Consider the following 115,343-nt stretch of genomic DNA (forward strand, 5'->3'; position numbering starts at 1 on the left):
GACTACGCACATCGCTGTGCGATTTATTTAAAACTTTGAATTAACAGGTACGTTTTGTCTTGTTTAGTTTTCAAAGAACTTTGTTACTTCTCTCGAAGCGACCTCTTAATCATAACATTTTCAGTTTGCTAGGTCAATACTTTTTTAAAAAATATTTTCGCTAGGCTTGCCTTTCTATTAAAAAGACAACAAAAAGAATTATATCAGTATCATCGCTATGTGTCAAAGCTTTTTTTCATTTCTTTATATAGTAAAAGCGCAGCCTGTTGCAGCTGCGCTTTTTCGTTTATACTTCTTCCGTTTCTTCCGGCTCTTCTTCATTCTTTTCCACAAGCGCCACAGTGGCTACATGCTCTTGATCAGACATGCGGATCAGACGGACGCCTTGTGTTACGCGTCCCGTAGTGGAAATATCATTAATATCCATTCTGATTAACACGCCGCTTGCCGTAATAATCATTAAGTCCTCTTCGCCTTTTGTTGCTTTCACGGTTACTAACGGACCGTTGCTGTCAGTGATTTTACATGTTTTAAGGCCTTTTCCGCCCCTGCTTTGAACTCTGTATTCTGAAGCCGGTGTGCGTTTGCCGTAGCCGTTTTCTGTCACTATGAGGACATGGGAGTCTTCTTCAAGAATCTCCATGCCTACTACGACATCATCGTCTGTCAGCGTGATGCCTTTAACACCCGCAGCTGTGCGTCCCATTTGTCTTACATCTGCTTCAGGGAAACGGATCAGCAAACCGTTCTTCGTTCCGATGATGATTTGTTTCTTGCCGTCAGTCAGGCGGACGGCCATCAGTTCATCGTCTTCCCGGAGACCTAGGGCGATCAGCCCGTTATTCCGTATATTCGCAAACTGGGACAGTGCCGTACGTTTCGACACCCCTTGTTTGGTCGTAAAGAAGAGGTATTGCTCCTCATCAAACGTGCTGACCGGAATAATAGCATTAATCCATTCGCCTTTTTCAACCTCCAGAAGGTTAATAATCGGAATGCCTTTTGCCGTACGGCCGTATTCAGGGATTTCATATCCTTTAGAACGGTATACCTTCCCTTTATTAGAGAAGAACAGGATCGTATCGTGCGTTGATGTGGAAATTAAGTGTTCCACAAAGTCATCTTCATTCGTTCCCATTCCCTGTACGCCTTTTCCGCCCCGTTTTTGGCTGCGGTATGTGGACGCCGGGAGACGTTTAACATAGCCGTTATGGGTCAGTGTGATGACGATATTTTCTCTCTCGATAAGATCTTCATCTTCAATTGTTTCAAGACCGGACGTCACGATTTCAGTGCGTCTCTCATCATTGAAACGCTCTTTGATTTCATTGAGCTCTTCACGAATGATCTCAAGAACTCTTGCTTCATTGGCTAAAATATCTTTCAGCTCGGCGATAAGCGCAACAAGTGATTGATATTCCTCTTCAATCTTTTCGCGCTCCAGACCGGTTAATCGCTGAAGGCGCATATCCAGAATGGCTTGCGCTTGTTTTTCAGTCAGTGAGAATTGTTCGATCAAACCTGTTCTCGCAATTTCAGCCGTCTGGGAATTGCGGATAAGAGAAATAACGGCATCTAAATGATCGAGAGCAATTCTTAAACCTTCCAGAATGTGAGCTCTCGCTTCCGCTTTGCGGAGTTCGTAAGCCGTTCTGCGCCGGATCACAACCTTTTGGTGATCAAGATAATGCTCCAGACATTGTTTCAGGCTTAGTACCTTCGGCTGTCCGTCAACGAGCGCCAGCAGGTTGATTCCGAAAGACGTCTGCAGGGCCGTTTGTTTGTACAGGTTATTCAAAATGACGTGAGCATTGGCGTCACGGCGAATCTCAATGACGATTCTCATTCCGTTACGGTCGGATTCGTCACGCAGATCCGTAATTCCTTCGATTTTTTTGTCCCGGACAAGATCTGCGATTTTTTCAATTAATCTCGCTTTGTTCACCTGATAAGGAAGTTCCGTGACAATAATTCTTTCTTTTCCCGATGATGTCTCTTCGATTTCAGCCTTAGCCCGGATCGTAATGGATCCCCGTCCGGATTCATATGCCTTGCGGATGCCGCTCCGGCCTAAAATCTGACCTGCAGTCGGAAAATCCGGGCCCGGGATGTATTCCATCAGCTCCTGGTTTGTAATCTCAGGATTCTCACTTACGGCAAGCACGCCTTCAATGACTTCCCCAAGCTGATGCGGAGGAATATTTGTCGCCATTCCGACCGCAATACCGGCAGCTCCGTTGACGAGCAGATTCGGAAATCTCGAAGGCATGACGACAGGTTCTCTTTCTGCGCCGTCATAGTTATCTTGATAATCAATCGTATCTTTCGTAATGTCCCGGAGGATTTCCATTGCGATTTTTGACATTCTCGCTTCTGTGTAACGCATCGCGGCCGCTGAGTCGCCGTCAACCGAACCGAAGTTGCCGTGTCCGTCAACAAGCATGTAGCGGTAGTTAAAATCCTGCGCCATTCTGACCATTGATTCGTAAACCGCTGAGTCACCGTGCGGGTGGTACTTACCGATAACTTCACCGACGATACGGGCAGATTTTTTATATGGTTTGTCACTGGTCATGCCTAAATCATTCATTGCGTACAATATCCGTCTGTGAACCGGCTTCAGACCGTCACGCACATCCGGAAGCGCCCGGGATACGATAACGCTCATTGCATAGTCCAGGAAGGATGTCCGCATTTCCTGACTGATATTGACTTCACGTACTTGTGGTGTGTTTTGTTCACTCATTAAAAAAACCTCCCTGAAGTATCACATGAAATAATGTGGGAGTAGATTGTCCATTATGATCTTCAATACGATTTCACTATTCTCCATTATATCAATAAACTTGTGTTTATACACATTAATTTAGTAGAATATACGGGTTTTGCGGGTTTTCAGAGGCTTTAGAAGCCGCTTTGAGAAAAAAGCCTTATTTCTTAACGAAAATAAGGCTTTCTTGGTTAAATATCAAGATTTTTCACGTATCTGGCGTTTGCTTCTATAAAGTTTCTCCGCGGTTCTACTTTGTCACCCATCAGCATTTCAAAAGTCTCGTCAGCGTCCATTGCATCTTCAAGATTGACTTGCAGAAGCGTTCTGGTCGCAGGGTCCATTGTCGTTTCCCAAAGCTGAGTCGCGTTCATTTCTCCAAGACCTTTATAACGCTGGAGGCCGGGCTTAGGTGATTGCGGAAGCTCTTTTAACAGCTCATCAAGCTGCTTATCGTTATAAGCGTATTCCACCCGTTTTCCCTGCTGCACTTTATAAAGCGGCGGCTGGGCAATGTAGACATAGCCGTTTTCGATGATTTCCCGCATGTATCTGTAGAAGAACGTTAATAAAAGCGTTCTGATGTGGGCGCCGTCAACATCGGCATCCGTCATGATGACCACTTTATGATAACGCGCTTTTTCAAGATTAAAATCTTCTCCGATTCCTGTTCCGAGAGCCGTGATCATTGATCTGACCTCATTGTTTGAGAGGATCTTATCAAGTCTGGCTTTCTCAACGTTCAGAATCTTACCGCGCAGCGGCAGAATAGCTTGGAAATGACGGTCCCGTCCCTGTTTCGCTGATCCGCCCGCAGAGTCACCCTCTACGATATACAGCTCGGAAATGCTCGGATCTTTAGAAGAACAGTCCGCCAGTTTGCCCGGCAGATTGGAAATCTCAAGCGCACTTTTGCGCCGGGTCAATTCCCGTGCTTTTTTCGCTGCCATCCGCGCTCTTGCGGCCATTAAACCTTTTTCAACGATTTTGCGGGCTGAGTCCGGATTTTCAAGAAGGAATGTTTCCAGCGCAGAAGAAAACAGCGTATCAGTGATCGTTCTCGCTTCGGAGTTGCCGAGCTTGGTTTTCGTCTGCCCTTCGAATTGCGGATCAGGGTGCTTAATTGAAATAATGGCAGTCAGCCCTTCTCTCACATCATCCCCGCTTAAATTCGGATCATTTTCTTTGAAAATCCCTTTTCTTCTTGCATAGTCGTTTATGACACGGGTCAGACCGGTTTTAAATCCGGCTTCGTGCGTCCCGCCTTCGTAAGTGTTGATATTATTTGTGAAAGAATAAATGTTGCTTGTATAGCTGTCGTTGTATTGCAATGCAACTTCAACCGTTATGCCGTCTTTCTCGCCTTCGATATAAATCGGCTCTTCATGAACGACTTCTTTGGAACGGTTTAAGTACTCAACATAGCTTTTGATTCCGCCTTCGTAGTGGTACTCGTTTTTCCGTTCTTGTCCTTCACGTTTGTCTTCAATCGTGATGTTTACGCCTTTTGTCAGGAAGGCCAATTCCCGGACACGGTTTGAAAGCAGATCATAGTCGTATACGATTGTTTCTTTGAAGATTTCCGGATCCGGAACGAAGTGCGTAATCGTTCCGGTCTTATCAGTATCACCGATCACTTCAAGATCGGCCACAGGTACACCGCGCTCGTACGCCTGATAGTGGATTTTTCCGTCACGATGAACCGTAACGTCAAGAGTGGTCGACAAGGCGTTTACGACAGATGCCCCTACACCGTGAAGACCGCCGGATACTTTATATCCGCTTCCGTCAAATTTACCGCCGGCGTGGAGAACGGTCATGATGACTTCAACCGCAGGGCGGCCCATCTTCTCCTGGATACCGACCGGAATTCCGCGCCCGTTGTCCTTAACGGTAATGCTGTTATCTTTTTCAATCTCGATGTTAATATCTGTACAATAACCGGCCAGGGCTTCGTCAATACTGTTGTCGACGATTTCCCACACCAAGTGGTGAAGGCCTTTGCTGTTAGTTGATCCGATGTACATCCCCGGTCTCTTTCGAACAGCTTCCAAACCTTCTAATACCTGTATCTGATTCTCATCATAACTATTTTGCTGCTGTTCCATAGCCATGCACATTCACCTACACTTTTCTTAAACGATATATTCATTGTAAAGATCCGCTAAGAATCTATTTCTAACATAAATTGCGCACGTTTCTTCAGTGTGCCGGAAGATAAGGGAGAGTAATATATATTCTCAGTCGTGACTACGATAGACTTTGGCGTGCCGTTTACGGACGGCACTACTTTTTCTTTCTGTCTGTCCAGAAATTCTTCAACGATCGGCGATACATTGACCTTGCAGTCAAAAATGCCGACGATATCGCGTGTTGAAACGACAAAGTCGTCACCTAAATGAATATACAATCGCTCACCTCATTTCTTCACTTCACTAACGTACCGTTTTCCACACGGAACATTCCTGCTTGATGTAAGGTATCGTGGTCAATGCCATCCACGCTTGTCGTGGTGACAAATGTCTGCACACGGCCTTGGATCGTATGAAGCAAATGGGACTGTCGGTAATCATCCAGCTCGCTTAGTACATCATCCAAAAGTAAAATGGGGTATTCTCCGATTTCTTCATGAATCAAATCTATTTCGGCCAGCTTCAAAGACAAAGCCGTCGTACGCTGCTGTCCCTGCGAACCGTACGTCTGCACATCGCGTCCGTTCACATAAAAAAGGACATCATCCCGATGCGGTCCGAATAATGTGACGCCTCGTTCTATTTCTTTTTCTTTTAATTTCGAAAAAGACTCCTGGTAGCTGTTACCTATTTTCGACAAATCTTTGGGATCTGATACATCAAGCGCCGTGTGGTACTTAAGCGTCAGTTCTTCAAGTCCCCGGGAAATGCCGGAATGGATCGGCTGCGCCCATTTTTCAAGCTGCGCCGTAAACTGCAGACGTTTGGCGACAACTTTTGCGGCTGCTTCAATCAGCTGATCAGTGAGAACGTCAAGCATGGTCCGGTCAGTCTGTTTCCGGCTTTGCAGCTGTTTCAGAAAATGATTCCGCTGTGAAAGGATTTTTTGATAAAGAGATAAATCATACAGATAAACGGCAGAAACCTGCCCGATCTCCATATCGAGAAATCTCCTCCTCACCTGGGGGCTTCCTTTGACGAGATTTAAATCCTCAGGGGCAAACATAATGGTGTTCAGCGCTCCGACATACTGACTGAGTTTTTGCTGCTCTATATGATTGACCTTGCCCTTTTTACCTTTTTTGGAGATGACAAGCTGCATCGGGATGTCCCCGTTTCGCTTCATCACTCTTCCTTCTATTTTAGCATAGTCTTCGTCCCACCGTATAAGTTCTTTGTCATTTGAGGTGCGGTGTGATTTTGCCATCGAAAGGACATAGATGGCTTCCATCAGATTGGTTTTGCCTTGGGCATTTTCCCCGATGATCACATTCACCTTGTTTTCGAATTGAAGCTCAGCGCGCTCATAATTACGGTAGGATGTTAATTCTAAATTTTGGATATACAACCGCTGTCACCCGCTTTAATTGACGACTTGAAATGAACCAAATCCTTCAATCGCGACCACGTCTCCAACGTAAAGCTTTCTGCCGCGGCGATTGTCAGGTTCATTGTTGACAGTCACCTCATGCTCGCTCAGAAACCACTTCGCCATGCCGCCGGACTGAATCACATCGGCTAATTTTAAAAACTGGCCAAGCGTAATCATTTCTGTATCAATCGAAATCGGATTTGCCATAATATCGACCTCTTTCAAATATCACTAATATCTAATTGTACTAAAAAATCCTGAAATAAGGAAAGGGAAAACTTGAGGGAGCGGCTGATGAATAGAAAAGCTGCCGAACTAAGCCGGCAGCACATTCTGTTTGATTAATACGTTCTGACCGGAAGGATGAGCTGAACGATGGTTTCATCATTCGGCGTACGGATAAGAAACGGTCTCATCGCTCCCGTAAAACTGATACGGATGTCCGCTCCTTCAAGTACTTTCAGTGCGTCCATCATATATTTTGGACTGAATGAAATATTTAATTCCTCGCCGTCAATCTGGTCAGCCAGCACAGCTTCGACCACTTTCCCGATTTCCGGAGAATTTGATGAAATCTCCAGCGAATCCGCCGGTTTGGCAGAAAGCTTTACAACGTTGTTGCGGCCTTCTCTCGCCAATAAAGAAGCACGGTCTATCGCCTGTAAAAATTCCTTCGTGTTCACGACGATTTCCGTTTTGCTTTCCTGCGGAATTAAGCTGGTCGTGTCCGGATAGTTTCCGTCAAGCAATCTTGAGAAGAATAATACGTTTTTCGCTTTGAACAGAACTTGGGTTTCTGTAATGACGATATCAACCAGTTCTTGGTTGTCATCAAGAATTTTGCTCAGCTCAGTTAAGCTTTTCCCGGGAATGACCACGTTATAAGAGCTGTCTTCCGGAATATCAAGCTTCGCCTTTCTTAAAGCGAGTCGGTGGCTATCCGTGGCAGTGCATAATAATTCACCGTTTTCGACTTTCCAGTTTACACCTGTCAAGATAGGGCGTGTTTCTGAGGCGGACACAGCGAACACGGTTTGGCGAATCAGGTTTTTCAAAAGATCCGTCGGAATCTGAATGGCGTGATGCTCTTCGATTTGCGGCAGATGCGGATATTCATCTGCATCAAGGCCGTTTAAATTAAATTCGGCTTTTCCGGAACGGATAATCGTTAAATATTGATTTTGAACTTCGATTTCAACAGTCGCCATCGGAAGTTTTTTAACGATTTCGCTGAAGAAACGCGCTTGCAGCACGATACTTCCCGGCTGATCGATCGTCACGATTTCTTTATCATCTTCTTCTTTCGGAATGAATGACTCGATTGAAATATCAGAGTCACTTCCTGTGAAAGATACTCCTTCATCTGAGGCGACGATCTTAATACCGGTGAGAATGGGAATTGTGGTTCTGGATGAAACGGCTTTTAGAACGTCTTGTACACTTTCGACTAAACGATCTTTTTGAATCGTAAATTTCATGTTTATCCTCCTAACGGATAATATAATTAATATATTTTAAAAATAGCAGTAGTAATAGTAGGGCCTGTGGATTTGTGGATAAGTTGTGAAAAAGACAGGAAACACAGCCTATCCACATGTGGACAGACTGTGTATGGCTATGAAAAAGTTATTCACACTTTCCCCGATTCATCCGAGGGCACTATTATTTAAGCAGTTCTTTTATTTCTTTCACCTGCTGCTGAAGCTGCTCGTCATCAATCAGCAGTTTTGAAATCTTTTCATGGGCGTGAATGACGGTTGTATGGTCTCTGCCGCCAAATTCTTCCCCGATTTTAGGCAAAGAAGAATCCGTCATTTCTCTTGAAAGATACATCGCAATTTGTCTTGGGAACGCCACGGATTTCGTGCGCTTTTTCGCTTTGAAATCTTCAAGCTTAATGTTGAACTGCTGTCCGACAAGCCGCTGAATCTCTTTTATCGTAATGACCTTCGGCTTAGAAGACGGAATAATATCTTTCAATGCTTCTGCAGCCAGGTCTGCGTTAATGTCTTTATTGATTAAGGATGAATAGGCGACAACCCGGATTAATGCCCCTTCCAGTTCGCGGATGTTGCTGTCAATCTGATTCGCGATGTAAAGCATGACCTCGTTCGGAATATCAAGGCCTTCCGCCTTCGCTTTCTTTCTCAGGATGGCAATCCGCGTTTCCAGATCCGGCGGTGTGATATCCGTAATCAATCCCCATTCGAACCGCGAACGAAGGCGGTCTTCAAGGGTCGGGATCTCTTTCGGCGGTCTGTCGCTGGAAATCACGATTTGTTTGCTTTCTTCATGAAGCGTGTTGAATGTATGGAAAAACTCTTCCTGTGTTTGTTCTTTTCCGGCTAAAAATTGAATATCATCTATCAAAAGTACATCAACGTTCCGATAGCGGTTGCGGAAATCAACGGCTTTATTATCGCGGATTGAGTTGATGAATTCATTTGTGAATTTTTCAGAAGACAGGTACACCACTTTGGCTGAAGGATTATGATCAATGACATAATGGCCGATCGCGTGCATTAAGTGAGTTTTTCCTAAGCCGACTCCCCCGTATATAAATAAAGGGTTGTACGCTTTAGCGGGTGCTTCCGCCACAGCCAGTGATGCTGCATGGGCGAATCGGTTTCCCGATCCGATGACGAATGTGTCGAATGTATATTTCGGGTTGAGCATGCTTTGGGGAAAATCAGACGGTTCCTCTTTTGCCGCTTTTTTCACTTGCGGTTTCGGTAAAAAGTTTTCTTCGTCCTGATTTTGAGGAATGACAAATTTGACGCTCAATTCTTCCCCGGTTAATTCGTATATAGTATCTGCAATGAGATGTAAGTACCTGGACTCCAGCCAGTCTCTGGCAAATTCATTGGGAGCGGTGATGGTTAAGGTATCCCCTTGCAGCGAATGGGCTTTCGTCGACTTCATCCAAGTTTCGAAACTCGGTTTGCTTAGCTTTTTCTCAATTTGAGCTAGAGCTTGATTCCAAAGATCCAATATATTCTCCATTATCCGGCACAGCCCTCCTTTTCTTTAAAAATCCGCGCCCTTTTCCTGTTATAGAACACAAAAAAAGAGCATATGGCTCTGACCATTCGTACACACGAAATGTTGAAAACATATAGTATAGTAGAAAAACAGCTTTTCGACAAATTCCACAAGTTGTGGACAACAATCTACACAAGCTGTGTGAAAACAATCCACAACTTATCCACAGTTTGTGGATAAAGAGAATGGGCTGGATAAGTAATTAAGAGTTAAAACACAAATATAATATCAAATTAAGCGAGGACTTGCAATGGTTCTCGTAATCTTATCCACAAACCTGACAACTTGTTGAAAAATCTTTGTCCACAGGAGTTAGCAATGTGAAAATGTTGTCGATAACGACTGTGGATATTAAAAAAAGGCCAAAAAATTATCCACATGTCGTTTTTTCGGGGGAGCGCGGCTTTTTTTTTGCGTTAAAAAAAGGAATATGAAAAATAAGGTTTCTAAACTGGTTAAGGTATGTTATCCTATTATGGTTGTAAGAAATAAAAGCACTGCTGAAGTTGACAATGAATAGGCAGCACAAATATAATAAGTAAGACTGTCTTTAACAGCTATTCCTCGAGGGAGGTGTCATAAATGAAAAGAACATTCCAACCGAATAACCGTAAACGCAGTAAAGTTCATGGCTTCAGAAGCCGTATGAGTTCAAAAAACGGTCGTCTAGTATTAGCACGCCGTCGCCGCAAAGGCAGAAAAGTATTATCAGCTTAGGCCACTGAATAATGTCAGTGGTCTTTTTTCACATTAAGAGAGTGAGATGTCATGCGTCGCCCGGTACTGGAGAAATTTCTTCAGTATTCCGGCGGCCCGTTTTTTTTAGATAGTAATAAAAGTTTCTGCGAGTGAATATCGGAGTGAATTAAAGTGAAGAAGCGAAATCGGTTAAAGAAAAATGAAGATTTTCAAAAAGTGTTTAAACGCGGAACGTCTATGGCAAACCGCCAGTTCGTGCTGTATACGCTTGATCAGCCGAAACAGGAAGAGCTCCGGGTAGGGCTTTCTGTCAGTAAAAAAATCGGCAATGCCGTCGTGCGCAATCGGGTGAAGCGGTTAATCAGACAGGCTGTTCAGGAGGAAAAAGAGCTGCTCAAGCCGAAAGATTTTATTATTATCGCAAGAAAACCCGCCGGCGACCTCAGTTTTGAAGAAACGAAAAAGAGTCTGCAGCACTTATTCAGAAAAACCTCATTATATAAGAAATCTTCGTCAAAATAGCTCATATTTTGTTTTCTTCACGTTTTTAAAAGCGCTTCCTTTTATTTGGCGAAAAATGAACGCCATTTGAAACTGAAAGATGCTAAAATACATACAAGGTTCATAAAGATTGGTATAGGAGGAAACGTTCTTGAAAAGGAGAATATGGTTACTACTGAGTATGGTCGGTATGCTCGTGCTGCTGGCCGGGTGCTCGAGTGTGAAAGAGCCGATTACGGCGAACAGTCCGCATTTCTGGGACAAATATGTTGTGTATCCATTGTCAGAAGTCATTACGTACGTAGCGAAACTGACGGGCGATAACTATGGTTTATCGATCATCATCGTTACGATTTTAATTCGTCTGCTGATTCTGCCGCTGATGATCAAGCAGCTTCGAAGCTCAAAAGCGATGCAGGCGCTGCAGCCTGAAATGCAGAAGCTCAGAGAAAAATACAGCTCTAAAGATCAAAAAACGCAGCAGAAGCTTCAGCAGGAAACGATGGCCCTGTTTTCAAAGCACGGGGTAAACCCGCTGGCGGGATGTTTCCCGATCCTGATTCAAATGCCGATTTTGATCGGATTCTACCACGCCATTATGCGTACGCAAGCCATTTCACAGCACAGCTTTTTATGGTTTGACCTAGGAGAGAAGGATCCTTACTATATTCTTCCTATCGTTGCCGGTGTGGCCACTTTTGTCCAGCAGAAGCTGATGATGGCCGGAAATCCGACTCAGAATCCTCAAATGGCGATGATGGTATGGATTATGCCGATCATGATTATCGTATTTGCGATCAACTTCCCGAGCGCGCTTTCTCTGTATTGGGTAGTCGGAAACCTGTTTATGATTGCTCAGACATTCCTTATTAAAGGACCTGACATTAAACACGATCCGGAAACGCAGAAAGCGGGAGGAAAGAAAAAGTGAAGAAGGTGACTGCTGCGGGACGGAATGTCGAAGAAGCAGTTCAATCAGGCCTTCAGGAACTTCAACTGACGAAAGATCAAGTAGAAATAACGGTGGCGCAAGAAGAATACAAAGGGTTTTTGGGTATTTTCGGAAAAAAGAATGCGATCGTAGAACTGGAAGAGAAAAAAAATCCTGTTCATGAAGCGAAAGCGTATTTGGAAGAAATCATACATTCCATTGCCGGACCTTCTGAGATTGTTACGGAAGAAAACAAGAAAACAGTCTGTTTTCACATTAAAGGTGAAAAAGCGGCGCTGCTTATTGGCAAAAGAGGACAAACACTCAATGCCCTGGAAACATTGACGCAGCTTGTTTTGAACCGCGGCTCCGGCCAGTATCGCCAAGCCGTTGTCGACGCTGAGAATTATCGGCGGAAAAGAAGAGAAATTCTGGAGCAGCTGGCAAACAGGCTGGCCAAGCAAGTGTCGAAAACGAAAAAAGATGTGCATTTAGAACCGATGCCGTCAGGTGAAAGAAAAATCATCCATGACGCGCTGTCAAAGCATCCAAATATCAAAACGTTTTCTACCGGTGAAGGCCGGTACCGCCATCTCGTTATTTCCCATAAAGATAGCAGAAAACCGAAGTCCGGGTAAAATCGGAACTTCGGTTTTTTTATTGGTAAAAATGGCTCTATTCCTAAGCAGAATCGCACTTTTTGCGTTTAAGTTTTTTCTTTTTCGGTCTATGCTGTTGATAAAAAAGGTTTTAGGAAATAAAATTAATTGTTATTCACATGTGGATAAGTTAAAGTAATAAGGGATGAATTTCTGCCTTTGTGGATAACGTATCTTCCACTTCAAACCAAACTATGTTATCTTTTAATTTTGGCGTAAATAAAATTTTTTATATAGATGGAAACAGAGATAAAGAGAGGTGAACAGCATGGATACAATTGCAGCGATTTCAACTCCGATGGGTGAAGGCGCGATTGCGATCGTTCGGCTGAGCGGCCCTGAAGCCGTAAAGATCGCCGACAAAATGTACAAGGGTCCGAAAGGCAAAACGCTCAGTTCGGCAGAATCGCATACCATTCATTACGGGCATATCGCGGACAGCACGACGGGACGGATTATTGAGGAAGTCATGGTGTCTGTTTTAAGAGCGCCCAGAACATTCACAAGGGAAGATGTCATTGAAATCAACTGTCATGGGGGTATTGTGACGGTTAATCAGGTGCTCCAGCTTGCTTTAAGAGAAGGTGCGAGACTGGCAGAACCCGGTGAGTTTACGAAGCGCGCATTTTTAAACGGACGGATTGACCTTTCACAGGCGGAAGCGGTGATGGATCTGATCAGGGCCAAAACGGACCGTGCCATGAATGTCGCCATGAACCAGATGGAAGGACGGCTTTCCGCGCTTGTCCGCCGTCTGCGTGATGAGTTGTTAGAAACACTTGCCCATGTTGAGGTTAATATAGATTATCCGGAATATGATGACGTCGAAGAAATGACGCATCAGCTTTTAGTGGAGAAGGCAAGCGGCGTGAAGAAAGAAATCGAGGCGCTGCTCCGTACGTCTGAGCAGGGGAAAATTTTGCGTGAGGGACTGTCTACCGTGATCATCGGCCGTCCGAACGTCGGAAAATCCTCTCTGCTTAACAGCCTTGTCCATGAAACGAAGGCGATCGTAACTGATATTCCGGGAACGACGCGTGATGTGATTGAGGAATATGTCAATGTCCGAGGCGTGCCGCTTCGGCTTGTCGATACCGCCGGAATCCGTGAGACAGAAGACATCGTCGAAAGAATCGGTGTGGAACGGTCACGGCAGGTTCTGAAGGAAGCGGATCTCATTTTGCTTGTGCTTAACCACAGCGAAGAGCTTTCTGAAGAAGATGTGAAATTGTTTGAAGCGGTTGAGGGAATGGATGTCATTGTCACTATGAATAAGACGGACCTTGAGGCTAAGATTGACGCTGAGCGCGTCAAGGAACTGGCGAAAGGCCGGCCTGTCGTCACGACCTCATTGCTGAAAGAAGAAGGCATTCAAGATTTAGAGGAAGCGATTCAGTCGCTATTTTATACAGGAGCGATCGAAAGCGGAGATCTCACCTATGTCAGCAACACCCGTCATATCTCGATTCTGCATCAGGCAAAGCAAGCGATTGATGATGCGCTGAACGGAATTGAACAGGATGTTCCGATTGATATGGTGCAAATTGATTTGACAAGGTGCTGGGAGCTGCTGGGCGAAATCATCGGTGATGCCGTCCACGAAAGCTTAATTGATCAGCTCTTTTCACAATTTTGTTTAGGTAAATAAAAGGGAGGAAAAAACCATGGGGTATGAAGCAGGCCAATACGACGTGATTGTCATCGGCGCCGGGCATGCCGGTGTTGAGGCTGCCCTCGCATCCGCGCGCCAGGGAGCCAAAACGCTTGTTTTGACGATCAATCTTGATATGGTTGCGTTTATGCCATGTAATCCGTCTGTCGGCGGCCCCGCGAAAGGGATTGTCGTCCGCGAAATTGACGCGCTCGGCGGAGAAATGGCTAGAAATATAGATAAAACTCATATTCAAATGAGAATGCTGAATACAGGAAAAGGTCCGGCCGTACGGGCGCTGCGTGCGCAGGCGGATAAATTCCAATATCAGCACGAAATGAAGCATACGCTGGAAAAAACACCGAATTTGACACTTCTTCAAGGGATTGCCGAGCGTTTAATCATTGAAGACGGGGAGTGCCGCGGTGTCATTACGCAAACCGGTGCTGAATATAAGGCAAAAACGGTCGTGCTGACAACCGGAACGTATTTAAGAGGGCGGATCATTCTCGGTGATCTGTCTTACTCAAGCGGTCCGAATAACCAGCAGCCGTCTATTAAACTTTCTGAGCACTTAGAGGAGCTCGGTTTTGATCTCGTCCGTTTTAAAACGGGCACGCCTCCTCGTGTCTCAAGCGATTCCATTGATTACAGCAAAACAGAAATCCAGCCGGGGGACCCGGTTCCGCGCGCTTTCTCATATGAAACGGTTGAATACATTACCGATCAGCTGCCTTGCTGGCTGACTTACACGAGTCCTGAGACTCATGAGATCATCGACAGCAACCTGCATCGTTCGCCAATGTATTCCGGTATGATTAAAGGAACGGGACCGAGATACTGCCCTTCGATTGAAGATAAAGTCGTTCGGTTTAATGATAAACCGCGTCATCAGATTTTCCTTGAGCCGGAAGGCAGAAATACGCAGGAAGTATACGTTCAAGGTTTATCCACGAGTCTTCCTGAGGACGTGCAGCAGCGGATGCTGGCGACCATTCCGGGACTGGAAAAGGTGCAGATGATGAGAGCCGGATACGCGATTGAGTATGACGCGATTGTACCGACGCAGCTCTGGCCTACACTGGAGACGAAAAAAATCCCTAACCTGTACACGGCCGGTCAAATTAACGGTACATCAGGTTATGAGGAAGCAGCCGGGCAAGGAATTATGGCAGGGATCAACGCAGGCCGCAAAGCGCTTGGAAAAGAAGAAGTGATCCTCAGCCGTTCCGATGCTTATATCGGTGTATTGATTGATGATTTGGTAACGAAAGGAACCAATGAACCGTACCGTCTGCTGACTTCACGGGCGGAATACAGACTGCTGCTCCGTCACGACAACGCGGATCTTCGTCTGACGGAAATCGGCCACGATATCGGCTTAATTTCTGATGAGCGCTATGAAGCGTTTGAGAAGAAAAAAGCGGCGATCGAGGCGGAGAAAAAACGTCTCTGGTCTGTTATTATCAAGCCGTCTCCTGAGAATCAGGAATATATCCGTTCACTCGGCGGAAGCGAGCTGAAAGACGGAGTGCGCGGCACAGATTTAATGAAACGTCCGGAAATGAACTATGAAACAGTGACAAAACTTGCGCCTGCAGATTCTCCGGTTCCGCAAGATGTGGCGGAACAAGTGGAAATTCAGGTGAAATATGAAGGATATATCGAAAAATCCTTGCAGCAAGTGGAAAAGCTGAAGAAAATGGAAAACAAAAAAATCCCTGATCGGATTGATTATGACGCCATTAAAGGAATTGCTACTGAAGCCCGTCAAAAGCTGAAAGAAGTGCGTCCTTTATCAGTTGCTCAAGCGTCCCGTATTTCCGGCGTCAATCCGGCAGATATTTCAATCCTGCTGGTATACCTGGAGCAGGGCCGTATTGCCAAGGTAGCTGAATAGAAAGGATGACGGCATGAATATAGAGGAATTTACATCCAGTTTAGCGGAGAAAGGGATTTCCCTTTCTGACCGCCAGCTGGAGCAATTCGAGTTGTATTACCGGATGCTCGTGGAATGGAACGAAAAAATGAATCTGACATCCATCACTGAGAAAAAGGAAGTTTATCTCAAGCATTTTTATGATTCGATAACGGCGGCATTTTATATTGATTTTGAAAAGGTCACCACTCTTTGTGATGTCGGCGCCGGCGCCGGTTTTCCAAGCCTGCCCATCAAAATCTGCTTCCCGCATCTGCATGTCACCATCGTCGATTCACTGAATAAGCGGATTACGTTTTTGGAAACTCTCTCTGATGCTTTACAATTAGAGCATACGACATTTGTCCATGACAGAGCGGAGACATTCGGACAGCGGAAAGACGTACGGGAAAGCTTCGATCTCGTGACGGCCCGTGCGGTGGCGCGTCTGTCGGTCCTGAGTGAGCTTTGTCTGCCGCTGGCCAAGAAAAACGGCGTATTTGCGGCACTAAAAGCAGCAGCTGCTGATGAAGAGCTGAAAGCGGGGCAAAAGGCGATTAAAGTATTGGGAGGAGAGCTTGAACAAGTTCATTCCTTTACACTTCCTGTTGAAGAAAGTGAACGGAACATTATGATCATTCGCAAGACGAAAAGCACTCCGAAAAAATATCCGAGAAAACCGGGTACTCCAAATAAATCGCCAATTGAAGGGTAATTTAGACAGCCTGATGTGACAATTCCATCATATTTTCTGCAAAATTGATGAAGATACAGCAGGAAAAACCATGAGAAAATAGAATTATAAAAATGGCAGTTTTTAAAGGTGGTGTAGGTACATGAAGCATTCATTCTCTCGTTTCTTCGGGTTTGGTGAGAAGGAAGAGGAACCGGAGATAGCTGAGCATGATACAAACAAAGAAGAGATACTCGAAATACCGGTACATGCTATCGTTCCCAACCGTTTTCAGCCACGCACCATTTTCTCAGATGAAAAAATCAAAGAGTTAGCAATGACTATCCATACACACGGCATCATTCAGCCGATTGTTGTCAGACATACAGAAGATGAAGGACAATATGAGCTCATTGCGGGTGAAAGGCGCTGGAGAGCGGTACAGACGCTTGAATGGGAGAAGATTCCCGCAATTATTAAAGATTTTTCTGATACGGAAACAGCATCTGTCGCTTTGATTGAAAACCTGCAAAGGGAAGAATTGTCCTCCATTGAGGAAGCTCATGCGTACGCAAGGCTGTTAGAACTTCATGATTTAACACAGGAAGCCTTGGCGCAGCGCTTAGGAAAAGGCCAGTCAACGATTGCGAACAAGCTCCGATTGTTAAAGCTCCCGGAACCCGTCCAGGATGCGATTATGGAGAAAAAAATTACGGAACGTCATGCAAGAGCACTGATTCCGCTCAAACAGCCGGAGTTTCAGGTCACATTGCTTGCGGAAATCATTGAGAAAAGCTTAAACGTCAAGCAGACGGAAGACAGAGTGGTGAAAATGCTTGAACAGAATAAGCAGAAACCAAAGCCGAGACGCAAAGCGTTCAGCAGGGATACAAGAATTGCGATGAATACGATTCGTCAGTCACTGTCTATGGTAGAAGACAGCGGCGTCAGACTGAATACTGAAGAAGAAGAATTCGAAGAGTACATCCAGCTTACCATTCGGATACCTAAATAAAAACTCTCCTGATCAGCAGGGGAGTTTTTATTTAGGTCAAAAAACTATTTTGAGATAATGATAGATTTATTGTGCACTATACATTATATATGTAAAATTTTATCTTTTTGTGTCGTGAATTGTCTTTTTACAGTCAAAAAAGTCACTTTATCGGAGAACTTATATTAGAAAGTGTCTTTTTCGTTTACATTTTTTTCACTTGCTGATAAACAAATTATGAAAAAAATAAAACGCTTTACTCTTTTTTTGATAAGATAGAAACAAGACAGTACATGTTCATGTGAAGGTAGGTGACATCGTGGGAAAAATCATAGCAATTACGAACCAAAAAGGCGGAGTCGGGAAGACGACGACTTCTGTTAATCTGGGGGCTTGCTTGGCTTACATAGGTAAAAGGGTTCTTCTTGTTGATATTGATCCGCAGGGCAATGCAACGAGCGGATTAGGGATTGAAAAAGCCGATGTGGATCATTGTGTGTACGACATTTTAGTAGATGATGCAGATGTTACAGATATTATTAAACCGACTTCAGTAGAGAACTTAGATGTCATTCCGGCCACGATCCAGCTTGCGGGAGCGGAAATCGAATTGGTTCCGACGATCTCACGGGAGGTCAGGCTGAAAAGAGCATTAGAATCAGTGAAACAAAATTACGATTACATGATTATTGATTGTCCTCCGTCTCTCGGGTTATTAACGATTAATGCGCTTACCGCTTCAGATTCAGTCGTTATCCCGGTTCAGTGCGAATACTACGCTCTTGAAGGATTGAGTCAATTATTAAATACAGTTCGGCTTGTGCAAAAACATTTAAATACCGACTTAATGATAGAAGGAGTGCTTCTGACGATGCTTGATGCCAGAACGAATCTCGGCATTCAAGTGATAGAAGAGGTAAAGAAATACTTTAGAGATAAAGTGTATCAAACCATTATTCCTCGAAATGTCCGTTTAAGTGAGGCGCCGAGTCACGGCAAGCCGATCATATTATACGATCCGCGTTCGAGAGGTGCGGAAGTATATTTAGATTTAGCAAAGGAAGTGGCAGCGAATGGCTAAAGGCGGGCTCGGAAAAGGGATTAACGCGTTGTTTAATCAGGTTGATTTGTCTGAAGAGACAGTGGAAGAGATTAAAATCAGTGATTTACGTCCCAATCCTTATCAGCCAAGAAAACAATTTGACGATGAGTCATTAGCTGAACTGAAGGAATCCATCATTCAGCATGGCATTCTTCAGCCCATTATCGTGAGAAAATCATTGAAGGGCTATGATATTGTAGCCGGCGAACGCCGTTACCGCGCCGCAAAACTTGCCGGTAAAGAGACAGTGCCGGCTATCGTGCGGGATTTATCTGAATCGCTGATGCGGGAAATCGCTCTTTTGGAAAACCTTCAGCGTGAAGACTTATCACCGCTTGAAGAAGCTCTGGCATATGACTCACTGCTGAAGCATTTGGATTTAACCCAGGAACAGCTCGCTAAACGGCTCGGAAAAAGCAGGCCTCATATTGCCAACCATTTAAGACTGCTGACACTGCCGGAAAGCATCCAGAACCTCATTGCAGAAGGTACGTTATCCATGGGACACGGCAGAACCTTGCTTGGTTTGAAAAATAAAAACAAGCTTGAACCGCTTGTGAAGAAAGTGGTTGAAGAACAGCTGAACGTCCGTCAGCTTGAGCAGCTGATTCAGCAGTTAAATAACAATGTTCCACGTGAAACAAAGAAAAAAGAACCTGTTCAAGATGTGGTGTTAAAAGAGCGGGAATCGTATTTGCAAAATTACTTCGGAACAACAGTAAATATTAAGAGACAAAAGAAAAAAGGGAAGATTGAGATTGAGTTTTTCTCAAATGAAGATCTTGAACGTATCCTAGAACTATTGTCTGAAAGAGAAGCGTAAAAACCATCTTTTTAAAAAAAGATGGTTTTTTATATACGTCTTGTCAGCTTATGAAACGGACTGAGCCGTTCCTGCCGGCCTTCTGATTTATCTGTCAGCTGTAACCCCTCTGCTAAAACATTTGCCATGCTCATAACAAGATGAAGCCTCGTATTCTGCAGGACAAAATACTCCATAAACCCGCTGACATTGACGATTCCATTGATATGGACGTCACCGATTTCAGGAAGATCTTTTTGAACACCTGCTCCGGGCTTCAGCGGCCCATCGCCGATTTGAAATGACCCTACGCTTTTGACGCGGCCTAAACAAGCATCAACCGCTATAATAAACGGATTTTTATGTAGATGTTGAATATCTTTCAGCTTGTCTTTCATATTGACGGCGTGAACAGGATCTGACAGCGTGCCGTAAACGTGCAATCTGCCTAAATTCATTTTTTCTAACTTTGTTCCTACGAGCGGACCTAATGAATCTCCGGTCGACCGATCTGTGCCGATACACACGGTGACTAACGGTCTGCCGGCTGCTTTACGTAAAGATGAAGTAAGGATCGCTTGTATTTGATTCGCAGCAGAAGAATCCGTATGAGATACATATTGTTTTGCCCGTTCTTGAGAAAAAAGCCCGCCTTTTCGATTCATAAGGTTCACTTCCTTGTCATGTCATACGAGTATTACATTGTTGTTTTTGGTGTTGTATGGTTGTTTACAGTATATCCAGCGCTTCCTTTTTTTATGCTTATGTCGTGATCAGCATGCCGGTTGTTTGAAAAGAGCGGGATAGAAAAAAGAACCCAGAGCGATTGTTCTCTAAGTTCATGAAAGAAATAAGACCATTTGATCTACATCGACATATCGCTGATGATCTAATTTCAGCGCTCTTTTTTCTGTAGAGAAGAGAATAAATCCTAACTGGGCGTAGAGTTTTTTTGCGGGTTCATTTGTTGAGGTAACAGAGAGATGGAGCTGTTCTGTGTCCTTCATCTTTTTTGCACGGCTGATGGCTTCCGTCATTAAAGCTTTTCCCGCGCCTGACCCTCGGTGTTTGGGGGAAATATACATAGAACCGATAACCGTAATGTGTCTTAGTTTAAACAGCGGATGCTTGGAGATCTTGAGGATTCCTATCAGTCTGTCTTTTTCAAAGGCGCCAAGCACGATGGCATTGTCGGCTTCAAGCCTGGCTTTAAATTTTTCGGACGGCCATTCTTTCTCCTCATCATAGCTGACGGCAAATGCGTCCGGGTGATCTTTTAAAGCTTTGAGCCTGATATCGGTATAAGGCTGGGTATCATTTGCGGTTAAACGCCTGATGTACATGGTTTGAGCTCCTTGCATAAGTGAATTTTTCTGAATAGTCAATCGTCGATATCATACCATATTTGTCCCATTTGTATGAATGATTGCCGCTGTCACTCAATATAGTAGCAATATGCGGAGATGATCAGAAATTTTATGAGGTGATGAGGGTGTGGAGAGCCGGGATGAAGTGGATGCTGCTCATATTAAGCAGCCAGATTGGGGCTGGGTATGCAAGCGGGCAGGAAATATGGCAGTTTTTCGGTGTCGAAAGCGGACTGGCTATTGTATTGTTTACAGTCATGTTTACGATTTCGGCTTATATTGTGTTGAAGATCAGCTATCGGGTTCAATCAACGCACTTTTTACCTGTGCTTGAGCATCTGATGGGGCCGGCTCTTGCTAAAGTCTATGATGTGCTTATTATGTTTTATTTGTTTTCAATGACGATGGTTATGATTGCCGGCGGCGGTGTGACGCTGCAAATGTACAAGCTGCCGTTTTGGATCGGTATTTTTCTTCTTTGCATTGTGACCGTCGGTTTATTCTTTTGGGATATAAAAGGAATATTATCTCTGAATAGTATTTTGATACCGATTCTTGTAGCGGGGCTGTTATATGCATTGGTCTTTTTTCAGACAACCCATCATTACACGTGGACGATAGATTTGACCCGCCAGTATAATTGGCCGGCAAGCATTACCTTCACGTCCTTAAACATCCTTTCTGTTGTCGCTGTTCTTTCTTCAATCGGGAAAGATATGAAGGGACTGGGAGAAGCGAAAATCGCAAGCGTTGCAAGCGGGCTGATTTTCGGTATGATTTCATTTGTTTACAATGAAACGCTTGTACAGCTTTCAGGCAGTCTTACACAATATGAGATTCCTCTTTTCGCTGTCCTTGAAGGCGCTCCTTATCCGTTATTTCTTTGTATGGCCGCCGTGCTTTTTTTAGCCATCTATACGACAACCGTGACCGGTCTGTTCGGGCTGTCCAGCCGCATGCTTGCATTTGTGAAATTGCCGAGATGGACGCTCGTATCTCTTCTTTTAGCTGTGATGGTGCCTTTTACGACAATCGGTTTTTCAGATTTGATCGCGATTTTATATCCCATTTACGGGCTTTTAAGTCTTTATTTGCTGGTATGTCTTCTTCTTTACCCTATTTTAGGGAGATGGAAAAAAGTATAATGCTCATTTTGGGTGCGGCCGTTGCTCTTATCCTGTCTTTTTTTGTACAATAAATAAAGCAGTCTATGGAGAGAGGTGAAGGGTCTTGGCGGATAAAGACTTTGGCCTGAATGATATTGTTGAAATGAAGAAACCGCATCCTTGCGGTGAAAACAGGTGGAAAATCATTCGGATGGGAATGGATATTCGGATCAAATGCACGGGTTGTTCCCACAGTGTCATGATTCCGAGAAGAGATTTTGAGAGAAAGCTGAAAAAAGTACTCGTCAAGCATGAGGAGCCTACATCATAAGGGCTGGCGCTCATGCTTTTTCATATAGAGGAGAGGAAGAGGCCCGATGAGCAAAGTGCATCAGTCAGCGTGCCCGCTGAATTGCTGGGACAGCTGCGGCTTTTTGGTGACAGTTGAGGATGGAAAGGTGACGAAAGTAGACGGAGACCCGAATCATCCCATTACGGAAGGGAAAATTTGCGGCCGGGGCAGAATGCTGGAGACGAAAACGAATGCGCCGGAACGGCTTCGTTTTCCTTTAAAAAAGATAGACGGCGAATTTGTCCGCATTTCCTGGGAGCAGGCGTTAGATGAAATTGCTGAAAAAATGGCGGTGATTAAGGAGACGTTGGGCACTGCCGCAGTGCTGCACAGTCATGATTACGCCAATAACGGTCTTTTGAAGGCGCTCGACCAGCGTTTTTTCAATGGATACGGCGGTGTGACGGAGATTGCGGGCAGCATATGCTGGGGTTCCGGCATTGAAGCGCAGCGCTGGGATTTCGGGCGTTCTTACGGGCATGGACCGCTTGATATTTATCACAGCAAGCATGTGATCGTATGGGGCAGAAACGTGTCCCGGACGAATATGCACCTCTATCATCATCTGCAGCAGGTGAAGAAAAAAGGAGCGACACTGACGGTCATTGATCCTATTTTTAACCCGACTGCCAAGCTTGCCGATCGGTATATATCTGTCAAACCCGGCATGGATGGCTGGCTTGCGGCGGGTGTTTTAAAAATATTATGCCAAACCGGCAGAACCGATTCCGATTTCATTCAAAGGCATTCGGTCGGTTTTGAAGAAATAGAAAAGCTTCTGCAGACGATTTCTATTGAGGAGATCATTGAGAAAACAGAAACGTCTTTAGAAGTGATTGAATATCTTGCTGATTTATATGCTGACGGTCCCGCCTCCACTTTTATGGGTCTTGGGATGCAGAGATATAAAAACGGGGGCGGGACGATACGGTGGATTGACGCTTTAGCTGCGGCGAGCGGAAATGTCGGTATCAAAGGCGGCGGCGCAAACTTCGGAAATGTGCAAGTCGGTGAAAGCTTTGCAAAGGCCGAGCTCACCCGGCCTGATCTGAAGAAAAGTTCGAGAACGTTTTCGATGATGACTCAAGCCGAAGAGGCGCTGAATGCAGCCGATCCGCCGATTGAGATGATCATCGTGACGTGCGGCAATCCGCTGACACAGGTGCCGAATACAAAAAAAGTGAAGGAAGCATTTGAAAAAACACCGGTCACAGTGGCCATTGATTCGGTCATGACCGATACGGCGAAGCTCTGTGACTATGTGCTGCCGACAGCCGTTGTTTTCGAAGAGGAAGATATTTATTATTCCAGCATGTATCATCACTATGTTCAATATGGCAAGAAGCTTGCGGAACCGCAGGGAGAGGCAAAATCAGACCGCTGGATCTGGACGGAACTCGCAAAGCGTCTCGGATTCGGGGAGCTCTTTGATTACAGTACGGAAGATTTCTTAAAAATGGGGCTCTCTTCTTTGGAGAAAGAAGGAATCACCCTTGAGCAATTAAAGGAAAAAGGACATATGCCGCTTCCGGTCAAACAGGTTCCGTGGAGTGATTTTCAATTTTTAACCCCGAGCGGAAAATTTGAATTCGTCTCGTCACTGGCAGAAGAGAAAGGATACAGCGGCCTCCCTCAATTGGAAGTGCCGGAGGAGTCTGTTTATCATGACGCCGGACTGGCCGGGAAATATCCGTATACGCTGCTGTCCATTCACCCGCAGCGCTCCAATCATTCACAGCACGTGCCGTTTATTGAAAAGCTTCAGCAGATTCAGGTGGATCTGTCGCCGGATATCGCCGAGGAGCTTTCACTTCAAGACGGAGATACGGCAGAGGTGTACAATGACCGCGGCCGTCTGCGCGGCAGGGTGAAAATCATGAAGCAGGCTCACCCGAGGACGGTGAATATAGATGAAGGCATGTGGGCGGCATTCGGAGGCTCCGTCAACATGCTCACAAAGGATTCAAATTCCGATAATGGAATGGGAAGTACGCTTTTTGACTGTCTGGTAGCGGTTAAAAAAGGATAATCTAAGGAGAGAGAGGGCGGGAAATGCTTTTTTCTCAGCTTGTCTTTTCCTATGAACCTCCTTATAATTGCTCTAGGTTTACAATACGTTTATACGATGATGGTTTGATATAGAGGAGATGAAAGAATGGCTTTAACTGCTGGAATTGTCGGTTTGCCGAATGTCGGAAAATCGACGTTATTTAATGCAATTACCCAGGCTGGTGCCGAATCAGCCAACTACCCGTTCTGTACAATTGATCCGAACGTGGGAATCGTGGAAGTGCCGGATGAACGTCTGCAAAAGCTGACTGAATTGGTGAACCCGAAAAAAACGGTGCCGACTGCGTTTGAATTCACTGATATCGCGGGGATCGTAAAAGGCGCATCAAAAGGTGAAGGACTCGGAAATAAGTTTCTTTCTCATATCCGTCAGGTTGATGCGATCTGCCACGTTGTACGCGCATTCGCTGATGACAATATTACGCACGTGTCAGGGAAAGTCGATCCGATTGACGATATTGAAACGATCAATCTTGAATTGATTCTTGCCGACATGGAGACAGTCGAAAAACGTATCACGCGTGTAAGCAAGCTTGCAAAGCAAAAAGACAAAGAAGCGGTTTTTGAATTTGACATTCTGTCTAAATTAAAAGAAGCTTTCGAACAAGAAAAGCCTGCCCGTTCCGTTGAATTTACGGAAGAACAGCAAAAGCTTGTGAAGCAGCTTCATTTGCTTACGTCAAAACCCGTGCTTTATGTAGCAAATGTAAGCGAGGATGAAGTGGCTGATCCTTCAGATAATGAATATGTTGCGAAAATCCGGGAGTACGCCGCGGGTGAAAACGCCGAAGTTATCGTCGTCTGCGCGAAAATTGAGTCTGAAATTGCTGAATTGGAAGGCGAAGAAAAACAAATGTTCCTTGAGGAGCTCGGCATCGAAGAATCAGGTCTTGATCAGCTGATTAAAGCGTCATACTCTCTTCTCGGCCTTGCGACATACTTTACGGCGGGCGAACAGGAAGTGCGCGCATGGACATTCAGAAAAGGCATGAAAGCTCCTGAGTGTGCGGGTATCATCCACACTGACTTTGAACGCGGCTTTATCCGCGCTGAAACGGTTGCTTATGAAGACCTTTTGGCAGGCGGCGGAATGTCCGGAGCGAAAGAAGCCGGAAAAGTGCGTCTGGAAGGTAAGGAATATGTAGTCCAAGACGGAGATGTCATTCATTTCCGATTTAATGTATAGGACACAGTTGTAAAGGGACAAGAGCTTTGGTATAATATAAACTTGTGAGTAATAGAATTATTGCTCCTTGCCCATTATAGGGCCGCTTAGACCAAAAGGAGGTGCAAACAGATGAAAAAGTACGAAGTTATGTACATTATCCGTCCGAACATTGACGAAGAGTCAAAGAAGGCAGTTATCGAGCGTTTCAACAACGTATTAACTTCTAACGGAGCGGAGATCACTGGAACAAAAGATTGGGGTAAACGTCGTCTTGCTTACGAAATCAACGATTTCCGTGACGGTTTCTACCAAATCTTAAACGTTCAGTCTGAAGCTGCAGCGGTTGCTGAATTCGACCGTTTAGCTAAGATCAGTGACGATATCATTCGCCACATCGTTGTTAAAGAAGAAGAATAAGCAATTTGAAATATATAATGTTAAAAGGTGGTCTTTCATATGCTTAACCGAGTTGTATTAGTCGGAAGACTGACAAAAGACCCAGAGCTTCGTTATACGCCAAGCGGTGCGGCTGTCGCCACGTTTACTCTTGCTGTGAATCGTACATTCACGAACCAGTCCGGAGAACGTGAAGCCGATTTCATTAATTGTGTCACTTGGAGAAGACAAGCCGAAAACGTTGCAAACTTTCTTAAAAAAGGAAGCCTTGCCGGCGTAGACGGCCGACTCCAGACAAGAAATTATGAAAACCAGCAGGGACAGCGTGTCTTCGTGACAGAAGTCCAAGCTGAAAGTGTTCAATTTCTTGAGCCTAAAAACAACGGCGGTTCTGGATCAGGCGGATACAACGAAGGAAACAGCGGCGGAGGCCAATACTTTGGCGGAGGCCAAAATGATAATCCGTTCGGCGGAAATCAGAACAACCAGAGACGAAATCAAGGGAACAGCTTTAATGATGATCCATTTGCCAACGACGGCAAGCCGATTGACATCTCGGATGATGATCTTCCGTTCTAATAGATTATCGCTATATTCATAACGAGAAAGGTGGGAAATGACAATGGCAGGAGGACGCAGAGGCGGTCGTGCGAAACGCCGTAAGGTTTGTTACTTCACTTCTAACGGCATTACGCACATCGATTACAAAGATGTAGATCTTCTTAGAAAGTTTGTTTCTGAGCGTGGTAAAATCTTACCTCGCCGTGTAACTGGAACACATGCGAAATACCAACGTAAATTGACTATCGCGATCAAACGCGCACGTCAAATGGCTTTACTTCCATACGTAACTGGCGAGTAAGCCGAAAGAAAAGAGCAAGAGCCTGCGGGCTCCTGCTCTTTTTTTATATCAGTCCCCCTCCATCCTGCCGAAATGTTTCACATGAAACATGGAAGTGCTTCTTACACCTTTGTTATCTTGCTCCTCTATTCAAAAACGCGTACTTATGCAATGAATTTGTTTATACTGAAAAACAGGGGGTGGCTGAGATGGAGACAGACAGAAATATCCTGACTGATGAAAAGTGGAGCGCAATCATACGCAATGATGCTTCTTATGACGGAGTATTTTATTATGCAGTAAAAACGACGGGAATTTTCTGCCGGCCTTCTTGTAAATCGAGAGTTCCGAATAAAGAAAACGTACTGGTGTTTGATACGGCTGATGCAGCGCTCGATAAACATTTTCGTCCCTGTAAAAGGTGCCGGCCGAACGGTCTTCGTCTTCCTGATGAAGAATGGATTGCTCAAATCATTGAATACATTGAACGCCATTATCACGAATCCCTGACTCTGAGTGTACTGGCCGAAATGTGTCACGGCAGCCCCTATCATTTACAGCGGACATTTAAAAAAATCAGGGGAATATCCCCGATTGAGTATATACAGAAAATAAGATTGTCGAAGGCGGGACACCTTTTAAAGCATACTGATATGACAGTCATGGAGATCGCTCTGACTGTCGGAATTCCAAACACAGCGCATTTCGCGACTCTTTTTAAAAAGAGAACCGGGAGTTCGCCCACAGAATACCGAAAAACGGCCAAAATGGGACAGGGAGGTTCAATATGAGTAAAGAGCCTATGATCTATTGGACACTCTTCACACGGAATGATTGGAGCCTGTATACAGCCGCCACATCTAAGGGGCTTTGCTTTATAGGGTCAAATCATGGAAGCTTTGAAGAGTTTGAGCAGTGGGCAAAAAAATCACTGCCGCAATACCGATTGGCACGTGGTGATGAAAAGCTGGCGCCTTATACGGCAGAGCTGTCCGAGTACATTGAAAATGGCAGATCAGCTTTTTCAGTGCCGGTGGATCTTTACGGGACAGAATTTCAGCTTGCTGTATGGAAAGCGCTTATGGACATACCGTACGGCGAGATATACTCCTATTCGGATATAGCAAAAATGATTCAGAAACCGGCAGCCGTAAGAGCCGTGGGCGCTGCGATTGGAAAAAATCCGGTATTGATTACGGTTCCGTGCCATCGCGTCATCGGAAAAAACGGGAAACTGACCGGATTCAGAGGCGGTTTAGAAATGAAAAAGCAGCTGCTGGCATTAGAGGGCGGAAACATTGAAACACTGGAATACCGGCTGAGCCGGACAGGAGGGATCACATGAAACTGATGTCTTGGAATGTAAACGGCTTGCGTGCCGTGATGAAAAAGATAGATATCAATACTTACGTTCAGGAAACGGAAGCCGATATTCTATGTCTGCAAGAAACAAAAGTACAGGACGGACAAGTATCATTACAGCCTGAAGGATATCACGCCTATTGGAACTATGCGGTGAAAAAAGGCTACTCAGGCACGGCTGTTTTTTCGAAAGAAAAGCCGCTGCACGTGCTCTATGGACTGGGGATTGACGACCATGATCAAGAAGGACGGGTGATCACGCTTGAATTTGAGCATGTGTTTGTCGTCAACTGTTATACGCCGAATGCCAAACGCGGATTAGAGCGAATTGATTACCGTCTTCAATGGGAAGCCGATTTTAAGGATTATCTGCAGAAGCTTGACCGGAAGAAGCCCGTGATCTTATGCGGCGATCTGAATGTCGCACACAGGGAGATAGACTTAAAAAATCCGAAAGCCAACCGGAAGAACGCCGGTTTCTCGGAGCAGGAGCGGGAAGCGTTCAGCGCCCTGCTGAACGCGGGATTTACCGACTCATTCCGCTATTTATATCCTGATCGGGAAGGCGCCTATTCCTGGTGGTCTTACAGGACGAACGCACGTGAGAAAAACATCGGCTGGCGGCTTGATTACGTCATTGTTTCAGACAGACTGAAGCAGCGGATCAGCCAAGCGGCCATTTGTGCCGATATCATGGGTTCTGACCATTGCCCTGTTGAAATGACAGTGGATTTATGATGAGATAGCAGTAAGAGAAATCCACTCTTGCTGCTTTTTTATCACTGAAAATGGAGGAGCACATGGCAAATATAAAAGAGATTGCGAAACTGGCGAATGTGTCGGTGGCCACCGTATCACGCGTATTAAACCGACACCCGTACGTATCTGAGGAGAAAAGGCGTCTTGTGAATCAAGTGATGAAGGAGCTGGATTATACCCCTAATCGAACCGCCATTGATCTGATTCGCGGAAAGACCAATACAATCGGCGTGATTTTGCCGTACAGTGACCATCCCTGCTTTGACAAAATTGTAAACGGTATCACGAAGGAAGCGTTTGCCCATGATTACGTGACAACCCTTCTCCCCACCAACTATGACCCCGCTATAGAGATGACATATTTCGAACTGCTGAAAATGAAAAAGATTGACGGACTGATTGTCACGTCCCGCGCGAATGAATGGGAGACCGCCGTGCCTTACCTGGAATACGGTCCCATTGTCGCTTGTGAATATACACAGCATCAAGAGATTCCCTGCGCTTATAATGACAGGCAGGCAGCATACAGAGAAAGCTTTTTGTATTTGAAAAACCGCGGGCATCAAGACGTTGCTTTTACATGTGTGCGGGAAGCGGAAAAAAGCCCGAGTACGGCCGACAAGGTAACCGCATATAAGGCGGTCTTCGGCTCTCTTGATGAAACTCGCATTCTGGTCGGATGCCATGATATGGACGACGGAAAGCGAGCGGGTGAGCACTTCTGGGGTTTCGACAAGGCGCCGACGGCCATCTATGCGCACAGTGATGACGTGGCTGCCGGCTTGTACCAGTTTGCGAAAGAACAGAAATGGGACGCGGAGATCATCGGCGAGGGAAATCTGAGCGTCAGCCGGGCATTGAATATTCCATCCCTGGAACTTCATTTGGAACGGGTCGGAAAGGAAGCATTTTTATTATTTTTTCACGAAGAAACGGCTAAAAAACAAATTATGCATCAATTTCAGCGGAAAAAAGTCTTGAGCTGAAATGGGTTTCATGCTTTATAAATAGATTGAGAAAAAAAGGGAGGCGGACATATGCGAATTGAACATGCAGCGATATGGGTGAAAGATTTGGAACGGATGAAAGAGTTTTATGAGACATACTTCGGCGCCAAGACCAATGACCTTTATCATAATGAGAAAAAAGATTTCAAATCGTATTTTCTTTCATTTGACTCCGGATGCAGGCTGGAACTTATGAAAAAAGGCGGCATTGATGAAGCTCCGGCACAGAATATGACCGGATGGGCGCATCTCGCATTTTCTACAGGCAGCAAGGAGCGGGTGAATGAATTGACGGAAACGTTTAAAAACGATGGATTTCAGGTTGTAAGCGGCCCGCGCGTGACGGGTGACGGATATTATGAGAGCGTGATAGAGGATGGGGAAGGCAATTTGATAGAAATCACAGTGTAACAGTGCGGAGTGATTCCGCACTGTTTTTTTGATTAAATTTGCTGTGCATTTGTTTTCGGGCCGAAGAGGATTAACAAAACGGAACACAGAAGCCAGCAGCCGCCGATGAACAAAAAGACGCTGATGTAGCCGAGCTTAACGGCAATAAACCCGACGAGCAGGGAGCCGAATATGTTGGAAAAACGGCCGAGCCCATACGCCAGCCCGCTCCCGGCCGAGCGATATTCCGTAGGATACGGTTCCGATGTGTAGGCGTATAGATTTGAGGTGAAGATCCGTTCCATGACGTTAACGACAAATCCAAACACAATAATCATGACGGGAATAAACGTCATGCCGTATAACAGTCCGGCAATGGCAGTCAGAAAGGCGCTTGCTGCCAGAATCCATTTCCTTTGGAACGTTTCGGATATCATGGAACCGAGCAATGCGCCAAGCGGTGCGCCGACAGAGTGAAGCACATTGTACCACAGTGTTTTTTCCATGGTGATGCCGTTGCTTTTCAGCAGGCTGGGCACCCATGAAGCAAAGCCGTAAAAGCCAAAGGTTTCAAGAATCCATACCGCTGACAGGATGATGGTGATCTTTAAATTCCTGCCCTGAAACAGCCCTAAGTAGCCTGCGCGCTTCACTGTATGTACTTCTGCCGCCTCTTTTGGCGCGGGAAGCGGGCCTTTTTCTTTCTCTGCACGTGCTTCAAGACGGTTCATAATGGCGTTTGCCTGATCATATGCGCCCCGATTTTCGTGCCAGCGCGGCGATTCCTCAAGCCGGCGGATAAAAAAGAAATAAATGAGACCGGCCGCCCCCCATACGAATACGAGCCGCCACCCCCATGAGCCTAAAGGAATGACAAATGCGGAAACAACGTTTGTGACGGGAACGCCGATTAGTCCGATCATGGCGCAAAGGGAGATGTATTTTCCCCGTACGGAGGATGGAAAAAATTCCGCCAAATAGCTGTTCGTCACAATCATGGCGGCCGCGACGCCGAGACCGGTCAAGAATCGGAAAATCATTAAGGACGGAATGTCCCATGCCAGCGCATTCAGAAAAGATGAGATCGAAAAGACAAGGACAAAACAATTCAGCGCTTTTTTCCTGCCGATCCGATCGGACAGCCTTCCGCCGATGGACGCGCCTAAAAACATGCCCAGGAATGATGCGGCCGTGATGTCGGCAATGGTGGACAGCTTCACGCCCCAATGCTCAATCAGCGCCGGAGCCACGTTGCTGAGCGTAAACAGATCAGCGAGATCAAAAAAATAGATGATTCCGAGAGCGGTTAATACTTGATAATGCACACGTGAAATGGGGAGACGGTCTAATCGGTTCGCTACATTTGAGAATGTCTGATGTTTCATAAAAAACCCCCTGACTTTGCAATTGTAATCAGAAAATACTGTGAATTTATCTGACGAATACATTATAAAGGTCTTTTTTTGGCAAAAACAGAGTGTAAATAACCAGAGCCAAAGGAAACGGCATAGCGCTTTCTTCTTAAAATATATAACATTTCCTATATCTGTTTCTGTTTATATTGTAAAATGTTGAAGGAAAGGAAGTTGATGCATAAATATGAATACGTTTGTACGCCCAGCAGAGGGAAGAAATAGTGTATCGAGATATATTCTTTCTCTGTTGGTCATTGTGGGTTTGTTCTTTTTCGGAAGCATACTGACCGTGTTTTATATGTTTCTCACGTCCGCTTTCAATCCTTCACTGACGATAAATTGGGATGAGGGGGCATTAAGTGACCCGCTGGCGGATATTTATTTACAGCATATCGTCTATTTCATAGCGATTCCGGGCATTTGGATAGCGGTTCGTTTCATTATGAAACGGCGGTTTTTATCCATCATCACACCGAATCAGTCGCTGAACTGGAAGAGGATTTTCTTTGGATTCGGCACATATGTTGTGCTGATGTTTGTCGCGGGGCTGATTGATTTTACAATTCATCCGGATCGTTTCATGCTTCAGGAATTCCATGCTTCACGTTTTCTGCTGCTGTTAGCGGCGGCCGTCTTGTTGGTGCCGATTCAAACCTCTGCGGAGGAATTTCTCTTTCGCGGTTTTCTGCTTCAGTTCGCCGGAAAATTGACGGCAAACGCGGTGGTTCTGACAGTCATTATCGGCGGATTATTCGGCGCACTTCATTTCGGGAATCCGGAGATGGAAAATGGAGCTCTCTGGGCGGGAATCGGATATGTCACCATCGGCATGATCTGGACCTTTATCACGATTAAAACGGGCAGTCTGGAGATGTCCCTTGGCGGTCACGCTGCCAATAATATGTTTTTATTTATCTTTCTCACAGAGGATCATTCGGTGTACGGCGGCATTCCGTCGATATTTACAACAGCAGCCGGCGGCTATGAAATATATGATTGCATATCGACTCTGGTGATCAATATCATCTTCGCATGGCTCGCATTCCGTTTTGTGAAAAAAGAAAAGCAGCAGGCCGCCTAGGCTCTGCTGCTGATTTGTAAGGTGTTCATCGCTTCATCAATATCCGTCGTCGGCCTCCGGCAGGCGAAATTCTCACAAATGTAGACCGTTGTCTTCCCGTCGATCATTTGATAACCCGCGGCAAAGTCAGAAATGCCGGCAAGCTCTTCCGGATGTTCTGCGGCGAGAATCGTATAGGCGGGAGTGAAATGCTCCTGAAGCGCCTCAATGAAACGTTTTCTGTCCGGGTCATCTTTCCTTCCGAAAACAACGATTTCTTTTTGGGGCATTGTATGTGCCAGTACGCTTTGCATGAAGAAAGCGTTGCTGCTCGGATAGGCCTCTATTTCCCGTTTGAACACAGAAAACATCGCTTCGGCTTTTTCAATCAGTGATATATCACCCGTCAGGCGGCCGAGACGAAGCAGCTGTACGGCAGTCGCGCTGTTTCCGGAAGGCACGGCTCCGTCATAAACCTCTTTTTCCCTGACAAGAAGGGTCTCAGCATCATTCCCCGTAAAGAAGAAACCTCCGTGCCGTTCATCCCAGAACAGCTCCAGCATGCTTGTACATAACGTTTTCGCTTTCTGCAGATAAGACGGATTAAAACCCGCTTCATACAGTTCAAGGTAAGCCCAGATGAGAAAAGCGTAATCATCGATAAACCCTTTGTTTTTCACTTCGCCCTCGCGATAGCGGACCATGACGCGCCCGTCCGGCATGAGGTGCCGTTCGAGAAAGCGGATCGCTGTTTCCGCCATGCTGAGAAAGTCAGGCTCGTGAAATACCTTTGCGGCTTTTGCCAGCCCGGCAATCATGAGCGCGTTCCATGAGGTCAGCACTTTGTCATCTGTATGCGGATAGCTTCTGTTTTCACGGGCCTCCAGCAATTTTGTTCTTGCCTCTTCAAGGCGTTCGGCCAGCTCATGTCCTGTGAGGCCGGTCTCTTCGAGGATGGCCTCACGCCGCGTAAAAATGAGGTGCGGGATGTTTTCGCCTTCAAAATTGCCTTGATCTGTGATGTTATACACCTTGCAGTAAAGCGGGCCGAGTTCATCACCGAGAAGGTTCATAATTTCTTTTTTGGACCATATGTAATATTTCCCCTCACGGCCTTCGGTATCAGCGTCTAAAGCTGAGAAAAAGCTGCCGTCTTCATGCATCATTTCCCGCTGAATAAACGTTACGATCTGCATCGCAATCTGTTTGTAGCGCTCATTACCCGTGACTTGATAGGCTTCCGTATAGGCGGTCAGGAGAAGGGCGTTGTCATACAGCATTTTCTCAAAATGCGGCACGAGCCATTCATTATCAGTCGAGTAGCGGGCAAAGCCGAACCCGATGTGGTCAAAAATCCCGCCGTTCGCCATGCCGTCGAGTGTCTTGGTTACGCCGGCCAAAGCCTGTTCCTTGCCCGTATAGCTGTAGTAGCGAAGCAGAAACATGAGCATATGCGGCATCGGAAATTTTGGAGCCTGGCCGAACCCGCCGTACACTGTATCAAACCCGCCGGCCAGCTGGCGATACGTGTCATGAACAGCCTGTTCGCCAAGCATGCCCTCGGTCGGGTGAACCTTGACTTCAAGATGAGCGGCGGCGTTTTCGGCGATATCCTCGACATGCTGCCGGTCATTCGCAAACGTTTCGGACAGATGTTCAAGCACATCGATAAAGCCCGGACGGTTAAATTTGCTCGTCTTCGGAAAATATGTCCCCGCATAAAACGGCTTCTGATCTGGGGTGACGAACACGTTCAGCGGCCACCCGCCCTGCCCCGTCATCAGCTGGCAGATTCTCATATACACGGAATCCACATCAGGCCGCTCCTCACGATCAACCTTGATGGCTATGAATTTATCGTTTAACATACCGGCGATCTCTTCGTCCTCAAAGGATTCGTGGGCCATTACGTGACACCAGTGACACGTCGAATAGCCGATGCTGACAAGAACCGGCTTGTTTTCGCGTTTTGCTTTTTCGAAGGCTTCTTTTCCCCAAGGATGCCAGTTTACGGGGTTGTGGGCATGTTGGAGCAGATAGGGGGACTTCTCCGTGATTAAACTGTTGGGTTTGCTATTGTTTGGCATGGGCTCACCTGCTTTCTATTAATATTTGTATGTTTAACATACCACAATCCTCTAAAAAAATTCATACACTCAACTTTGTGAACCATACCCAAGTCATTAAAAAGGAGAACTGCTTATGACTCTATTTTCAGGGTTAAACTTCATCCACCTTATTGCTTTTTAGATAAGAAATAAGGATTTAAAATCTTTATCGTTTTATTTACTGTTAGATAGGTGAAACACACTCCGGCGACTGTAACCATCCCGCCTGTCAGTGCAATAAACGCAGGTACCTCACCTAACCACACCCAAGAAATGGCCAAGGCTACGGCTGGTGTTAAATAAAGTGAAATGGCTGCTTCTGAAGCACCGACGAGTGAAGTTACATACGCAAGTGCAAAGTAAGGCACAACCGTTGGTAATAAACCTAAGTAAACGATAGACAATGTTGAGTTCATTGAAGCGTTCAAAAACTCTTCCCCTAAGCCAGGCAGAAATACAAGCATAGGTATTGTCCCGCCCCAAATAGTGAATGTAACGAATGGAATAAATCCATATTTTTTTATATAGCGAGCTTGAAAAACGAAATAAATACTCTCCGAAAAAGCTGCCAGCAGGATTAACAAAATGCCGTTCACTGAATTTGTATAGTTTCCTGCCCCAAATGAAATGATCGACACACCCAATAGACTTATGATAGAGCCAATCCATTTATAAAGCCCAAAATGTTCACCAAAAAACAGACGAGATAACATTGCAGAAAAAATAGGTGTCATGGTCACGAGTAAGCTTGCTGTCCCTGCGCTGACTGTTTTTTCTCCGATATTCAGCAAAATGTGATATAGTGCAAAACCTAAAAATCCTAACGATAAAATAGCAGGGATATCCTTCATGTCAGGTAAACGCATATGAGTCAAAACAGCAAAAACCAACAGTGCCATTGACCCAATCAACAAGCGAAACAAAGCGAGGTGTTCCGGCGTGTAACTCTCCAAACCCGCTCGAATTCCCGGGAAAGCTGATGCCCACAACCCAATCATCAGACTGTAAGATATACCGATTCGAACTGTTTTCTTTTGCATCTTTCTCACTCCTCTTTACAAAAACCAACCAGTTATTTAATGTGTTTCTATATTAATAAAGATTTGATGATATGACTTCAACCAGTTAAATAGATTTTGACCCAACCACTTTAGTTTTTAAGGAGGATCCTTTTTATGAGCGCTCCAGAAGAAAAAAAGATGAAAAAGCTTCCTAAGTACATACAAATCATTCAATTTATAAAAGAGAAAATAGGAAATGGAGAATGGCCGATTGGAAGTAAGATTCCAAGCCAGCGCACGCTTGCTAAACACTTTGAGGTGAACAGGAGCACAGTCATTACAGCTTTAGAGGAATTGACGGCGGATGGATTAATCGAAGGCAGAATGGGCAAAGGGACAGTTGTTACGAACAATACATGGACACTTTTGGCTAAGAATTCCGCCCCCGATTGGGATCAGTATGTAACCTCCGGAATCCAGCAGCCAAGCCAAAAAATCGTTCAAGAGATCAATAAATCAGAATCGAATTCTGATCTTATACAGCTCAGTAAAGGAGAACTTTCACATGAGATTTTTCCTTTAGCTGTTATGAAAGAGATCATGGGAAAGGTATCTCAAAACATAGAGGCATTCGGGTATGAGGAACCAAAAGGCTATTTGCCTTTGAGAGAGGCATTAAGCGGCTATTTAAGAACAATCGGGATTCAAGCTTCTCCTTCTTCCATTCTTATTGTTTCGGGCGCACTGCAAGCCTTGCAGCTGATATCAATGGGGCTTTTGCAAAGGGGATCGACCGTTTATCTTGACCAGCCGTCCTATCTTTATTCATTACACGTATTTCAATCAGCCGGTATGAAGCTGACTGGAGTTCCTATGGATAACGATGGGCTTTTGCCGGAACACATCCGCATGGCAAGGGGGGAACGGGGGAGGGCTATCTTATATACAAATCCCTGTTTTCATAATCCGACAGGTATTTTAATGTCAAAAAAGAGACGGGAAGAAATCCTTGCGGCAAGTGAGAATGCACAGCTTCCCATTATTGAAGATGACATTTATCGTGAGTTATGGATAGATGAGATTCCTCCAGATCCTATTAAAACAATAGATAAAAATGGGCATGTGCTTTACATAGGCAGTTTATCGAAAACGTTAAGTCCGGGCTTGAGGATTGGATGGATCGTCGGTCCAGAACCAGTGATTGAACGTTTATCCGACATAAAAATGCAAACAGATTACGGCTCCAGTTCGTTATCTCAGAGAGTAGCGGCAGAGTGGTTTACATCCGGTGAATACCAGCAACATCTAGAACAGGTGAGAAGTCAATTAAAGGTGAGAAGGCAATTGGTCATGAGTCTCTTAGAAACCAATTTGAAGAATGTCGCTGCATGGAATATGCCGAAGGGAGGATTCTTTGTTTGGGTAAAAATATTGCCTTCACTATCTATGAAATTACTTTATACAAAAGCTTTGACAAAAGGGATACTTCTCAATCTCGGCAGTATCTATGCTCAAGAAAAAGGGAATTATATTCGCTTATCATATGCTTATGCATCTCTTGAAGACCTTCAAAAGGGAATTTATGAATTGGGTTTGATGATTAAGGAATTGGCAAGCAGATAAATATAATGATTACTAAAAGACAGGGACATGCTATCAATGACAAGAATCTGCTTGTTTTCGCGTTTCGCTTTTTCAAATGCTTCTTTTCCCCTCATGAAAACCAGTAAAAAAGCCGCCAACAAAGCGGCTTTTCTTAAGTTAAGATGCCGAATGTCAAAAAAATGTTAATTTCTGCTCTCCTTGTTTTTATTCAAACTTCAATCTGTATGGCTATGTCTCTCCTAGAAGAACAGCGGCTTGGTTCTTGAAGAGTAAATCATTTAATCCAAAGCGCTATGACTCCTGCAGATGAAATTCAGATCATTGGGCCGTATAACCGCCGTCCATTACGACTGCCTGTCCTGTAACTCCTTTCGCTTTGTCACTGGCGAGGAATACTGCGTAATCAGCGATTTCTTGCACGGCTAATAAACGTTTTTGAGGAACCAAGGGGTAAATGACTTCTTCAAACACCTTTTCTTTAGAAATGCCTCTAGTCTCTGCAATATCTTTTAACTGGTTTTGCACCAATGGAGTGTCGATATATCCCGGACACAAGGCGTTGACGGTAATTCCGTATTCCGCTCCTTCCAATGCTGATACTTTAGTTAAACCGATCAAACCGTGTTTGGCGCTGCAATAAGCCGCTTTCCCTGCAAAACCGATTAAACCATTTATGGAAGCCATATTGATGATGCGGCCAAATTTTTGTTTTTTCATCAAAGGGAATACTCTTTTTGTCGCTAAAAGGAGCAGTAAGCATTAATTTCAGCATAAATTCAAACTTATCAGTCGGGAAGTTTTCTATATCCGACACATGCTGAATCCCCGCATTGTTTACCAGAATATCCAATCGTCCAAAGGTTTCAAGTGTCTTAGAGACACTTTTTTCTACTTGTTCTTCGTTTGTTACATCACAAACCGCAGAGAGGACTTCGTATCCTTGTTCCGTAAGTTCCTCAGCTGCATGTTGCACGGCTTTTTCGTTCAAATCGGAAATCACAACTTTTGCGCCTTCTTTAGCGAATTCACGTGCAATTTCTAAACCAATTCCACTCGCCGCGCCTGTAACAAGAGCAACTTTACTTTCCAATAATTTACTCATAGTAACCCCTCCAGGATTCATTTTGTTCTTCTAAAAGTTTACACCCAGCAGTTGTATAAGTAAAATGAATAAAAAGAATATAATGTATTCGTTAAACTTATGGAATGGAGATCATACGATGGATATACGCCAAATCACTTACTTTCTTGAAGTTGCTAAATCCAACAGTTTTACTAAGGCATCAGAAAATTTGCATTTGTCACAGCCTGCCTTAAGTAAGATGGTGAAAAGTTTGGAAGAGGAATTAAAGGTTGAGCTCATTGATCGATCAGCCAGACAAATCGCTTTGACAGATGCAGGCGAAATTGTATTTGAGCAAGGCCAAATGATTATGAAGTCAATAGATGACTTGTCGACGAACTTATACGATCTTTTACATTTAAAAAAAGGAAAAGTGAAAATTGGAATACCGCCGCTTATCGGTGTCTTGTTTTTTCCTAAAATCATTAGAGGATTTAAACAATTGTATCCTGATGTGAACATCAAGCTGATAGAACATGGGGGAAACAAGGTGAAACAGGAGGTTGAAGATGGGGTACTGGACCTTGGCGTGGTTATTGAGCCAGTGGACGAAGAGCAGTTTGATATCATTCCATTGCTTAATGAAGAACTGATGCTCTTCGTTCATTCCGCTCACCCGCTTGTTCATAAAGAGATTGTGGAAATGCAGGACTTGAAAAATGAACCTTTCATCCTGTTTAGTGAAGACTTTTCTCTTCACGATCGGATTATTCAAGAGTGTATTAGAGCCGGTTTTCGTCCAAATATCGTTTATGAAAGTTCTCAATGGGATTTTATCAGCGAAATGATTGGAGAAGAACTAGGTATCTCCATTTTTCCTCAGTCTATAGTAAAAAAGACTGATCAAAGTTTAGTTAAGGCAATCTCCATTGTTAATCCATCAATTCCTTGGAAAGTGGCGATTATTTTAAAAAAAGGAAAATACGTTTCGCACGCAGTACGCGAATTTATCCGGTATATTTCATTTTTTTGTAAGAGTAATTACGTAAATCAAGATAACTCATGAAAAAAATGAATGATTTTTATAGTTTTTATGTATTTTACGGTTAGAGAGGGCTGCGATATATTATCTTATGTCAGAAAATAAGTACCTTTCAGGAGGAAATTCAAATGGACCAAAGCCGTTACCAACAAGGTTTAGACAAATTAATGGAGTACACTTTAACAAGCGATGATAAAATCTCTACGCATTTAAAGATTTCTGAAGACTTGAAAGATATCGCCCCAGATGTAAGTAAGTACATGATAGAATTTGCTTATGGAGATATATATTCACGACCGGGATTAACCAATCAACAACGTGCGCTTGTTACCATTTCATCCCTTGTAACGCAAGGAACCGAGCCGCAGCTTGAACTTCATATCAATACAGGGCTTACATCCGGATTAACGCCGACTGAGATTGTAGAGAGTATCACCCAATTGGTTCCTTATACAGGATTCCCGCGTGTACTTAATGCTCTTTCAGTGGCTAAGAAGGTGTTTGCACAACGACATGTAGAAAACCATTGAGAAATAAAGAGCTTGTATGGAATGCGGGATGAATTAGTATAAACTCATCAATAGAATATACACAAAACGACAGCCTATAAGGCTGTTTTTTAATAGTCTCGCTTATCATAAAAAATGTCGTGCCAGGCCTATATATGGTCTCTTTTTTGTTTTCGGTTGATCATATGTAAAAGCGATTATTTTAATCGCTTTTTGATTCTTCAAAACATGCTAAGCTTTGACCTCTTTATGAGTAAGAACTTTTAAAGCATCTCTCACTTTTAAGGCGAAGTTGACAGGTTTATCAATCGCTTCGAAATGAATATACATCAGTCTCGGTTTATCAAACAGCCAGTGATTGTGAAGTGACGTTACAATCAGATCATGTTTCCGAAGAACGCTGATAAATGGATTGATTTCTTTTTGCAGAATGACAGTTTCTCCGCTGCAGAGAGCACGGCCGTCTTTTGTCATTGATTCAAATGAAAACATTTGCGGAATGAGCAAGAATGATCTTCCGGGCCGTCCCAGTACTACTGGTTTTATATTCGTTCGTGATCTCATTACTGTACAAATTCCATTTTCAAACGTATGCATGGTTCCGCCTAGAATATCGTTGAACTCGTCACAAAGACCATGCCGTTCAATCAGCTCCCCGTCAGTTTTTGGTACCGCACGCACAGTTTTAGTAGTTAGAACTCTCAGGGCCTCTCTCACTTTTCTTGCAAAATTGAGGGGTTTATCAATTGATTCAAAATGCATAAACATCAGACGCGGTTTATCAAACAGCCAATGGTTATGAACGGCAGTTACGATGATACCGAATTTGCGCAGCTCACTCATTAACGGGTTCACTTCTTCTTGCAGTAAAACAGTCTCACCTAAACATAAAGCTCTGCCTTCCCGATCCATGCTTTCAAATGAAAAGGCCTGAGGAATAAAAGGAAATGCCTCGGCTCTTCTTCCGAGTACCACCGGATGAATGTTGCTTCGAAATCTTGTCGCCGTACATACGCCATTTACGACACTGGGCGTTGAATTGAGAATTCTAGCAAATTCTTTGCAGAGCCGTGATGGCTCCATACTCGTTTCTTCCACTTCATATCTCCTCCTGGAATCTATTTATAACGTACGTAGTATTAAAGATATGTGAAGATAGAAAAAATGTAACGCGTCAGCAGTCCACATTAGAGAGAATCAGCCTTTTATGTATAATTTGAGATTTTCTTCCCTTTTTATAATCTCTTTAACTGTTAATTTTTAATAGATTAAAAGCTTAAATTGGTAGTTTTATTCCAGCTTTGATTTTTTTGTGGCGGTCATTTGTGCAAGCACCGGCTGAGCACACATACCTTTGAGTTGTGAGTTTCAGAATATGAAAAAAAGCCTTTATACAAGGCTTTCGGTAAATAATTCATACAGCCGTTTGACTGCTCATTCAGTGACAGCTCACAGCTCTTTTGTCATCAAGACATGCGGGATGCCGTCTTCCATAAATTCCGGTGAATCTGTCTGATAGCCCAGTTTGTGATAAAAGCCTTCCGCATGTGTTTGTCCATGCAGTTTACATTGGGTGATGCCTTTTTCTTTTACCATGTTTTCTAATTCGCTTATGATTACTTTGCCCAACCCGTATTTACGGTAAGGCTTCAGGATGCAGATTCGTTCGAGCTTGCCTGTATGGTTTACAATGCGGACGCGTCCTGTGCCGGCAGGCTGATTTTCATGATAAACCAAGACATGCCCGCACTGATCCCCAAGCGTATCGAACTGATCAAATTCATCGGCTTCAGGTACTTGCTGTTCCTCAATGAATACTGCTTTTCTAATCTCAAGCGCTGCTTGCAAACCAATTTCCGTTGTTATTCTTTTTATCCTCATGATCAATCAATCCTTTTCACATATTAGTCTGGACTGCACGGCTTGCTTGTGGTCTTATAGAAGTAACGATAAAATAATTATATTGCAAATGCAACAAAAAATGAAGGGTTTGAAAAGATATGACTGATATTTTGCGGGAAATCGGCATGATCGCACGGGCACTGGATTCCATCAGCAATATTGAATTTAAGGAATTAGACTTAACAAAAGGGCAGTATCTCTATCTTGTGCGTATATGTGAAAACCCGGGAGTGATACAGGAAAAAGTGGCGGAAATGATTAAAGTTGACCGCACAACAGCGGCGAGAGCAATCAAAAAATTGGAAATACAGGGGTTTATTGAAAAGCGTCCTGATGATCAAAATAAAAAAATAAAAAAACTGTTTCCGACTGAAAAAGGGAGAAAGGTTTATCCGTTATTGCAAAGAGAAGGAGAGCATTCTGCGGAGGTAGCCCTGTCCGGATTTACATCTGAGGAAAAAGAAACCATTTTCAGTCTTCTTCAGCGGGTGAGAAAAAATATAGAATATGATTGGGAATTTGTGAAGAAGGGAAACAAAAGAGATTATTAATGGTCATTAATTCCTTTTAGTGAATGATTACATTGTGAATGATTAAAGTCATAAATGGATACGTTATCTGTGACATCTCCTTCCTCGGTTCCTGCTTCAACATAGCCGATAGGCTTATTTTTAACGAAAAGTATCAATTATGGTATATTTAAATAAGAAAAAATAATTGAAGCGGGGAATGATATGAGTACAATCGAAAAACAAAGACGTAAGAAAATCAGAGCGAAATCAATCGTACGGGCCATCATGGTCATCATCGGCGGAATTATTGCCGCGTATGGACTGGAAACCGTATTGATTCCGAATAGTGTATCTGACGGCGGTGTAACCGGACTCAGCATTGTCTGTTCACAGCTGTTTCATTTGCCTCTTGGGATCTTAATTGCGGTGATCAATATACCGTTTGTCTGGTTGGGATATAAGCAAATCGGGAAAGGTTTTGCGTTTCTATCCATTATCGGCATTATCTCACTTGCCGCAGGCACGAGTTTTTTCCACCACACTCCTGCTATCATCGAGGGAGACACCCTGTTAATCACCGTTGTCGGCGGGATTATTATCGGCTTTGGAATGGGATTGGCATTGCGCAACGGCGGCGCATTAGACGGAATTGATATGCTGGCTGTGCTTCTGTCACGGAAATTGCCGTTTGGCACGAGCGACCTCATTTTATTTTTAAACATGTTTGTGTTTATTTTTGTTTCTTTTGTATTCGGGCTGCAAGGCGCATTGCTTTCCGTCATTGCTTACTACATTGCGTCTAAGGTCATTCATGTGGTTGAGGAAGGTTTAAGCGGTTCTAAAACATTTCAGATTATCACCAATGAGCCTGCATTAATGGTAGAGACCATTCGTGAGGAATTAGGCCGGAGTGCCACTTATAAAGAAGCATACGGCGGTTTTTCCCATGAAAAATTCAAAGAAATCACATGTGTCATCAACCGTTTAGAAGAAACCAAACTGAAAGAAATTATTAATGACATTGATAAACAAGCCTTTGTGACGGTATATGATGTCGCAGAAGTAAAAGGCAGTAATTTCAGAAAAGTCCATAATCATTAAGAAGCGAGCTGCCGTTAATCGGCAGCTTTTTTTAAAAAAGGAGAAAAAACTTGCAAAAATAGAATGACGGCTGTATATTATTGATATATCAAACGTTGACTAGTCAATTAATTGCGCAAAAGAAAGTGGGGATGGGTTTTGACAGCATGTTGTTCAGAGGAAGGCGAGATTTTATATCAGCTCCAATCACTGCATAAAGTGATCGGCACGAAGTTTGAAGCGTGCACCGGAATCAGCCAATCCCGTCTTGAGCTTCTCGCCGTGCTTTTTTACGTCGATGAGATCAGCCAAAGCGATCTTCAGAAAAAGGTGAATATTGATGGTGCAGCTGTTACGCGACACTTGAAACAGCTTGAAGCCAAAGAAATGGTTACGAGAAGGCGGAAGCCCGAGGACAACCGAATTATACTTGTCCGGCTTACTGAACAGGGGCGGGAGAGAATTGAGGCTTCCAAAAAGGAGAAGGAGCGTTTCATAAAGGAAATGCTTGCCGGTGTCAGCGAGGAAGAACGCAGTATGTTAAAAAACGTATTGTCACAGATGCAGAATAATATAGAAAATATGAAAGCATAGGAGTGTTTTACACATGAAAACAGAACTGAAAACAAACGATTTTATGGACATTATGAAAGGGCGCCGTTCCATTCGGAACTACGATCCGGCCGTGAAAATCAGCAAAGAAGAAATGACTCAAATCCTGGAAGAAGCAACGACAGCACCGTCTTCAGTCAACGCGCAGCCGTGGCGTTTTCTCGTCATTGACAGCCCTGAAGGAAAAGAAAAACTCGCGCCGCTTGCCAGCTTTAACCAAACACAAGTCAGCACATCATCTGCGGTGATCGCGGTTTTCGCAGATATGAACAGTGATGACTATTTAGAAGAAATTTATTCAAAAGCGGTCGAACTGGGCTACATGCCGCAGGAAGTAAAAGACAGACAAATCCCTGCGTTGACGGCGCATTTTGAAAAACTGCCGGAGCAAGTGAACCGTGAAACGATTCTGATTGACGGAGGACTCGTTTCCATGCAGCTGATGCTTACGGCACGCGCGCACGGCTATGACACAAACCCGATCGGCGGCTACGATAAAGAAAAGATTGCCGAGGTTTTCGGAATGGATAAAGAGCGTTATGTACCGGTCATGCTGCTATCAATCGGAAAAGCGGCAGACGAAGGATATGCTTCCTACCGTCTTCCTATCGAAACAATCGCACAATGGAAATAAGGTTGAAGTGAAGCTGAGGGGAGAGGGACAGTGGAGATTATTGCAGCTGTTTTCGTCGGAGTTGTAGCTTTAGAACATGTATTTATCATGATACTTGAAATGTTTTTTATCAATTCGAAGGCAGCTAAGCGGTCCTTCAAATTGCCGAAGCATTTAGAAGGTGATCGGAATGTAGCGGTCATGTTTGCAAATCAGGGTCTGTATAATGGATTTCTGGCTGCCGGCCTCATTTGGGGGCTGATCCTCGGAGCTGATCCGATTGGCCATATGATTCAAATGTTTTTCGTCATCTGTGTGGTCATCGCGGCAATTTTCGGAGGCTTTACTTCAAACAAATCAATTATCGTAAAACAAGGACTTCCGGCTGTTTTAGCGCTTATTTTTCTTTTAGCGGCGTAGCAGACGGAGTGAGGGCTTCCGGAATGGTAGCCCTCTTTTTTTATTCTGTTTTGAAAATCATTCTTTAGGCGGATCTTTTTTGAATTACAGATAAATGCTTACCGCAGAATAGATGAGCAGCAGACACATCACGATGCGAAACGCTTTATCGTGTTTCTCAAAGAGATGTTTAAAAACAGAGCCGAACGCCGACCACAGCAGTAAAGCCGCCCAGCCCAGGAGAATAGCCGACGCGAGCCAGAACGCAATCAATGGATACGTGTGCTGAAATGGCAATATAAAAGCGCTCATTAAGGTTAAAAAGAATAAAATACTCTTTATATTGATCATTTGAAACAGAAATCCCGATAGAAAAGACGATCGGGTTTTTTCAGAATCGCCTTTTGATGTTTTGGGCAGCGAGATCTGCCAAGCCAAATAGAGCAAATAGACGGCTCCGGCAATTTTAAAGTAAGGTTCCACGACGGGAATCCAATGATAAACACTCATGGTAAACAGACCGCTGAGAATGCCGAGCACTGCAAATCCCGTCAGGATGCCGCCGTTAAAACGCCATGAACCGATAAAGCCGGCTCTGCGCGCTTCATTCATCATTAAAATATTGCTCGGCCCGGGCGTAATAGATGTCATCAGGACATAAGAAAGAAAAGCTATGATACTCATTAAATCACCTTCATTTGCTAATGTGATGGAACCGTTTTTTATTGTATGATAAGAATAGTTATAAATAAAATTGAAAAATAAAATCGCATTATTGATTTTTTCGATACATCTTAGAGGTGAATTCATATGGAGATCAGACATCTTATTACATTTCAGGCCATTGTAGATAAGGGAAGCTATACAGGGGCCGCGGCGAAGCTGGGATACACGCAGTCGACGATTACGACTCATATTCAGGCGCTTGAACAGGAGATCGGCGGCGCATTATTTACGTACGAAAAAAGGCGTCTGAAACTGACGCCTTTAGGGAGAGAGCTGATACCGTTGGCCGAGGATTTACTTTCCGCCCATGACAAGATCAAAAATATGCAAAGCATTCACGAGGTGAAGGGCGTTTTAAAAATTGCGGCGCCGGAGTCTTTGACCATTTCCAGACTGGGGCCGATTATCAGAGAATATTCCATGAAGTATCCGAACGTCAATATCATATTGAGCAACGGAACATGCGGGCAGAATCAGGTGGAATTAGTAAGCGGCCGCGTGGATATTGCATTTATGGTATATCCGGAGATACAAATGGAAAAATGCATACATCATTCTTTATTGGAGGAACGCATCGTCCTCGTGGCAGGCAGTGACGCACCGGATCATTTTGACGACTATCAACAAAGCGGCAAGCACTTTTTTATTACAAATGAAGAAGGGTGCAGCTATCGGACTATGTTTGAACGATTTCTCGTCAAGCATGATATCAGTCATTTACAAACAATGGAACTGTGGAGCATAGAGGCCATTAAGCAGACGGTGATGAGCGGACTCGGTTTCTCCGTTTTACCTTATATTACGGTAAAAGAAGAGGTAAAAGCGGGGAAGCTGAAAATTCTTCAGCAGTCTGAGCCGTTCGAGCGGCTTTATTCTCATATGCTGGTCAAAAAGAAAAAATGGCAGCTTCCGGCCGCTGAAGCTTTTGTTTCGCTTGTTCTTGAGATGATAGGTTAATTTGAAAGCCGATGCCTGCGCGCATCGGCTTTTGTTTTTGTCCGGAATCTTAATGACATTTTCGATGTCAGCCAGCTGTTTTTTGACTCCATACCTACCTTTTTTAAAAAAAAGAGAGCTGATCAGCAAATATGGTATGATTTACATAATCAGGGAGTGAGAAGATGAATATGAAGAGAGCGTATTACGCTATTTTATACAGCCAGACCGCTATCAACTTGGGGTTCTCACTTTATACGATGGCTGTCATCTTGTTTTTGTTTACAAAAACCGGTTCGACGGCGATGGCCTCTCTTATGACGTTCGTCAGCATTGTATGTCGCGTATTGGGCAGCGCCGTTTTGCCGCTGGTCACCGGCCGGTTCACGCTTCGTTCTTTGTTAATCAGTTCTCAATTGATACAGATCACACTGTTAGTCTGTTTGTTTTTTGTCATCCAAACCGGTTCATCCGCATTCTTTTTTCTGCTGTTTTGTCTGATCGGAGGCATTTCTTTTTGCAACGGATGGTTTGCTCCGATAAAAAGCGCGCTGATTGGGGAAATCATTCCTCCTGATCGAAGGGCGAAAGCGAACGGTTTATTATCGGCGGCGGATCAGACCGTTCAGTTTGCGGGGTGGTCTCTGGGCGGCGTCATCATAGCGTTCCTGGGAGAGAGCGATACAATGATCGTCACTGTCATGTTATTGGTTTCTTCGGTGTTGGGCATCATTCTGTTTCTTCAAGTACGCATGTGTGCGCCGGCAGCAGTCAGGGAACGTTCCCTTTTTGCAGATGCGGCAAGCGGCTGGGTGTATTTATTTCAGCAAAAACAGCTCAGGGTTCTCATTGTGATGGATGTGATCGAATCGTGGGCAGGCATGATATGGATCGGTTCTGTGTCCTTGACTTATGTGCATGACGTCCTTCATAAAGGAGAGGCTTGGTGGGGGTATGTCAACGGAGTCTATTATGCAGGGACGATGATCGGCGGACTGATCATCTATAAGTTATCCGGCAAGTTTCAGCATCATCTCATTCCGCTTATGCTGACGGGAGCCTTGGCATATGGAATGTTCACGTTTATTTACGGGCTGATCACAAGCGCCGTTACCGCCCTTTTTCTGGTGCTGTGCATGGGGCCGGCTTGTGTATTACGAGATCTCACGCAGGAAACATTCCTTCAAAACATCACGACCGAAAAGACACGGGTCAATATATTAGCGGCGAGATCAGCTTTAGTTCAGTTCATTTTTATGTTTTCCATTATCGGAACGGGGGTTATCTCGGATGTATTCGGCGTGCGGTTTATTTATATTGGCGCAGGCCTCCTCTTATTAATTTCGGCTTTTATCGGATTTTCTCAGCTGCGAATGAAGAAGATGGTACAAAGTCGCATGTAGTGTAGTATAATGAGGAACGTACGTTCTATATCGAGAGAGGAGAGGGTAATGTGGGACATCTGGCACTGCAATTGTATGATTATCATCTTTGGGCAAATCAGCAAATATTCACCCGGCTTAAAGAGCTTCCGGAGGATGTGTATCGTAAGGAGATTCAAAGTGTCTTTCCGTCGATAGCCGGTGTATTGACTCATGTGTATCTGTCGGATAAGGGGTGGTTTGATGTGTTCTCCGGAGAGCGTCTGGAGGATACGCTGAAATCAGCTGAACAGCAAAAAGAGGACATCTTGTCTAAAGAGATAGAAGAGCTGGAAGATATGTTCTCGGAATTATCAGACCGGTATCAATTATTTTTGCAAAAGGAAGAAAATATCAGTCTCCCTCTTGAAATAGAGCATCCGTCAGGTGACATCATGAAAACCGCAGCGGCCGATATGATCCTCCATGTTGTGAACCACGGAACGTATCATCGCGGGAATATAACAGCCATGCTCAGACAGATGGGGTATGCTTCTGTGCCGACGGATTACGGTATGTATTTATATATAAACAATAAGTAAACAAGACAGCCAACGCGGCTGTCTTGTGATATCCGTAAAAAAGCCAAATCATATGAGTGATTTGGCTTTTTCATTTGCTATGCCATGTTCTGCAGCCGTTCTAAACTGTTTTTCCAATTCGCTTCAAGCGCTGTAAAAGCAGCGGCGGCATCTTGCTGTTCTAATGCGTGAATGATATCAGAGTGTTCATTATATGATCTGTTTAAAGCGCCGTTTTCACTGAAATAGCGGATTTCCATTCTCTGAATTTTGACTTTCAGGCTTACTAGCAATTTGTGAAGTTCGGCGTTGTCCGCAAGCAGAATGATGCGATGGTGAAATGCATTGTCCGCTTCCAGGATGGCCAGTTTATCGCCGTCTTTCATTGTTTGAAGAAGATTTTCATTCAGCTGTTTCAATTCCTGAATCACGGCATCGTCCACATGCGGGAGAGCTTGCTGCAATGCGAGTTTTTCAAGCGTCCAGACGATGGAATACAAGTTTTCCGCTTCTTTTAACTCAATCGGAGCGACAAGCGTCCATCTGTTCGCTTTTGTTATCACCAAGCCGTCATCTTCCAGCCGCAATAAGGCTTCCCGTATCGGGGTGCGGCTGATTCCCAATGTTTCCGACAAATCCTTGTCCTTTAACTTTGTTTCCGGTTTGAGCTTGCCCGTTATGATCCAGTTTCTGAGTGTGCGATACACTTCGTCCCGCATGATGGTTCTTTTCAGCACAGGTTCTTTGTTTTGATTATCCAATGGAACACCTCATGAATCGTAGTATACATATTTGCATTTTACCACAGTCCGGGCGCTGGTTAGAAATGAAGAGAGATGTCTAAGAATGAATCGAACCGAGATGCTTCATCTCAATATGCTGAAAGTCAGCGGAGCCGCCTTCAGAAAAGAGCGTGATTCCCTGATCTTCGTGTTTTGGGAACACTTCATTTGTCAAAACGGTTTTTCCGTCGTCTGCAAATACTTCAATACTTGTTTTATCCACGAGAATTTTCAGATGGACGCGCCCTTTGTTTCCGTCAAATGGGGCTTTGCTTTCGGCGTATGCACCGGTTTTATCAGGCTGGTCTGTAAACGATCTGTTCACATAGGCATAGCCGTCTTCTGCCGAAATACCGACATCAATATGCCGACTTTGGTCTGCTGATTCTCTGAGTCTGACGCCTGCATTTTTGATATCTGACCAAGCGATATCCATATCAAGCTGATATGTATCACCTTTGATCGGCAGTGTCTCTGAACCGTTCACCTGTTTGTGTTCTATGCTGTCAGTTGAAGAGGTTAATTGGTTCAATGCTTCAACCGGCTCTGACACAAGGCTGTATGTGCCGCCGTCCTGCTGCTGAAGGCGGATTTCACGGACGATAGAATCCGTGCCGTTAAAGCCGTTTTTTAGTGTCGGTGTTTCATTCGGATAATCCCAATTGTTCATCCATGCCAGCGCATAGCGTTTTGTCAGCGGATCTTCGCTATTACCGTCCTCAAATGTGACGCCGCCGTACCAGTCAAAGCCGTAATCGAGCCATTGCGGTTCTTCTTGATCGGCGGAAAATTCCTTCCCGTCAAAGTTTCCGGTCCAATACGCGTACGTATTCGGTTTGCCTGCGGGTTTGCCGTTTGCGCTTGCGCCCAGAACCCACTTGGGTGTTCCGTCATCTGCACGCATCATATAAAGGTCGGGGCATTCGATGAGGCCGATCTGCTGAGTGATAAAACCGCCCGTGTATGTCCAATTTTTTAAATCGAGTGATTCATAAAAACCGATTTTTTCGCCTTCGGCCATGGCCATCACCCATTTGTCATCCTCTTCATCCCAGATCACTTTCGGGTCCCGGAAATCCTTAGTTCCCGGATTTTTCATCACGGGCTGATCACTATAGGAAGTAAACGTTTTTCCTTTGTCCGTGCTGTACCATAAATATTGTTCCTGGGCTTTTGTTTTGGCTGTCGGCTGCGTTGTGACGGCGACCAGCGCGTTTTTGCCGAAGCCCGCGGTGTTGTGTTTATCAATGACGACAGAACCGGACCATATATCGCCGTTTTCGTTGGTGTATTTCGGAATAGCCGTGCCTTCGTCCGTCCAGTGCACCAAGTCCTCTGATACGGCGTGCCGCCATTCTGTGCCGTTGCCGTTCGGGTAATCCCGATTATAAAGATAGTAGTAATGATATTTCCCCTCGAAAAAAATGGGCTTTTGAGGGTCGTTTTTCCATTTGTCCGGGGTCGTAAAATGATACGCCGCCCGGTAATCTTTCTTATGCTCCGTGTTTGTGTCAGAGGAATTGTGGTTTTTGTTCGGCAGTAAGCCGACAAACAGGAACGCACCCAAAAAGATCAATATTACAATGGGCCATTTTCGTGCCATGATTGAATTCACCATCTTGTTGAGAAATAAAAGAAAATGCCAATGAAGTATCGGCATTTTCTTTTTGTTGTTATTAGTTGTTAACCGTAAGCTGTCCTTGTTCAAGGATGCTGTTTTTAACAACGGATGTTTTCTTGCCTTTGATGTTCATTAAGAAGCTTGGCGCAAATGTTGCCTTTTTATCCTCAAAGAAGCCTCTGTTTGTCATGTAGCTTGTGATCACGACATTGTTGCCTTTGGCTTGCGGCACTGCGAAGTGAGAGTAAGTGAACGTTACATCGTTAGGATCAAGACCCATTTGCAGTACAAGACCAGTTTTGTTCAGCGGCTTGTAAGGACCTGTTAAAGAGTTTGATACATAACCAAGCATGTAGATATCGTTGGAGTTAATACCGTCGATCGTCATTTTTGAACCGCGTGAATCAGTGAACAGATACCATTTGCCGTTCATTTTGAAAACATTCGCGCGCTCGATTTCATCAGTTACCGTGTTTGAAGTGATCAGCGGCTTCATGACTTTTTTCAATGTGTAGTCATTGTTTAATTCTACGATGCCGAGGGCGCCGTTCGCTAATTCAGCATCGCGTTTTTTAGCACTTTGCTGAAGCTTCTGACTTTCTTTACGGAAGAAGTTTGTGCTGCCGCCGTAGTACGCTTTGTTAAATAAAGATTCTTCGCCTTGGTATCCGTTATCTGTTCCCGTGTTGGCTTCGAATACAAGGTATTTATGGCCTTTGTCTTCAACGTAGTGAGGGTCTCTCAGCGTATGGTTGTCGCCGGATGTATAGTTCCCTTCATCGATAAACTGCTGAACGTTTTGATATGTTTTTCCGTCACCGTCAAAAATCGTTTTATGATCTTCCACTCCGTTGATCTTGAGCGTGTCATCAGATTTTGACACATTTACCTGCGCCGTTGTCAGGCTTTGTTTGCCGTAATGTTTACCGGAAAAGTCAGTGTAGAATAAACGGATTTTTCCGTCAGATGTAAAGGTTGCAGAACCGGACCATTCTTGTGTCTGTTCTTTCAGGATTTCATCATTGGCGTCGAACTTATCGCTGTCTTTAAAGACACGGCCCGCGTTTTTCCAGCTGTCGATCGAGTTGTCGCCGACTTTTTGATAAAACATGTAGATGGATGTGTCATCAGCGTCTTTCGGGCTTCCGGCAAGAGCAAACACGACGTGATAGCCGTTGTATTCAGCTACTGTTCCGTCAGCGTTTTGGAGCGGCCAGCTGTCCCACACATCCAGTCCTTTTGCGGACTCGATATTTTTAATTGTTGATTGGTCGAATTGAGGCACTTGGTATTTTTCACTTTGCTGCTGTTTAGGGATCTGCAGCATATCATGGCGTGTGATGTGAGAGACGCCGTACGTTTCTTTGTAAGGTTTTTGGGTATTTTCTTTCGCGAAGGCTTGAGTCGCTCCCCCTGCCAGAAGTGCAGTCGTAAAAGTTAGAACTGTGGCTCGTTTTGCAAATTTTTTGATGTTCATGTTCATGTCTCCTTTTGTATGTACCTTTTTTTGCGACCTGCCGATTCGATCCTCCTGCATTCATGGATGGCAGGTTTGTTACAGAAAAAAAGACCTAAAATATGTATGGGGTGACGCCAAAGAATACACTTTGCCCTTAACACATTTTAGGTCTTGCCTGCTTTATCAGTAACAATCCTGCATGATTTACTTGTCGACATCATTCTATTAGACTCTGATTCTATTGACAACTGGTCTATTTTCCTCTTTTGGATGATAGTAAAATGAAAAAAGGCCTTTTAATATATGGGTAATTGAGACTATGGGGTGCTCTGGGCCTAGGAAAAAACCTCTCTAAAAAAGAGAGGTTATTTTTGCTTGATAGATAATAAAGCGATGGTGGCTAAAATCAGCAAAGTACCCAGCCATTCTGATATTCCGAAGGGAACATGCAGCCAGATCACAGCTAAAAAAGCTGCCGACAGCGGCTCTGCACAGGCGAGCAGGCTGGTTTCAGAGGCACTCAGATATTTCAGGCTTTCCAAGTAGCAATAAAAAGCGATGAGCGTTCCGAAAATGAGGATAAACACGATCGCGGCATATGCAGGAAAGGACCACTCGCCTTCAAATTTCCAGGGCGGGCGGATCAAGCTGAGGGCGGCTCCGCCGATCAGCATGCCCCATCCGACAATAATGGCCGATCCCCATTTCTTCAGCAGACGATGCGGCTGAAGGGTGTAAAACGCCAGTGCAAACGCCGAACTGATGCCCCAAAAGACGGCCAGACCGGATATGGACAGGCTTCCGACATTCCCGTGCGTGACCAAAATGAATGTGCCGGCAACCGCCAATAAGACGGCGAGGAGCTCTTTTGCTGAAGGAATTCTCTTTGCGCGAATCGCTAAAAAGCATGTAATGATCGCTGGCCCTAAATACTGAAGAACGGTAGCAGCGGCTGCGTTGCCGTACTCAATTGCCGCGAAGTAGGTGTATTGAACGCCTAACATTCCGAAAATCCCGAATAAAAGAAGGGGAATTCTGTCCCGTCTGTCTTTCCAGACAGCCCATATCCGTCCTTTTTCTTTGCGGTACGCGATGCCGAGCAGAAGCGCCCCTGACACCAGAAGGCGCACCGAAGTCAGCCATTCTGTATTAAAATGGCGGTGCTGGAACAGATACTGGGCAACCGTTCCCGAGACCCCCCATAAGATAGCTCCTGTCAGCACAAGCCAAATGCCTGTTGTTCGTGAATAAGAAAGAGCAGCGTGTTTTTCCAGGATAGACACCCCCGATTCTGACGTTGTGATAGTAACTAACAATAATTAGGAAATGAACGTCCTCCATGTGATATATTATATATTGTATATTAAATTCCGTCAAAAAGATTTTCGGAGAAAGCTCTTACAAAACGGCCGTCTGAGGAATGAGCTGTAAAAAAAAACACCCCGGCGGGTTTCCGGGGTGTTTTGGTTATTCTGCAATCGCGTCTGTTAAAACAGGAACGACTTGTTTCTTTCTGGATACGACGCCTTTTAAAAGAGCCGTGTTGTTTTCTAAAGTCACGTTGAATGCTTTTTCCACTTTTGACGCTTGATCACCGATGGCAAGCGCAAGGGAATCGTTTTCCAGAATATCCGTAATCACGAGAAGGAACAGGTCAAGGTTCTTCTCAGCAATTACTTTTGAAAGAGCCGCTTCTAATTCCGGCTGACGCTTTTTAACATCTTCAATATCAACTGTGTTGACTTGGGCGATTTCGACTTTTTTGCTGCCGAGCGTGAACTCTTTCGCATCAAGAGAAATCAGTTCTTCCACAGTTTTTTTGCTTAAGTCGGCGCCCGCTTTCAGCATGTTTAAGCCGTACTCTTCCGCATCTACGCCGGCAATTTCAGCAAGCTCTTTTGCCGCTGCGATATCTTGCTCCGTGCAAGTCGGAGATTTAAATAACAGAGAGTCGGAAATGATTGCTGACAGCATGAGGCCCGCAATTTCTTTCTCGATTTTCACGTTATTTTCTTTGTACATTTTGTTTAAGATCGTAGCCGTACAGCCGACCGGCTCAGCACGGTAGTAAAGAGGTTCCGCTGTTTCGAAGTTGGCGATACGGTGGTGGTCGATAACTTCAAGAACCTGAACGTCTTCGATATCCTTGATGCTTTGCTGGCGTTCATTGTGGTCAACAAGGATGACGCCGTTTACTTCGTTTGCGGCTGTTTCCACCAAACGCGGGCTTTCCTGCTTGAAATAATCAAGCGCGTATTGTGTTTCGCCGTTGACTTGTCCGAGGCGGACGGGCTCAGCATTGAAGCCGAGTTTATTTTTTAGATCAGCGTAGGCAATGGCAGAGCAAATGGTATCTGTGTCTGGGTTTTGATGTCCGAAAATAAGAATTTTTTCCATAATAACTCCTTGTCCTTTTTTGTAGTGTAAACAATCTTTTTATAGTTTAACACGTCTTGAGGAGGGTGTAATCTTCAAAACCTTAAAAATTGATGTGAAAAAGAAGCATTTTTGTTGAGAGGTGGGGAGGGTTGCGAGTAAAATACTGGGTAAGTCAGATGCTAATCAGCATATAGTATCAAAAAAGGTACTATGGAGGATGAAAAATGAACATATATCCGAATAAAGAAGGTTGTCCGGTTGAACTGACGCTTTCCGTTATCGGCGGAAAGTGGAAGGGTATTTTGTTTTATCATATGATCGGCGGAAAAAAGCGGTTTAATGAGTTTCGGCGCATTTGCCCCAGCATTACGCAACGTATGCTGACGCTTCAGCTTCGCGAGCTTGAGGCGGACGGCATCGTGCATCGGGAGGTATATCAGCAGGTGCCTCCAAAGGTGGAGTATTCTCTTACCGAATTCGGCAGGTCGCTGGAACCGATCGTTTTGCAAATGAAGAAATGGGGAGATGCCAACCGGGAGTTTCTCGAGGCATACCGGGAAAAAACGTCTCCTCAAGATCAGTCCGCTCAAAAATAAGAAGCAGCAAAGGATTAAATTCCTTGCTGCTTTTTTTTATTTCATCGCGATGGCTTTTCTGGCATTGCGTACATCATTTTTCAGCAATTCGCTCAGGTTGTAAGCCGGATATTGACCCCGTTCTTCCATATACTCAAAGACCATTTGGTGCCACTTGATGGCCGCGTTTAAGTGCTTGACGAAGACGTGTCTTAATTGAGGTGTGGCCGTCTCTGTAATGGCTCCGGCATAATTGCGGACAGATGTTTTGGCCAGAATGAGCAGGCCGCCGCTGTAAAAGGAGGAATCAGCGCGCTCTTCTGTTTCATCCTCACGAAAAGCGGGAGCTTCAGGGAAGAAAGGAAGCAGTTCACGCAGATTTTGTTCCAGCGAATGGATGGAAAATCTGTAAAGCTGTTTTAATCTGGCATCGCTTACGTCCCGCTCTGTTCTTTTTAATTTCACAAGTCCGTTTGCCTGGAAAGCTACTAACTCATGCAGTTCTAACGTTTCATGCCATGCTAATGTTCTCCGCTCAGTCATGGTGTAAGAATCTCCTTTATCCTTCATTTTCACTTTCAGCATATGCCCCGGTCCCGATGTTGTTCCTCATGTTTTGAAGTTTCCAGAAAGGGAAACTCAATGTAAAGGAAATACGAAATAGAGGTGAAACTATATGTGGGACATGATAAAGAACTTCTTCCTTTTCAGCAGCGGGGTTTTGCAGGCGACCACTCTCTTACTTATCGTTATCGTCTTGTTATATGTACGAAAAACCAAAAAGAAAAACAGAGATACTTCTGGTTTCATGGATGATCAGGATCACTGATACAACGGGCATTCTTTCACTAGGATGTCCGTTTGTCTGTTTTCATGTTTCACATGGAACATTGCGGCTGTCCGCGCTCATTTTACTTGCGATTTCGACTTATGTTAAAATATATACGTGTATTTTGGAGAGTTTATGGAAAATTCAGGTCTTGAAAGAGACATTGCGGCGTCAAAAGAGCAGTCGTCTAAGCTGCTCTTTTCTATTCGTATGTTCGAATGATACAAGGTTTGAGGTGAGTAAGTGAAAAATACAAGGGCTCTAATAGAAGGCGCCATTTTGATCAGTATTTTTGCAATCATTTCCCTTTTGGTCGTGTACCTCCCTTTACTGGGGGCAATTCTTCTCTTTGCTTTGCCGCTGCCGATCATTCTTTACACCATTCGGCACGGTCTGAAGCCCGGGGTATGGATGGGGCTTGCCAGCCTTCCTGTCAGCTTTATTGTAAGTTCGTTTACCGGGCTTACAGGCGCTTTTACGGCGGCCTGTACGGGAATCGCCATGGGATATTATTTTAAAAAGAAACAGCCCGGCTATGCGGTTGCTGCCGGAGCTATGGCGTATGTGCTGTGCGGCGTCGTTTTTTTTGTGGTCAGCATCGTGTTTCTTAATATGAATGTGGTTGATACCACCATGTCCCAGCTTCGGGAGTCGCTGTCTGTGGCTGATACCATGTCAAAACAGCTCGGTTACGGAGACCAGTTCGGGAAGCAGATCAAGCTGATGGAAAGTCAGCTGAGCACGGTTCAATATCTTTTTCCGACAGTGCTCGTATTGACCGGCATCGTTTTTTCTTTCCTCAGTTATGCTATGGCAAGGCCGCTTTTACGGCGATTTTCCCCTGATCTTCCGAAGATGAAGCCTTTTAGAGAGCTCAAACTCCCGCAAAGCGTTGTCATTCTGTATTTTATTGTGACGATATTAGGGTTTCTGCCTTTAGAAAAAGGGCATATGCTGTATTCGGTTTCATTGAATGGGGGATTTATTCTCAGCTTGCTGATTTGTATTCAAGGATTAGCGTTTATTTTTTTCTATTGCCGCGAAATGGAGATGCCGAAAGCCGTTCCTGTATTAGCAATTGTGCTGGGGGTGCTTTTTCCGCTCATCTTGTCCGTGTATCTCCTCTTAGGCATCATTGACATAGGCTTTAACATAAGAAATAAGGTGACGCGAAATTGAGTGTGACTTACAGGTGGGGAGTTGATAGAAATGCCTAGTTTTTATGAAAAACCGTTGTTTCGGTATCCCATCTATGCATTGATTGCATTGTCAATCATCATAATTCTCATCAGCATTTACTTTAACTGGCTGATAGGAGCCATCGGCGTTGTGCTGCTCGCCGTGATCTTGTTTTTCATTAAGCGTGCGGATTCTCTGATCAGAAAAGAAATTGACGATTATATCTCCACGTTATCGTATAGATTGAAAAAAGTAGGCGAAGAGGCATTAATGGAAATGCCTATCGGGATTATGCTGTTTAATGATCAATATTACATTGAGTGGGCGAATCCGTTTTTGTCTTCCTGTTTTAATGAAAGCACGCTCGTCGGACGCTCGCTGTATGACACATGCGAGGCCGTCGTGCCGCTGATCAAGCAGGAGGTCGATTCGGAAACGATCACCTTGAATGAGCGGAAGTTTAAAGTAGTGATTAAAAGAGATGAGCGCCTGCTTTATTTCTTTGATGTGACAGAACAGATTCAGATTGAAAAGCAGTACGAAAATGAGAGAACCGTGCTGGCATATATCTTCTTAGATAACTATGATGACGTCACACAGGGGCTGGACGACCAAACGAGAAGCACGATGAACAGCCAGGTCACCTCATTATTAAATGCGTGGGCGCAGGAGTACGGCATTTTCCTGAAACGGACGTCCTCGGAGCGGTTTATCGCGGTGTTAAATGAACACATTTTAACGGAGCTTGAAAACGCGAAATTTTCGATTTTGGATGAAATCCGAGAAAAAACATCCGTTCACACTGTATCTTTGACCCTCAGCATCGGGATCGGCGCATCGGTTTCTTCCTTGAAGGAGCTTGGAGATCTGGCGCAGTCCAGCCTCGATTTGGCTCTCGGCCGCGGAGGCGACCAAGTGGCGATCAAAATGCCGAACGGCAAGGTGAAATTTTACGGCGGCAAAACGAATCCGATGGAGAAGCGCACAAGGGTGCGCGCCCGGGTGATTTCTCACGCGCTCAAGGAAATTGTCTCAGAAAGCAGCAATGTCATTATCATGGGGCACAAATTTCCTGATATGGACGCAGTCGGAGCCGCAATCGGAATATTGAAGGTGGCGCAGGCCAACGGCAAAGAAGGCTACATCGTCATTGATCCGAACCAGATCGGATCAAGTGTTCAGCGTCTGATTGAAGAAATTAAAAAATATGAAGAGCTGTGGTCGCGGTTCATCACGCCGGAAGAGGCGATGGAAATTTCAAATGACGACACGTTGCTTGTCGTCGTTGATACACATAAACCATCCCTTGTGATGGAAGAGCGTCTCGTGAACAAAATCGAGCACATCGTTGTGATTGACCACCACCGCAGAGGCGAGGAATTTATTAAAGACCCGCTGCTCGTTTATATGGAGCCATATGCTTCATCCACCGCAGAACTCGTGACGGAGCTGCTTGAATACCAGCCGAAGCGGCTCAAAATCAATATGATTGAAGCGACGGCCCTGTTAGCTGGTATAATAGTGGATACGAAGAGCTTTTCCCTTCGCACGGGCTCGCGGACGTTCGACGCCGCTTCTTATTTGAGAGCGAAAGGCGCAGATACGGTTCTGGTGCAGAAAGTTCTCAAAGAATCGGTCGGTTCTTATATCAAGCGGGCGAAGCTGATCCAGCATACGTCTCTTTATAAAGAACATATCGCGATTGCTTCTCTTCCTGAGAACGAAGAGGAGTACTTTGACCAGGTGCTGATTGCGCAGGCGGCTGATTCCCTCTTATCGATGAGTGAAGTGGAAGCTTCATTTGCGGTAGCCAGACGGGATGAGCATACGGTGTGCATCAGTGCGAGATCGCTGGGCGAGGTCAATGTGCAGATTATTATGGAGGCGCTGGATGGCGGAGGGCATTTAACCAATGCGGCAACCCAGTTATCGGGCATTTCTGTCTCAGAAGCGCTCGTCCGGCTGAAGGAAGCCATTGATGAATATTTTGAGGGAGGCGTTCAGAGATGAAGGTTATTTTCTTACAAGATGTAAAAGGTAAAGGAAAAAAAGGCGAAGTGAAAAACGTAGCAGACGGTTATGCACATAACTTTCTCATTAAAAAAGGCCTCGCTGTCGAAGCAAATGCGACAAACATCAGCGCATTGAAAGGACAGAAAGAAAAAGAGAAAAAAGAAGCGATTGCCGAGCTTGAAAGAGCCAAAGATTTGAAAGAAACGCTTGAACAGCTGACTGTTGAGCTGAGTGCCAAATCCGGTGAAGGCGGCCGTCTATTCGGATCTGTCACAAGCAAACAGATTGCAGAAGCGCTGCAAAAAACGCATAAGATTAAAGTGGATAAACGGAAATTGGAGCTCCAAGACGGTATCCGCACACTGGGATATACAAACGTTCCTGTAAAGCTGCACCCTGAAGTTCAGGCTGTGCTGAAGGTTCACGTAAAAGAAGAAGCGTAATATACAATGAAAAACCCGCCGATCCGGCGGGTTTTTTTCATGTCAGCAGACGGCGCAGCGCAAGAAAATGATGAGATTGTTTCATTTCCGATCATCACTAGATTGCATATTATATTACATCATAACGAAGGATGTGTCGGTATGAAACGATTTTTTTCTGAAACATATTTTAATAATCCGGAGAATAAAAAGGCGCTGGAGCACTATCCGCTGATCGGTGATGGAAAAGACGGGGAAGTCTATCGCTTAACACACAACAAATGCGTAAAATACTTCTTTGAAAAAGGGACATGCAAAAAGGAATTGGCAGCTTTAAAGACCGGACAAGGTTCCCCGGTGATTCCAAGACTGTATGAATACGGAGATCGTTATATTGTGATGGAATATGTCCAAGGCACCTCTCTTGCCCGCCATATCAAACAAGAAAAATCCCTGTCCGTCAAACTGACTGCTGATATTTTAAATATGCTGGATGAATTAAAAAGAATCGGTTTTACCAGATGGGATGCCGAAATCAGGCACATTCTGATCAACGAACACGGAAATCTTAAGGTCATCGACCATAAAAGAGCTTTTTCCGCCATTACCCGGTTTCCCGTAAAACTATTAAAAGGACTGGACAAATACGGCTTGGCGGATGAGTTTTTGAACACTATAAAAAAATTAAATCCGTCACGTTACCTGGAATGGCAGCCGCACATGTAAGTTTCTGAAAATCCGCACATGTAAGTTTCCTTTTTGTAGGGTCGTCATATGATATTTGTAACATTTGTTTGGTGGAGTGTGGAAAAAATGGCAGAATACATTATGGTTATCGGCGCTCATCCCGATGATGAACTATTGGGATCAGCGGGCACCATAAAACGGCTGATCAATGAAGGATATAAAGTGATTTCCATTATTACGGCATTAGGAAGAAAAGAAGAAGCTCATCATATTAAACAATTAGGCGAACGCGCGAATCAAGAGCTTGGAATTGAGAAAGTCATCTTTTTGGAGCATACGAATTTAGAGCTGGAATGTATCCCTCTTCATAAGCTTGTCAAAGAATTAGAGCAGCTCATTCGCGTCTATCAGCCTGAAAAAATCTTTACACATCATTACGGCGATGTCAATATGGACCACCAGAGAACATTCCAAGCAGTTTTAACAGCCGCCAGACCGCTTCCGAATCAAAAGCCTATCGAACTGCTTACGTTTGAAACGCTATCTTCAAGCGAGTGGGAGAGGAATACGGCTGATAAACTCTTCAAGCCTAATTACTTCGTTAACATCACAGACACAATGGATGCCAAACTCGCGGCGCTTCACCACTATGACGTAGAAATGAGGGATTACCCTCATCCCCGTTCATATGAAGGCGTTACACATTTAGGAAGAGTCCGAGGGATGACGGCGGGTGTGGAATACGCCGAAGCTTTTGAAGTCGTGCGGAGGATCTGGAAATGATCAAGACATTTTCCGTCCCGTATCCGTATATGATTCAGACGCTTGACCGCTACTACGGGGTCAAAGCGCGCCCGCAAAAAAAGACGGCGGTAAAGACTCAGATGAAACATGCACATCATATTCCGCGATTATACGGAAAAAAACAGAAGTTATCCATTTTGATTGCCACGTTTTGGGACTACCCGCACACGGGCGGTTTATCAAACTATATTAAAACGCTTAGTGAAGGACTGAAAAAAAGAGGTCATAAGGTCGATGTCATATCCCCCAATCAGTTTCCTTCCGCACAGGTAAAAGAACTGCGGGCGGCTGTTGTTCCGAAATTAAAAGATTTCTTTAAAGACAGATATGGGGTTTATAACGATCATATTTTGAAAAATAATCGGCTGATGTTTATATACGAGCAAATGCTTCAAAAGATTCATTTGGAAAGATATGATGTGTTCCACGCTCAAGATTTATTTACAGCCAATATGTTAGGCAGGTTCAATCAAATCTATAAAAAACCTTTATTTTTCACACCGCATGGCATGTTTACTTTCAACAGACTTAAATTTCACATCTTTAAAAAAGGCTCGGTAGAAGAGATTTATTATAAAAAATTAGAGATGAAAGCCATTGAATACGCAGATCGCCTGATTATTATCAGCGATACGTTCCGCAGCCCGCTCATGAAGCTCGGAGCCGAACAGGAAGACATGACAACGGTGGTCACAGGAATCGATTACGATGCAAAAACAGGCGGGAAAAGAAAAACCCCGTTACCGAAAAATAAGATCATCATCTCGTGTATTGCAAGATTAGGCCCGAGAAAAGGTCACAAATATTTACTGGACGCACTTTCGAGAATTCCATCTGATGTACTTGAGCATGTTGAAGTGCTGATCGCGGGCGACGGAGAGATGAGGAGCGCCTTAGAGGAACAGGCTCGAAAACTGAATCTATCTATGGTTTCCTTTTTAGGAAAAAGAGATGATGTTCCCGCTATTTTGAATGTGACGGACATATTCGTACTGCCGACCATTAATGATAGTCTGCCTATTTCGATTATTGAAGCGATGTTCAGCGGCTCGGCTATCATCGCGACCGATTGCGGGGGTATTCCGGATCTGATCCGCCATAACAAAACGGGGCTTATTGTCGAGCCGGGAAATGCAAAGGTTCTTGCCCGGGCTTTAGCGTTTTTTATCACTAACAAATCTGCGCGGAAGATAGCTGCTTCAAACGCAAAGGCCTACGCAGAGAAATATTTAAGCAGTGAGACGATGATAAAAAATATCGAATCGATTTATCAAAATACCAACAGCTCGGAGGGAGATCATGAAACATGAACATGCAGCCGTTGTACTTGATTTCAGTGCAAACGGGATTGGGATCATTCGCAGCCTGGCCCGAAGAGGAATCGATGTTTACGCGTTTGACACGGAGGGACCTTATCGTATCGGAAAATCAAGGTTGGCAGATTGCGGGATATGTCCCAGCCCTTTAACACAAGAGGAAGAACTGCTGACATTTCTGACTGATTTCGGGAAGCGATTCCAAGCAAAGCCGGTTCTGTACGCAGGATCTGATGATTATGCGGGATTTATATCTAAATTCCGCGAGACATTAGCCGGCTTTTTTTTGTTTTTGCTCCCGAGCCGCTCTCTGTTAGAAACGGTCTTAGATAAAAGCAAAGCATATGAATTAGCGGTCAAGCATCACATCCCCTGCCCGAAAACCTTTTTTCCGAACAACCGGGATGAGCTGGAAGAGGCCATCGCCAATATTGACTTCCCGTGTATTTTAAAACCGGTGGCCGGCCATGAATACAGAAAAAAAGTAAACAAAAAAGCAATTGTAATGAAGGATGCCGCACAATTGCGCAAGGAGTTCAGCTCCTACAGAGAAAATGGAGAACTGCTCGTGCAGGAGATCATCCCCGGAGACAACCAGTGTTTTTATAAAGTCGCCACTTTTTATGATGACCAAATGAAATTAATGGGCCTATTCTCTCTGCAAAAGAACCATCAATTCCCTGCAGATTTTGGCGCGGGGGCCCACGTCGTCAGCAAACGGCTTCCTGATTTAATCGAGAAGACCCTGCCGTTTTTTGAAGCGATTCAGCTGAAGGGAGTAGGCATGGCGGAATTTAAAAAGGATCCCCGGGACAATGTTTACAAGTTTATCGAAATTAATCCGCGCTTTTGGCTCAGCCATAGCCTGACAGAACCGGCAGGCGTTCATTTCGTTTACATGTACTATCTGTATTTGACCGGACAACATGTGAAGCCCCAGCTCGAACAAAAAGACGGAATCAACTGGATTTATGAGGTGCGTTATTTCTTAACGTTTTTGAAGAAACGAAAAAGAGGAGAAATGACGTTCCGGGATTTTTGGAAAGGGTGTAAAGGAAAAAAAGAGTATGCTCTTTTTGCTTGGAATGACCCGATGCCATTTATCAGAAACACTTGGTCTCATCTCAAAAACAGCTGGAAACGGAAGCGGAAGGAAGATCGGCATGTATGAAAAGGAGATTTTGTATGGCGCATTTCAAAAACTGAGAATTGACGAAAAACTGTCGTATTCGTTCGGTGAAAGGGCTGCGGTGAATCCGGATGACATCTCATGCCTGAAATCGACGGACAGAAGCGCCATTTATAAACTGTTTGTAAAGAAAAAATCCGGCATTGTTCCGCTGATATTGAAGGTATATAAATCTTCCCGTGAAAAAAACAAGGTCGAGATTAATATATACGGGAAAGCCCGTTCTGTTTTAGGGAATTTGCTGCCGGATATCTATCTTATAGAAGAAAGTGACCATGAAACGTGGATATTTATGGAGTTTGTCAGCCAGATCAGGGGACAGCTTACATTTCACCCGAAGCATTTCAAGTATATTATTCCGTCTGTCGCAGAACTGCACAGCCGCACCTTTGAAAACAAGAATATTTCTGACGGTAAATGGCGGTCGTGGCTGCCGGTATACGAATCGGAAACCATGAGAAAAGGGCGTAAAAAGCAGATCAAAAAGACAGCGGAATTATTGGATAGGGCTCTTAAAGATGAGCGCACAAAAGATATCGTGAAGCCTCATTATCGGCAAATCACAAACTTGCTTGAGCAGGAGGAGCCGGATTTTTTCCCTGAATTGATACAAAACGGCTCAGCCATCACACACGGTGATCTTCATATGCAGAATATCTGCACCCACGATGCGTCCGGACATGAACCGTGGGATATTCAATTCATCGATTGGGAATCCGCAAAATACGCGCCGGTTTGGTTTGATATGACGGTGCTGGTTGAAATTCTGCTTGGCTTCAGAAAAGATTGGAGCCGGCACGCAGAAGATATTCGGACGTATTGCGTAAAAGTGTATACGAAAGAAATGAAAAAGCGGGGCATTCATTTTCAGACCCCTCCTATGACGCTTTATAAAATGGCTTATTTGCAGAGAACACTTGAAAAAGGGCTTCATACCCAATTGCGGAGAATCTTCGACAATCGGGGAGGAGAACTGCTGCCGTATCATGTTGACAAAGTGTCAAAATGGGGACGGGAATTAGGATTATAAGTTTGAGAGAGGGGGAGCGGATTTGAAAGAAGAGATCGGCAAGCCGAACGGTCTGGTGCCTCTAGCCTTATTGCGCGTCATGGATCAATTTTACGGGATCGAACATCAAAGTGAGCCAGAGATGCTGTATTCGTTCTGTGCGGAAGGAAAAAGCTCCCCCAAACGAAAAAAGCCATTGCGTATTCTGTACGCAACTTTTCTCCGTTACCCGAATGTCGGAGGGTTGGCGAGTTATATCACATCAATTAAGACGGGTTTTGAGCGCATCGGTCATCAGGCGGATGTCATCTCGCCGCTCCAAATGCCGCCAACTTTTTTTCAGGAAGATATCCCGCGGGCCGCTGACGAGATCAGAGCGTTTCTTGTTGGCAGATACGGCGCCGCAAATGAAAAGTTTGTGAAGAATCTCAGCTATTTACATGTCTTTCAAAGATTTTTGAAGGAGAAAGACTTAGAACAATATGACCTGTTTCACGCGCAGGATTTATTTGCGGTATTTTTGCTGGGATACCTTAATCAAACGTACCAGCGTCCTCTTTTTTTCACGCCGCACGGACATTTTACGAAAAGCCGGATGAAGTTTCATAAAATCCAAAAGGGTTCAATAGAAGAGGCATATTTCAGTGAAATAGAAAGGCAGGGTATTCAAGCTTCGGATAAAATCATTACAATCAGCGACTCCTTTCACGAGCCTTTGCTGGAGTACGGAGCGAAGGAGGCTCAGCTGAAGACTGTTCATACCGGCATTGACATTCAGGATGCCCCTGAGTCAAAACGTGCTGAAAAGCTCGTGATTGCGTGCGTTTCCCGTCTGACCGAGCGAAAAGGACATGATGTGATGCTGGACGCTCTCGCCCGCATCCGGCACCATTTATCCGGAGTTGATATATGGATCATCGGAGACGGAAACATGAGAGGGTTTCTGGAAGAGAAGAGACGGAAACTGGGCCTCTCAAATGTGTTTTTCCTCGGAAAACGACGTGATGTGCCGGCGCTTTTGGCTGAATCATCTATATTTGTCCTGCCGACATTGAATGATAATTTCCCTATAGCGATCATCGAAGCGATGTTCTCAGGTCAAGCCATTGTCGCAACTGACTGCGGAGGAATCCCTGAGATGATCCGGCATGAGGCCACAGGGCTTATTTGTCAGCCCGGCAACAGCCGCGAACTTGCTGATGCTCTCGTAATGCTGATTACGGATCAGTCTCTCAGGGAACGGCTTGGAAAAGAAGCGCGCTCCTATGCCGGCCGGCATCTGCGTCAGGAACTGATGGTTTCAAAAATAGAAAGTATTTATCAATCATTTTTCTGAATGATACCGGCGCCGCATGGCAGGTGCTTCAAGAGCAAAATAAAGAGGCCGGCGTTTAACTATCCAGCCTCTTTCCGAACTATTTTTTCATCTCATACAGAGTCTGCTGACTTTGTCCGCCCGGGCCGCCTGTCATTCCTTGCCGGGCTGAGCTTGTTTTTCCGGTGCTGTATTGGTCAGCTGAGATTTTTGTGCCGTTCTTTTTCATCCATGAGACAAGCTTTGTGTTGCCTGAATTGTTTCCGGATAATAAGAAATATTTCACTTTTCCTTCGTCAACAAGTTTTTTCAGCTGTGAGAAGGTTAAAATCGGATCGGTTCCGTTCAAAGAATGTTTTGCCAAAATTTTCTTCACAAAAAAAGAGGCGGAAAGCCATCGCTTCCGCCTCCCGCACATATATATGAGAGAGCAGCCTTTATTTGTGATCGTTCTCTTTTTGGACTTCAGCTAATTTGGCAAGCAGAATGTGCTGAGGCATGTGCATGATTCTCTCAAGCGGCATATTCAGTGATTCTGCGAGCTTTTGCGCCGTTTCGGCGGAAATTTGCAGCGGTTTCATGTGATCACTCCTTCCGTTTCTTTATTGTACTAAAATCAGAAATCTATCGTAAGAGGATATGACAAAGGAATGGAGGTTTGAAAAGCGGGGCTTTATAACAGAATGGGGGAGGTTTTTTATGCAATCGCCATTGATGTTATTACAGCTGAAGCTGGCTGATTATCAGAAAAAAGCCGCAGAACTGCGGACAATTGACGAATTTATTATACTGAAACAGACATTGCAGGACATGATGAAAGTATTCGCCGCCTGTGAAGAATGGGAGCTGTATCAAAAAACGGCCGATCTCATGGCGCAGACGGTGCTGCACATCCGTTTCATCGAATAAGAAAAGCCCTCGCTCGGGCGAAGGCTTTTCTTAAAAGGACCGTTCTTCTTCAATGTTTTTATGCTGATCATAAATGACAAGCTTAGACGGGCTGTTCTCTTTAGCCGTCTGCTCCGCTTTCTCGATCGCCGCGTCCTTTGATGTATAAAGAGCCGTCGGCGCCACATTTTCAACCTTCACAAACCATCCGTCCGCATCAACATTGGGTGTTACTGCATATGTTTTCATCCTTCTTACCTCCTGGTTTCGATTTATTTATTTGTTTCCCAGCATTCGGAATGGTGAAACACGCAGCCGCTGTCTGACAAATACAGGGAAAGTGATGTTTTTCTATTCTTTTTCTTGAGAAATGGTAAAATGGAGTTTGGATATTTTTTAAGGAGAGGACGGTGCTTAGCATGACAGACCTTCTGAATGATCGGCTGCCGCCGCAAAACATAGAAGCTGAGCAGGCCGTGTTAGGTGCTGTTTTTTTACAGCCGTCTGCGTTAACACTGGCTTCTGAAGTGTTGATTCCGGATGATTTCTACAGAATGTCACACCAAAAAATTTACAATGCCATGCTCGTGCTCGGAGACCGCGGTGAACCGGTTGATTTGGTCACGGTAACGTCAGAGCTTGCGAATACCGATTTGTTAGAAGAGGTGGGAGGCGTCTCTTACCTGACGGACATCGCGAATTCGGTTCCGACAGCGGCTAATATAGAATATTACGCGAAAATCGTTGAGGAAAAATCCATTCTCCGCCGTTTAATCAGAACGGCGACCTCAATCGCTCAAGACGGGTATACGCGCGAGGATGAAGTTGAAGATTTATTAAGCGATGCGGAAAAAACGATTATGGAGGTCGCGCAGCGAAAAAATTCGGGCGCCTTCCAAAATATCAAAGACGTGCTTGTGCAAACATACGACAACATTGAGCAGCTTCACAACCGGAAAGGCGATATTACCGGGATTCCGACTGGTTTTATTGAGCTTGACCGGATGACGGCGGGGTTTCAGCGGAATGATTTGATCATTGTCGCGGCCCGTCCGTCTGTGGGGAAAACGGCATTCGCCTTAAATATTGCGCAAAACGTGGCCACCAAAACGGATGAGAGCGTCGCGATATTCAGTCTTGAGATGGGTGCCGAGCAGCTTGTCATGCGTATGCTCTGCGCTGAAGGGAATATTAATGCCCAAAATCTCAGAACGGGAAATCTGACGGAAGAAGATTGGGGCAAGCTGACGATGGCGATGGGAAGCCTGTCAAACAGCGGTATCTTTATAGATGACACCCCCGGCATCCGCGTCAGCGAAATCCGTTCAAAATGCCGCAGACTGAAGCAGGAGAACGGATTGGGCATGATTTTAATTGACTACTTGCAGCTCATTCAGGGAAGCGGCCGTTCAAGCGACAACCGCCAGCAAGAGGTATCGGAAATTTCACGGGCGCTAAAAGCGCTGGCGCGGGAGCTTGAAGTCCCGGTCATCGCCCTGTCTCAGCTCTCCCGGGGTGTTGAGCAGCGGCAGGATAAACGTCCGATGATGTCAGATATCCGTGAGTCGGGAAGTATTGAGCAGGATGCCGACATCGTCGCCTTCCTGTATCGTGATGATTACTATGATAAAGAATCCGAAAACAAAAACATCATCGAAATCATTATTGCCAAACAGCGTAACGGCCCGGTGGGCACCGTCTCACTGGCTTTTGTGAAAGAATACAATAAGTTCGTAAACCTGGAAAGGCGCTTTGATGACGGCGGTGTTCCGGCAGGTGCGTAAAGCCTCAAGCAATGTCTTGAGGCTTTTTTTCAACCGAAAGAATGAAAGAATGCCGTCCGTTCGGCAGACGAAAAAAGGAAAGCGCTTTTATATAATGGCATTAAGGGAGGGATGATGATGACAATTGAATTTCCGCAATTTCAAGCGGCGCAAATCCGGATTGCCCGGCCGACCGGACAGCTCAAAGAAATCATCAGGTTTTATGAAGAGGGCCTCGGGCTGAAGAGGGTCGGCAGTTTTTCCGGACATGAGGGCTACAGCGGCGTCATGTTCGGCCTGCCCCATACGCAATATCACTTAGAATTCACCGAAGAAACCGGCGCGTCTCAGCCGGCGCCCGTTCCGCACGGCGACAGCCTGCTTGTCTTTTACATCCAGGATCAGCAGGAGGTCATCCGCATCAGCACGAAATTAAAGCAGATGGGATATGAGGAGAAAGCACCCGAAAACCCGTACTGGGAAGAAAAAGGCGTGACCATCGAAGATCCTGACGGCTGGCGGGTCGTCCTGATGAATACAAGCGGCATATAAGTGACTGTCTGAAGAACCCTGATTACGGGTTCTTTTTCTTGTTAAAGCATGAAAGTTTCGGGAGTAATAGATAGCAAATGAAAGAGAAAACGCTTTTAATCATGTTTAAGGCGAACAAACATAGATTGATAAGATTTAAATGTTCGGATTTACGATTGACTTTCTGTTTCAGCACTGATACACTTAATTTGTTTGAATGAGATATCGTTTTGAAAGGTTAACGGAGGTGCACGGATATATGTCTTCAGTAGTCGTAGTAGGTACGCAGTGGGGCGATGAAGGAAAAGGTAAAATTACAGATTTCCTATCAGAAAATGCAGAAGTGATCGCACGTTATCAAGGCGGAAACAATGCAGGACATACCATCAAGTTTGATGGCGTCACGTACAAGCTTCATTTAATCCCATCAGGAATTTTTTATAAAGAAAAAGCGTGTGTCATCGGGAACGGAATGGTTGTTGATCCGAAAGCGCTCATAACGGAGCTTGCGTATCTTCATGAACGCAATGTGAGCACGGATAACTTGAGAATCAGCAACAGAGCCCACGTCATTCTTCCATACCATCTGAAACTGGATGAAGTAGAGGAAGAACGCAAAGGGGCCAATAAGATCGGCACAACGAAAAAAGGCATCGGACCTGCTTATATGGACAAAGCGGCGCGGATCGGCATCCGGATCGCAGACCTGCTAGATCGTGACGTGTTTGCAGAAAAGCTTGAACGGAACCTTGAAGAGAAAAACCGTCTGCTTGAAAAAATGTATGAAACGGAAGGCTTCAAAATTGAAGATATTCTGGATGAGTATTATGAATACGGCCAGCAGATTAAAAAGTATGTATGCGATACATCCGTCGTATTAAATGACGCGCTGGATGAAGGCCGCCGCGTTTTATTTGAAGGCGCTCAAGGGGTTATGCTTGATATCGACCAAGGGACATACCCGTTTGTCACTTCATCCAACCCGGTCGCCGGAGGGGTGACGATCGGTTCAGGCGTAGGCCCGACAAAAATCCAGCACGTCGTCGGTGTATCTAAAGCGTACACAACCCGTGTCGGTGACGGTCCTTTCCCGACTGAGCTGAAAGATGAAATCGGGGATCAAATCCGTGAAGTCGGACGCGAATACGGCACAACGACAGGCCGTCCGCGCCGTGTCGGCTGGTTTGACAGCGTTGTTGTCCGCCATGCCCGCCGCGTCAGCGGAATCACAGATCTTTCTCTGAACTCAATCGATGTGCTGACTGGCATTGAAACATTGAAAATCTGTGTCGCTTACCGCTACAAAGGTGAAGTGATTGAAGAATTCCCGGCAAGTCTGAAAGCTCTCGCAGAGTGTGAACCGGTATATGAAGAAATGCCTGGCTGGACGGAAGATATCACAGGCGCAAAAACATTAAGCGATCTTCCTGAAAATGCGCGCCATTATCTGGAACGCGTATCTCAGCTGACAGGTATTCCGCTTTCTATTTTCTCTGTCGGTCCCGACCGTTCACAAACGAACGTCATCCGCAGTGTATACCGCGCTAACTAAGAATTTGCAGCAAACAAGCCTCCGGTCACGGAGGCTTGTTTTTTTATGTAGGAAAAAAATAATAGATTTTTTTCAAAAAAGTAGTTGCCACTTTCGAATGTTCTATGATATTATAAATCTCGTTGTTACGGAACAGCTTCAATAGAGTACTGCAAGAAAGCTTTTGTCTGAATGCTCTATGATACATAATCCGACACATCGGGAGCCATTAGCTCAGTTGGTAGAGCATCTGACTTTTAATCAGAGGGTCGAAGGTTCGAGTCCTTCATGGCTCACCACTTTTTATGGCCCGTTGGTCAAGCGGTTAAGACACCGCCCTTTCACGGCGGTAACACGGGTTCGAATCCCGTACGGGTCATTGATTTACTTTAGCGTTATTGCTAACTCCTTATTTGTCCTCGGAGGGCCGCCACGATACGGCTCTCCGGACAAATTACTGTAAGGTCCGGTAGTTCAGTTGGTTAGAATGCCTGCCTGTCACGCAGGAGGTCGCGGGTTCGAGTCCCGTCCGGACCGCCATTTTACTTTACTTTATAGTATAGAAAAGAAACATCTGGCTCGGTAGCTCAGTTGGTAGAGCAACGGACTGAAAATCCGTGTGTCGGCGGTTCGATTCCGTCCCGAGCCACTTACCCAAACGCATCTGCAATAGTAGGTGCGTTTTTTCTTTTGTTATAAAAAAGGGAGAGCCGGCTTTTCAGCCGGCCCAGAAGAAGACGTCAAACACTAGACGGCGTTTTTTTTCGTGAGGTTTCAAAAAAATATTATTTTTTAAAAGAAAATAAAAAACATGACAAAAGGATGGCAGTTCAATACGTTTTTGCGCTGTTCTCTTTAATTTTTTTATCTTTTGACCTGAAACCGTTATAATAGACGGGGAACGTTTTTCACGATCCGAATTGTGATCATCATGAAACATCAATAGATGAAATGAAGTCATTCTGGCAGGAGGAAAATCAAGATGATGGATAAGAAAATCCTTGTAGTCGATGATGAAAAACCGATTGCAGATATATTAGAGTTTAATTTAAGAAAAGAAGGCTATGACGTGCATTGTGCGTACGACGGAAACGAAGCCGTGGAAATGGTGGAGGAGCTTCAGCCTGATTTAATTCTTTTAGATATTATGCTTCCGAATAAAGACGGAGTTGAAGTGTGCCGGGAAGTCCGGAAAAAATATGATATGCCGATTATTATGCTGACGGCAAAAGACTCGGAGATTGACAAGGTCATCGGGCTTGAAATCGGAGCGGATGACTATGTCACGAAGCCTTTCAGCACGCGTGAGCTTCTGGCCCGCGTCAAAGCGAACCTGCGCCGCCAGCTTACGGTTGCGCCGGCTGAGGAAGAATCAGCTTCTAATGACATTCATATCGGTTCTCTCGTCATCTTCCCTGACGCTTATGTCGTATCAAAAAGAGAAGAAACGATCGAGCTGACTCATCGTGAGTTTGAATTGCTTCATTACTTAGCCAAACATATCGGACAGGTTATGACGCGTGAGCATCTGCTGCAGACTGTGTGGGGCTATGACTATTTCGGTGATGTGAGAACGGTGGATGTAACAGTGCGCCGTCTCCGTGAGAAAATCGAGGATAATCCGAGCCATCCGAACTGGATCGTCACAAGACGGGGTGTCGGTTATTACTTGAGAAACCCTGAACAGGACTAACCGGCGATGAATAAGGTTGGTTTTTTTCGGTCGATTCAGTTTAAGATCACGCTGATCTATGTGCTTCTCATTATCATCGCCATGCAGATTATCGGCGTGTACTTTGTGAAACAGGTGGAGAATTCTCTTCTCAAGTCCTATGAATTATCGTTAAATCAGCGGATTGACAATCTATCCTATTATATTGAGCAGGAATATAAAGGAGATAATGACAGCACCGTCATTAAAGATGACGTCAAACGGATTTTGAATGATTTTACGAAGAATAATGAAATACGGGAAATTACATTTGTTGATAAAAGCTATGAGGTCGTCGGTTCTTCGAGGCCTTATGGCGAGGAAATAGCGGGGAAACAGACGACTGACCCGATTTTTAAACGGATTTTCTCAACAAAACAGGCCTATTCAAAAAAATATTATGATCCTAAAAGCAAAAACAGAGTGCTGATTTCAGCAAAACCTGTCGTCACAGAGAATCAGGAAGTTGTCGGCGCGATTTATGTCGTGGCCAGTATGGAAGATACCTTTAACCAGATGAAAACCGTCAACTCGATTCTTGCTTCAGGAACAGGCTTAGCCCTTGTTCTGACGGCTCTTCTCGGTATATTTCTCGCCCGCACCATTACCCATCCGCTGTCGGATATGCGTAAGCAGGCGATGGAACTGGCAAAAGGGAATTTCTCCAGAAAGGTGCGGAAATACGGGCATGATGAAATCGGTCAGCTCGCAACGACGTTCAACCATCTGACGAGAGAGCTTGAAGATGCCCAAGCCATGACGGAAGGGGAGAGAAGAAAGCTTTCTTCCGTTATCGCGTATATGACGGACGGCGTCATCGCAACGAATCGCAATGGAGCTATTATTCTTTTAAACAGCCCTGCGCTTGAGCTGCTGAATGTTTCACGTGAAACGGCTTTAGAGATGCCGATTACGTCTTTATTGGGCATAAAAGAGAACTTTACATTTGAGGATTTAGTAGAACAGCAGGATTCAATGCTGCTGGAGATCGAACGTGACGATGAAACGACTGTACTGCGGGTGAATTTTTCCGTTATTCAGAGAGAGCACGGAAAAATCGACGGTTTAATCGCGGTTCTTTATGATGTCACCGAACAGGAAAAACTCGATCGGGAACGCAGAGAGTTCGTTGCCAACGTGTCTCATGAGCTGCGGACACCGCTGACGACCATGCGAAGCTATTTAGAGGCGCTTGCAGAAGGCGCGTGGGAAAATAAAGATATCGCTCCGCGTTTCCTAATGGTGACCCAAAATGAGACTGAGCGCATGATCAGATTGGTGAACGACCTGCTTCAGCTTTCTAAATTCGACAGCAAAGATTATCAGTTTAATCGAGAGTGGATTCATATGATCCGCTTTATGTCACTGATTATCGATCGTTTTGAAATGACAAAAGAACAGCATGTCGAATTTATCCGCGAGCTGCCGGACAGAAATCTGTACGTGGAGATTGATCAGGATAAAGTGACGCAGGTTCTCGATAATATCATTTCTAACGCACTGAAATACTCACCGGAAGGCGGACATGTCACTTTCTCAGTCGATGTGAATGAGAAAGAAGAGCTGCTTTATATCAGCGTAAAAGATGAAGGTATCGGCATTCCGAAAAAAGATGTGGAAAAAGTCTTTGACCGTTTCTACAGAGTGGATAAAGCGCGCACGAGAAAACTCGGGGGCACCGGACTCGGCCTTGCGATTGCAAAAGAGATGGTTCAGGCGCACGGCGGAGACATTTGGGCCGACAGTGTAGAAGGCAAAGGAACGAAGATTACATTTACTCTTCCATATAAAGAAGAGCAAGAGGATGATTGGGATGAGGCGTGAAAATATAAAAACAGTCATACTGTCAGTGCTGGTCGTCATTAGTCTTGTTTTAACATGGGGAATTTGGACATTCCAGCCCAATTTTTCAGAAGGCACGGCCTCAACCAAATCGACTGTCCGGGAAAAGCATAAAATTGATAAAACGAGCCAAAAAGTGTCGCAAACGGTAAAACCCCGGGATATGTTTATTCATACAAACGGCTCTCATTACAAAGTGGATGATGAGACGCTCTTTAATGACCTGTGGGCGGATTTGCCGCAATGGGAAGTAAAAGGGATGAAGGATATTTCCGATCAATACGACAAGCTCGGTTTTAAAAATTGGCTTTACGGCAGAAACGGCAATTCGGCAAAGCTCGATCTGCAATTCAATGACACCATTCCGATTGATTTCTTCCAATCGATGTTTAAATGGTCGAATCCGTCAATGGAATACAGCTCATTTGACCATATTGTCATTCCGTTTAATGAGAATAAGACGAATAAGAAGATTTACATGGTCTCATACAGCAAGCAGCTGATTTTGGAAGTGACTGTGGAATCGGCGAATTACCGCAATCTGATGAATGAGCTGTACAGCAAAAAGTCGAGTATGCCGTTATACCACCTCTATTCGGTCGGAAAAAGCAAAGAATTTCTCATGCCGAATGCGCGGTTTAATATGAAGGAAAAAGAATTTATCACTGAAACCATAAAGACGAACCTGTTTAAGCAGACGCTTTTTAATGATCCGAGCACGGTCAGAGAAGACCCGAATTACAATCGGAATGTGCTGACTGACGGAATCAGCCGTCTGGAAATCAATTCGACACAGCGGCAGATTCAATTCCAGCATCGGAACCTGGCACAAAGCGCTTCTTATCAAACAGGGGAGCTGATTAAGAAAAGCTATAAATATTTAGAGGATACGGGAAGCTGGACGGATCATTATCAATTTTTCAATGTGAGTGATAACCAGCAGCTGAGTTTCTACATGTTTAAAGACCAAATGCCTGTGATCAACAGCACGTCTAAGCCTTTCGGATCCGGACCTGTTTTGACCCTGCAATGGGCCAATGACGAGGTTCTCAGCTACAAGCGGCCGAACTATGTTCTCGGACCGAATCCGATTAAAACAAAAGACGTGAAAATGATGAGCGGCAATGAGGTTGTGTCTTTGGTGGAGCAGCAGGTTAAATACGACGTGAATAAAATCGACCAGATCTTCCTGTCCTATCAAATGGTATCTTCGTCAACGAATGATCTTGTTGAACTGGAACCCGTCTGGAGTATGAAAATCAACGGGAAGATCGTCCCGATTACGAAAGATCTGCTGGGGAAGGAGGAGGACGATAATGGAGTGGAATAAGACAAAAACGATCTTCATCATTGCCTTCCTCATCCTCGATATTTTTCTCGGCTATCAGTTTTTTGAAAAACGCTCGAGCAGTGAATACGAAGTGATTAAAAATTCAAATGTGGAAAAAGACATGGAGATGGATCATATCACTTTCGGCAACCTGTCTTCTGATTCCGCGACGGGCTACCGGCTGACGGCGGGCCAAAAGGTATTTACCGCTGAAGATATTGATGCTTGGAAGGATCAAAAGCCGTTAATGGAGATGCCGGCGGATGATCACAAGGTCACAACGCTGAAAATGAAATTTACCGATCCGGTCGGTTTATCGAAGCAAAAACCGCAGGAGGATGCGGAATCGCTCGTCAGCTCTAAAGTAACCGGCGGTGAAAAATATAAACTGTGGAAAGTCGACAAGGATCAAAAACAGATCATTTTTTACCAGACGTATGACGGCCAGTTGATTTATCAGGATTTTGACTCGTCCACGGATGCGATCGGACAGGTGATTCTGCATCTGAACGATAAAAACGAGGTCGTATCTTACGAGCAGACCATGCTGGAGTCATTCAAGCGGATCCAGACGGAGAGCCTGATTCCTGAGCTGGATGCGGTCGAATTATTGTATTCTCAAAATTACTTAAAAGCGAATTGCGCCGTTAAAAGCGTCAAGTTCGGCTATATTGCCCAATACCCGCTGACAAGTACGCAGGTGCTGGCGCCGGTATGGAGAATTACAATTGAAGATAAGTCAAAAGGGACGAAGAAAAAGACACAGCAAACGTACACTGTGAATGCATTGGAAAGCACAGTCATTGATAACAATCAAAATAAATAATGGAGTGAGACACAATGGGCTTGCAATTTAGCGTGCTTGCGAGCGGGAGTACCGGAAACGCGTTTTATCTGGAGACAGAGGAGCACTCTTTTCTGGTGGATGCCGGCCTGAGCGGTAAAGCGATGGACGGGCTGATGGAGAAAATCGGCCGCAAGATAGACGACGTCGACGGCATCTTTGTCACTCACGAGCACAGCGACCATATTAAAGGGCTCGGCGTCATTGCGAGAAAGTACGGACTTCCCGTCTACGCCAATGAAAAGACGTGGAAAGCGATGGAGAATCAGATCGGCAAGCTGGATACCGGACAAAAGTTTTTGTTCCCGATGGAAAGCGTAAAATCCTTCGGCGGGCTTGATGTTGAGTCATTCGGCGTCTCCCATGACGCGGCCGAGCCGATGTTTTATGTTTTCCACTACCAAGGCAGAAAGCTCGCGCTGATGACGGACACCGGGTATGTGAGCGACAGAATGAAAGGCATTATCCGTTCGGCCAATGTGTTTGTGTTTGAAAGCAACCATGATGTCGGCATGCTGCAAATGGGCAGATACCCATGGAGCATTAAGCGGCGGATTTTAAGCGATGTCGGCCACGTCTCGAATGAAGATGCGGCGCTCGCCATGACTGATGTCATCGGCGACGGCACATCGCGCATCTATTTGGCGCATCTGAGCCAAGACAACAATATGAAGGAACTGGCGAGAATGTCCGTGCAGCAGACATTGGCTGCGAAAGGATTTGTCGCCGGGGAAACGTTTCAGTTATTTGATACCGATCCGAAAATCCCGACGCCGCTGTGCGCCGTGTAATTTTTCCAAATGAATCATGATTATTAATCCCCGATCTGACCCACACTATAAGCAAATCGAGTACTCTTGAAAGGATTTGAGATAGGGTGGATTATAATCGCGATGATGAACAGTACGCCTCCGAACAGCCCCGCCGCAGCAAGAGAGGGTACTTTCTATCAAGTCTGATCGGCGTCATCTTCGGGGCCGCGCTCATGGCTTTCCTGCTGCCGTACTGGACAGGCGGAGACCATGGAGAAAGCAGCAAAAGCACCAGCCAGCGTCTCGGCAGCGAACAGGTGAAAACAGTCAACGTAAATGTCAATGACGCTGTCACGAATATGGTCAGCCGTGTATCAGATTCGGTAGTCGGCGTTCTCAATATCCAAAAGACCGATATTTGGGGAGAGGGCGGCGAAGCGGGAAGCGGGTCGGGCGTCATTTACAAAAAGAACGGAAACACTTCTTATATCGTAACCAATCACCATGTCATTGAAGGTGCGACTGAGATTGAGATCAGCCTGAAGGATGGCTCACGCGTGCCTGCTGAACTAATCGGGAGCGACCGTTTGATGGATCTCGCCGTGCTGAAGGTGAAGTCTGATAAAATCAAATCGGCCGCCCAGTTCGGCAATTCTGATCAGGTCAAAGTCGGAGAACCGGTCATTGCGATCGGAAATCCGCTCGGGCTTGAATTTGCGGGATCAGTGACACAGGGGATCATTTCAGGCACGGAAAGGGCGGTGCCCGTTGACTCAAACGGCGACGGACATCCGGATTGGAATGCGGAAGTGCTGCAGACCGACGCCGCGATTAATCCCGGCAACAGCGGCGGCGCTTTGATGGATATATCGGGCAAGGTGGTCGGCATCAACTCAATGAAGATCGCTGAATCCGCCGTTGAAGGCATCGGCCTGTCCATCCCGTCAAAGCTTGTCATTCCCGTTATTCAGGATTTAGAAAAATACGGAGAAGTCAGACGGCCTTTCCTCGGTATTGAGATGAAATCCTTAACGGATATTGCGAGCTACCATTGGAGCCAGACGCTGAAACTTCCGAAAGGCATTAAAACCGGGGCGGTCATTATGGGTGTCGACGCGTTTTCACCGGCCGGAAAAGCGGGTTTGAAAAAGCTCGACGTGATTACCGGGTTCGACGGACATAAGGTCAATGACGTTGTGGATCTCCGTGAGCGCCTGTATCGCAAAAAGATCGGTGACCGTGTGAACATCACGTTCTACCGTTCGGGAAAGAAAAAAACAGCGGAAGTCAAACTGACAGAAGCGGATCGATTACAGAAATAAAAAACAGCCCGGACATCCGGGCTGTTTTTTATTGATTTATTTGTTAATATTATACTATTATGAAAACGGGAGGTGACACACATGAAAACGGCTGATGTGATCATCGTATTGAATGAAATTGAAGGTGAATGTGAAGGAAGAATTATTTTAGAATGCAGAATTTAAGAACATGAAACATGTCATATCAAACGTCCTTTTTCAGGGCGCTTTTTTTATGCCTTTTTTCAGAAGCCATAAAAAAAGAACTGAACGCGGGTCACAACACGTTCAGTTAAAAATGGGTATATTTAGAAAAAGGCAGACATGAACTTAGAACTGGTGCTGCTGAATTGAAGCGGCAGATAATGATTTTTATTTGCAGATTGCTCCGTTTTCAGCGTTTCCTTTTACCAATTCAGCTTAGATTCCGTTTTGTTTCAGATAAAAGCGAATAATAGAAGGGGAAGCGAAAAAAATAAACACAGGCTGATACATCTAAGGAGAGACTGCATCATGGAAAAGTTGAAAGGCATCAAGCTGAGTGCAGACGGCGAGTCTGCGCTCATTGATTCTTTAACGATGGGGCTTCATTACGGAACGGTCCTCGGGGAAGACAATATCGTCGAGGTGTACATCCGTTCTTTGCGCGAAAAGCTGAAGGATAAAGAACACAAGGTGATTCGCACGGTTCGGGGCGCCGGGTACAGGATGAATCTGGCATGAAACGGCTGTACAGAACCCTGCGGTTCCAGCTCCTGTTCAGGTCACTGGCGATTTTGGCTTTGCTGTTATGTTTCATCGGCGGTACTCAGTACATGTTTATGACACGGACGATGTATGAAAATCAGGCGATCAGCATTCAGAGTGATATCAATTCAATGGATCAAAGCGTATGGAGGTCAATCAAAACCCTTGCCCGTTCCGAAACACCGGCTCATCCGAATTTGATTTACCCCGGGGTGACGGTTGCTTTTATCAATCAATCATACAAGATGTCTGTTTTATCAGAAGACCCGCACGCGGGGGCCGCTCCTTCTTTCCCGAAAAAAGTGTACCGGGATGCGCTGACAGACACCATGGCGCTTCACTATCAGGTGGCTCACAATGAGGCGGGTGAGGAAATCATCGTCGTGTTTCAGGCGATTTCCGTTGACGGAAGGCAGGCGGGAGTTGTGCAGATGAGCACGCTGACACAGCCTTTGAATGATTCGCTTTTCCGCCAGATCAGCATTTTCGCGGTGCTTTCCTTTGCGGCTTTGGTCATCGGACTGTTTGTTTTCTTGCCGGTGATCCGGCTCACACTCAAGCCGCTGTCCCGCATTGTGCGTATGATGGGTGACATTTCTGCCGGCAGTCTCGATAAACGGCTGCCGATCGATAGGAAGCAGGCCGAAATTGAGTCGCTGGGCATCTCCATCAATCAGATGCTGGAACGGATTGAAACCTCTTTTCAGGCGGAAAAAGAAGCGAAGGAGCGCATCCGGCAGTTTGTATCAGACGCATCACATGAGCTGAGAACGCCGCTTACCTCCATTCACGGCTGTATCGAAATTTTAATGCGCGGAGCGGCGGAGAAGCCGGAGCAGAAAGAAAAAGCGCTTCAAAGCATGTACGCGGAATCCGCCAGGGCGAATAAGCTGATAGAGGATCTTCTGTTTCTCGCGCAGATTGACCGGGTGCCGAGCTTTGAAATGAAAAAAGGCGCATTGGGAGACGTCATTTTGGAAATGGAGGCTCAGCTGAAGCTGCTCGCGAGAAACCGGAAGCTCGAGTTCTTTGTTGATCAAAAGATAGAAGCCGTTTTTGACAAAGACAAAATGAAGCAGGCCATTCTCAACCTCTTTTACAATGCGGTGCAGCATACGGATGAAGACACGGGTGTCATCACCGTCTCCCTGCAGAAAGACGGAGGAATCATGCTTATGATTGCGGATAACGGAACGGGAATCGCTCCGGAGCATGTGCCTCATTTGTTTGACCGGTTTTACAGGGCGGAAACCTCCCGATCCCGTCAATCCGGCGGCGCGGGGCTGGGTCTTGCCATTACAAAAACCATTATCGACAGCCATAACGGAACAATTGAAGTGAAAAGTGAGCAGGGAAAAGGCTCCGTTTTCATCATCCGGCTGCCGGGATAAACCGCGCAGAAGGAAGAAAAATCACAATTTATATATAAATTCTAAATTTTCAAAAAATAACTTGTCCTTTTCCAATATTGGTGATAATATCTAGTTATTGGTAAAGGGGGTGTGTACTGATGAAGATTGAAGAACTTGATCTTGATACAGAAACAGCAAGCTTGGTGCATCGTTGCTAGTAAAGCCGTGACTCCCCTCATTGGGGAGTTATTATCTTTCAGGGGGTATGTCATGATGTCAACGTACTGTAAGCGCTGGAAGTTTAAAGACAGCGTGCAGGTGCTGACCTACACGGCGCATATTATCATTCAATATCGAAAGGCGATTAAGCTTGCGCATACGAGTGAGATCAAAGAGGCGGTTGAACGGCTGATCATCGGCTGTGAAAAACAAGAGCTTTCTGATCTTCTGGGAGAGGAAGCGGGAAACCAGTTTTTCGATGCGTTAATGAAATTGGATGCTTTAATAGAGCCATGGCAAAACGGCCGTGAAGGCCGCATCACTGAAAAGCAGCTGTACCATTTTGAGAAATACAACCAAAACCCTAATCTGATCCAAAACAGATTAGACGGCAGCAGGGCAGCGATCGTGGGTCTGGGGGGCGTCGGAACGATCATTCTTCAAAATCTTTTGGCGGCGGGCATGCAGCATTTTATTCTCATTGATTTCGATGCCGTATCAGTACATAACCTGAACAGACAATTCGTCTATAATCAATCTTCTGTAGGCAAATTAAAGATCTCAGAATGCAGAGATTATATTGCGGGTATCAATCCCCATGCGGACGCAGCACTTTACCATCAGGAAATTACACAGCCGCAGGACCTGCGTGTGTTAGATCCGTACGAAATTGATATCGTCATAAATGCCGCTGACAAACCCCATAACATTTCTGAATGGGTTTACCGGTATTGTAAGGAGCGGAATATCGCGTTTATGACCGGGGGTGTCGGCAGCTTCAGCGGCCAATGGGGGCCTCTGCTCACGCCTGAATCCTATCAATCCGGCGTCACCTATGAAAAAAACATGCCGGCCGGACTTCTGAACTGTTACCCCGATGAACCGATCAAAGGTTCCTTAGGAGCGACAAACGGTATTATATCCTCGTTTATGTCTCATGACATTATCACATACCTTGCAGGCGGAAGCCCGAAATCCCTGAATACCCGCATCGGCCTGGACTTTGACGGCCTTCATATTACAGAAACGAAGCTTTCTCAAAAGGAAAGCGCTTTATGAAGACGATGCATCGTACGGCGAGAAAACCAGGCGACCCTCTGAAAATAGAAATCGACACAAGCCCGATACGCTTGAACCCATTAGATACGCAGGATTACACAAGCAAGATGATGTGCAGCATTATGTATGAAAGCCTGCAGGACGGCTATAACTGCCGAATCATCCGCAAAGATCCCCGCACCTGTCAGGTGGACATTCACCCGGACTATTTAGGCGACGCCGAGGGTGTGGTTCAAACGATCATCTATCATCTGACGAAAGAAAATCAAAGCCCCCATCTCGGCAGTTTCCTGAACATAAAACAGGCCGTTCCGTATGTAAAAGGCCTCGTCTCTTCCGATCAGCTCGGGGTGAACGTAACGGGCGAAAAACGCTTTGAAGTCACCTTGGACGAGCCGTCTGATGAAATAGAAGCCGTTTTGCAGAGCGGCTTTCTGATTCCGGGGACCGCCGGGGGCGATGTGCCGGAAAACGGCCCGTACCGATTCAAGCGCACGTTTGAGAAGGGGCTGGAATTTGAGCGGAATCCGCAATATAAAATGACGCCCGCGGATCACCGCACGGTTCAGACCATCCAATTTATTTTGAATGTTGATCTGGAAAAAAGCATCGGGCTGTACGAAGCGAATCAAACGGACGTGACCTGCCACACCCAGTTTCATCATTCAAACATGAGGTATCGGCAGTATGCTGATTTTAAAGAAAATCATTTGCCGATGTTATTTACCTTCAAGGTAAAGGACGACATGCTGAGAACTTTCATTCAGCATTATTTTGATAAACAAAAGCTGGCCGGGGATTTGGGGCATATCATCACACCGACTGATTCACTGATCGGTATATGGGAAAGCGGGAGGACACCGCAGAAAGATCCGCCCCTTTTGACAAGAGAAGAACCGATCCGAATCGTTTATGCCGATTATTATCCCAACGGAGAGATCATTGAAAGGCTGGCTGATTTGTTTCGGCGGGCCGGAGCGGACGTGTCCGTCTCCCGCGTCAGTCATTTCAATGATTATTACCATATGGATAAAAGCGGGTTTGATATTGAGCTCCATTTGTTCCTGCCGGCTTACATGCATGAGCTGAGCTATATCAAATATTTCATCCGCGACATCAGCGATCCAGAGAAGAAAAAAACGATCATTGATGCCATAGGATCTGAAAAAAAGAAGGAACTTTTTGGGTTATTCGAGAATACAACCCATTATTGCCCAATTTGTTTTGGGAAAAGTCTGTATCTGCAAGATCCATGTATAGAGGGTTTTAGTGTAAAGACTGACGGGCTCCTTTCTGTTCATGATGTTAAATGCAGATAGCTGGAAAGGGGTATTCATTTGCGGAATCGAAATTTGCTTTACTTCTCCGGTTTTTTCGGAAACTTCTTTTTCGAACGGGGAATTTGGATTTTATATTTAACAAGCATGAATTATTCATTATTTCTTGTGGGCATCCTGCAATCGGTCCTGAATTTGGCGATGTTTCTGGCGGAAGTGCCGAGCGGCGTCATCTCGGACAGAATCGGGAGAAAAAAATCGCTCTTGCTCGGCCATTTTATGGTCATTGTCTATTTGGTGATGTTCCTGAGCTTCCACAACTTCATCGCCCTCTTCATCGCCCATATTATATACGGTATCGGGCTGACGTTTATATCAGGAACGGATCATGCCTTTTTGTTTGATTCACTGAAAGAACAAGGGAAAGAAAAGTGGTACGGCAAATCCATCGGAAATTATAACGGACTTGTCATACTCGGTCTTGCGATCGCCATGGGCATCGGCGGCTACTTGCAGGAAATATCATGGTCGTATGTGTTTATCGCCGGGATTGTCACTCAGCTGATTGCAATGGCGGTCATTACACAGCTGACGGAAATTAAATTTGAAAACAGTGAACACGAAACGCAGACGGTCGGTGACATCTTAAAAGAAGTCAAAGATTTCTTCAGGCTGAACAAAGCCTTTAAATATCTGGTGCTGTCACTCTCCGTTTTCTTTGCGATTACATCGGTTTTTTATATGTACGGACAAGATCTGTTAAGTCAGGAAGGGCTGTCCGTGCGCAATATATCCATTATTTTTGCGGGACTGTCCATCTTGCAGGCGCTGTGCTCCATCTTTTCTTCCAAGCCGGCGGAAAAATTCACGCCGAGGCGCGTGCTTCTGCTGACATTCTGCATCATCGGGGCGGCCTACCTGTTTATACCTTCGGGCAGTCTGTACGTGACGATTGCAGCTTTTGTCGTCATTAACGCGCTCTATGATGTGATAGAACCCGTATCCAGTCAGGTGGTGAATAATGAGATTCCGTCCAGAACGAGAGCCACGCTGCTGTCCATTATCAGTTTGATGACCTCGCTCTTCATGTTCATTGCCTTTCCGTTTATCGGATTCTTAACGGACTATTTTGATTCAGCTTTGCTGCTGACCGCAATCGGGGTATTATCCATCTTATTGTCGCTGTTTATGATGCTCAGCTTTTACAAACTGAAAGCGAGCGTCGCCATCCAGAATAAAGTTGAGCTTTGAACCAGAATGACAAAGGGATGATGTGAGTTGCTGAATATTCATAATCTTACGGTAAATCTAGCGGGAGATACGATTTTCAAACAAGTTTCTTTTTTCATCAATGAAGGCGAAAAAGTGCTTGTGGCCGGGCCGAACGGTTCCGGCAAAAGCACGCTGTTCAGGGTGCTTTCCGGAGAGCTTGAGGCAGATGAAGGAACGATTGCGATCAACAAAGGGGCGAAGGTCGGTTTGCTGAAGCAGATCGCTGATCCCAATGAGGATCTGACGTTGTATCAATATTTGGAAAAATCGTTTGAAGCTCTAGCGGCGATCCAGAAGGAAATGAAGGCCATTGAGCTGAAGCTTTCGGAACCGATGAGCGATGACGAGCTGACTGCTTTATTGGAAAAGTACAGTCAATACACGGAAACATTTGAGCGGAACAACGGCTACCAGATGCACGCGATGATTGACGAGGTATGCAACGGGCTCAGCCTCAGCGAATTAAAGGATCAGCCGTTTTCAAAGCTGAGCGGCGGCGAAAAAACAAAAGCCGGCCTTGCCGAAATTTTAATCCGCAACGACGACGTTATACTGCTGGACGAGCCGACCAACCATTTGGATGTCCATGCGATTGAGTGGCTTGAAGGGTTTATTAAAAAATCGAACAAAACCATTCTGTTTACGACCCACGATAAAACGTTTGCCGACCAAACGGCGATGAAGGTGCTCGAGATTGACGATACCGAGGTGAAGATTTGGCCTTACGGATTCAGCGAATACTTGAAAAAGCGGGAAGAATTCATCATCGCCCAGTTTGAGAAATATGAAGAACAGCAGAGAAAAATACAGAAGATGAAGGAATCCATCGCCCAGCTGAGAGATTGGGCCAACCGCTCAAATCCGCCGTCTGTCGGCCTGCACAGACGCGCGAATAATATGGAAAAGGCACTGAAAAGGATCGAGCTGATCAATAAGCCGGTCCGGACGGAGCAAAAATTAAAAAACGCATTTCAGGAAGCGGGCGCCGGTTCAAAAGATATTGTGTTCATTGAAAACGGAAAGGTGACCAACGGATCTTCCCTTTTATATCAAAATGTGAATCTGCGCATAAAGCATAAAGACAGAATCGGCATCGTCGGCAGAAACGGCGTCGGCAAAACAACGCTGATCCGCTGTATCATCGGGGAAAGAGAACTGTCGGACGGCACCATTAAAGTGGGAGAAAATCTTAAAATAGGCTACATTGATCAAAAGAGCCATGTCGGAGATTCGAGTCAGACGATTCTGCAATTTTTTAAAGAAAATCTGCTGACTGAAGAGGGCATGGCCCGGAATATGCTGGCCAAGTACGGATTTTACGGGTCGTCAGTCTTTAAAAAACTTTCCGTCCTGTCGGGCGGTGAGAGAATCAGGCTGAAGCTGTCCATCTTAATGGAAAAAAAGCTGAATGTCCTGATCCTGGATGAGCCGACCAACCACTTGGATATTGAATCTCAGGAAATTCTCGAAAACAGCCTGATGCAGTTTCAAGGCACCATCATCTGCGTTTCTCACGACAGAAACCTGCTGGAGAAGTTCAACAAGATTTTCTGGCTTGAGAATCAAAACGTCACCATCTTTTCAGGTCCATACAGTTACGCCAAACAAAAAAAACGGCAGATTGCCGAATAAAAGGGGAATGGATATGACCATTGACAGACTGACAATCAATGAGTTATCGTACGATCTTTTTGTAAGCGAGTATGCTGATAAGAAACCTTTTATTTTGACGGGGGCAATGGATCACTGGGAATGCAGGCCGTGGACGCTTGAATACATTGATGAACACTATGGAGACAGAATGGTCACCATCCGGAAATCAGATATCGAAGGGGTCAAAACGTTTAAACAAGTAAAGCTTTCCAACTATATCGAGTACATTGATCAGAATGATGACAAATGGTACTGTGACTGGAATTTTACGCAGCTGAACCAAAATGACTTAGACCTTGTCTATTCCGCACCCGAGTATTTTACAAAAGACACATTGAGAGCGGATGAAGAAACGGGACGGGACTGGAAATGGTTCTTTCTCGGTTCTAAGCAGACAGGCACACCGCTGCATCAGGATTTTAACAACACGCACGCGTGGAACGGCGTCATTTTCGGGGAGAAGGAATGGATCTTCTATCATCCGGACGACTCTCCGTATTTGTACGAAGGAAATATCAATGTCTTTGATGAAAAAGACATTGAGCAAAAACCGCTGGTGCAAAAGGCGTCTCCGATCCGCTTCAGACAAAAGGCGGGAGAAATCATTTACGCGCCGCGCCATTGGTGGCATCAAGTCGAGAATACGGAACATACATTGGCAGTGAGTGAGAACTTTTGGTTTACCGGAGAGCGGCTTGCCAATCAGATATAAACGAAAGGCTGAGGAGCATCTCAGCCTTTTTTTGTATGGATTCATTTCATCCGGTCCAGACCGAATTTTTTCAGGCGGTATTGCAGGCTCTGTCTGCTGATTCCGAGCTCGTTTGCCGTTTTGGATATGTTATTGCCGTGTTTTCTCAGGATCTTTTCGATCATGTATTTTTCGAAGTTTTCCATTTTGTCTTTTAAATCGGTGCCGGGCTGGGTGCTTGCGGCGGCTTTGGTTTCCGTGTCAGCCGGTTTGATTTTCATCCGGTATTGGTAAGGCAGGTGGGCCGCCGTAATCGTCGTTTCATCCGTCATAAAGTTCATGGCGCCTTCAATCATATGTTCAAGCTCGCGAATGTTGCCCGGCCAGTCATATTCCAAGAAGAATCGCTGCACATCGTCACTGATCGAATCGACATGCATTTGGAACAGGTGATTGTTTTTCTGGATAAAGACTTCGGCCAGTGGCAGAATGTCCTCCTTGCGCTCCCGGAGCGGCGGAATGATCAGCGTGACAACGCTTAAGCGGTAGTATAAATCTTTGCGCAGCCGCTCTTCCGAAATGGCGGTGATCGGGTCTTCATTCATCGTGGCGATGATGCGGACGTCAATCGGTTTGTCCTGCGCTGATCCGATGCGCCTGATTTTCTTTTCCTGAAGGGCGCGGAGCAGTTTTGCCTGCAGGCTGAGGTTGAGCGAGTTGATCTCATCAAGGAGCAGGGTGCCTCCCTGCGCCTGCTCAAATAAGCCGGGCTGGTCGATGGCTCCGGTAAAGGCGCCTTTTTTCGTGCCGAATAAAATACTTTCGACCAGGCTATCCGGCAGGGCGGCGCAGTTTTGTGAGATGAACGGGGCGCCTGAGCGCTGGCTGCCGTTGTGAATGCTTTGGGCGAACAGTTCCTTGCCCGTTCCCGTCTCGCCGGCCAAAAGCACCGATGATGATGTGCGGGTTGCCCGTTTCGCGTTTTCGATGACTTCCCGAATGACCGGGCTGTTGCCGAGAATACTGTCAAACGTGTAGCTGTTCTGTTCTTTCCTGTGCATGTTCTCCCTGATCAGCCGTTCGAGCTTGGTGACGTCCTTGGCGATTTCCACGGCTCCCTTGATCTCGCCGTTTTGCACAATCGGGAAGGTGTGGTTGATCGTCGTGATTTCCTGGCCTTTGTTATTGAAATAGCTTTGCTTTACGTTTTTAATCGTTTTGCCTTCTTGAAGGGCCTGAACGAGCGTGCTGTCCTGCTGATTGGAAAACATAAATACATCAGTCAGGTTTTTATGCAGGACGTCCCGTTCATCCATATCTTCAATCTGCATCATTTTCTTATTGTAAATGACGGTGCTGCCCTTTTCGTCCACCACATGCAGCCCGACATCAATCTCTTCCAGAATGCTTTGTAACACGAGTGTGTAAAATTCGCTGGTTGTGTGCAGGTCAATTCCCCCTCCCAATCGTCTTAACATTCATTATTTTAAAATAAATCGAACGGGAAACGCAAAAAAATTTTGCGCTTGGACGATGTTTAAAAATAAATGGAAATTAAGGTAATAAAACCATTGACTTTTTTAGGGAAATGGTTGATATTTAGATATATACTTAAATATCTAAATTATGTATGTATGAGAGGGGGAAAGTTTTTGAATAAAGCTTTTAAAGCACTGGCCGATCCTACAAGGAGAAGAATTTTGGATTTATTAAAGAAACAAGACATGACGGCTGGTGAAATTGCGGAACACTTCGACATGTCAAAACCCAGTATTTCTCATCACCTTACCATATTGAAAAATACTGATTTGGTTTACGATGAGAGGAAAGGCCAATTTATTATGTATTCATTAAATACCACTGTATTACAGGATCTTATAGGCTGGTTCTTTTCTCTGACTGATTCAGAACATGATAATAAGAAAGGCGGGGAATCATGAAAAAATATCTCTTTTCAGCAGGAATTATAGTTTTAACTGTTTTCACATGGGTTTGCACATATTCATCTTTACCAGACAATTTGGCGACACACTGGGGATTAAACGGAAGTGCAAATGATTACCAAACGAAAGCTAATGCGATGATGATGCTTATTGGCATCATGATTATTCTATATATTTTAATGGTTATCATCCCTAAGATTGATCCTAAAAATAACTACAAAACATTTATCCGGCCATATATGGCTATATTTAATACAATGTTTGCGGTTCTGTTTGTCATTAATCTGATTACCATCTTGACCGGCCTGGGATATGATCTCCCTATATCTTATTTAGGAAACTTTATAGTGGGAGTCATTTTCATGGTGTTTGGAAACTTCATTCAGATCGTTAAGCCTAATTTCTTTTTAGGGATAAGAACACCTTGGACGCTGAGCAGTGAAAGCGTTTGGAAGGATACACACAGGGTTAGTTCGAAACTTTTTGTCTTAGCGGGCATGCTCATGATGCTTGCAGCTTTTTTGCCGCCGGTGTATAGAGTGTCAGTCATTTTCATGGCTGCAATCGGCTGTATCATATTATCTTTACTATATTCTTACATTGTATATCAGAGACAATTGAATAAATAACTGTTGAGTAGGAGCAATCTAATTGGATTGCTCCTATTTTGTCAGCGGGAAACGCAAAAAAATTTTGCGCTTGGCTGAAGTTTGCACGCAAACTGCCGGAAAATTTTGCGGGAAAAGAAAGAATGCTGGCGAAACATCCCGTTTTTTCGGATTGGCACGGAACTTGCTTTATAAAAAGGGAAAGCAAGATCTAATGTTGAATGATTACAAAACAAGGGGGAATCAGATTATGTCAGCTTTCACAAAATCTCAAGAAATTATCAGCCAAACTTCACATTACGGCGCGAACAACTATCATCCTCTGCCGATTGTTATTTCCGAAGCGCAGGGTGTTTGGGTAAAAGACCCTGAAGGCAATCAATATATGGATATGCTGAGTGCTTATTCTGCGGTGAACCAGGGGCACAGACATCCGAAGATCATTCAGGCGCTGAAGGATCAGGCGGATAAAATCACTCTGACGTCACGCGCGTTCCATAATGATCAGCTCGGTCCGTTTTATGAGAAAACAGCCAAGCTGACCGGAAAAGATATGATTCTGCCGATGAATACGGGGGCGGAAGCCGTTGAATCCGCTGTCAAAGCGGCGAGACGCTGGGCATATGAGGTCAAAGGAGTAGCGGATAATCAGGCGGAAATCATTGCGTGTATCGGCAACTTCCACGGCAGAACGATGCTTGCGGTATCCCTTTCTTCAGAAGATGAGTATAAACGCGGTTTCGGACCTATGCTTCCGGGTATAAAATTAATTCCATACGGAGACGCAGAAGCGCTGCGCAGGGCGATCACGCCGAACACAGCCGCTTTCTTATTCGAACCGATTCAGGGAGAAGCGGGCATCGTCATTCCGCCGGAAGGATTTTTACAAGAAGCGGCCGCCATTTGTAAGGAAGAAAATGTGCTTCTGATCGCTGATGAAATTCAGACGGGACTCGGCCGCACAGGGAAAACATTCGCGGTTGACTGGGAAAATATCGTACCGGATATGTTCATCTTAGGCAAAGCGCTCGGCGGGGGCGTCTTCCCGATTTCGTGCATCGCGGCGAACCGTGACATTCTCGGCGTGTTTAACCCGGGTTCCCACGGCTCGACATTCGGCGGAAACCCGCTCGCTTGCGCGGTATCGCTCGCATCTCTTGAAGTCCTTGAGGAAGAAGGGCTGGCAGAGCGTTCCCTTCAGCTTGGCCGTTATTTTAAAGAAGAGCTTGAGAAAATTGATAACCCGATCATAAAAGACGTGCGCGGACGCGGCCTGTTTATCGGCGTTGAACTGACAGAAGCGGCCCGCCCGTACTGTGAAAAGCTGAAAGGCGAAGGGCTTTTATGCAAAGAAACACATGATACCGTGATCCGTTTTGCACCGCCGTTAATGATTTCCAAGGAAGACTTGGACTGGGCGGTCCAAAAGATCACAAACGTGCTTCAAAACGCGTAAAACTTTGATGCGGCAATGCTTTCCCTCGGCTTGTATGGAATTTACAAATAAAAAATTCAGCACACTCTATTTGCGTGACGACAGTATTTTAGTATAATGTATCTTTATGTACGAAAATGAATTTCATATAACATTCATATACAAATAGAGGCTCTTTGGACAGCAAATCGGTTTCAAAGCACCGGCTTGGTTCCAATACAAGTTGCTGAAGGGGTGCAGAATAGTGAATACAAATCAAAAAGAGAATCAGCTTCAGCGCACAATGAAATCACGCCATTTGTTTATGATTTCTTTGGGCGGAGTGATCGGCACCGGGTTTTTCCTGAGTACCGGATTTACAATTAACCAGGCGGGACCGCTGGGCGCGGTTCTGTCTTATCTGGTCGGCGGTTTTATAATGTTTTTGACAATGCTCTGCTTAGGCGAGCTTGCGGTTGCCCTTCCCGTATCAGGGTCGTTTCAGACGTACGCAACCAAATTCATCAGCCCCGCTTTCGGTTTCGCATTCGGCTGGCTGTACTGGCTCGGCTGGGCGGTGACATGCGCCATTGAGTTTTTATCTGCGGGACAATTGATGCTCCGCTGGTTTCCGCATGTTCCCGTATGGGTGTGGTGCCTCGTGTTTGTCGGACTGATGTTTCTTTTGAACGCCATTACCACAAAAGCGTTCGCTGAGTCGGAATTTTGGTTTTCAGGCATTAAAATTTTAGTCATTCTGCTGTTTATTATTTTGGGCGGCGCCGCCATGTTCGGCCTGATTGACATGAAACACGGCGAGCAGGCTCCTTTCTTCTCTCATTTTTATGAGGATGGATTGTTTCCGAACGGCATTAAGGCTATGCTTATTACGATGATTACCGTAAACTTCGCGTTCCAGGGAACGGAGCTGATCGGGGTTGCCGCGGGAGAAAGTGAAAATCCCGAGAAAACGATTCCGCGCTCTATCCGGCAGACGGTATGGAGAACGCTTGTCTTTTTCGTTCTCTCCATCATCGTCATTGCCGGGATGATTCCGTGGAAGCAGGCGGGAGTGGTGGAAAGCCCGTTTGTCGTGGTGTTTGAACAAATCGGTATTCCATATGCCGCCGATATTATGAACTTTGTTATCTTAATTGCGCTGCTCTCAGTGGCCAACTCAGGCCTGTTTGCATCGACGCGTATCTTATATGCTATGGCGAACGAAGGACAAGCCTTTAAATCGCTCGGCAAAATAAATAAACGCGGCGTGCCGATGAACGCTCTGATCGTGACGCTGGCCGTCGCCTGCCTGTCACTGCTGTCTAAAGTGGCAGCGCCGGAAACCGTTTATATGTTTCTCTTATCATTAGCCGGACTAAGCGCGCAGGTCGGCTGGATTACGATTTCCCTGTCACAGCTGATGTTCAGACGGAAATACATCCGCGAAGGCGGCAAAGTGGAAGACCTGAAGTTTAAAACACCGCTGTACCCGGTGCTGCCTATTATCGGGCTGACGTTAAACACGGTTGTTCTGATCAGCCTCGCATTTGATTCAGAACAGCGGCTCGCCCTTTATTGCGGCATCCCGTTCATGGCGGTGTGCGTTATCGTCTATCATCTGTATGTAAAAAAGCATAAGCAGTCAGAAAAACAGATAGAGCTTTAAATCTTTTCGTGTCCAAGTCATCTTTGAGAAACCCGCACAGGACAACATACAACATGTTGAGGTGGAAAAACGGATGAACAAGAATATCTCAGTTATTGGAATGCCGATGGATTTAGGACAAGCACGACGCGGAGTGGACATGGGCCCGAGCGCCATCCGCTACGCGCATCTCATTGAACGGTTATCTGACATGGGGTATGCGGTGGAAGACTTAGGCGACATCCCCGTCAATCGTGAAAAACTCAAAAATGATGAAGAGCTGAAAAATCTGAACTCTGTGCTCTCGGGGAACGAGCAGCTCGCCCAAAAGGTGGACAGCGTCATTGAGAATGAGCGGTTCCCTCTCGTCTTGGGCGGCGATCACAGCATCGCGATCGGAACGCTGACAGGAACGGCAAAGCACTATAAACAGCTCGGCGTCATCTGGTACGACGCGCACGGCGACTTAAACACCCTGGAAACATCGCCGTCAGGCAATATTCACGGAATGCCGCTGGCCGTCAGCCTCGGCGTCGGGCACGATACGCTGGTGAACCTGGGCGGGTATGCCCCGAAAATCAAGCCGGAGAACGTCGTCATCATCGGCGCGAGATCGCTTGATGAAGGCGAGCGTGAATACATTAAGGAAACAGGCATGAAGGTCTATACGATGCATGAGATTGACCGCCTCGGCATGACAAAGGTCATTGAAGAAACCATTGACTACTTGTCAGACTGTGACGGCGTTCACCTCAGCCTTGACCTCGACGGCCTTGATCCGAGCGACGCACCCGGCGTAGGCACACCTGTCGTCGGCGGCATCAGCTACCGTGAAAGCCATTTGGCAATGGAGATGCTGTACGATGCCGACATCATCACTTCAGCTGAATTTGTCGAAGTCAACCCGATCCTCGATCACAAAAATAAAACCGGCAAAACAGCGGTCGAGCTGGTGGAATCTCTGTTAGGAAAAAAACTGTTATAAAATATGCGCCTCCGCACCTGCGGAGGTTTTTTTGTTGCCACGAGGAAACTAGCGGGCTGCCACCCTCTTTTTGAACCTGTAAATATGATATATTTATTACACAAAATGGGAAAGGGAGGTGTCCTGACAGATGGCTGAGGTGATGGCCCACGAAACAGTTGCGAAAAAAATCAGTGACTGGTATGAGGAAATCAAAAAGCACAACACTGAATCGGCTGAGGCGTTAAGAGAACAACTGCTTACGGATCTGCAAAATATGACACAAAATCAAACGGTGCTCCTTTATTTTAATTTAATTGATTCCCGCTATAAGCTTTTGATGGAAGAGTATGAGAAAACAGACGGCATTTTAAAAACGATCCAGCTGAACGCCAATAAAGAAAAAACAGACCAGATGATTCAATACTATTATTATTTCTTTTCCGGAATGCACGAGTTTTACCGTAAACGGTTTATGAACGCCATTAATTTTTACCGGATTGCTGAAAGCAGGCTCCGGCACATACCGAATGAGATTGAAAGAGCCGAGTTTAATTATCAAGTGGCGATTGCCTACTATGAAATCCGCCAAAACTACTTTGCGATGAACCACGCGGAAAAAGCGTTGGAGATCTACAAAGCCAATGAAATGTACGCGGTCAGAGAAGCACAGTGTTTAATGGTGATCGGCTGTAACAGAATGGACTTGTTTCACTATCAGAAAGCCGAAGAGCTCCTGCAGACGGCGGTTCATCAAGCCGCCAAAGCGGGCGATCCGCATATTGAGGCGCTTGCCCACTTTAACGCAGGCATTTGCTATGAAAGACAGGAAAAGCTTGAGGAGGCGCGGATCGAGTTTGAAACGGCTCTCGATCAAAAGGAGCATTTGCAATCAGCATATTCGGTGCGGAGTCTGTACATGCTGGCCAGAGTGTTATTGAAACAGGAACAGATGGATGAGGGCCGGTTTTGGCTGCATAAAGCGCTGAATGCCGCTGAAGAAAAAAACGAGCCCGTATACACCCAAAAGCTGCGCATCTTACAGCATGTCTTTATTGACCACAATGAAGAAGCGCTTGAATCAGCTTTCGCCGAGTTAAGAAGGAAAGAGCTGTGGAGTGACGTTTCCGATTTGTCATATCAAGCCGCGGCGCATTTTAAAAAACAGGAGAATTACAAACTGGCGGCGAAGTATTTTCAGGAATCAATTGATGCCAATGACCAAATTTTGAGATTAACGGAGGGGATTCGTAATGAAAACATGTAAATTCATTGTACTCTCAGCAGCCTTGGCAAGTCTCATTTCGATTGGATTATTTGCGCAAACTGGTTCAACGGCACAAGCCGAACAAATCATAAAACCGGCGGAAAACGGAGCCTTCGGATAATACTTCATGATACCGCTTTCAGTCCGTATTTTGTAAGGAGTGATTCAATGGCTATCACGCTGCAGCCGATGACAGGACAAGAATTTCAGTCCTATCTCGCCCATTCAACCAAGCAATACGCTGAAGAAAAGATAAAAGCGGGAACGTGGCTGCCTGACGAAGCGCCGGAGTTAGCGAAGCTGGCGTTTGAAGACCTGCTTCCTGACGGCTTGGAGACGGCCGATCACTATTTATGGACGCTGACATTGGACGGAAAGGAAAATGCCGGCTGGCTGTGGCTGCACGCCGATCCGGACGACCCGCAGCAGGACGCGTTTATTTATGATTTCGGCCTTCATCCGCCTTTCCGCGGCAAAGGCTATGCAAAAGAGGCGCTCGCAAGGCTGGAGGACAAAGCCAAAGACCTGGGTGTCCGCAAGATTTCTCTCCATGTGTTCGCTCATAACGAAACGGCGCGGAAGTTGTATGAGAAGACGGGATTTCTGGAGACGGATGTCATCATGAGCAAACAGCTGTCATGAAAAGAGGCCCGCACGCTGGGCCTCTTTTGTTATTCATCTAACAATGTCATCATTTGTTCCGGATAACGCTCGCCGGCCGCCGTGCCGATCGGAAACATCTCATCCAACTGCGCCTTCACATCCTCGGGAAGCACAATGTCGAGAGCGGCGAGGTTCTCTTCCAAGTAGTGTTTCTTTTTTGTACCCGGAATCGGAATGAGGTCATCGCCGTTTGCGAGAACCCATGCGAGCGCAAGCTGAGGAGCAGTGATATTCATTTCCCGGGCAATGGCGGTAAGTTTTTGGACGAGCCCTATATTCACCGCCAAATTGTCTCCCTGAAATCTCGGCGTTCTTCTTCTGTAATCATCGGCATCCAGATGATCTGTCGACGTCATCTTTCCGGAAAGAAAACCTCTGCCGAGCGGACTGTAAGGCACAAATGAGATGCCGAGCTCACGGCAGGCGGGCAGCACATGCTCCTCCGCTTCCCTGCTCCATAAAGAATATTCCGATTGAAGCGCGGAAATCGGGTGAATGCGGACGGCGCGCCTGATCGTTTCTGCGGAAGCCTCTGACAATCCGATAAATCTCACCTTTCCTTCGTCTATCAGCTCCTTCATGGCACCGACAGTTTCTTCAATCGGCACCCGCGGATCAACCCGGTGCAGATAATAAAGGTCGATATAATCCGTCCCAAGGCGTTTCAGACTGGCGTCACACGCTTTTTTCACATAATCGGGCCGTCCGTTAATTTCGATAAACTCACCCTTTTCACTTCGGACATAACCGAATTTCGTCGCGAGGCACAGCTCCTTTCTGAATGGGGCGAGCGCTCTGCCGACAAGTTCTTCATTCGCACCCAATCCATATTGATCAGCCGTATCAAACACATTCACGCCGAGATGAACGGCATGATGCAGTGTGGAAATCGACTCTTCCTCACTCTGGCTGCCATAGTATTCCGACATGCCCATGCACCCTAACCCCATTGCGGAAACCCGCATCGAACCGATCGTTCTGTCCTTCATATGTCCTCCCCCTTTCTTGTATGATAACCGGATTTCCTGATATTTGAAAATGTTTTATGCGTATGATTTACATATTGTTATAAAATTTTTAAAAATCTGTAAATTGTATATTTTTTTATCGCAATTCTGTCATATAATACAAATGTGGAAAAATTATACTCAAAGAAAAGAGGCGAAGTCATGATGTGTAAAAAGCTGTTCAAAGCCGTCCTCCCGTTTGCCCTGTCATTCACCATGGTTCTGTCGTTCTCCGGTTTGAATGTAAAAGCGAAAGAAACAGAAACAGCCCGCTATGCAAAAGAAATCGCAGACCTTCAGCAGGGCACGACCCCTCAAGACGTTCTCCAATCCGCCAAAGAGCTTGCCAAACAGAAGCACGTTTCAACAGAAGCAATTCTCAAGCAGTTTCATCAAGAAATCACGGCAGACAAGGTGCAAGGAAATGTAATCGCTTCCAAAGAAGGACTCTCTGCAATGGGCGGATCATCAGGCACAAAAAAACTTCCGAAAAGCACAAAAGGCAATATTTATTACACGAACTCATACACGGCTTATTACAACCACGGGCATGTCGGCATGTATTCATCCGCTGACAAAATTGTTGAATCCGTGCCGGGAGACGGCGTCCGCCAGATTGCTTATAACGGCAGAGAAGTCGAAGACAATTCAATCGTCCAGACCGTAAAAGTCACCGACTCTCAAAAACAAGCCGCCGCTGACTGGGCTGTATCAAGAGTGGGTGATGAGTACTCCTTCAACTTCGTCAATAACAGAAATACGGGCCATGAAGGCGCCAAAAACTGCTCAAAACTGCTGTGGTCGGCATTCCTCTTAAAAGCCGGGATTGATATCGACTCTAACGGCGGCTTAGGCGTATATCCGCGCGACATCACAAGCTCGTCCTACACAACCACGATTCTGACCATTCACTAAGGAGAACAACGTGAAAAAAATCATCTGGATACCCTTAGTGATCATCGCCGCCGCAGCGGTCTTATGCTTCTTCTATTTCCGCACGGAAGATCCTGCGGAGGTTGCGAGAGACACATTAAATGACCCTGATTTTCTGAAAGATAAAGAGGCGCTGCTGTATTTCTCCACTGCGGCTGACCAAGACACGTTCGGCGGCGGAAAAAGCTACGCCCTCTTCGCCGATGAAAAAGGGCGGATCTCTTCTTATCAAATGAAGGGGCTTGAGCTCGGATCCGCCAAAGTGCATGACGGCAGCGTGCTGCTGGAGGACAAAAAAGGAATCTACACCGTTCAGGACGGCCTTCACACGTATAAAAGAGCGTACCAGCATACGGGAGACAGCGCGGGATATATCGAGCGGGCGAAAGGCTTTTACACGCTGTATAATTCGGGCTACGACAAGAGCGGCGGCAGCTACCGTTCAGAGCTGTACCGCCAGATTGACGGCAAGTGGAAGCAAGACGTCATCCCGCACTACATCCGCGCTTCAGGCTTTTTTAAAGATCATCTTTTCGCGCTCACGCCGACAGATGACGAAAAAGGCTATCACGTCCAAGACATTCAGGCCGATAAAGAGAAGCTCCATACAACATCAATCGCGACGTGGACGTATAAAGAAGGCACGTCTGTCGAATCCCAGCTCGCCGCCGACGACAGCGCCGTCTGCTTTGTCACCAGAGGGGAAAAAGCAGATCACATCTATCAAATGGTGAAAGTCATGAAAAACAGCGGCGCCATCAAAACATATGACATCGCCACTTATAAAAATGACGAGCAGACGATCTATGACTCCATGCCGTTCAGCTTCAAAAAAAGCTTTTTCATGGAGCGGTGCAGCTTCTATTTCGTTGACGGCTTCGGAAACGTGTACCGCATCAACCCTGAGACCGGAAAAAGCAAAAAAGCCTTCAAGCTCCCCGCATCACGAATGAAAGCCGACTTCAAGGAGCTGACCCATCAAAACGGAAAGCTGTATCTGTTTACGTACAGCTACAAAAAGCCCGCCAAAATCGAGTCCTTCGACCTGAAAACGGGCAAAAAGCTGAACGACCTGACCATCCCAAACTTAAAAAACATCGTCACGCCTAAAAGCCATCTCAAGCTGTATGATGTGCAGGTGATGGATGGGTTTTAAAGAGTATAAACATTTCGGAAGAGCTTGCCGCTTTTGGTAAGCTTTTTATAATGAAACGTTACTGCGGGAAAGAAGGTGTTCATTTGAAATCATTCAGTATCTTCTTATTGTTGTCCGTCATTTGTATAACCATTGTTTTTGTCATAATGAATATGTTGATTGGATACCCTGATGTGAGCAACGGGGCATTGATTATGATTGTATAAATCGTTGTGACCCTCATGATAAGGCTATATAACAAGAGAAAAGCCGACCGAACATAGAGATAGAGGAATTTAGGAGGGAGCCGATGAAGAAAAAGCTTGCCGAGGTGACCGTAACCATTCTCCTGGTTTCCGTGATAACCAACTCTTTTTTAAATGGCGGAAAGCCGGAGCTGTACACTGCTGGCGTATCTATTAGGAATTCTGTTCGTCCTTCGCTTAGAAAAAAGAGAAAACACGTAAAGAGCCGGATGCTGAAAACACCGGCTCTTTTTGCGCGTGATTTGCCGAATTGTGGATAAAACTCAGCCCGAAGCACTACTAACATGTGTATAAATAGGTTATATTGAAAAGAGAACAATTGCCGCGCGCAAAAGAAAACCGGAGGACGTAACTATGAAAACCGCTTATTATTCTTGTGAAGAACATATCGAAACCGTGCTGGACATGTACATAGATGATCATGAGCTTCCGCCCGAAATCAGAAAAATCGAACATACTAACAGTTTATCCACAGCCTGTGAATTATGTGGGGACACTGCAACATATCTAGTAGGGAACGAATGATCCTACACAAAATACAGAAAAGATATCCACAATTGTGGACAATATATATGAATAACTTGTTTCTAAAGTGGGGATGACCTGTGAATATCAATATTGTGACCATCGGAAAACTAAAAGAAAAATACCTCAAGCAAGGCATTGAAGAATACAAAAAACGACTTTCAGCCTACGCAAAAATCGACATCATCGAACTCCCGGACGAAAAAGCGCCGGAAAACCTGAGCGACCAAGACATGAAAATCGTCAAAGACAAAGAAGGCGAACGCATCCTGGCCAAACTCAGCCCGGACACCCACGTCATCGCCCTCGCCATCGAAGGAAAAATGAAAACATCCGAAGAACTGGCCGATACAATAGATAAGCTGGCGACATATGGAAAAAGCAAAATCACCTTCGTCATCGGCGGCTCACTCGGATTGAGTGACGCCGTGATGAAGCGAGCGGATGAAAAGCTGTCTTTTTCGAAAATGACGTTTCCTCATCAGCTGATGCGTCTCATACTAGTTGAGCAGATTTATCGGGCTTTTCGGATTAATCGTGGGGAGCCTTATCATAAGTGATGGAAACATGAAAAACGAGATAACTATAAAAATGAGTAAGATTAAAAAGTTAGTTTAAATAAAAGATAAGAAATAAGATAATAAAAGCATTACAGTTTGTGAAACTTTTTATAAATCCTAATAATAAATAGAAGTGCAAACCCCCATGAGTAATTGGATTGTAAGAAATTTAAAAATGAAGATTACGAGGATACTATGTTGCTTTAAAAAGAGTTAATTTGATAATTTTAGTCATAGAGAAGATCTTAGTAGAAAAGAATGTTTATATACGTACATTATATTATTATCAGTTACAGAAAGTAAGCTAGCATTATAAAGTTTATCACCTAATAGTATTGATAGATTTAAAAATATTATATTAAATGAAGATAGGAGTAATAAATAGACTTTAAATTGGAGGGAAATATGAGCCTTTTAGATGCACATAAAGGGTATGAATATCAAGATTTATTTTCAGCCTTTCATATTGTTAAAATGTTGCTGTCAAATGAAAATGCAGTTTTCAAAATTGATCAAAAAGAATCGTCTAATGATAAGTTTGATGACTTAACAATCATTACTAACAACTCTATTATTAAGCGACAATTTAAATACAGTGAAAGCAAAGTTTTAGAGAAAGCAGACCTATCTTCAGCGAATTACGATTTAGCCCTAGATGAACTGTTTAACTCATGGAAGGAATTACCTCAAGCCAAGACAATTGATATAAGATTATGTTTAGCGTGGGAGTATGCTGAGAATACACATGAACTGAACTTCTTAATAGAACAGGATATACAAAATTACTATCAGTCCGATGATGTTAAAGTATTGAAAATTAATCTAGAAAGTATCTGGCCATCGGGAGGCAGTCCAATTTCTTCTTGGAGACGATTAAGAAACAAAGTCTCAGAGATTGATAGAGATGAGTTTGCGCAATTTATTAATGATTTGAATATAGAAGTAAACCTCCCAAAATCAAGTATGGATCTCGCGAATCCTGGTCAATTAGAGAGCTTGCTAATAAAAAATCTTCGACTTTTTGGGGTGGGTAAGTTTCCAAATGCTGAGAAATCAGTTGTAGATGTTGCCATGCACCTAATGCACATCATTAAAGGGGCACGTGCAAGAGGAGAAGTTATAGAACTCTCAAAAGTAGTTTTTGACCTTGGTCTAATGAAGAGTTACGGTAATATTGAACAAGAATTTATAATTGACAGGGATATTAACGTACTTAATCTAACAAAGTACAATGAATTCAAAGAATTTTTATTTGTACAAAACAAAGTAAGTTTGTTAGGTGCGCCCGGCTCTGGAAAGTCGTGGTTCATTCAAAACTTTATTGAATTTCTTAAGGAGCATAATATTAATGTTGTCCAACATTATTGTTACACTGGAATAGACGATTTGTATGAGCAAGAAAGAATAACAATCAATGTCTTTCTGGCAAACTTGATAAATGACATTATAAAATCATTTCCGTACTTAGAGGCATATAAAACATCAAAATATGGCGTTGATTTTGAAGAACTACAACTTTTGATTAATCATATACAAGAAGATGTAGTTCTAATAGTAGACGGCTTAGACCACATTGGTAGAATATATAGTTTTCATAAAGAAGTAATGAAAAAAATGGATACTGAGATAGTAGAAGTGATTTCGCGTTTAGATTTCCCTGATAATGTAAAGGTAGTCATGGCTTCTCAGCCAGTTGCAGAGGTACTTGAATTATGTAAGCATGACTTTAAAGAATATACAGTGAATTCTTGGAACATTGATGAAGTGAGAGAATTTATCAAGAATAATGCAGTAATTGATGTTAGGCTTGATTATCATTGTATGCTATCAGATTTACTTTTAGTAAAAAGTTCAGGAAATCCACTATATTTAACATATTTAGTTAACGAAATATCTAAATACAGTCATGTAATGATAACACGAGAATTAGTTGAAGAATTCCCACCTTATAACAACAATTTAGAAAATTATTACTCCTTCCTAATGACTAAACTTTCTGAAAGCCAAAGAGTACCACAAATATTAGCGGGGTCTCCATTCCCACTAACAGAATCAGAACTTAAAGAAATTACTTATTTGGGTGCATATGTTACTAAGAGTTTAGAAGTGATTAGAAGCATATTATCATATAATAGTTGTTCAGGTGGTTACGTAATTTATCACGAAAGTTTTAGAAGGTATGTTTTGGATTTGTTGAAAAAAAATGAGGTTAGTGTTGAGAAAGCCATTTACTCTTACTTGATAGATTGGTTAAAAGGACGAGGTTTTTATGAGGATAGAAAGTCATATCTAAATTTACTGGTACTACTTTTTGAATCTAAAAGATATGATGAAATACTTGAATATTGCAATAAAGAATTTGTAGTAGACAGTATCTATTATGGTAACAATATTTTCTCGTTAAAAAGTAATTTCGAAATCTTAATGAAGACTGCTTGTAAGGTAAAGGATTATGGTTCTGTAATTAAATGTACAGAACTGAGTAATATGATTTATAGTCTCGAATACTCGTTTGAAGAAAACTCTCAATATTATTATTGGGGGTTAGGTCTTATAAATGGATTTGAGAATTTGAAAAAAACTTTAACCTATGAGGGGAAAAATGCATTAAGGTGTAATGAAGGACTGAGAGTCTGTTATCTATGCTCTCAAAATAATGTGATACCTGACTGGGATAAGTATATAGAATTACTTATAGAAACAAAAAAATCTGGAAGTACTGAGCGCAAAAGTCACAGCGAGCAGTTAGAAGACTATAAGTATTTTATATGTTCTTGTTTAGATAACGGTCGAAATATGGTAGATAAGTTAGAAAAAATATCTATAGTAGATGCAAATGATTACAGAAGAGTAGTCATATTAGAATATTCGAGAAGAGGATTGATAGAAGAGTTACAGGAACTTATTAGCCAAATAAAAGACCAAGAAAACTGGATTAATAGTATCAAGGAGTTTTTAGGTGAAAAAGTAGTTGATGAACAATACCTTGATGTTATGTTTGACAAGTTGAGACAATCAGATTCACACTCGGAAGACACTCTTAAGGCACTGAATTACTATTTTTATAATATTGATTGGTTGATATTGAACTATTCTGATAAGTTAGCTGAATTTATCAGTTCTATTGAAAATAAAAACTGGTATTATAACTGGCTTATTTTTGTATATAAAATAAACTCTGTAATTAGTACTGGAGAACTGATAGATCAAAAAAAATTAATAGATGCATATTCTTGGTTGACGAAGGATATGGATTGCTTTAAAGGTGAACCACGTACTTGTGACCTTTATAGATATAAATCAGTAATATACGAATCAATAAAGCAGCCACTGAAATATGTTACTAATGAATCTATATGGCATAAAGTGCTTAGAACTATAGAAGAAATGTCAAGTAAGACAATGACATCGCTAAGTGGGTCAACCGGGGGACCTTTGCCAACGTATAAATTATTCGATTTGTTTTTAGACATTGCGAATGAGTCAAATAGCGAAGTAATATCAGACATATTTAAAAATCGAAAAGAAAAAGAAGATAAGCACAGATTCTACTCCTATTTGGCAGGTTACAGTTTAAAGTTTGCAATTATACTTGCTAAGAGTGGAAAGATAGATGAAGCACAGAATGAATTCAGGAGAGGTGTTGAGTATTTACTTTCTTATTCATTTAGAAAGGATCGTACACTAAGTCGCTTGATTGATAGTGTAGAAAGTATTTGTCAGATTGACAAAGATGTTGGTTTGCAATGTATCTTAAGAATTAAATCGCTGGCTGATGCAGTTGTTCACCACACTGATGGAAGAGATACAAAAACTTATCAACGTGAATGGTTTGAAGTCTTAGCTAATGAAAATAAAGATATTGCTTTAAATCACATTAATCATGAATTAATGGACTTTGACAACTACTGGATCTTAGAGGAGAGTTTTGACTACCTATTACAAAAAATAGATAGCAAAATTGACCCAGTAATCGAAAATATACTTTTTAAAACAAGACCGAACAATACAGATTCTGATTTTACTAGGAGTTATTTAAATAATATTGAGGCCGTAGTTAGTAATGAAGAGTTATTTTTAGCAAAACAATCAATGAGTGAATTGTTAAATAGATTTCCTAATGGTGTTCCCGCTGTTATATACCATAAAATTGAAGAGTTGTGCAAGTCTTTAAATTTAGGCGAACATGTAGAAATTAAACCTGAAACTAATACGCATGAAAGTTACGGCGGCACTGCTCAAAATGATACAAGCTATGAAAAGCATGTAAGGAATATCAGTTTTGATGAAATGACAAGTGAAGAATTTTTGGAGTATATAGTTACTCATGGGGTTAAAGAAAACGAAGTTCAGGGAATTTACTATTACATGCAGTCTATTCAAGAGTTAACTGCAGAATCTAGAATGCTTATCAGCAACTTAATAAAGCATTTATATGAAGGAATGGGTGATGATAAGAACAGGGAGAGGCTGTTGAAGATTATTGATAATCTCTCAATAAATCCAAAAATTTTAGCGTACATTTATATAACGATCTTTATGAATCACAAGGATGGGTGGTATCAAAGATTAACTCAGACAGAGTACTTTGTTAAAGCGATTGAATATGATAAAGAAGTCACTGAGCAATACTTCTTTGATTATTTCTACAACAACTTCTACTCAGTTGATTACTCCTTGTCTATGGGTGATAAAATAATAAATGCGTTAACGGCAATTGAATTCGATGGAAAGCAAATAATTCAGTATTGGGAATCCCTATATGAGATAATAAACTTCAGGCTATCAGGACAATATGATTATAATTGGAGAGAAATTATTGAGTCATCAAAAGATTTTACTCCTGCAGAAAAATTGATGTCTCTACTACTTACGAGATTAAAGTATGGTGAAGCTAATAGGTATAAATGGATAATCTCTGGTATGGATAAAATGTTACAGAATCCAAAGTACCGGTTATGTTTTATCAAGCCGTTCAAGTATTATTTGGAGCAGTGCGAGAAGTTTATGGATTATTCACTAATAATACTTTTCTGGCTTGTGTTAAAGTGGTTTAAAAGAGAAGAGTTAATTCAAAGTAACCTGATAAACGACATTTTAAATATTTATCCTACAAACAATGGAGTGATAGATTATCTAATTAGAAAAATTACCGGAAAGAAGAAAAAAAGAATATACAAGAATTATACTCACACTTATAACGGCAAGGATGATAGAATAAACTACTTTGTTAAAATATTGAAAGAAGCAGATAATCGAGTTGTTATGTTAGAAGAAAGAGGAGTTGATATCGGTAATATTGTTCAGAATTATGTTAAAGAATTATTTGATGAAGTTACGAAGAAAAGGCTTCAAGACATCTTATACAACAGAACATACAGTGTCCTTGTCCCGAACGTTTATTTTTATGATATGTTAATGAAACACATGAGTAATGAGGTAGAAGCATTTATTGATCATTACACAGGCATCCCATTTTCTGATGATATGGAAGAAGAACTATATGAAATACTAATTGATGATTTGGACTATGTTATAGCAATTGGTAATTCAATTACTCCGCGTCCATCGGATATTGAACTTCCTGCTGAAATTGAGGATTCAATTACTAATGTTGAATCTGAAGAATGGATTAGGCTTGCCTACTATGAGCGTTGGTATAGTAAAAGAGAAAGGTATAAAAGTAATTACGGTGAGAATTTAAATGCTAATATTGTCATATCAGGATTAGGGTTTGCAGGTGACGAAGCTATAGTTCCTTTTTTAAGATTGACAAGTGAATACAAGATATTTGATGAAAATTATGAACGATGTTTATTTGAGAACCTATCGAAAGTTCCAGTAATAATAACTTCTGACCTGAAAATTCATGAAGATATTTTTTTAACCTTTAGACCATATGATTATCTAGGCATTCGAGGCGACATTCTAAATGCACTTGGTATAAAAACTATAGACAAAGGTAATGGAATAAGAGGTATCAATAGTACTGGAGAGGTTGTTGTTAAATACTCTAGATGGGAAGTTTGTTTTGATGATATTGACACTGGAAGTTATCGTGTACCATATTTAACAGGTGCAGAATTAAAAGTAAAAGATAGTGTATTTAAACAAATTTGCGAGTTTTATGGTATTGCTCCAAAGCGATACACTATTAAACTTATGGAAAAATAACTGTAATGCAGTTTTTCTGAAAAATGTAATGAGCCTATTCAAGATTACATAATTTGAATAGGTTTTTGTTATAAGAAGCAAATCATCTAGAAAAATTCCGATTATATCCTCATGATGTTATGCTCATGCTTATATTAAAATAAAATTGTGTAATGCCAAATTCAACATTATTTAGTAGTGTTAAATGAGATGGGAAATTTAAAAAAGAGCCCAGAGAATCACCTCTGAATCCCAAGTATTCCTCACTCCACATACCGATACTACCGCAAACTCTCCAAAATCGCAACTTCCTGCAGCAATTCCTCACCCACATTCGTTTCCATCACTTTCTACCGCTCTAACTCCTTATTCACTAATCGTTTCACAGTTAAGACATCGTTTCCGATGCGCAGCACTAAAGTGTTTATCGGCAACTAGCTTCATGCCGTAGGAGTTGTATAAGAGCATGTAGCCAGCAATACCTGTTGTGAATTAGCAGCTTTGGAGAAGCCGCCGTCGATGACGATGATTTTTACGTTCCCAATGTTTCCCCAACCCCAAAAAAGAAGCTGTCATTCAAGAATTCCCCTTTGAACAACAGCTTCTTCCGCTTTTTCCATACGACAGTATAAATCCCTTTGCGTCACGGAAACCTAGTGGAAAAGGTTTCTGAAAGGAGGGGGCGTATGATAAAAAGTGAAAAAATTCAAAACAAAACATCTTTGGTTTGGAAGATGGCGATTGCATCTGCTGTTTCTTGGGAAGCGGCAAAACTGGCGGGCTCTGATCACCCCTATTTAGCGCCTCTATCTGTTATCTTATGTTTGCAGCCAACGATAGATCAGTCGATTCGCTTTTCTTTTCATCGTATTGCGGGAACTGCGATTGGGATCATGCTAACGTCCTATCTTGTCAGTCACTTGCCAATGAATGGCTGGATGCTGGGGCTGTTCCTATTAGGCGGTACTTACATTGCGAAGTGGTTGCGAATAGATGTAACGGTTCTACATCAGGTAGCGCTCACCATTTTATTGGTCTTTACGTTTGAACGGAACTCTAAAGATTATGCATTCGACCGAATCATCGATACGGTGATCGGCGTCATCATTGCCATTCTGGTTCACATGTTCCTTTTTCCGCCGGACTACACAAAAAAGGCAGCGGACTCTTTTCAAACATTGGCTCGTCAGCTTTCCGGCACACTTTCAGACCTTTCCAAATGGGTGCAATCAGAGTGGGGACAAGGAAAAGGGAACCTTATGGAATATAAAATAAACAATCTTCTGCAGGAGCTGCATACGGCAAAAGAGAAGCTGCAAACAGCCTCTGACAGCTTAAAATTCAACCCCGTCAGAAAAAAACATAAAAACATCATTTCAAGCTATCAAATAGAGATGCAAAAGTTGAACGCCGGATTTGAGTATCTATCAAATATAGTGAAAACGTTAAAAGAATGGGAAAAAGAAGGAGCTTTATCTTCAAGTGACAAAAGGGAGCTGGGGAATGATTTACAAGTGTTAAGTGAATACTTTGCGGGTTTTAAAGGCATACAGCAGGGTGAAACAGACAATTGGAAACAGAAGGAACAGGACATGTTATTGGAATCTCTCCGTTCCGACATGCTGTCGTACGCGCCGCCCGGTCATAAGGTCTATAAAGACTCTTTTTTTTTAGAAACGAAGAAATTGCTGAAGCGTTTGTAATGTTTTCCGGAAATAAAGAATACGGATATACAGATGCAGATATGATCAGGTAAAACGGGGGACATGAAATGGATGATATACACCGGATTTTGGATGTCATCGCCAATTCTAAGAAAGCTAAGGTACTGGCTACCATCATTAAAACTGAGGGGTCCGCTTATAAGAAGGAAGGGGCCTCCATGCTGATTTTAGGGGACAAAACAAGAGTCGGAATGTTATCCGCCGGCTGTCTGGAAGAAGATCTCGTTGAACGGTCAGAACAGGTCTGGGCTGCAGGAGAGCCGTTGATTGTCCGCTTTGATATGAGCGCGGAGGACGATTTGTCCTGGGGACAGGGCATTGGCTGTAATGGTGTTTTGACGGTTTTACTTGAGCCTGTAAAAGGGGAATTGGAACGAAATCTGATGACAGTCAAGACATGCTTAGATGAAAAAAAATCTGTGACCCGAGTGAAACGATTCACTAAAACGTTAGAGCCGAAGGAAGATCTGTATATAGCTGAAGACGGCAGCGTGTTTGGAACCGGGGATGTTATGGAACAAGGCCGTATTCAAAAACTGAGACAGACGGAAAAGGGAATCAAAAGGGATGAACATACCTCTGATTTATTTTTTATCCATCAGATGGTGCCAAAACCTTGTTTATATGTCTTCGGAGCAGGGGAAGATGCGAAGCCGTTAGTTTCGTTGGCAGCTCGTGCGGGTTTTCATGTGACGGTAATTGACTGGCGCCCCGCTTTATGTCATCACGGCCATTTTCCTGAAGCCGGCCATTTGATTACGGGAGCACCGGAAGAAGTCATGGAAGGCCTGAGCATGACAAAAAGGGATTTTGTTGTCATTATGACGCACAGCTTTCAAAAAGATCAGATCATTTTACATACATTTAAAAATAAGAATGTATTTTATAAAGGCGTATTAGGCCCCAGAAGGCGTACGGAGCGGCTATTAGGCGGAGCTGAGATTCCGGAGGATATTCATTCCCCTATCGGACTTCCCATCGGGGCACAAGGGCCTGAGGAAATTGCTGTAAGTATTGTCGGCGAGATGATTCAAAAAATGCGAAAACAACGGTCTCTCTTATGAAAACAGCAGCCATTTACCTGGCAGCCGGTACAAGCAGACGCATGGGGACGGATAAGCGAAGTTTGTTTCTCAATGGCGTCTCTCTGGGAAGTATAGCTCTAAAAAATGCCTTGTTATCTGAATTAGATCATATTTTTGTTATTACGAGAAAGGGAGATTCACTGCATTGGCTTTCGGATTTTTTCTTTTTAGACCCCATATCAAGCAAGTGGAGCCAGGCAGAATGTGAGCAAGCGGGTAAAGGCCAAGGCCATTCTATACAATGCGGTGTAAAAAAAGCGGCAGAGTACGAGGCTGACGCCGTTATCATTCTCCTTGCAGATCAGCCGTTTGTCACCGCAGATATCATCAATACGTTAATTGATTCCTATCAAAAGGAGCACCGTTATTTATTTATCTCCGCTGAAAATCAATATCTTCCTATGCCCCCCATTTTATTCTCAAATCAATGTTTTCCGGTATTGCTTCAGTTAAAGGGAGATCAGGGCGCCCGGCATGTCATCCGTGAAAGTATGATCAATATGGGAAAAATGATCAGCTTTCAAGACCCTTTGCTTTTTTATGACGTCGATACAGTTGAAGATTATACGCTGCTGCTGAATAAATTCGGGGAGTGAATGAGTTGGAGTATATCGGGAAGAGTGTCATTCGAAAAGAGGCCCTTGAAAAAGTGACGGGTAAAGCGAAATATACGGATGATTTTCAAGAAACAGGCACATTACACGCAAAAATGCTGGTCAGTCCATATGCTCATGCCGATATTGTGTCTATGGACTTTTCAGAATCTTGGAAGATTCCCGGCGTGAGAGCGATATTGGGTGATGAACCTTTTCCGCTTGCAGGTGAAGAAATTAAAGACAGATCGCCGATTGCTTATAAAAGGGTCAGATACCATGGTGAGCCGGTTGCTGTTGTTGTTGCGGAAAATCCAATTACAGCTAAAAAGGCAGCGGATGCCATCAAAGTATCCTATAAACCTCTTCCCGTCGTCAATTCCCCCCGTGAGGCCTTTCAAAAGGATGCGCCGCTCGTCCATGAACATGCAGACCGCTATGAGAAGACAAAAGGTGTATTCCCGGTTCCGAAGACAAATATCGCAAACTTGGATAAGGTTAGAAAAGGAAATATTGAAGACGGGTTTAGGGAAAGTGATGTGACAGCAGAATTCCAGATTTCCTTTAACCCTTCTGATCACGCTGCGATGGAAACAAGATGCTCGATTGTTGAAATTCGGGCGGATGAGGAGATTATCATTACCACATCCTCTCAAGCTCCTTTTGCCATTAAAAAATTAATGCAGTGGTATTTTGGAATCGAACCCGGAAAGGTGATCGTCAAAACGCCTTTAGTAGGAGGAGCGTACGGGGGAAAAGCAGCCGTTCAGTTAGAGGTGATTGCCTATTTGGCATCAAAAGCGGTCGGAGGCCGGCCCGTCAAATTGTTTAATACGAGAGAAGAGGATATGATCACATCTCCCGTTCATATCGGGTTGGATGCCATTGTCAAATTAGGGGCTACAAAGGATGGAATCTTAAAGGCGGCGGACATTCAGCTTTTATTTGATGGCGGAGCGTATTCTGATAAAGGAGTGGACATCAGCCGGGCTGCGGTGGTTGATTGTACGGGTCCTTACGCGATCGATCATATACGGTGTGATTCATATTGTATGTATACGAATCATCCATATCCAAGTGCATTCAGGGGCTACAGCCATGCTGAAGTGTTATTTGCCTTTGAGCGGACGATGGATGTATTGGCGGAAAAGCTGAACATGGACCCATTAGAACTCCGCTATAAAAATGCCATTCGCCCCGGTGACACCACACCGACTCAAGTTCTTCTCAATTCAAGCACGGTCGGAAATGTGCCGAAGTGCATTGAAAGATTGAAGGAATTAATGAATTGGTCCGAGGGACAGCGAATTGAAATCGATGGCCGGAAGATACGGGCAAAGGGAATCAGCTGCATTTGGAAAACCTCAACATTTGATACAAATGCAACGTCCGGGGTGATTTTAACCTTTAATCCCGATGGAAGCATTAATTTGATGTCAGGGGTAGTGGAAATTGGAACAGGGACAAAAACAGTGTTAGCCCAAATCTTAGCGGAACGAATGAAAATGGATATAAGCAAAATTCACGTAAAAATGCTTATAGATACACAAACAACACCCGAGCATTGGAAAACCGTGGGGAGCAGAGGGACGTTAATGGCCGGAAGAGCCGTACTGAATGCGGCGGAGGAAGCCATTCGAAAGCTGAAGGATGTGGCATCATGTGTGTTGCGGGTTCCTGTCGGGGAATTGGAAGTGGCCGACGGAAAGGTTTATTTTATAGATCATCCTTCTGTACATGTTGAAATAAAAGACATTGCTTACGGATATACGTTTCCAAATGGAAATACCATTGGCGGCCAAATCATTGCGAGCGGCAATTACACATTAACCCGAATGACGAATTTAGACCGGGAAACGGGAAGAGGGAAGCCGGGACCCGAGTGGGCTGTCGGTGCTCAGGGAATTGAAGTTGAGTTGGATAAACGGGATTATACGTATCGAATTACAAAAGCCTATTCTGTTGTGGATATAGGAACAGTATTGAATGAAAAAGCTGCAAGGGGTCAAGTGATGGGGGGGATGAGTATGGGAATCGCATTCGGAGGAAGAGAAACCTTTGTATTTGATCCATATGGAAGAGTATTAAATCCTCAGCTTAGAACATACCGCCCCCTTCATTATGGAGAGCAGCCTGAATATATCATTGAATTTGTTGAAACCCCGCATGTGATTGCGCCTTATGGAGCGCGCGGCGGCGGGGAACACGGACTGTTGGGGATGCCGGCAGCATTGGGAAATTGCCTTTCCGCCGCTTTAGGTGTCCAATTGAATCAACTTCCTCTCATTCCCGAACGATTATGGAGAACGCAAGAGGGGTGGAAAGATGATACCGTTTGATTTCGACTATTTTAAACCGAAGACCATTCAAGAAACAACCCGCCTGTTTCACTCGCTTGCGGCCGAAAAGAAAACACCAATGTATTATTCCGGCGGCACGGAAATTATCACGTTAGGAAGGCTGAATATCATCTATACGGATGCGGTGATAGATATGAACGCGCTTCCGGGATTTCAAACCATCCGCTTTTATGAAAATGATCTGGTGATCGGAGCGGGCGTGTCATTAACGAAACTGGAGGAAGAAAATCCATTTCCGCTATTAAGTAAAACAGTCAGTGAAATAGCCGATCGGACGACTCGAAATAAGATCAGCCTGGGCGGAAACATTTGCGGGGGCATCTATTACCGTGAGGCCGTGCTGCCGTTGTTAATTTCCGATAGTTTGATAGGGATTGCAGGGAGAGCGGGGATTCATTACCGTCCCATAAATAAAGTATTTAACAAGGAAATACAATTGCAAAAAGGTGATTTTTTATTTCATGTCGTTGTCGATCGAGCGTACGTTGACCTGCCATTTGTCAGTATCAAAAGAAGACAGCAGTGGAATGTCGGGTATCCATTGGTGACGGTCTGTGCGCTGAAAAAAGATGATGAGATCAGAATGGCCTTCAGCGGCGTATGTCCATTTCCGTTTCGTTCTGCTGAAATGGAGGCTGTGCTTAACGATAAAAGCCGATCAGCAGAAGAAAGAGTAAGCAGGTCTTTACAGTATGTACCCAAACCCGTTCTTGATGACGCAGAAGGCTCAAGTGAATACCGAATGTTTGTCTTGCAAAATACAATTTTAGATGCCCTACGGGAATTAGAAGGAGGTCCAAATGTCTGATCCTATTACGTTGAAAGTAAATGGCGAGGAAAGACAGATTACGGTCAGGCCGGCTGATACTTTGTTATTTGCTCTTCGTCTTCGTCTCGGATTAACTGGTGCAAAGCCGGGCTGCTTAAATGGGGATTGCGGCGCCTGTACGGTATTAACGGACGGGGTGCCGATGAAATCTTGCTTAATGCTTGCGGCAGAAGGGGAAGGAAAGGACATTACGACAATTGAAGGACTGATCAATACGCCGATTCAAAAGGCTTTTATTGAAAAATTCGCGTTTCAATGCGGTTATTGCACACCGGGTTTTCTCATGAATTGTCATGCTTTAGTGAATACTGAGCCGAATGCAAGTGATGACACGATAAAAAATTGGCTGGAGTCCAATATTTGCAGATGTACGGGTTATAGGGAGATTGAAGAAGCGGTTAAATCGGTTTTACATACAGGGAAACCGTAAAAAAAGAGCCCAGAGAATCATCCCTGAACTCCATATTCTTCACTTCATATACCGATACTCCCGCAGTTTCTCCAAAATCGCCACTTCTTTCATCAGTTCTTCACCGACGTTTGTTTCTTTCACTTTCTTCCGCTCCAGCTCTTTGTCGACTAATCGTTTCACTGTTAAGACGTCGGTTCCGGTGCTCAGCACTTCGGCCTTGGAGTTAAAGTGTTTATGGGCGACGAGCTGCATGCCGTAGGAGTTGTATAAGAGCGTGTAGCCGGCGATGCCTGTTGTGGATTGGTAGGCTTTGGAGAAGCCGCCGTCGATGACGATCATTTTTCCGTTTGCCTTGATCGGATCTTCGCCTTCGATTTCTTTTACCGGTGTATGGCCGTTGATGATATGGCCGTGATCCGGGTTGAGGCCGAATTCCTTCAGGATGTTTCGGCAGGCTGCTTCGTCTTCACGCAAATAGTAATACGGGTTTTTCTTTTCTTTATGCGTTTCCTTCTCTTTAATGAAATACCGCTCAAAGGTTGTCATGGCGCGTTTTCCAAAGAGGGAGGAGTATTCGCCTGTCCATAAGTACCAAGTCATATCTGTCGCCAGATCATCGGTTTCTTCCGGATGGGCAAACGCTTCCCGTAAGAACCGTTCAAATACATCGAGCAGCTCACGGCCCGCATAAGCTTTATCCTCTATCATCATCGTTTCCATGCTGCCGTTTTCATCGACGGGAATACAGCCGTGAATCAGCAGGTTGCCGTTATATTTTAAATAAAGGCTGCCTTTTTTCATCATAAAATTCATATGGCGGCCCAGTTTTTCGGAGTTCTGAACAGAGAACAGCAGCTTGTCCATGACTTCTGCTTCTTCCTCTAACAGCTCGTCAGGCTGTTTGGGATTCACCGTCGCAAAGCAGGTGTTTTCCAGTTGATATGTTTTTCCGTTCAGCGTGATTTCATTGCGGTCATAATCGATCTTTTCCAGTAACAGCCGTTCCTCCATATTAAAGTTCGGCCGTCTCTTAATAATCGGGCTCTCAAGCTTAAATTGGATCATCGCAATCGCCTGATGAATTTTTGTGATTTGTTTAATCTCATCTTCCGGTCTGTTTTCGTCCGCTTTCGGGCGGAAAGACGGGTTATCATCGTAATATTTTTCAGCAAGGTTCAATAGCGGTCTCAGATTGATGCCGTAAACGTCTTCAATAATATCCAGATTGTCATAGCGGGCACAGATGCGGATAATGTTTGCCAGGCATACTTTTGACCCGGAATAAGCGCCTATCCAGAGAACATCATGATTCCCCCATTGAATATCCACTGAATGATAGTTGATCAGTTCTTCCATGATCTTATCCGGCTGCGGTCCGCGGTCGTAAATATCGCCAACAACATGCAGATGGTCGACCACCAAACGCTGCGTGCTGTAGGCAAGGCCGGTGATCAGCTTATCGGCCTGGCCGAGCGCAATGATCTGTTCTATGATTTCGGAGTAGTATTGTTCTTTGTTGGCGGCTTGTTCTGTTTTGTACAGCAGCTCTTCAGAAATATAAGCAAATTGGGCGGGCAGTGCTTTGCGCAATTTGGAGCGGGTGTACTTGGAAGAACAATAAGAAACGAGCTTAATCATCCGATGAATCGTTTCTTTATACCACTCGTTTAATGCTTCCTTCGTATCAAAGTCATGTTTGATCAGCTTCAGTTTGTCTTCCGGATAATAGACCAAAGCCGCCAGTTCATCAATTTCTCTATCGTAAATGACGCCGCTGAAAATATCGCGAATCTTCTCTTTTACCCTTCCTGAACCGTTCCGCAGCACGTGCTGGAATGCCTGATACTCCCCATGCAGATCACTGACGAAATGCTCGGTTCCTTTCGGCAGGTTCAGTATCGCTTTCAGATTAATGATTTCCGTGACCACTTTTTCTTCACAATCGTATTTTTGTGCGAGCAGATCTAAATATTTCGTTTCCAATCTCGTCCATCCCCTTTTTATTTACGAGCAATTGTATGATAAAGTGAATTTAAAGTATGACATAATGTTTAAATGATTAGACCTTATATGATAGTACCGCATAACGCCTTTTTGAGACAATGAAAACGGAAAATACGCGCTTCAGGCATCAAAAATTGGACCCGGATAACGCCGTTCAGCTCATCCCTCTATTGACAATTCATTCAAGTTCCATTAAAATAAAAAGTTAGCTGATAGGTATTTCTATCAGAAACTCAATACGTAGCAGGCTATGATTGCTGTG

The 115,343-nt window shown here is 44.4% G+C and carries 108 protein-coding genes, 4 tRNA genes and 3 pseudogenes; 86 read left to right on the forward strand and 29 right to left on the reverse strand.

What is annotated here, in order from left to right; genetic code table 11:
• Positions 1-286 precede the first annotated feature (286 nt).
• The 7 genes from gyrA to dnaA form a co-directional block, all read right to left on the reverse strand.
• Positions 287-2,746 carry a DNA gyrase subunit A gene (gene gyrA / locus AC1RRX_RS14270; protein WP_015239009.1) on the reverse strand — a complete coding sequence of 820 codons (2,460 nt, stop codon included), beginning with the start codon at positions 2,744-2,746 and terminating at the stop codon, positions 287-289.
• Between the two features lie 215 nt (positions 2,747-2,961).
• On the reverse strand, positions 2,962-4,878 hold the full coding sequence (gene gyrB, locus AC1RRX_RS14275; RefSeq protein WP_011996153.1) for a DNA topoisomerase (ATP-hydrolyzing) subunit B: 1,917 nt from the start codon (positions 4,876-4,878) through the stop codon (positions 2,962-2,964).
• A gap of 56 nt (positions 4,879-4,934) precedes the next feature.
• Positions 4,935-5,180 carry an extracellular matrix regulator RemB gene (remB, locus tag AC1RRX_RS14280; RefSeq protein WP_004392908.1) on the reverse strand — a complete coding sequence of 82 codons (246 nt, stop codon included), beginning with the start codon at positions 5,178-5,180 and terminating at the stop codon, positions 4,935-4,937.
• A 17-nt stretch (positions 5,181-5,197) separates the two neighbouring features.
• Entirely contained in the window at positions 5,198-6,310 is a 1,113-nt protein-coding gene (gene recF / locus AC1RRX_RS14285) for a DNA replication/repair protein RecF (protein WP_007409910.1), read from the reverse strand.
• 15 nt (positions 6,311-6,325) lie between these two features.
• Entirely contained in the window at positions 6,326-6,541 is a 216-nt protein-coding gene (rlbA, locus tag AC1RRX_RS14290; protein WP_004392910.1) for a ribosome maturation protein RlbA, read from the reverse strand.
• A 134-nt stretch (positions 6,542-6,675) separates the two neighbouring features.
• On the reverse strand, positions 6,676-7,812 hold the full coding sequence (gene dnaN / locus AC1RRX_RS14295; protein ID WP_014416704.1) for a DNA polymerase III subunit beta: 1,137 nt from the start codon (positions 7,810-7,812) through the stop codon (positions 6,676-6,678).
• Positions 7,813-7,996: 184 nt separating this feature from the next.
• Positions 7,997-9,337, reverse strand: coding sequence for a chromosomal replication initiator protein DnaA (dnaA, locus tag AC1RRX_RS14300; RefSeq protein ID WP_144464666.1), 1,341 nt, complete (start codon positions 9,335-9,337; stop codon positions 7,997-7,999).
• A 621-nt stretch (positions 9,338-9,958) separates the two neighbouring features.
• Here dnaA and rpmH point away from each other — a divergent pair.
• From rpmH to AC1RRX_RS14350, 10 genes are all read left to right on the forward strand, one after another.
• Entirely contained in the window at positions 9,959-10,093 is a 135-nt protein-coding gene (rpmH, locus tag AC1RRX_RS14305; RefSeq protein WP_003178075.1) for a 50S ribosomal protein L34, read from the forward strand.
• A gap of 153 nt (positions 10,094-10,246) precedes the next feature.
• A complete protein-coding gene (rnpA, locus tag AC1RRX_RS14310) occupies positions 10,247-10,597 on the forward strand; it encodes a ribonuclease P protein component (protein WP_004392944.1) in 351 nt (116 codons plus the stop codon).
• A gap of 160 nt (positions 10,598-10,757) precedes the next feature.
• Positions 10,758-11,507, forward strand: a complete 750-nt coding sequence (spoIIIJ, locus tag AC1RRX_RS14315) for a YidC family membrane integrase SpoIIIJ (RefSeq protein ID WP_007409906.1) — start codon at positions 10,758-10,760, stop codon at positions 11,505-11,507.
• Positions 11,504-12,145 (forward strand): RNA-binding cell elongation regulator Jag/EloR, encoded by a 642-nt coding sequence (jag, locus tag AC1RRX_RS14320; protein ID WP_144464668.1) that lies wholly within the window; start codon positions 11,504-11,506, stop codon positions 12,143-12,145. Before spoIIIJ ends, jag begins: the two co-directional genes overlap by 4 nt.
• 289 nt (positions 12,146-12,434) lie before the next feature.
• A complete protein-coding gene (gene mnmE, locus AC1RRX_RS14325; protein ID WP_032868210.1) occupies positions 12,435-13,814 on the forward strand; it encodes a tRNA uridine-5-carboxymethylaminomethyl(34) synthesis GTPase MnmE in 1,380 nt (459 codons plus the stop codon).
• Between the two features lie 16 nt (positions 13,815-13,830).
• Positions 13,831-15,717, forward strand: a complete 1,887-nt coding sequence (mnmG, locus tag AC1RRX_RS14330; RefSeq protein ID WP_007615086.1) for a tRNA uridine-5-carboxymethylaminomethyl(34) synthesis enzyme MnmG — start codon at positions 13,831-13,833, stop codon at positions 15,715-15,717.
• A gap of 13 nt (positions 15,718-15,730) precedes the next feature.
• On the forward strand, positions 15,731-16,450 hold the full coding sequence (gene rsmG / locus AC1RRX_RS14335; protein ID WP_007409901.1) for a 16S rRNA (guanine(527)-N(7))-methyltransferase RsmG: 720 nt from the start codon (positions 15,731-15,733) through the stop codon (positions 16,448-16,450).
• Positions 16,451-16,571: 121 nt separating this feature from the next.
• A complete protein-coding gene (noc, locus tag AC1RRX_RS14340) occupies positions 16,572-17,423 on the forward strand; it encodes a nucleoid occlusion protein (protein ID WP_007409900.1) in 852 nt (283 codons plus the stop codon).
• Positions 17,424-17,721: 298 nt separating this feature from the next.
• Positions 17,722-18,483 carry a sporulation initiation inhibitor protein Soj gene (gene soj / locus AC1RRX_RS14345; protein WP_007409899.1) on the forward strand — a complete coding sequence of 254 codons (762 nt, stop codon included), beginning with the start codon at positions 17,722-17,724 and terminating at the stop codon, positions 18,481-18,483.
• Positions 18,476-19,327 carry a ParB/RepB/Spo0J family partition protein gene (locus tag AC1RRX_RS14350; RefSeq protein WP_004392966.1) on the forward strand — a complete coding sequence of 284 codons (852 nt, stop codon included), beginning with the start codon at positions 18,476-18,478 and terminating at the stop codon, positions 19,325-19,327. The genes soj and AC1RRX_RS14350 overlap by 8 nt, the downstream gene beginning before the upstream one ends.
• A gap of 29 nt (positions 19,328-19,356) precedes the next feature.
• Here AC1RRX_RS14350 and yyaC read toward each other — a convergent pair whose 3' ends face one another.
• Both yyaC and AC1RRX_RS14360 read right to left on the reverse strand, forming a co-directional pair.
• Complete coding sequence (yyaC, locus tag AC1RRX_RS14355; protein ID WP_004392969.1) at positions 19,357-19,971, reverse strand: spore protease YyaC; 615 nt, start codon at positions 19,969-19,971, stop codon at positions 19,357-19,359.
• Positions 19,972-20,145: 174 nt separating this feature from the next.
• Entirely contained in the window at positions 20,146-20,649 is a 504-nt protein-coding gene (locus AC1RRX_RS14360; RefSeq protein WP_144464670.1) for a GNAT family N-acetyltransferase, read from the reverse strand.
• Positions 20,650-20,792: 143 nt separating this feature from the next.
• Between AC1RRX_RS14360 and AC1RRX_RS14365 the strand changes: the two genes are divergently transcribed.
• From AC1RRX_RS14365 to AC1RRX_RS14420, 12 genes are all read left to right on the forward strand, one after another.
• Positions 20,793-21,818, forward strand: a complete 1,026-nt coding sequence (locus AC1RRX_RS14365) for a YkvI family membrane protein (RefSeq protein WP_088005468.1) — start codon at positions 20,793-20,795, stop codon at positions 21,816-21,818.
• Between the two features lie 85 nt (positions 21,819-21,903).
• Positions 21,904-22,110, forward strand: a complete 207-nt coding sequence (locus tag AC1RRX_RS14370; RefSeq protein WP_004392973.1) for a DUF951 domain-containing protein — start codon at positions 21,904-21,906, stop codon at positions 22,108-22,110.
• Positions 22,111-22,156: 46 nt separating this feature from the next.
• On the forward strand, positions 22,157-24,160 hold the full coding sequence (locus tag AC1RRX_RS14375) for a molybdopterin-dependent oxidoreductase (RefSeq protein WP_144464672.1): 2,004 nt from the start codon (positions 22,157-22,159) through the stop codon (positions 24,158-24,160).
• A 126-nt stretch (positions 24,161-24,286) separates the two neighbouring features.
• Positions 24,287-25,387 carry a redox-regulated ATPase YchF gene (ychF, locus tag AC1RRX_RS14380; RefSeq protein WP_004392975.1) on the forward strand — a complete coding sequence of 367 codons (1,101 nt, stop codon included), beginning with the start codon at positions 24,287-24,289 and terminating at the stop codon, positions 25,385-25,387.
• 111 nt (positions 25,388-25,498) lie between these two features.
• Positions 25,499-25,786: a 30S ribosomal protein S6 gene (gene rpsF / locus AC1RRX_RS14385; RefSeq protein ID WP_004392977.1), complete on the forward strand. Its 288-nt coding sequence runs from the start codon at positions 25,499-25,501 to the stop codon at positions 25,784-25,786.
• A gap of 39 nt (positions 25,787-25,825) precedes the next feature.
• A complete protein-coding gene (gene ssbA / locus AC1RRX_RS14390; protein WP_007615071.1) occupies positions 25,826-26,344 on the forward strand; it encodes a single-stranded DNA-binding protein SsbA in 519 nt (172 codons plus the stop codon).
• Between the two features lie 43 nt (positions 26,345-26,387).
• A complete protein-coding gene (gene rpsR / locus AC1RRX_RS14395; protein WP_029325793.1) occupies positions 26,388-26,627 on the forward strand; it encodes a 30S ribosomal protein S18 in 240 nt (79 codons plus the stop codon).
• 188 nt (positions 26,628-26,815) lie between these two features.
• The gene (locus AC1RRX_RS14400) at positions 26,816-27,397 is read left to right on the forward strand and encodes a bifunctional transcriptional activator/DNA repair enzyme AdaA (protein ID WP_144464674.1); all 582 of its coding nucleotides are present in this window, start codon (positions 26,816-26,818) and stop codon (positions 27,395-27,397) included.
• The gene (locus AC1RRX_RS14405; protein WP_144464676.1) at positions 27,394-27,951 is read left to right on the forward strand and encodes a methylated-DNA--[protein]-cysteine S-methyltransferase; all 558 of its coding nucleotides are present in this window, start codon (positions 27,394-27,396) and stop codon (positions 27,949-27,951) included. The genes AC1RRX_RS14400 and AC1RRX_RS14405 overlap by 4 nt, the downstream gene beginning before the upstream one ends.
• The gene (xth, locus tag AC1RRX_RS14410; protein WP_007409893.1) at positions 27,948-28,706 is read left to right on the forward strand and encodes an exodeoxyribonuclease III; all 759 of its coding nucleotides are present in this window, start codon (positions 27,948-27,950) and stop codon (positions 28,704-28,706) included. Before AC1RRX_RS14405 ends, xth begins: the two co-directional genes overlap by 4 nt.
• 62 nt (positions 28,707-28,768) lie before the next feature.
• Complete coding sequence (locus AC1RRX_RS14415) at positions 28,769-29,713, forward strand: LacI family DNA-binding transcriptional regulator (protein WP_007409892.1); 945 nt, start codon at positions 28,769-28,771, stop codon at positions 29,711-29,713.
• 51 nt (positions 29,714-29,764) lie between these two features.
• The gene (locus AC1RRX_RS14420; RefSeq protein WP_144464678.1) at positions 29,765-30,145 is read left to right on the forward strand and encodes a VOC family protein; all 381 of its coding nucleotides are present in this window, start codon (positions 29,765-29,767) and stop codon (positions 30,143-30,145) included.
• Between the two features lie 32 nt (positions 30,146-30,177).
• Here the strand turns inward: AC1RRX_RS14420 and AC1RRX_RS14425 are convergent, their stop codons facing one another.
• Entirely contained in the window at positions 30,178-31,509 is a 1,332-nt protein-coding gene (locus tag AC1RRX_RS14425; protein WP_144464680.1) for an MFS transporter, read from the reverse strand.
• A gap of 214 nt (positions 31,510-31,723) precedes the next feature.
• On the opposite strand from AC1RRX_RS14425, the gene AC1RRX_RS14430 reads away from it, so the two are divergent.
• Positions 31,724-32,620 carry a CPBP family intramembrane glutamic endopeptidase gene (locus tag AC1RRX_RS14430; RefSeq protein WP_144464682.1) on the forward strand — a complete coding sequence of 299 codons (897 nt, stop codon included), beginning with the start codon at positions 31,724-31,726 and terminating at the stop codon, positions 32,618-32,620.
• Here the strand turns inward: AC1RRX_RS14430 and AC1RRX_RS14435 are convergent.
• Both AC1RRX_RS14435 and AC1RRX_RS14440 read right to left on the reverse strand, forming a co-directional pair.
• Positions 32,617-34,686 carry a thioredoxin domain-containing protein gene (locus tag AC1RRX_RS14435; RefSeq protein WP_053104733.1) on the reverse strand — a complete coding sequence of 690 codons (2,070 nt, stop codon included), beginning with the start codon at positions 34,684-34,686 and terminating at the stop codon, positions 32,617-32,619. The genes AC1RRX_RS14430 and AC1RRX_RS14435 overlap by 4 nt on opposite strands.
• 149 nt (positions 34,687-34,835) lie before the next feature.
• Positions 34,836-35,747 carry a DMT family transporter gene (locus AC1RRX_RS14440; RefSeq protein ID WP_061861073.1) on the reverse strand — a complete coding sequence of 304 codons (912 nt, stop codon included), beginning with the start codon at positions 35,745-35,747 and terminating at the stop codon, positions 34,836-34,838.
• Between the two features lie 135 nt (positions 35,748-35,882).
• On the opposite strand from AC1RRX_RS14440, the gene AC1RRX_RS14445 reads away from it, so the two are divergent.
• Positions 35,883-37,331, forward strand: coding sequence for an aminotransferase-like domain-containing protein (locus AC1RRX_RS14445; protein WP_032870842.1), 1,449 nt, complete (start codon positions 35,883-35,885; stop codon positions 37,329-37,331).
• A 300-nt stretch (positions 37,332-37,631) separates the two neighbouring features.
• Here AC1RRX_RS14445 and AC1RRX_RS14450 read toward each other — a convergent pair.
• Positions 37,632-38,415 (reverse strand): annotated as a pseudogene (locus AC1RRX_RS14450) (3-hydroxybutyrate dehydrogenase).
• A 118-nt stretch (positions 38,416-38,533) separates the two neighbouring features.
• On the opposite strand from AC1RRX_RS14450, the gene AC1RRX_RS14455 reads away from it, so the two are divergent.
• Positions 38,534-39,442, forward strand: a complete 909-nt coding sequence (locus AC1RRX_RS14455) for a LysR family transcriptional regulator (RefSeq protein WP_025285581.1) — start codon at positions 38,534-38,536, stop codon at positions 39,440-39,442.
• 104 nt (positions 39,443-39,546) lie between these two features.
• A complete protein-coding gene (locus tag AC1RRX_RS14460) occupies positions 39,547-39,948 on the forward strand; it encodes a carboxymuconolactone decarboxylase family protein (protein WP_007409882.1) in 402 nt (133 codons plus the stop codon).
• Positions 39,949-40,158: 210 nt separating this feature from the next.
• Here the strand turns inward: AC1RRX_RS14460 and AC1RRX_RS14465 are convergent, their stop codons facing one another.
• Both AC1RRX_RS14465 and AC1RRX_RS14470 read right to left on the reverse strand, forming a co-directional pair.
• Positions 40,159-41,025: a DUF1259 domain-containing protein gene (locus tag AC1RRX_RS14465; protein ID WP_064115184.1), complete on the reverse strand. Its 867-nt coding sequence runs from the start codon at positions 41,023-41,025 to the stop codon at positions 40,159-40,161.
• 351 nt (positions 41,026-41,376) lie between these two features.
• Positions 41,377-41,808: a GNAT family N-acetyltransferase gene (locus AC1RRX_RS14470; protein ID WP_144464684.1), complete on the reverse strand. Its 432-nt coding sequence runs from the start codon at positions 41,806-41,808 to the stop codon at positions 41,377-41,379.
• Positions 41,809-41,927: 119 nt separating this feature from the next.
• On the opposite strand from AC1RRX_RS14470, the gene AC1RRX_RS14475 reads away from it, so the two are divergent.
• The 5 genes from AC1RRX_RS14475 to AC1RRX_RS14495 all read left to right on the forward strand — a co-directional run bounded on the left by AC1RRX_RS14475 (position 41,928) and on the right by AC1RRX_RS14495 (position 45,066).
• Positions 41,928-42,380, forward strand: a complete 453-nt coding sequence (locus AC1RRX_RS14475; protein ID WP_144464686.1) for a MarR family winged helix-turn-helix transcriptional regulator — start codon at positions 41,928-41,930, stop codon at positions 42,378-42,380.
• A gap of 183 nt (positions 42,381-42,563) precedes the next feature.
• Complete coding sequence (locus AC1RRX_RS14480) at positions 42,564-43,442, forward strand: YitT family protein (RefSeq protein WP_040238671.1); 879 nt, start codon at positions 42,564-42,566, stop codon at positions 43,440-43,442.
• Positions 43,443-43,553: 111 nt separating this feature from the next.
• Entirely contained in the window at positions 43,554-44,015 is a 462-nt protein-coding gene (locus AC1RRX_RS14485; RefSeq protein ID WP_169510223.1) for a MarR family winged helix-turn-helix transcriptional regulator, read from the forward strand.
• Positions 44,016-44,028: 13 nt separating this feature from the next.
• Positions 44,029-44,667 (forward strand): nitroreductase family protein, encoded by a 639-nt coding sequence (locus AC1RRX_RS14490; protein ID WP_144464688.1) that lies wholly within the window; start codon positions 44,029-44,031, stop codon positions 44,665-44,667.
• A 30-nt stretch (positions 44,668-44,697) separates the two neighbouring features.
• Entirely contained in the window at positions 44,698-45,066 is a 369-nt protein-coding gene (locus AC1RRX_RS14495) for a DUF1304 domain-containing protein (protein WP_136803719.1), read from the forward strand.
• Between the two features lie 84 nt (positions 45,067-45,150).
• Here the strand turns inward: AC1RRX_RS14495 and AC1RRX_RS14500 are convergent, their stop codons facing one another.
• Positions 45,151-45,729, reverse strand: a complete 579-nt coding sequence (locus AC1RRX_RS14500; RefSeq protein WP_012118916.1) for a LysE family translocator — start codon at positions 45,727-45,729, stop codon at positions 45,151-45,153.
• Positions 45,730-45,855: 126 nt separating this feature from the next.
• On the opposite strand from AC1RRX_RS14500, the gene AC1RRX_RS14505 reads away from it, so the two are divergent.
• The 3 genes from AC1RRX_RS14505 to AC1RRX_RS14515 all read left to right on the forward strand — a co-directional run bounded on the left by AC1RRX_RS14505 (position 45,856) and on the right by AC1RRX_RS14515 (position 48,670).
• Positions 45,856-46,728 carry a LysR family transcriptional regulator gene (locus AC1RRX_RS14505; protein WP_033574273.1) on the forward strand — a complete coding sequence of 291 codons (873 nt, stop codon included), beginning with the start codon at positions 45,856-45,858 and terminating at the stop codon, positions 46,726-46,728.
• 164 nt (positions 46,729-46,892) lie between these two features.
• Entirely contained in the window at positions 46,893-48,110 is a 1,218-nt protein-coding gene (locus AC1RRX_RS14510; protein ID WP_033574274.1) for an MFS transporter, read from the forward strand.
• Between the two features lie 50 nt (positions 48,111-48,160).
• Positions 48,161-48,670, forward strand: coding sequence for a DinB family protein (locus tag AC1RRX_RS14515; protein WP_015240966.1), 510 nt, complete (start codon positions 48,161-48,163; stop codon positions 48,668-48,670).
• Between the two features lie 77 nt (positions 48,671-48,747).
• Here AC1RRX_RS14515 and AC1RRX_RS14520 read toward each other — a convergent pair whose 3' ends face one another.
• The 5 genes from AC1RRX_RS14520 to AC1RRX_RS14540 form a co-directional block, all read right to left on the reverse strand.
• Complete coding sequence (locus AC1RRX_RS14520; RefSeq protein ID WP_007409865.1) at positions 48,748-49,410, reverse strand: GntR family transcriptional regulator; 663 nt, start codon at positions 49,408-49,410, stop codon at positions 48,748-48,750.
• A gap of 79 nt (positions 49,411-49,489) precedes the next feature.
• Positions 49,490-51,034, reverse strand: coding sequence for a glycoside hydrolase family 32 protein (locus AC1RRX_RS14525; RefSeq protein ID WP_258566489.1), 1,545 nt, complete (start codon positions 51,032-51,034; stop codon positions 49,490-49,492).
• A 73-nt stretch (positions 51,035-51,107) separates the two neighbouring features.
• A complete protein-coding gene (locus AC1RRX_RS14530) occupies positions 51,108-52,529 on the reverse strand; it encodes a glycoside hydrolase family 68 protein (RefSeq protein WP_015240964.1) in 1,422 nt (473 codons plus the stop codon).
• Between the two features lie 347 nt (positions 52,530-52,876).
• On the reverse strand, positions 52,877-53,794 hold the full coding sequence (locus AC1RRX_RS14535) for an EamA family transporter (protein ID WP_309478023.1): 918 nt from the start codon (positions 53,792-53,794) through the stop codon (positions 52,877-52,879).
• A gap of 184 nt (positions 53,795-53,978) precedes the next feature.
• The gene (locus AC1RRX_RS14540; protein WP_004393053.1) at positions 53,979-54,908 is read right to left on the reverse strand and encodes a manganese-dependent inorganic pyrophosphatase; all 930 of its coding nucleotides are present in this window, start codon (positions 54,906-54,908) and stop codon (positions 53,979-53,981) included.
• A gap of 206 nt (positions 54,909-55,114) precedes the next feature.
• Between AC1RRX_RS14540 and AC1RRX_RS14545 the strand changes: the two genes are divergently transcribed.
• Positions 55,115-55,486: a winged helix-turn-helix transcriptional regulator gene (locus AC1RRX_RS14545; RefSeq protein WP_007615010.1), complete on the forward strand. Its 372-nt coding sequence runs from the start codon at positions 55,115-55,117 to the stop codon at positions 55,484-55,486.
• Positions 55,487-55,522: 36 nt separating this feature from the next.
• On the opposite strand, the gene AC1RRX_RS14550 is transcribed toward AC1RRX_RS14545, so the two are convergent.
• A complete protein-coding gene (locus AC1RRX_RS14550) occupies positions 55,523-56,008 on the reverse strand; it encodes a spore coat protein (protein WP_007407913.1) in 486 nt (161 codons plus the stop codon).
• Positions 56,009-56,141: 133 nt separating this feature from the next.
• Between AC1RRX_RS14550 and AC1RRX_RS14555 the strand changes: the two genes are divergently transcribed.
• The 10 genes from AC1RRX_RS14555 to AC1RRX_RS14600 all read left to right on the forward strand — a co-directional run bounded on the left by AC1RRX_RS14555 (position 56,142) and on the right by AC1RRX_RS14600 (position 66,249).
• Positions 56,142-56,294, forward strand: coding sequence for a hypothetical protein (locus AC1RRX_RS14555; protein WP_004393059.1), 153 nt, complete (start codon positions 56,142-56,144; stop codon positions 56,292-56,294).
• 243 nt (positions 56,295-56,537) lie between these two features.
• Positions 56,538-57,473: a YybS family protein gene (locus tag AC1RRX_RS14560; protein ID WP_007615002.1), complete on the forward strand. Its 936-nt coding sequence runs from the start codon at positions 56,538-56,540 to the stop codon at positions 57,471-57,473.
• Positions 57,474-57,503: 30 nt separating this feature from the next.
• Positions 57,504-59,483 carry a DHH family phosphoesterase gene (locus AC1RRX_RS14565; protein WP_007407911.1) on the forward strand — a complete coding sequence of 660 codons (1,980 nt, stop codon included), beginning with the start codon at positions 57,504-57,506 and terminating at the stop codon, positions 59,481-59,483.
• Positions 59,480-59,929 (forward strand): 50S ribosomal protein L9, encoded by a 450-nt coding sequence (gene rplI, locus AC1RRX_RS14570; protein ID WP_007407910.1) that lies wholly within the window; start codon positions 59,480-59,482, stop codon positions 59,927-59,929. The genes AC1RRX_RS14565 and rplI overlap by 4 nt, the downstream gene beginning before the upstream one ends.
• A gap of 6 nt (positions 59,930-59,935) precedes the next feature.
• On the forward strand, positions 59,936-60,634 hold the full coding sequence (locus tag AC1RRX_RS14575) for a kinase (RefSeq protein ID WP_079891422.1): 699 nt from the start codon (positions 59,936-59,938) through the stop codon (positions 60,632-60,634).
• A gap of 87 nt (positions 60,635-60,721) precedes the next feature.
• Positions 60,722-61,378 carry a PIG-L deacetylase family protein gene (locus tag AC1RRX_RS14580; protein WP_136803715.1) on the forward strand — a complete coding sequence of 219 codons (657 nt, stop codon included), beginning with the start codon at positions 60,722-60,724 and terminating at the stop codon, positions 61,376-61,378.
• Positions 61,375-62,709 (forward strand): glycosyltransferase family 4 protein, encoded by a 1,335-nt coding sequence (locus AC1RRX_RS14585; protein ID WP_144464694.1) that lies wholly within the window; start codon positions 61,375-61,377, stop codon positions 62,707-62,709. Before AC1RRX_RS14580 ends, AC1RRX_RS14585 begins: the two co-directional genes overlap by 4 nt.
• A complete protein-coding gene (locus tag AC1RRX_RS14590) occupies positions 62,699-63,886 on the forward strand; it encodes a carboxylate--amine ligase (RefSeq protein ID WP_015418621.1) in 1,188 nt (395 codons plus the stop codon). The genes AC1RRX_RS14585 and AC1RRX_RS14590 overlap by 11 nt, the downstream gene beginning before the upstream one ends.
• Entirely contained in the window at positions 63,879-64,934 is a 1,056-nt protein-coding gene (locus tag AC1RRX_RS14595) for a phosphotransferase (protein WP_144464696.1), read from the forward strand. The genes AC1RRX_RS14590 and AC1RRX_RS14595 overlap by 8 nt, the downstream gene beginning before the upstream one ends.
• A gap of 22 nt (positions 64,935-64,956) precedes the next feature.
• Positions 64,957-66,249, forward strand: a complete 1,293-nt coding sequence (locus tag AC1RRX_RS14600; RefSeq protein ID WP_108725205.1) for a glycosyltransferase family 4 protein — start codon at positions 64,957-64,959, stop codon at positions 66,247-66,249.
• Positions 66,250-66,328: 79 nt separating this feature from the next.
• Here the strand turns inward: AC1RRX_RS14600 and AC1RRX_RS14605 are convergent.
• Positions 66,329-66,580 (reverse strand): annotated as a pseudogene (locus AC1RRX_RS14605) (mannosyltransferase YkcB-related protein); the annotation flags it as partial.
• Between the two features lie 85 nt (positions 66,581-66,665).
• Complete coding sequence (locus AC1RRX_RS14610) at positions 66,666-66,809, reverse strand: YycC family protein (protein ID WP_007407902.1); 144 nt, start codon at positions 66,807-66,809, stop codon at positions 66,666-66,668.
• A gap of 118 nt (positions 66,810-66,927) precedes the next feature.
• Here AC1RRX_RS14610 and AC1RRX_RS14615 point away from each other — a divergent pair, with 118 nt between their 5' ends.
• On the forward strand, positions 66,928-67,137 hold the full coding sequence (locus AC1RRX_RS14615) for a hypothetical protein (RefSeq protein WP_015418617.1): 210 nt from the start codon (positions 66,928-66,930) through the stop codon (positions 67,135-67,137).
• A gap of 30 nt (positions 67,138-67,167) precedes the next feature.
• Here AC1RRX_RS14615 and AC1RRX_RS14620 read toward each other — a convergent pair whose 3' ends face one another.
• Positions 67,168-67,365 carry a DUF2188 domain-containing protein gene (locus AC1RRX_RS14620; RefSeq protein ID WP_015418616.1) on the reverse strand — a complete coding sequence of 66 codons (198 nt, stop codon included), beginning with the start codon at positions 67,363-67,365 and terminating at the stop codon, positions 67,168-67,170.
• A 170-nt stretch (positions 67,366-67,535) separates the two neighbouring features.
• Here AC1RRX_RS14620 and dnaB point away from each other — a divergent pair, with 170 nt between their 5' ends.
• The 20 genes from dnaB to AC1RRX_RS14720 all read left to right on the forward strand — a co-directional run bounded on the left by dnaB (position 67,536) and on the right by AC1RRX_RS14720 (position 87,012).
• A complete protein-coding gene (dnaB, locus tag AC1RRX_RS14625) occupies positions 67,536-68,900 on the forward strand; it encodes a replicative DNA helicase (protein ID WP_004393100.1) in 1,365 nt (454 codons plus the stop codon).
• 117 nt (positions 68,901-69,017) lie between these two features.
• A complete protein-coding gene (locus AC1RRX_RS14630) occupies positions 69,018-69,431 on the forward strand; it encodes a VOC family protein (protein WP_007407899.1) in 414 nt (137 codons plus the stop codon).
• A 238-nt stretch (positions 69,432-69,669) separates the two neighbouring features.
• Entirely contained in the window at positions 69,670-70,962 is a 1,293-nt protein-coding gene (gene purA, locus AC1RRX_RS14635) for an adenylosuccinate synthase (protein WP_012118894.1), read from the forward strand.
• Between the two features lie 202 nt (positions 70,963-71,164).
• A tRNA-Lys gene (locus AC1RRX_RS14640) sits at positions 71,165-71,240 on the forward strand.
• A gap of 8 nt (positions 71,241-71,248) precedes the next feature.
• Positions 71,249-71,320: transfer RNA gene (locus AC1RRX_RS14645), tRNA-Glu, on the forward strand.
• 84 nt (positions 71,321-71,404) lie between these two features.
• A tRNA-Asp gene (locus AC1RRX_RS14650) sits at positions 71,405-71,481 on the forward strand.
• 36 nt (positions 71,482-71,517) lie between these two features.
• A tRNA-Phe gene (locus AC1RRX_RS14655) sits at positions 71,518-71,590 on the forward strand.
• Positions 71,591-71,926: 336 nt separating this feature from the next.
• Positions 71,927-72,634: a cell wall metabolism DNA-binding response regulator WalR gene (gene walR / locus AC1RRX_RS14660; protein ID WP_004393104.1), complete on the forward strand. Its 708-nt coding sequence runs from the start codon at positions 71,927-71,929 to the stop codon at positions 72,632-72,634.
• A gap of 6 nt (positions 72,635-72,640) precedes the next feature.
• Positions 72,641-74,476 (forward strand): cell wall metabolism sensor histidine kinase WalK, encoded by a 1,836-nt coding sequence (walK, locus tag AC1RRX_RS14665; RefSeq protein WP_004393106.1) that lies wholly within the window; start codon positions 72,641-72,643, stop codon positions 74,474-74,476.
• Complete coding sequence (walH, locus tag AC1RRX_RS14670; RefSeq protein WP_144464698.1) at positions 74,466-75,824, forward strand: WalRK two-component regulatory system regulator WalH; 1,359 nt, start codon at positions 74,466-74,468, stop codon at positions 75,822-75,824. The genes walK and walH overlap by 11 nt, the downstream gene beginning before the upstream one ends.
• Positions 75,811-76,650, forward strand: a complete 840-nt coding sequence (locus AC1RRX_RS14675; protein WP_119027063.1) for a two-component system regulatory protein YycI — start codon at positions 75,811-75,813, stop codon at positions 76,648-76,650. Before walH ends, AC1RRX_RS14675 begins: the two co-directional genes overlap by 14 nt.
• Positions 76,651-76,664: 14 nt before the next feature.
• On the forward strand, positions 76,665-77,459 hold the full coding sequence (locus AC1RRX_RS14680) for an MBL fold metallo-hydrolase (RefSeq protein ID WP_007407895.1): 795 nt from the start codon (positions 76,665-76,667) through the stop codon (positions 77,457-77,459).
• Positions 77,460-77,545: 86 nt separating this feature from the next.
• Positions 77,546-78,742, forward strand: coding sequence for a S1C family serine protease (locus AC1RRX_RS14685; RefSeq protein ID WP_061046524.1), 1,197 nt, complete (start codon positions 77,546-77,548; stop codon positions 78,740-78,742).
• Positions 78,743-79,234: 492 nt separating this feature from the next.
• The gene (locus AC1RRX_RS14690; RefSeq protein ID WP_020958101.1) at positions 79,235-79,444 is read left to right on the forward strand and encodes a winged helix-turn-helix domain-containing protein; all 210 of its coding nucleotides are present in this window, start codon (positions 79,235-79,237) and stop codon (positions 79,442-79,444) included.
• Entirely contained in the window at positions 79,441-80,859 is a 1,419-nt protein-coding gene (locus AC1RRX_RS14695) for a sensor histidine kinase (RefSeq protein ID WP_061046526.1), read from the forward strand. The genes AC1RRX_RS14690 and AC1RRX_RS14695 overlap by 4 nt, the downstream gene beginning before the upstream one ends.
• Before the next feature lie 231 nt (positions 80,860-81,090).
• Positions 81,091-82,098, forward strand: coding sequence for a ThiF family adenylyltransferase (locus tag AC1RRX_RS14700; RefSeq protein WP_042635662.1), 1,008 nt, complete (start codon positions 81,091-81,093; stop codon positions 82,096-82,098).
• On the forward strand, positions 82,095-83,417 hold the full coding sequence (locus AC1RRX_RS14705) for a periplasmic substrate-binding domain-containing protein (protein ID WP_053104173.1): 1,323 nt from the start codon (positions 82,095-82,097) through the stop codon (positions 83,415-83,417). Before AC1RRX_RS14700 ends, AC1RRX_RS14705 begins: the two co-directional genes overlap by 4 nt.
• 18 nt (positions 83,418-83,435) lie before the next feature.
• Positions 83,436-84,626, forward strand: coding sequence for an MFS transporter (locus tag AC1RRX_RS14710; protein ID WP_014306161.1), 1,191 nt, complete (start codon positions 83,436-83,438; stop codon positions 84,624-84,626).
• A gap of 27 nt (positions 84,627-84,653) precedes the next feature.
• Entirely contained in the window at positions 84,654-86,279 is a 1,626-nt protein-coding gene (locus AC1RRX_RS14715; protein WP_042635660.1) for an ABC-F family ATP-binding cassette domain-containing protein, read from the forward strand.
• 13 nt (positions 86,280-86,292) lie between these two features.
• The gene (locus AC1RRX_RS14720) at positions 86,293-87,012 is read left to right on the forward strand and encodes a cupin-like domain-containing protein (RefSeq protein ID WP_007407887.1); all 720 of its coding nucleotides are present in this window, start codon (positions 86,293-86,295) and stop codon (positions 87,010-87,012) included.
• Positions 87,013-87,053: 41 nt separating this feature from the next.
• On the opposite strand, the gene AC1RRX_RS14725 is transcribed toward AC1RRX_RS14720, so the two are convergent.
• Positions 87,054-88,469 (reverse strand): sigma-54 interaction domain-containing protein, encoded by a 1,416-nt coding sequence (locus AC1RRX_RS14725; protein WP_374106816.1) that lies wholly within the window; start codon positions 88,467-88,469, stop codon positions 87,054-87,056.
• 174 nt (positions 88,470-88,643) lie between these two features.
• Between AC1RRX_RS14725 and AC1RRX_RS14730 the strand changes: the two genes are divergently transcribed.
• From AC1RRX_RS14730 to AC1RRX_RS14765, 8 genes are all read left to right on the forward strand, one after another.
• Positions 88,644-88,931 carry an autorepressor SdpR family transcription factor gene (locus AC1RRX_RS14730; protein ID WP_119027061.1) on the forward strand — a complete coding sequence of 96 codons (288 nt, stop codon included), beginning with the start codon at positions 88,644-88,646 and terminating at the stop codon, positions 88,929-88,931.
• Positions 88,928-89,563 (forward strand): SdpI family protein, encoded by a 636-nt coding sequence (locus tag AC1RRX_RS14735; protein WP_032869257.1) that lies wholly within the window; start codon positions 88,928-88,930, stop codon positions 89,561-89,563. Before AC1RRX_RS14730 ends, AC1RRX_RS14735 begins: the two co-directional genes overlap by 4 nt.
• A 229-nt stretch (positions 89,564-89,792) precedes the next feature.
• Positions 89,793-90,998, forward strand: a complete 1,206-nt coding sequence (locus AC1RRX_RS14740; RefSeq protein WP_025650081.1) for an ornithine--oxo-acid transaminase — start codon at positions 89,793-89,795, stop codon at positions 90,996-90,998.
• A gap of 223 nt (positions 90,999-91,221) precedes the next feature.
• A complete protein-coding gene (locus tag AC1RRX_RS14745) occupies positions 91,222-92,622 on the forward strand; it encodes an amino acid permease (RefSeq protein WP_015240944.1) in 1,401 nt (466 codons plus the stop codon).
• 73 nt (positions 92,623-92,695) lie between these two features.
• Positions 92,696-93,586 carry an arginase gene (gene rocF / locus AC1RRX_RS14750; RefSeq protein ID WP_007407883.1) on the forward strand — a complete coding sequence of 297 codons (891 nt, stop codon included), beginning with the start codon at positions 92,696-92,698 and terminating at the stop codon, positions 93,584-93,586.
• Between the two features lie 130 nt (positions 93,587-93,716).
• Positions 93,717-94,832: a response regulator aspartate phosphatase gene (locus tag AC1RRX_RS14755; RefSeq protein WP_144464700.1), complete on the forward strand. Its 1,116-nt coding sequence runs from the start codon at positions 93,717-93,719 to the stop codon at positions 94,830-94,832.
• A complete protein-coding gene (locus AC1RRX_RS14760) occupies positions 94,819-94,953 on the forward strand; it encodes a hypothetical protein (protein WP_007407881.1) in 135 nt (44 codons plus the stop codon). The genes AC1RRX_RS14755 and AC1RRX_RS14760 overlap by 14 nt, the downstream gene beginning before the upstream one ends.
• A 47-nt stretch (positions 94,954-95,000) precedes the next feature.
• Positions 95,001-95,474: a GNAT family N-acetyltransferase gene (locus AC1RRX_RS14765; protein ID WP_144464702.1), complete on the forward strand. Its 474-nt coding sequence runs from the start codon at positions 95,001-95,003 to the stop codon at positions 95,472-95,474.
• A 29-nt stretch (positions 95,475-95,503) separates the two neighbouring features.
• On the opposite strand, the gene AC1RRX_RS14770 is transcribed toward AC1RRX_RS14765, so the two are convergent.
• Positions 95,504-96,484, reverse strand: coding sequence for an aldo/keto reductase (locus tag AC1RRX_RS14770; RefSeq protein WP_144464704.1), 981 nt, complete (start codon positions 96,482-96,484; stop codon positions 95,504-95,506).
• Positions 96,485-96,667: 183 nt separating this feature from the next.
• Here AC1RRX_RS14770 and AC1RRX_RS14775 point away from each other — a divergent pair, with 183 nt between their 5' ends.
• The 6 genes from AC1RRX_RS14775 (at position 96,668) to AC1RRX_RS14800 (ending at position 106,095) form a co-directional block, all read left to right on the forward strand.
• Positions 96,668-97,417: a YiiX/YebB-like N1pC/P60 family cysteine hydrolase gene (locus AC1RRX_RS14775; protein WP_144464791.1), complete on the forward strand. Its 750-nt coding sequence runs from the start codon at positions 96,668-96,670 to the stop codon at positions 97,415-97,417.
• A 10-nt stretch (positions 97,418-97,427) separates the two neighbouring features.
• Positions 97,428-98,591, forward strand: coding sequence for a YycP family beta-propeller protein (locus tag AC1RRX_RS14780; protein ID WP_144464706.1), 1,164 nt, complete (start codon positions 97,428-97,430; stop codon positions 98,589-98,591).
• Between the two features lie 289 nt (positions 98,592-98,880).
• The gene (locus tag AC1RRX_RS14785; protein ID WP_186302981.1) at positions 98,881-99,096 is read left to right on the forward strand and encodes a hypothetical protein; all 216 of its coding nucleotides are present in this window, start codon (positions 98,881-98,883) and stop codon (positions 99,094-99,096) included.
• A 94-nt stretch (positions 99,097-99,190) separates the two neighbouring features.
• The gene (locus AC1RRX_RS14790; RefSeq protein WP_004393147.1) at positions 99,191-99,361 is read left to right on the forward strand and encodes a CxxH/CxxC protein; all 171 of its coding nucleotides are present in this window, start codon (positions 99,191-99,193) and stop codon (positions 99,359-99,361) included.
• A gap of 80 nt (positions 99,362-99,441) precedes the next feature.
• On the forward strand, positions 99,442-99,921 hold the full coding sequence (rlmH, locus tag AC1RRX_RS14795; protein ID WP_144464708.1) for a 23S rRNA (pseudouridine(1915)-N(3))-methyltransferase RlmH: 480 nt from the start codon (positions 99,442-99,444) through the stop codon (positions 99,919-99,921).
• Between the two features lie 405 nt (positions 99,922-100,326).
• Positions 100,327-106,095, forward strand: a complete 5,769-nt coding sequence (locus AC1RRX_RS14800; protein ID WP_144464710.1) for a P-loop domain-containing protein — start codon at positions 100,327-100,329, stop codon at positions 106,093-106,095.
• 260 nt (positions 106,096-106,355) lie between these two features.
• Here the strand turns inward: AC1RRX_RS14800 and AC1RRX_RS14805 are convergent.
• A pseudogene (locus tag AC1RRX_RS14805) lies at positions 106,356-106,613 on the reverse strand (fructose-bisphosphatase class III); the annotation flags it as partial.
• A gap of 147 nt (positions 106,614-106,760) precedes the next feature.
• Here AC1RRX_RS14805 and AC1RRX_RS14810 point away from each other — a divergent pair.
• From AC1RRX_RS14810 to AC1RRX_RS14835, 6 genes are all read left to right on the forward strand, one after another.
• Positions 106,761-107,777, forward strand: a complete 1,017-nt coding sequence (locus tag AC1RRX_RS14810) for an FUSC family protein (RefSeq protein ID WP_144464712.1) — start codon at positions 106,761-106,763, stop codon at positions 107,775-107,777.
• A 68-nt stretch (positions 107,778-107,845) separates the two neighbouring features.
• Positions 107,846-108,862 carry an XdhC family protein gene (locus AC1RRX_RS14815; RefSeq protein ID WP_144464714.1) on the forward strand — a complete coding sequence of 339 codons (1,017 nt, stop codon included), beginning with the start codon at positions 107,846-107,848 and terminating at the stop codon, positions 108,860-108,862.
• Positions 108,859-109,479 (forward strand): NTP transferase domain-containing protein, encoded by a 621-nt coding sequence (locus AC1RRX_RS14820; RefSeq protein WP_144464716.1) that lies wholly within the window; start codon positions 108,859-108,861, stop codon positions 109,477-109,479. Before AC1RRX_RS14815 ends, AC1RRX_RS14820 begins: the two co-directional genes overlap by 4 nt.
• Before the next feature lie 5 nt (positions 109,480-109,484).
• Positions 109,485-111,815: a xanthine dehydrogenase family protein molybdopterin-binding subunit gene (locus AC1RRX_RS14825; RefSeq protein ID WP_144464718.1), complete on the forward strand. Its 2,331-nt coding sequence runs from the start codon at positions 109,485-109,487 to the stop codon at positions 111,813-111,815.
• Positions 111,802-112,644 carry an FAD binding domain-containing protein gene (locus AC1RRX_RS14830; RefSeq protein ID WP_144464720.1) on the forward strand — a complete coding sequence of 281 codons (843 nt, stop codon included), beginning with the start codon at positions 111,802-111,804 and terminating at the stop codon, positions 112,642-112,644. The genes AC1RRX_RS14825 and AC1RRX_RS14830 overlap by 14 nt, the downstream gene beginning before the upstream one ends.
• Complete coding sequence (locus AC1RRX_RS14835; protein ID WP_015418586.1) at positions 112,637-113,095, forward strand: (2Fe-2S)-binding protein; 459 nt, start codon at positions 112,637-112,639, stop codon at positions 113,093-113,095. Before AC1RRX_RS14830 ends, AC1RRX_RS14835 begins: the two co-directional genes overlap by 8 nt.
• A 39-nt stretch (positions 113,096-113,134) precedes the next feature.
• On the opposite strand, the gene fbp is transcribed toward AC1RRX_RS14835, so the two are convergent.
• The gene (fbp, locus tag AC1RRX_RS14840) at positions 113,135-115,060 is read right to left on the reverse strand and encodes a fructose-1,6-bisphosphatase (RefSeq protein WP_014419314.1); all 1,926 of its coding nucleotides are present in this window, start codon (positions 115,058-115,060) and stop codon (positions 113,135-113,137) included.
• Positions 115,061-115,343 lie beyond the last annotated feature (283 nt).

Source organism: Bacillus sp. GW821-FHT11D08 (assembly GCF_058808515.1).

What these genes read in the sequence shown, in the direction of transcription:
- AC1RRX_RS14760 (WP_007407881.1), top strand. Translation starts at nt 94,819, where the DNA reads ATGAAAACATGTAAATTCATTGTACTCTCAGCAGCCTTGGCAAGTCTC.
- gyrB (WP_011996153.1), bottom strand. Translation starts at nt 4,878, where the DNA reads ATGGAACAGCAGCAAAATAGTTATGATGAGAATCAGATACAGGTATTA.
- AC1RRX_RS14525 (WP_258566489.1), bottom strand. Translation starts at nt 51,034, where the DNA reads ATGGCACGAAAATGGCCCATTGTAATATTGATCTTTTTGGGTGCGTTC.
- yyaC (WP_004392969.1), bottom strand. Translation starts at nt 19,971, where the DNA reads ATGAATCGAAAAGGCGGGCTTTTTTCTCAAGAACGGGCAAAACAATAT.
- AC1RRX_RS14540 (WP_004393053.1), bottom strand. Translation starts at nt 54,908, where the DNA reads ATGGAAAAAATTCTTATTTTCGGACATCAAAACCCAGACACAGATACC.
- AC1RRX_RS14575 (WP_079891422.1), top strand. Translation starts at nt 59,936, where the DNA reads ATGAAAAACCCGCCGATCCGGCGGGTTTTTTTCATGTCAGCAGACGGC.
- AC1RRX_RS14680 (WP_007407895.1), top strand. Translation starts at nt 76,665, where the DNA reads ATGGGCTTGCAATTTAGCGTGCTTGCGAGCGGGAGTACCGGAAACGCG.
- AC1RRX_RS14460 (WP_007409882.1), top strand. Translation starts at nt 39,547, where the DNA reads ATGGACCAAAGCCGTTACCAACAAGGTTTAGACAAATTAATGGAGTAC.
- AC1RRX_RS14720 (WP_007407887.1), top strand. Translation starts at nt 86,293, where the DNA reads ATGACCATTGACAGACTGACAATCAATGAGTTATCGTACGATCTTTTT.
- walK (WP_004393106.1), top strand. Translation starts at nt 72,641, where the DNA reads ATGAATAAGGTTGGTTTTTTTCGGTCGATTCAGTTTAAGATCACGCTG.
- AC1RRX_RS14405 (WP_144464676.1), top strand. Translation starts at nt 27,394, where the DNA reads ATGAGTAAAGAGCCTATGATCTATTGGACACTCTTCACACGGAATGAT.
- AC1RRX_RS14690 (WP_020958101.1), top strand. Translation starts at nt 79,235, where the DNA reads ATGGAAAAGTTGAAAGGCATCAAGCTGAGTGCAGACGGCGAGTCTGCG.
- AC1RRX_RS14630 (WP_007407899.1), top strand. Translation starts at nt 69,018, where the DNA reads ATGACAATTGAATTTCCGCAATTTCAAGCGGCGCAAATCCGGATTGCC.
- AC1RRX_RS14810 (WP_144464712.1), top strand. Translation starts at nt 106,761, where the DNA reads ATGATAAAAAGTGAAAAAATTCAAAACAAAACATCTTTGGTTTGGAAG.
- AC1RRX_RS14365 (WP_088005468.1), top strand. Translation starts at nt 20,793, where the DNA reads ATGAGGGTGTGGAGAGCCGGGATGAAGTGGATGCTGCTCATATTAAGC.
- AC1RRX_RS14770 (WP_144464704.1), bottom strand. Translation starts at nt 96,484, where the DNA reads ATGAAGGACAGAACGATCGGTTCGATGCGGGTTTCCGCAATGGGGTTA.
- AC1RRX_RS14555 (WP_004393059.1), top strand. Translation starts at nt 56,142, where the DNA reads ATGTGGGACATGATAAAGAACTTCTTCCTTTTCAGCAGCGGGGTTTTG.
- AC1RRX_RS14455 (WP_025285581.1), top strand. Translation starts at nt 38,534, where the DNA reads ATGGATATACGCCAAATCACTTACTTTCTTGAAGTTGCTAAATCCAAC.
- AC1RRX_RS14545 (WP_007615010.1), top strand. Translation starts at nt 55,115, where the DNA reads ATGAACATATATCCGAATAAAGAAGGTTGTCCGGTTGAACTGACGCTT.
- AC1RRX_RS14565 (WP_007407911.1), top strand. Translation starts at nt 57,504, where the DNA reads ATGCCTAGTTTTTATGAAAAACCGTTGTTTCGGTATCCCATCTATGCA.
- AC1RRX_RS14700 (WP_042635662.1), top strand. Translation starts at nt 81,091, where the DNA reads ATGATGTCAACGTACTGTAAGCGCTGGAAGTTTAAAGACAGCGTGCAG.
- AC1RRX_RS14585 (WP_144464694.1), top strand. Translation starts at nt 61,375, where the DNA reads ATGATCAAGACATTTTCCGTCCCGTATCCGTATATGATTCAGACGCTT.
- AC1RRX_RS14785 (WP_186302981.1), top strand. Translation starts at nt 98,881, where the DNA reads ATGAAGAAAAAGCTTGCCGAGGTGACCGTAACCATTCTCCTGGTTTCC.
- AC1RRX_RS14445 (WP_032870842.1), top strand. Translation starts at nt 35,883, where the DNA reads ATGAGCGCTCCAGAAGAAAAAAAGATGAAAAAGCTTCCTAAGTACATA.
- AC1RRX_RS14620 (WP_015418616.1), bottom strand. Translation starts at nt 67,365, where the DNA reads ATGAAAACATATGCAGTAACACCCAATGTTGATGCGGACGGATGGTTT.
- rsmG (WP_007409901.1), top strand. Translation starts at nt 15,731, where the DNA reads ATGAATATAGAGGAATTTACATCCAGTTTAGCGGAGAAAGGGATTTCC.
- AC1RRX_RS14500 (WP_012118916.1), bottom strand. Translation starts at nt 45,729, where the DNA reads ATGAGTATCATAGCTTTTCTTTCTTATGTCCTGATGACATCTATTACG.
- AC1RRX_RS14755 (WP_144464700.1), top strand. Translation starts at nt 93,717, where the DNA reads ATGGCTGAGGTGATGGCCCACGAAACAGTTGCGAAAAAAATCAGTGAC.
- AC1RRX_RS14430 (WP_144464682.1), top strand. Translation starts at nt 31,724, where the DNA reads ATGAATACGTTTGTACGCCCAGCAGAGGGAAGAAATAGTGTATCGAGA.
- dnaB (WP_004393100.1), top strand. Translation starts at nt 67,536, where the DNA reads ATGACAGACCTTCTGAATGATCGGCTGCCGCCGCAAAACATAGAAGCT.
- noc (WP_007409900.1), top strand. Translation starts at nt 16,572, where the DNA reads ATGAAGCATTCATTCTCTCGTTTCTTCGGGTTTGGTGAGAAGGAAGAG.
- rocF (WP_007407883.1), top strand. Translation starts at nt 92,696, where the DNA reads ATGAACAAGAATATCTCAGTTATTGGAATGCCGATGGATTTAGGACAA.
- AC1RRX_RS14425 (WP_144464680.1), bottom strand. Translation starts at nt 31,509, where the DNA reads ATGAAACATCAGACATTCTCAAATGTAGCGAACCGATTAGACCGTCTC.
- AC1RRX_RS14480 (WP_040238671.1), top strand. Translation starts at nt 42,564, where the DNA reads ATGAGTACAATCGAAAAACAAAGACGTAAGAAAATCAGAGCGAAATCA.
- AC1RRX_RS14775 (WP_144464791.1), top strand. Translation starts at nt 96,668, where the DNA reads ATGTGTAAAAAGCTGTTCAAAGCCGTCCTCCCGTTTGCCCTGTCATTC.
- AC1RRX_RS14800 (WP_144464710.1), top strand. Translation starts at nt 100,327, where the DNA reads ATGAGCCTTTTAGATGCACATAAAGGGTATGAATATCAAGATTTATTT.
- AC1RRX_RS14740 (WP_025650081.1), top strand. Translation starts at nt 89,793, where the DNA reads ATGTCAGCTTTCACAAAATCTCAAGAAATTATCAGCCAAACTTCACAT.
- AC1RRX_RS14440 (WP_061861073.1), bottom strand. Translation starts at nt 35,747, where the DNA reads ATGCAAAAGAAAACAGTTCGAATCGGTATATCTTACAGTCTGATGATT.
- AC1RRX_RS14675 (WP_119027063.1), top strand. Translation starts at nt 75,811, where the DNA reads ATGGAGTGGAATAAGACAAAAACGATCTTCATCATTGCCTTCCTCATC.
- AC1RRX_RS14505 (WP_033574273.1), top strand. Translation starts at nt 45,856, where the DNA reads ATGGAGATCAGACATCTTATTACATTTCAGGCCATTGTAGATAAGGGA.
- AC1RRX_RS14475 (WP_144464686.1), top strand. Translation starts at nt 41,928, where the DNA reads ATGACTGATATTTTGCGGGAAATCGGCATGATCGCACGGGCACTGGAT.
- rlbA (WP_004392910.1), bottom strand. Translation starts at nt 6,541, where the DNA reads ATGGCAAATCCGATTTCGATTGATACAGAAATGATTACGCTTGGCCAG.
- AC1RRX_RS14610 (WP_007407902.1), bottom strand. Translation starts at nt 66,809, where the DNA reads ATGAAACCGCTGCAAATTTCCGCCGAAACGGCGCAAAAGCTCGCAGAA.
- walH (WP_144464698.1), top strand. Translation starts at nt 74,466, where the DNA reads ATGAGGCGTGAAAATATAAAAACAGTCATACTGTCAGTGCTGGTCGTC.
- AC1RRX_RS14400 (WP_144464674.1), top strand. Translation starts at nt 26,816, where the DNA reads ATGGAGACAGACAGAAATATCCTGACTGATGAAAAGTGGAGCGCAATC.
- ssbA (WP_007615071.1), top strand. Translation starts at nt 25,826, where the DNA reads ATGCTTAACCGAGTTGTATTAGTCGGAAGACTGACAAAAGACCCAGAG.
- AC1RRX_RS14615 (WP_015418617.1), top strand. Translation starts at nt 66,928, where the DNA reads ATGCAATCGCCATTGATGTTATTACAGCTGAAGCTGGCTGATTATCAG.
- dnaA (WP_144464666.1), bottom strand. Translation starts at nt 9,337, where the DNA reads ATGGAGAATATATTGGATCTTTGGAATCAAGCTCTAGCTCAAATTGAG.
- mnmG (WP_007615086.1), top strand. Translation starts at nt 13,831, where the DNA reads ATGGGGTATGAAGCAGGCCAATACGACGTGATTGTCATCGGCGCCGGG.
- AC1RRX_RS14725 (WP_374106816.1), bottom strand. Translation starts at nt 88,469, where the DNA reads ATGTTAAGACGATTGGGAGGGGGAATTGACCTGCACACAACCAGCGAA.
- AC1RRX_RS14580 (WP_136803715.1), top strand. Translation starts at nt 60,722, where the DNA reads ATGGCAGAATACATTATGGTTATCGGCGCTCATCCCGATGATGAACTA.
- AC1RRX_RS14530 (WP_015240964.1), bottom strand. Translation starts at nt 52,529, where the DNA reads ATGAACATCAAAAAATTTGCAAAACGAGCCACAGTTCTAACTTTTACG.
- AC1RRX_RS14435 (WP_053104733.1), bottom strand. Translation starts at nt 34,686, where the DNA reads ATGCCAAACAATAGCAAACCCAACAGTTTAATCACGGAGAAGTCCCCC.
- AC1RRX_RS14490 (WP_144464688.1), top strand. Translation starts at nt 44,029, where the DNA reads ATGAAAACAGAACTGAAAACAAACGATTTTATGGACATTATGAAAGGG.
- mnmE (WP_032868210.1), top strand. Translation starts at nt 12,435, where the DNA reads ATGGATACAATTGCAGCGATTTCAACTCCGATGGGTGAAGGCGCGATT.
- gyrA (WP_015239009.1), bottom strand. Translation starts at nt 2,746, where the DNA reads ATGAGTGAACAAAACACACCACAAGTACGTGAAGTCAATATCAGTCAG.
- AC1RRX_RS14820 (WP_144464716.1), top strand. Translation starts at nt 108,859, where the DNA reads ATGAAAACAGCAGCCATTTACCTGGCAGCCGGTACAAGCAGACGCATG.
- AC1RRX_RS14590 (WP_015418621.1), top strand. Translation starts at nt 62,699, where the DNA reads ATGAAACATGAACATGCAGCCGTTGTACTTGATTTCAGTGCAAACGGG.
- xth (WP_007409893.1), top strand. Translation starts at nt 27,948, where the DNA reads ATGAAACTGATGTCTTGGAATGTAAACGGCTTGCGTGCCGTGATGAAA.
- walR (WP_004393104.1), top strand. Translation starts at nt 71,927, where the DNA reads ATGGATAAGAAAATCCTTGTAGTCGATGATGAAAAACCGATTGCAGAT.
- rpsR (WP_029325793.1), top strand. Translation starts at nt 26,388, where the DNA reads ATGGCAGGAGGACGCAGAGGCGGTCGTGCGAAACGCCGTAAGGTTTGT.
- AC1RRX_RS14835 (WP_015418586.1), top strand. Translation starts at nt 112,637, where the DNA reads ATGTCTGATCCTATTACGTTGAAAGTAAATGGCGAGGAAAGACAGATT.
- AC1RRX_RS14830 (WP_144464720.1), top strand. Translation starts at nt 111,802, where the DNA reads ATGATACCGTTTGATTTCGACTATTTTAAACCGAAGACCATTCAAGAA.
- AC1RRX_RS14765 (WP_144464702.1), top strand. Translation starts at nt 95,001, where the DNA reads ATGGCTATCACGCTGCAGCCGATGACAGGACAAGAATTTCAGTCCTAT.
- AC1RRX_RS14415 (WP_007409892.1), top strand. Translation starts at nt 28,769, where the DNA reads ATGGCAAATATAAAAGAGATTGCGAAACTGGCGAATGTGTCGGTGGCC.
- AC1RRX_RS14695 (WP_061046526.1), top strand. Translation starts at nt 79,441, where the DNA reads ATGAAACGGCTGTACAGAACCCTGCGGTTCCAGCTCCTGTTCAGGTCA.
- dnaN (WP_014416704.1), bottom strand. Translation starts at nt 7,812, where the DNA reads ATGAAATTTACGATTCAAAAAGATCGTTTAGTCGAAAGTGTACAAGAC.
- AC1RRX_RS14595 (WP_144464696.1), top strand. Translation starts at nt 63,879, where the DNA reads ATGTATGAAAAGGAGATTTTGTATGGCGCATTTCAAAAACTGAGAATT.
- AC1RRX_RS14420 (WP_144464678.1), top strand. Translation starts at nt 29,765, where the DNA reads ATGCGAATTGAACATGCAGCGATATGGGTGAAAGATTTGGAACGGATG.
- AC1RRX_RS14815 (WP_144464714.1), top strand. Translation starts at nt 107,846, where the DNA reads ATGGATGATATACACCGGATTTTGGATGTCATCGCCAATTCTAAGAAA.
- spoIIIJ (WP_007409906.1), top strand. Translation starts at nt 10,758, where the DNA reads ATGGTCGGTATGCTCGTGCTGCTGGCCGGGTGCTCGAGTGTGAAAGAG.
- rpmH (WP_003178075.1), top strand. Translation starts at nt 9,959, where the DNA reads ATGAAAAGAACATTCCAACCGAATAACCGTAAACGCAGTAAAGTTCAT.
- AC1RRX_RS14790 (WP_004393147.1), top strand. Translation starts at nt 99,191, where the DNA reads ATGAAAACCGCTTATTATTCTTGTGAAGAACATATCGAAACCGTGCTG.
- purA (WP_012118894.1), top strand. Translation starts at nt 69,670, where the DNA reads ATGTCTTCAGTAGTCGTAGTAGGTACGCAGTGGGGCGATGAAGGAAAA.
- AC1RRX_RS14705 (WP_053104173.1), top strand. Translation starts at nt 82,095, where the DNA reads ATGAAGACGATGCATCGTACGGCGAGAAAACCAGGCGACCCTCTGAAA.
- ychF (WP_004392975.1), top strand. Translation starts at nt 24,287, where the DNA reads ATGGCTTTAACTGCTGGAATTGTCGGTTTGCCGAATGTCGGAAAATCG.
- AC1RRX_RS14470 (WP_144464684.1), bottom strand. Translation starts at nt 41,808, where the DNA reads ATGAGGATAAAAAGAATAACAACGGAAATTGGTTTGCAAGCAGCGCTT.
- AC1RRX_RS14350 (WP_004392966.1), top strand. Translation starts at nt 18,476, where the DNA reads ATGGCTAAAGGCGGGCTCGGAAAAGGGATTAACGCGTTGTTTAATCAG.
- rplI (WP_007407910.1), top strand. Translation starts at nt 59,480, where the DNA reads ATGAAGGTTATTTTCTTACAAGATGTAAAAGGTAAAGGAAAAAAAGGC.
- AC1RRX_RS14360 (WP_144464670.1), bottom strand. Translation starts at nt 20,649, where the DNA reads ATGTACATCAGGCGTTTAACCGCAAATGATACCCAGCCTTATACCGAT.
- AC1RRX_RS14375 (WP_144464672.1), top strand. Translation starts at nt 22,157, where the DNA reads ATGAGCAAAGTGCATCAGTCAGCGTGCCCGCTGAATTGCTGGGACAGC.
- AC1RRX_RS14735 (WP_032869257.1), top strand. Translation starts at nt 88,928, where the DNA reads ATGAAAAAATATCTCTTTTCAGCAGGAATTATAGTTTTAACTGTTTTC.
- AC1RRX_RS14510 (WP_033574274.1), top strand. Translation starts at nt 46,893, where the DNA reads ATGAATATGAAGAGAGCGTATTACGCTATTTTATACAGCCAGACCGCT.
- rpsF (WP_004392977.1), top strand. Translation starts at nt 25,499, where the DNA reads ATGAAAAAGTACGAAGTTATGTACATTATCCGTCCGAACATTGACGAA.
- AC1RRX_RS14550 (WP_007407913.1), bottom strand. Translation starts at nt 56,008, where the DNA reads ATGACTGAGCGGAGAACATTAGCATGGCATGAAACGTTAGAACTGCAT.